This window comes from Thalassoroseus sp. (genome assembly GCF_984380535.1).
In genome coordinates, this window is record NZ_CFHRBF010000003.1 from 1 (window position 1) to 115,343 (window position 115,343).

General features: G+C 54.2%; 79 protein-coding genes, 2 tRNA genes and 1 pseudogene. 44 read left to right on the forward strand and 38 right to left on the reverse strand.

Annotation, left to right across the window (positions count from 1 at the left end; all coding sequences use genetic code 11):
- Positions 1–60: 60 nt before the first annotated feature.
- The 6 genes from AC5DDB_RS04665 to AC5DDB_RS04690 form a co-directional block, all read right to left on the reverse strand.
- The gene (locus AC5DDB_RS04665; protein ID WP_491738524.1) at positions 61–1,068 is read right to left on the reverse strand and encodes a hypothetical protein; all 1,008 of its coding nucleotides are present in this window, start codon (positions 1,066–1,068) and stop codon (positions 61–63) included.
- Positions 1,069–1,147: 79 nt separating this feature from the next.
- On the reverse strand, positions 1,148–1,426 hold the full coding sequence (locus tag AC5DDB_RS04670; protein WP_491738525.1) for a DUF1580 domain-containing protein: 279 nt from the start codon (positions 1,424–1,426) through the stop codon (positions 1,148–1,150).
- A gap of 112 nt (positions 1,427–1,538) precedes the next feature.
- Complete coding sequence (locus AC5DDB_RS04675; RefSeq protein ID WP_491738526.1) at positions 1,539–2,375, reverse strand: hypothetical protein; 837 nt, start codon at positions 2,373–2,375, stop codon at positions 1,539–1,541.
- 137 nt (positions 2,376–2,512) lie between these two features.
- A complete protein-coding gene (locus AC5DDB_RS04680) occupies positions 2,513–3,772 on the reverse strand; it encodes a site-specific integrase (RefSeq protein WP_491738527.1) in 1,260 nt (419 codons plus the stop codon).
- A gap of 118 nt (positions 3,773–3,890) precedes the next feature.
- Positions 3,891–3,964: transfer RNA gene (locus AC5DDB_RS04685), tRNA-Val, on the reverse strand.
- Positions 3,965–4,104: 140 nt separating this feature from the next.
- Positions 4,105–4,770, reverse strand: a complete 666-nt coding sequence (locus tag AC5DDB_RS04690; RefSeq protein WP_491738528.1) for a pyridoxamine 5'-phosphate oxidase family protein — start codon at positions 4,768–4,770, stop codon at positions 4,105–4,107.
- Between the two features lie 132 nt (positions 4,771–4,902).
- Between AC5DDB_RS04690 and AC5DDB_RS04695 the strand changes: the two genes are divergently transcribed.
- Complete coding sequence (locus AC5DDB_RS04695) at positions 4,903–5,595, forward strand: hypothetical protein (RefSeq protein WP_491738529.1); 693 nt, start codon at positions 4,903–4,905, stop codon at positions 5,593–5,595.
- Positions 5,596–5,612: 17 nt separating this feature from the next.
- Here AC5DDB_RS04695 and AC5DDB_RS04700 read toward each other — a convergent pair whose 3' ends face one another.
- Positions 5,613–7,334 (reverse strand): sulfite reductase subunit alpha, encoded by a 1,722-nt coding sequence (locus tag AC5DDB_RS04700; RefSeq protein WP_491738530.1) that lies wholly within the window; start codon positions 7,332–7,334, stop codon positions 5,613–5,615.
- A 183-nt stretch (positions 7,335–7,517) separates the two neighbouring features.
- Positions 7,518–9,344, reverse strand: coding sequence for a NirA family protein (locus tag AC5DDB_RS04705; RefSeq protein WP_491738531.1), 1,827 nt, complete (start codon positions 9,342–9,344; stop codon positions 7,518–7,520).
- 555 nt (positions 9,345–9,899) lie between these two features.
- Here AC5DDB_RS04705 and AC5DDB_RS04710 point away from each other — a divergent pair.
- From AC5DDB_RS04710 to AC5DDB_RS04770, 13 genes and pseudogenes are all read left to right on the forward strand, one after another.
- A complete protein-coding gene (locus AC5DDB_RS04710) occupies positions 9,900–11,498 on the forward strand; it encodes an alginate export family protein (RefSeq protein WP_491738532.1) in 1,599 nt (532 codons plus the stop codon).
- Between the two features lie 350 nt (positions 11,499–11,848).
- Entirely contained in the window at positions 11,849–13,507 is a 1,659-nt protein-coding gene (locus tag AC5DDB_RS04715; RefSeq protein ID WP_491738533.1) for a DmsC/YnfH family molybdoenzyme membrane anchor subunit, read from the forward strand.
- An 86-nt stretch (positions 13,508–13,593) separates the two neighbouring features.
- Positions 13,594–15,795 carry a molybdopterin oxidoreductase family protein gene (locus tag AC5DDB_RS04720; protein ID WP_491738814.1) on the forward strand — a complete coding sequence of 734 codons (2,202 nt, stop codon included), beginning with the start codon at positions 13,594–13,596 and terminating at the stop codon, positions 15,793–15,795.
- Between the two features lie 197 nt (positions 15,796–15,992).
- On the forward strand, positions 15,993–17,966 hold the full coding sequence (locus tag AC5DDB_RS04725) for an FAD-dependent oxidoreductase (RefSeq protein ID WP_491738534.1): 1,974 nt from the start codon (positions 15,993–15,995) through the stop codon (positions 17,964–17,966).
- Positions 17,912–18,358: pseudogene (locus AC5DDB_RS04730) on the forward strand (cytochrome c3 family protein); the annotation flags it as partial. The gene AC5DDB_RS04725 and the pseudogene AC5DDB_RS04730, both read left to right, overlap by 55 nt.
- Before the next feature lie 489 nt (positions 18,359–18,847).
- Positions 18,848–19,321 (forward strand): hypothetical protein, encoded by a 474-nt coding sequence (locus tag AC5DDB_RS04735; protein WP_491738819.1) that lies wholly within the window; start codon positions 18,848–18,850, stop codon positions 19,319–19,321.
- A gap of 87 nt (positions 19,322–19,408) precedes the next feature.
- Positions 19,409–20,041 carry a Tll0287-like domain-containing protein gene (locus AC5DDB_RS04740; RefSeq protein WP_491738535.1) on the forward strand — a complete coding sequence of 211 codons (633 nt, stop codon included), beginning with the start codon at positions 19,409–19,411 and terminating at the stop codon, positions 20,039–20,041.
- 29 nt (positions 20,042–20,070) lie between these two features.
- The gene (locus tag AC5DDB_RS04745; protein ID WP_491738536.1) at positions 20,071–20,496 is read left to right on the forward strand and encodes a globin family protein; all 426 of its coding nucleotides are present in this window, start codon (positions 20,071–20,073) and stop codon (positions 20,494–20,496) included.
- Between the two features lie 223 nt (positions 20,497–20,719).
- Positions 20,720–22,198, forward strand: coding sequence for a CmpA/NrtA family ABC transporter substrate-binding protein (locus tag AC5DDB_RS04750; RefSeq protein WP_491738537.1), 1,479 nt, complete (start codon positions 20,720–20,722; stop codon positions 22,196–22,198).
- A 122-nt stretch (positions 22,199–22,320) separates the two neighbouring features.
- Positions 22,321–24,033 carry an ABC transporter permease gene (locus AC5DDB_RS04755; protein WP_491738538.1) on the forward strand — a complete coding sequence of 571 codons (1,713 nt, stop codon included), beginning with the start codon at positions 22,321–22,323 and terminating at the stop codon, positions 24,031–24,033.
- Between the two features lie 53 nt (positions 24,034–24,086).
- The gene (locus AC5DDB_RS04760) at positions 24,087–24,932 is read left to right on the forward strand and encodes an ABC transporter ATP-binding protein (protein WP_491738539.1); all 846 of its coding nucleotides are present in this window, start codon (positions 24,087–24,089) and stop codon (positions 24,930–24,932) included.
- Positions 24,933–24,963: 31 nt separating this feature from the next.
- A complete protein-coding gene (locus tag AC5DDB_RS04765) occupies positions 24,964–25,881 on the forward strand; it encodes an ABC transporter ATP-binding protein (RefSeq protein ID WP_491738540.1) in 918 nt (305 codons plus the stop codon).
- Between the two features lie 141 nt (positions 25,882–26,022).
- Positions 26,023–26,976 carry a hypothetical protein gene (locus AC5DDB_RS04770; RefSeq protein ID WP_491738541.1) on the forward strand — a complete coding sequence of 318 codons (954 nt, stop codon included), beginning with the start codon at positions 26,023–26,025 and terminating at the stop codon, positions 26,974–26,976.
- Between the two features lie 63 nt (positions 26,977–27,039).
- Here the strand turns inward: AC5DDB_RS04770 and AC5DDB_RS04775 are convergent, their stop codons facing one another.
- The 3 genes from AC5DDB_RS04775 to AC5DDB_RS04785 form a co-directional block, all read right to left on the reverse strand.
- On the reverse strand, positions 27,040–28,026 hold the full coding sequence (locus AC5DDB_RS04775) for a serine/threonine protein kinase (RefSeq protein WP_491738542.1): 987 nt from the start codon (positions 28,024–28,026) through the stop codon (positions 27,040–27,042).
- Positions 28,027–28,084: 58 nt separating this feature from the next.
- The gene (frr, locus tag AC5DDB_RS04780; RefSeq protein WP_491738543.1) at positions 28,085–28,645 is read right to left on the reverse strand and encodes a ribosome recycling factor; all 561 of its coding nucleotides are present in this window, start codon (positions 28,643–28,645) and stop codon (positions 28,085–28,087) included.
- A 152-nt stretch (positions 28,646–28,797) separates the two neighbouring features.
- Positions 28,798–29,940, reverse strand: coding sequence for a 3-keto-disaccharide hydrolase (locus AC5DDB_RS04785; RefSeq protein WP_491738544.1), 1,143 nt, complete (start codon positions 29,938–29,940; stop codon positions 28,798–28,800).
- 579 nt (positions 29,941–30,519) lie between these two features.
- Between AC5DDB_RS04785 and AC5DDB_RS04790 the strand changes: the two genes are divergently transcribed.
- The 5 genes from AC5DDB_RS04790 (at position 30,520) to AC5DDB_RS04810 (ending at position 39,268) form a co-directional block, all read left to right on the forward strand.
- Positions 30,520–31,698: an outer membrane beta-barrel protein gene (locus AC5DDB_RS04790; protein WP_491738545.1), complete on the forward strand. Its 1,179-nt coding sequence runs from the start codon at positions 30,520–30,522 to the stop codon at positions 31,696–31,698.
- 300 nt (positions 31,699–31,998) lie between these two features.
- Positions 31,999–33,249: an ArnT family glycosyltransferase gene (locus AC5DDB_RS04795; protein WP_491738546.1), complete on the forward strand. Its 1,251-nt coding sequence runs from the start codon at positions 31,999–32,001 to the stop codon at positions 33,247–33,249.
- Entirely contained in the window at positions 33,246–36,620 is a 3,375-nt protein-coding gene (locus tag AC5DDB_RS04800; RefSeq protein ID WP_491738547.1) for a hypothetical protein, read from the forward strand. The genes AC5DDB_RS04795 and AC5DDB_RS04800 overlap by 4 nt, the downstream gene beginning before the upstream one ends.
- 126 nt (positions 36,621–36,746) lie before the next feature.
- The gene (glmS, locus tag AC5DDB_RS04805) at positions 36,747–38,609 is read left to right on the forward strand and encodes a glutamine--fructose-6-phosphate transaminase (isomerizing) (protein WP_491738548.1); all 1,863 of its coding nucleotides are present in this window, start codon (positions 36,747–36,749) and stop codon (positions 38,607–38,609) included.
- 152 nt (positions 38,610–38,761) lie between these two features.
- The gene (locus AC5DDB_RS04810; protein WP_491738549.1) at positions 38,762–39,268 is read left to right on the forward strand and encodes an FHA domain-containing protein; all 507 of its coding nucleotides are present in this window, start codon (positions 38,762–38,764) and stop codon (positions 39,266–39,268) included.
- A gap of 44 nt (positions 39,269–39,312) precedes the next feature.
- On the opposite strand, the gene AC5DDB_RS04815 is transcribed toward AC5DDB_RS04810, so the two are convergent.
- A complete protein-coding gene (locus AC5DDB_RS04815; protein WP_491738550.1) occupies positions 39,313–42,369 on the reverse strand; it encodes a WD40 domain-containing protein in 3,057 nt (1,018 codons plus the stop codon).
- Positions 42,370–42,695: 326 nt separating this feature from the next.
- Here AC5DDB_RS04815 and AC5DDB_RS04820 point away from each other — a divergent pair, with 326 nt between their 5' ends.
- A complete protein-coding gene (locus AC5DDB_RS04820) occupies positions 42,696–43,838 on the forward strand; it encodes a hypothetical protein (RefSeq protein ID WP_491738551.1) in 1,143 nt (380 codons plus the stop codon).
- Positions 43,839–43,923: 85 nt separating this feature from the next.
- Here AC5DDB_RS04820 and AC5DDB_RS04825 read toward each other — a convergent pair whose 3' ends face one another.
- The gene (locus AC5DDB_RS04825) at positions 43,924–45,072 is read right to left on the reverse strand and encodes an aldose 1-epimerase family protein (RefSeq protein WP_491738552.1); all 1,149 of its coding nucleotides are present in this window, start codon (positions 45,070–45,072) and stop codon (positions 43,924–43,926) included.
- 243 nt (positions 45,073–45,315) lie between these two features.
- Between AC5DDB_RS04825 and AC5DDB_RS04830 the strand changes: the two genes are divergently transcribed.
- Complete coding sequence (locus AC5DDB_RS04830; RefSeq protein ID WP_491738553.1) at positions 45,316–46,149, forward strand: glycosyltransferase family 2 protein; 834 nt, start codon at positions 45,316–45,318, stop codon at positions 46,147–46,149.
- 195 nt (positions 46,150–46,344) lie between these two features.
- Entirely contained in the window at positions 46,345–48,273 is a 1,929-nt protein-coding gene (gene ftsH, locus AC5DDB_RS04835; protein WP_491738554.1) for an ATP-dependent zinc metalloprotease FtsH, read from the forward strand.
- 101 nt (positions 48,274–48,374) lie between these two features.
- Here ftsH and AC5DDB_RS04840 read toward each other — a convergent pair whose 3' ends face one another.
- Together AC5DDB_RS04840 and AC5DDB_RS04845 are read right to left on the reverse strand one after the other, a co-directional pair.
- On the reverse strand, positions 48,375–48,839 hold the full coding sequence (locus AC5DDB_RS04840) for a hypothetical protein (RefSeq protein WP_491738555.1): 465 nt from the start codon (positions 48,837–48,839) through the stop codon (positions 48,375–48,377).
- A gap of 19 nt (positions 48,840–48,858) precedes the next feature.
- Positions 48,859–51,297: a hypothetical protein gene (locus AC5DDB_RS04845; RefSeq protein ID WP_491738556.1), complete on the reverse strand. Its 2,439-nt coding sequence runs from the start codon at positions 51,295–51,297 to the stop codon at positions 48,859–48,861.
- A gap of 175 nt (positions 51,298–51,472) precedes the next feature.
- On the opposite strand from AC5DDB_RS04845, the gene AC5DDB_RS04850 reads away from it, so the two are divergent.
- Positions 51,473–53,509, forward strand: coding sequence for an HlyD family secretion protein (locus AC5DDB_RS04850; protein WP_491738557.1), 2,037 nt, complete (start codon positions 51,473–51,475; stop codon positions 53,507–53,509).
- 133 nt (positions 53,510–53,642) lie between these two features.
- Positions 53,643–55,541 (forward strand): preprotein translocase subunit SecA, encoded by a 1,899-nt coding sequence (locus tag AC5DDB_RS04855; RefSeq protein WP_491738558.1) that lies wholly within the window; start codon positions 53,643–53,645, stop codon positions 55,539–55,541.
- A gap of 11 nt (positions 55,542–55,552) precedes the next feature.
- Here the strand turns inward: AC5DDB_RS04855 and AC5DDB_RS04860 are convergent, their stop codons facing one another.
- From AC5DDB_RS04860 to AC5DDB_RS04885, 6 genes are all read right to left on the reverse strand, one after another.
- Positions 55,553–57,250, reverse strand: coding sequence for an ArnT family glycosyltransferase (locus tag AC5DDB_RS04860; RefSeq protein ID WP_491738559.1), 1,698 nt, complete (start codon positions 57,248–57,250; stop codon positions 55,553–55,555).
- A gap of 75 nt (positions 57,251–57,325) precedes the next feature.
- Positions 57,326–58,333 (reverse strand): glycosyltransferase family 2 protein, encoded by a 1,008-nt coding sequence (locus tag AC5DDB_RS04865; protein WP_491738560.1) that lies wholly within the window; start codon positions 58,331–58,333, stop codon positions 57,326–57,328.
- A 159-nt stretch (positions 58,334–58,492) separates the two neighbouring features.
- Positions 58,493–59,437: a sugar phosphate isomerase/epimerase family protein gene (locus AC5DDB_RS04870; RefSeq protein WP_491738561.1), complete on the reverse strand. Its 945-nt coding sequence runs from the start codon at positions 59,435–59,437 to the stop codon at positions 58,493–58,495.
- A 132-nt stretch (positions 59,438–59,569) separates the two neighbouring features.
- Positions 59,570–60,307: a 1-(5-phosphoribosyl)-5-[(5-phosphoribosylamino)methylideneamino]imidazole-4-carboxamide isomerase gene (hisA, locus tag AC5DDB_RS04875; protein ID WP_491738562.1), complete on the reverse strand. Its 738-nt coding sequence runs from the start codon at positions 60,305–60,307 to the stop codon at positions 59,570–59,572.
- A 100-nt stretch (positions 60,308–60,407) separates the two neighbouring features.
- Entirely contained in the window at positions 60,408–61,673 is a 1,266-nt protein-coding gene (locus tag AC5DDB_RS04880) for a PQQ-binding-like beta-propeller repeat protein (RefSeq protein ID WP_491738563.1), read from the reverse strand.
- Positions 61,674–61,808: 135 nt separating this feature from the next.
- Positions 61,809–63,371, reverse strand: coding sequence for a TrkH family potassium uptake protein (locus AC5DDB_RS04885; RefSeq protein WP_491738564.1), 1,563 nt, complete (start codon positions 63,369–63,371; stop codon positions 61,809–61,811).
- Between the two features lie 457 nt (positions 63,372–63,828).
- Between AC5DDB_RS04885 and AC5DDB_RS04890 the strand changes: the two genes are divergently transcribed.
- The 5 genes from AC5DDB_RS04890 to AC5DDB_RS04910 all read left to right on the forward strand — a co-directional run bounded on the left by AC5DDB_RS04890 (position 63,829) and on the right by AC5DDB_RS04910 (position 70,114).
- Positions 63,829–64,560: a TIGR03000 domain-containing protein gene (locus AC5DDB_RS04890; protein ID WP_491738565.1), complete on the forward strand. Its 732-nt coding sequence runs from the start codon at positions 63,829–63,831 to the stop codon at positions 64,558–64,560.
- A 253-nt stretch (positions 64,561–64,813) separates the two neighbouring features.
- On the forward strand, positions 64,814–65,428 hold the full coding sequence (locus tag AC5DDB_RS04895) for a hypothetical protein (protein ID WP_491738566.1): 615 nt from the start codon (positions 64,814–64,816) through the stop codon (positions 65,426–65,428).
- Positions 65,425–66,429, forward strand: a complete 1,005-nt coding sequence (locus AC5DDB_RS04900; protein ID WP_491738567.1) for an HTTM domain-containing protein — start codon at positions 65,425–65,427, stop codon at positions 66,427–66,429. The genes AC5DDB_RS04895 and AC5DDB_RS04900 overlap by 4 nt, the downstream gene beginning before the upstream one ends.
- 123 nt (positions 66,430–66,552) lie before the next feature.
- A complete protein-coding gene (locus AC5DDB_RS04905; protein ID WP_491738568.1) occupies positions 66,553–68,496 on the forward strand; it encodes a hypothetical protein in 1,944 nt (647 codons plus the stop codon).
- A 130-nt stretch (positions 68,497–68,626) separates the two neighbouring features.
- Positions 68,627–70,114 carry a rhamnulokinase gene (locus AC5DDB_RS04910; protein WP_491738569.1) on the forward strand — a complete coding sequence of 496 codons (1,488 nt, stop codon included), beginning with the start codon at positions 68,627–68,629 and terminating at the stop codon, positions 70,112–70,114.
- A gap of 105 nt (positions 70,115–70,219) precedes the next feature.
- Here the strand turns inward: AC5DDB_RS04910 and AC5DDB_RS04915 are convergent, their stop codons facing one another.
- Both AC5DDB_RS04915 and AC5DDB_RS04920 read right to left on the reverse strand, forming a co-directional pair.
- Positions 70,220–71,563 carry a hypothetical protein gene (locus tag AC5DDB_RS04915; RefSeq protein ID WP_491738570.1) on the reverse strand — a complete coding sequence of 448 codons (1,344 nt, stop codon included), beginning with the start codon at positions 71,561–71,563 and terminating at the stop codon, positions 70,220–70,222.
- A 153-nt stretch (positions 71,564–71,716) separates the two neighbouring features.
- Positions 71,717–72,952 carry a hypothetical protein gene (locus tag AC5DDB_RS04920; protein ID WP_491738571.1) on the reverse strand — a complete coding sequence of 412 codons (1,236 nt, stop codon included), beginning with the start codon at positions 72,950–72,952 and terminating at the stop codon, positions 71,717–71,719.
- A gap of 277 nt (positions 72,953–73,229) precedes the next feature.
- Here AC5DDB_RS04920 and nadB point away from each other — a divergent pair, with 277 nt between their 5' ends.
- Together nadB and AC5DDB_RS04930 are read left to right on the forward strand one after the other, a co-directional pair.
- A complete protein-coding gene (nadB, locus tag AC5DDB_RS04925; protein ID WP_491738572.1) occupies positions 73,230–74,858 on the forward strand; it encodes an L-aspartate oxidase in 1,629 nt (542 codons plus the stop codon).
- Between the two features lie 113 nt (positions 74,859–74,971).
- Positions 74,972–75,904, forward strand: coding sequence for a hypothetical protein (locus AC5DDB_RS04930; RefSeq protein WP_491738573.1), 933 nt, complete (start codon positions 74,972–74,974; stop codon positions 75,902–75,904).
- Positions 75,905–75,940: 36 nt separating this feature from the next.
- Here the strand turns inward: AC5DDB_RS04930 and AC5DDB_RS04935 are convergent, their stop codons facing one another.
- The 6 genes from AC5DDB_RS04935 to AC5DDB_RS04960 all read right to left on the reverse strand — a co-directional run bounded on the left by AC5DDB_RS04935 (position 75,941) and on the right by AC5DDB_RS04960 (position 84,209).
- Complete coding sequence (locus AC5DDB_RS04935; protein ID WP_491738574.1) at positions 75,941–76,546, reverse strand: PEP-CTERM sorting domain-containing protein; 606 nt, start codon at positions 76,544–76,546, stop codon at positions 75,941–75,943.
- A 1,183-nt stretch (positions 76,547–77,729) separates the two neighbouring features.
- Positions 77,730–77,803, reverse strand: a tRNA-Asp gene (locus AC5DDB_RS04940).
- 92 nt (positions 77,804–77,895) lie between these two features.
- On the reverse strand, positions 77,896–81,114 hold the full coding sequence (locus AC5DDB_RS04945) for an efflux RND transporter permease subunit (RefSeq protein ID WP_491738575.1): 3,219 nt from the start codon (positions 81,112–81,114) through the stop codon (positions 77,896–77,898).
- A 113-nt stretch (positions 81,115–81,227) separates the two neighbouring features.
- Positions 81,228–82,649: an efflux RND transporter periplasmic adaptor subunit gene (locus AC5DDB_RS04950; RefSeq protein WP_491738576.1), complete on the reverse strand. Its 1,422-nt coding sequence runs from the start codon at positions 82,647–82,649 to the stop codon at positions 81,228–81,230.
- The gene (locus AC5DDB_RS04955) at positions 82,649–83,266 is read right to left on the reverse strand and encodes a TetR/AcrR family transcriptional regulator (protein WP_491738577.1); all 618 of its coding nucleotides are present in this window, start codon (positions 83,264–83,266) and stop codon (positions 82,649–82,651) included. Before AC5DDB_RS04955 ends, AC5DDB_RS04950 begins: the two co-directional genes overlap by 1 nt.
- Before the next feature lie 109 nt (positions 83,267–83,375).
- On the reverse strand, positions 83,376–84,209 hold the full coding sequence (locus AC5DDB_RS04960) for an amidohydrolase family protein (RefSeq protein ID WP_491738578.1): 834 nt from the start codon (positions 84,207–84,209) through the stop codon (positions 83,376–83,378).
- A gap of 262 nt (positions 84,210–84,471) precedes the next feature.
- Here AC5DDB_RS04960 and AC5DDB_RS04965 point away from each other — a divergent pair, with 262 nt between their 5' ends.
- On the forward strand, positions 84,472–85,263 hold the full coding sequence (locus AC5DDB_RS04965) for a hypothetical protein (RefSeq protein WP_491738579.1): 792 nt from the start codon (positions 84,472–84,474) through the stop codon (positions 85,261–85,263).
- 98 nt (positions 85,264–85,361) lie between these two features.
- Here the strand turns inward: AC5DDB_RS04965 and AC5DDB_RS04970 are convergent, their stop codons facing one another.
- Complete coding sequence (locus AC5DDB_RS04970) at positions 85,362–85,799, reverse strand: hypothetical protein (RefSeq protein WP_491738580.1); 438 nt, start codon at positions 85,797–85,799, stop codon at positions 85,362–85,364.
- A 394-nt stretch (positions 85,800–86,193) separates the two neighbouring features.
- Between AC5DDB_RS04970 and AC5DDB_RS04975 the strand changes: the two genes are divergently transcribed.
- From AC5DDB_RS04975 to AC5DDB_RS04985, 3 genes are all read left to right on the forward strand, one after another.
- The gene (locus tag AC5DDB_RS04975; RefSeq protein ID WP_491738581.1) at positions 86,194–87,147 is read left to right on the forward strand and encodes a polyprenyl synthetase family protein; all 954 of its coding nucleotides are present in this window, start codon (positions 86,194–86,196) and stop codon (positions 87,145–87,147) included.
- On the forward strand, positions 87,147–89,075 hold the full coding sequence (gene dxs, locus AC5DDB_RS04980) for a 1-deoxy-D-xylulose-5-phosphate synthase (protein ID WP_491738582.1): 1,929 nt from the start codon (positions 87,147–87,149) through the stop codon (positions 89,073–89,075). Before AC5DDB_RS04975 ends, dxs begins: the two co-directional genes overlap by 1 nt.
- A gap of 69 nt (positions 89,076–89,144) precedes the next feature.
- Positions 89,145–90,491 (forward strand): hypothetical protein, encoded by a 1,347-nt coding sequence (locus tag AC5DDB_RS04985; RefSeq protein ID WP_491738583.1) that lies wholly within the window; start codon positions 89,145–89,147, stop codon positions 90,489–90,491.
- A 14-nt stretch (positions 90,492–90,505) separates the two neighbouring features.
- On the opposite strand, the gene AC5DDB_RS04990 is transcribed toward AC5DDB_RS04985, so the two are convergent.
- The gene (locus AC5DDB_RS04990; protein WP_491738584.1) at positions 90,506–91,507 is read right to left on the reverse strand and encodes a hypothetical protein; all 1,002 of its coding nucleotides are present in this window, start codon (positions 91,505–91,507) and stop codon (positions 90,506–90,508) included.
- A gap of 377 nt (positions 91,508–91,884) precedes the next feature.
- Complete coding sequence (locus AC5DDB_RS04995; protein ID WP_491738585.1) at positions 91,885–93,129, reverse strand: lactate racemase domain-containing protein; 1,245 nt, start codon at positions 93,127–93,129, stop codon at positions 91,885–91,887.
- A 140-nt stretch (positions 93,130–93,269) separates the two neighbouring features.
- Between AC5DDB_RS04995 and AC5DDB_RS05000 the strand changes: the two genes are divergently transcribed.
- The 5 genes from AC5DDB_RS05000 to AC5DDB_RS05020 all read left to right on the forward strand — a co-directional run bounded on the left by AC5DDB_RS05000 (position 93,270) and on the right by AC5DDB_RS05020 (position 98,759).
- The gene (locus tag AC5DDB_RS05000; protein WP_491738586.1) at positions 93,270–93,881 is read left to right on the forward strand and encodes a sigma-70 family RNA polymerase sigma factor; all 612 of its coding nucleotides are present in this window, start codon (positions 93,270–93,272) and stop codon (positions 93,879–93,881) included.
- 104 nt (positions 93,882–93,985) lie between these two features.
- Positions 93,986–94,534, forward strand: coding sequence for a PspA/IM30 family protein (locus AC5DDB_RS05005; protein ID WP_491738587.1), 549 nt, complete (start codon positions 93,986–93,988; stop codon positions 94,532–94,534).
- Between the two features lie 253 nt (positions 94,535–94,787).
- Complete coding sequence (locus AC5DDB_RS05010; RefSeq protein WP_491738588.1) at positions 94,788–95,465, forward strand: RNA polymerase sigma factor; 678 nt, start codon at positions 94,788–94,790, stop codon at positions 95,463–95,465.
- 121 nt (positions 95,466–95,586) lie between these two features.
- On the forward strand, positions 95,587–96,426 hold the full coding sequence (locus tag AC5DDB_RS05015; protein ID WP_491738589.1) for a hypothetical protein: 840 nt from the start codon (positions 95,587–95,589) through the stop codon (positions 96,424–96,426).
- Between the two features lie 134 nt (positions 96,427–96,560).
- A complete protein-coding gene (locus tag AC5DDB_RS05020; protein WP_491738590.1) occupies positions 96,561–98,759 on the forward strand; it encodes an outer membrane protein assembly factor BamB family protein in 2,199 nt (732 codons plus the stop codon).
- Here AC5DDB_RS05020 and AC5DDB_RS05025 read toward each other — a convergent pair.
- Together AC5DDB_RS05025 and AC5DDB_RS05030 are read right to left on the reverse strand one after the other, a co-directional pair.
- Positions 98,732–102,655, reverse strand: coding sequence for a hypothetical protein (locus tag AC5DDB_RS05025; protein ID WP_491738591.1), 3,924 nt, complete (start codon positions 102,653–102,655; stop codon positions 98,732–98,734). The two genes, AC5DDB_RS05020 and AC5DDB_RS05025, sit on opposite strands and share 28 nt — an antisense overlap.
- 182 nt (positions 102,656–102,837) lie before the next feature.
- Positions 102,838–104,418: a 2-isopropylmalate synthase gene (locus tag AC5DDB_RS05030; RefSeq protein WP_491738592.1), complete on the reverse strand. Its 1,581-nt coding sequence runs from the start codon at positions 104,416–104,418 to the stop codon at positions 102,838–102,840.
- A gap of 536 nt (positions 104,419–104,954) precedes the next feature.
- Between AC5DDB_RS05030 and AC5DDB_RS05035 the strand changes: the two genes are divergently transcribed.
- The 4 genes from AC5DDB_RS05035 (at position 104,955) to AC5DDB_RS05050 (ending at position 109,441) form a co-directional block, all read left to right on the forward strand.
- Positions 104,955–105,956 carry a DUF1559 domain-containing protein gene (locus tag AC5DDB_RS05035; RefSeq protein WP_491738593.1) on the forward strand — a complete coding sequence of 334 codons (1,002 nt, stop codon included), beginning with the start codon at positions 104,955–104,957 and terminating at the stop codon, positions 105,954–105,956.
- Positions 105,957–106,104: 148 nt separating this feature from the next.
- A complete protein-coding gene (locus tag AC5DDB_RS05040) occupies positions 106,105–106,482 on the forward strand; it encodes a hypothetical protein (RefSeq protein WP_491738594.1) in 378 nt (125 codons plus the stop codon).
- Positions 106,483–106,787: 305 nt separating this feature from the next.
- Positions 106,788–107,978, forward strand: a complete 1,191-nt coding sequence (locus AC5DDB_RS05045; RefSeq protein WP_491738595.1) for a peptidylprolyl isomerase — start codon at positions 106,788–106,790, stop codon at positions 107,976–107,978.
- A 182-nt stretch (positions 107,979–108,160) separates the two neighbouring features.
- Positions 108,161–109,441, forward strand: coding sequence for a glucuronyl esterase domain-containing protein (locus AC5DDB_RS05050; RefSeq protein WP_491738596.1), 1,281 nt, complete (start codon positions 108,161–108,163; stop codon positions 109,439–109,441).
- Between the two features lie 9 nt (positions 109,442–109,450).
- Here AC5DDB_RS05050 and AC5DDB_RS05055 read toward each other — a convergent pair whose 3' ends face one another.
- From AC5DDB_RS05055 to AC5DDB_RS05070, 4 genes are all read right to left on the reverse strand, one after another.
- A complete protein-coding gene (locus AC5DDB_RS05055; RefSeq protein WP_491738597.1) occupies positions 109,451–110,257 on the reverse strand; it encodes a hypothetical protein in 807 nt (268 codons plus the stop codon).
- The gene (locus AC5DDB_RS05060; RefSeq protein WP_491738598.1) at positions 110,242–111,261 is read right to left on the reverse strand and encodes a 2-oxoacid:ferredoxin oxidoreductase subunit beta; all 1,020 of its coding nucleotides are present in this window, start codon (positions 111,259–111,261) and stop codon (positions 110,242–110,244) included. The genes AC5DDB_RS05055 and AC5DDB_RS05060 overlap by 16 nt, the downstream gene beginning before the upstream one ends.
- Before the next feature lie 71 nt (positions 111,262–111,332).
- Complete coding sequence (locus AC5DDB_RS05065) at positions 111,333–113,222, reverse strand: 2-oxoacid:acceptor oxidoreductase subunit alpha (protein ID WP_491738599.1); 1,890 nt, start codon at positions 113,220–113,222, stop codon at positions 111,333–111,335.
- Between the two features lie 565 nt (positions 113,223–113,787).
- Positions 113,788–114,942, reverse strand: coding sequence for a carboxylate-amine ligase (locus AC5DDB_RS05070; RefSeq protein WP_491738600.1), 1,155 nt, complete (start codon positions 114,940–114,942; stop codon positions 113,788–113,790).
- Positions 114,943–115,343 lie beyond the last annotated feature (401 nt).

Sequence of the window (115,343 nt, forward strand, 5' to 3'; positions counted from 1 at the left end):
CATGACCCAATCCCAAAAGTAATCACACGTGACCATGAACCGTCCAGGTTCATGGTCATTTCATCGAACAGTATGTTGACTTCGTAAACGTTCAAGCCTCTCTCCGAACCGGTCGAGGAAAGCTATTGGGTCTTTGGCTCCACCCTCACGCCACAGCCGAAATAACCATTTGCCCTCATCGCTTGATGAAACATTTCGAATGAGTCCTTCGATATTCGCAGGTGACATGTCCAGTGCCTTAGAAGTCGACCCACTTAGTGCCGTGCGGGCCGATCCTTCTGGTTGGAGGTCTTTTACGAAGAGATAAATCTCTCTCGGTTCTTCCCCATCACACCCCGCTAGCGAGTCCAAAACGTCAGCTGGTTTGCAGCCGCTTTCTTTCGCACCATCGACGGCCGAGTATGTGGCTTTGACTCCAAGCCTAGATAATTCCCTCTCTACATCCTTCCAAGTCGGTTCCGATGCCGGAGCGGGCCTTGATGGAGAGGGGTTCTTATTTTCGGTTTCTCTTTCCGGTTCATCTTTCCGGTTATGTAGGGTCTGATGCCCTCCCCCTCCTGGCTTCAAGTCCGCCCCCCCGTGGCCTGATGCCCGGGAGGGGGTGGCTTCATGCCCGCCCGGTTCTTCGTTCTTTTGTGGCAAATAGTCATAGAGGTTTGACCAAACAATCTTGTAGCTGTTGGACATCCGTGAGCCTTTGTACCGTTCCTCAACGACGTACCTTTCCTCAACGATGAGCAGATCCAACTCGCGTAGGGCAGCGATTGCGGTTCGCACTGTTCGCGGGTCGACTCGAATAACTTCAGCCATCAAGTCAATCGATGGGATGGCAAGTCCATTCTTGCCAGCGTGACGATCGATGCGTTGCAGTACTGCAACCATCACAGCCCCGCTGACCGACCGCTTGCCGTCAGGCATTGCGGGCGATACCCCCACGCGATGGCTTTTCGGCAGTCTGATCTCTTCAAGAATCGTCCGCCGTTTTTCCCGATCATCTTTCGGTTTTTCGGTTTCGAACAGGGCGGGCTCAGTCTTCGGCTTGACTTTGCCACCTCGCTTTTTGACCATACGTAGAGTGATCCTTCATTGGGTGGGATCGGGAGTCCGCAGGTCACGCAACACGCCTGCGGATTTTTTCGTAGACGGTTCAGCCGATGCCGATTTCGTCGAGCTTCTTTTCAGCCGCGGACGATCGCTTCTCGGCCCGCTTGGACGGCGTCGACTTCGGGCCGGTCGGCTCATTCATCCCGGCAATAAAATCGTCGAAGTCATCCTTCATCACGTACCGGCGGCCGGCGATGATCACGCTCCGCAGCTTCCGGCCCCGAACCCCATTCAGGCACCACCGCCACACGGTGGAAACGTGGACTTTGCACAGATTGCCGATTTCGTTGAGCGTGTAACGTGGTTGATGTAGATCGACCATCAGGTTCCCCCGCAATGGATTCAAAGAATGCAACTGCGGGGGATCCTATGATGGGATCGAAATTAATTCAGTACGACTTCAGTACTCTTTTAGTACGCTTTTAGTCCGCTAGCTAAAGTGTGGGGGGCGAATCCGGCCTGAAGTAACCGCCAACTTTTCGGTCGTTTTCGATCAGCCCGTAGTCCATGAGTTGATTCAGACCGCCACGACGATCTCTGCCCCCGTAGAGCGTATCTCGGCTTCCGACATCAAGTCGTGTTTGCAGCCGGTCCGCTGTTAACGCCCGCCCTTCTAATTCGGCGAGGATTTCACGCTGTAATTGTGAAAGGATAAGCTTCTCAGGCTGGGATCTGACTGGCTTGCGTTCGCCTTCTTTGAGGTATCGATCTACTAGCGACGACTCAATTTTCAAATTCCAAGATTGGTCACCCTCGAACCCCCAACGGCTTATCCATTCAAAGATCGCTCGTGCTATCTCTTCCCAATGCGATTCGACGAAGGCTTCATCGAAGCTCCGGATCCGAAATCGATAGTCGAACCAGTCACGAAGCCGTTCTGGAACTTCTAACTCTTCTGCGTCCTCAACATGGCTAAGCCGATCGGAAATTCCGTCGATCAATCTTTCTGCGTCCGCCCACACTTTCAGGTGATCGGATTCACCGCCTGGATATTCGACTCCCGCAGATTTTCGGGCGGCGAAGATAAGCGAATTGACAAAAGCGACGGCTCCGCCTGCGGCGTCAACGTGTTGGTAGAGGTGAACAATCTCTTTGGTGCATTGCAGGATGGACGCCTTCAAGAATTCCCGGGATTCGAGGACCACGGGCGATACGACCACATTGTGTATGCGGTCGAGATGCTTCCCAAATGTCGAAATTTCTGCGTTCACGGCGGCGAAAGGTTCAGCCGCATTGCTCTGCACATGGGTTGGCGATTTGCCTTCTACCATTGGCCACTGTCCTGAAAAGTGGCGTCCTGTAAATACAAAGAAAACGCGGCAGCCGGTACAGGACCGTTCCGGGGTTCGCCGGCGATGATCAGTCGCCAACTAGCCGCGTATTCACTCTATCAAATCATGCTCACAATTCACCCGAACTGGCCCATGTATTCCACCGCTCGGGCTCGGTCACGTTCAGCGTAGATTTGGGTCACGTCTGCGTTCGCGTGTCCGCAGATCAGTTGCGAGAGTTCCAATCCTCCGTGCTTGCGGGCCTTCGTCGCGGCGTTGTGTCGGAGTTGGTTCGGACTCCAACAATTCGCCGCTCGCCAATCCGCAGCGAGTTTTCGCCGACGTTCCTTCTCATCGGTGGGAAGTCCCGCGGGCAGCCGTCGCAGATCGTCGGGCATGTCGAAGGCGAGCTCGCAGGCCCGCACGATCGCACGCCGGTAGGAGTCCGGGCGGTAGCTTTCGGTCGGCTTCCGAACTCTCGCCCCACCGCGACGGTTTCGTTGGCTCGGTGGAACTGAAGACTTTCGGTTCTGGCGTTGTTCGATCCGGCGTTCCTCTTCCGCCTCCGATGGCGAAAACAGATACGCTTGCTGATCGGCTTTCAGAAAATCCGCGAGAATCGCTTGTCCCTGCGGACCGATATAAATCTCCCGACCGCGGCCGTGATGCTCCGTCTTGTGGGACTCCGGAACGTAGATCCACACCGGCCCGGTTCGGTCGATGTCGATCGTTCGCATGTTGACGACCTCTCCCGGCCGCATGCCGCACAGCCGTTGCAATTCGATCATCGCCCAAACTTGCCGAGAGACGAACGGCCGCACGGCATCGACAAGGGAATCGGCAACGGGCGTCACGCCGTCGCCCTCTGGGACTTCGGATCGGCCTTTTTGGAGTCCGGAGACGGTTTGGAGTCCGTGATAGATGGACGCGGGAACCAGTTCGTTTTCCCCGCCCCATTTGAACATTTTGCAGATGCAACCCACATAGGCATTGATCGTGCCCCGTGTTTGTCCGTCATCGACCATCGTCTGTCGGCAGGCCTTCAACGCCAAAGGTCCGAAGTCGGTGGCGAACTTTCGCCCGTAGAGAGTTCGGACGGGACCAAGAGCGGCCTTGATCTTGGGGATCATGCTCGTCGGTTGCCCAGCCTTGCGATAGTGGGCTTGGCAATGCTCCCAGTAGGCGACGATCAATTCGTTGACTGTGAGAGTGATTTCATCGGACTGGGGGATTCTCCGGCCCGCAGCGAGCCATTCGGCAATCAGCCGGTCATATTCGGTGATGCTGGCTTTCGAGTTGTGCGGCCCGAGATAGAAATCTCGACCCGAAATCGTGACCACTGCTTGACCACTCGGTTTGTGCTTGCGGTACTTCGGGAGTCGGGGCTTATTTGGCATGGTGCGGACTTCTGAAAAGCTGAATCCGGTATGTACCGGATTTCGTTCAGGTTTTCAGGCCACACTGCCAATTCCCGGCAGGTACACAAGTCTTTAGTTCGGCCAGAGTTAAATCGAATGATCCCTACTGGACTCGAACCAGTGACCTCTTCCGTGTGAAGGAAGCGCGCTAGCCAACTGCGCCAAGGGATCGGGTTGGTGTAGGTTAGCGGGTTAGTTGGGAGAACTCAAGGGGTGCGGATTCAAATTGGCGGAGCTCGTTTTTCGTCTTCCTGGCGGAGATGTTCTCTGCAGTTAAGCGGTTTGACTGGGGTGTGACTTGATCTAGGAACTTACTGTTTGTTTAGTTCGTTCTTAGCGGTTTCTGGATCGAGGGCTGGTAGGCCGTTGATGCTTTGGGTGTTTTTGTTGGTGCGATAGACTTGTAGTTGTTCAGTGCCTTTGTTGATGGCCCATTTGTCGAGGACGTCTCGGTCCTCTTGATATTCGAAGCGGGGGACGGCGTATCCGCAGGAACTTGATACCCGGTGAACTTGGATGTGGATGATGGCACGGGTGCCGACGTTTGCAGGAAATTTGTCGATCAAGGTGGCGTATTGCGTCTGCTCCGGCGTGAGCAAGGTGCCGGTACCATGTAGCCGCACGATCTGAGGTGGTCCGTCAAACGCGCAGAACATCAGCACGATCCGTCCATTCTCGCGAAGGTGAGCGATGGTCTCGACTCCGCTGCCAGTTAGGTCTTGGAAGGCAACTTCGCGATTGCCGAGGATACGAAACGCGTCTCCGCCCTTCGGGGAACAGTTGACGAATCCATTTGTGCTCGCAGGTGCGGTGGCCACGAAGAAAATGTGCTGCTTTCGCAGCCAATCGGCTAGTGGTTCGGTGATAAACTCGTGGACTTTGCCCATGATGTATGCTCGGGTTGGGTAACGTTCAGTGCTCAGGATATTCGTCGGACACGCGGGAATCGGTGTGGTTCGCGGGTAGCGAAGCATCATGAGAGTGTCACGATGATTCCCTCGTGCGTGTACCTGCAGTCTCGCGTTGGCGAGAATCTGCGAGTTCCGGGAACTTGTTGCGATGTTCTGCGTCAGGTTTCTATGTTTCCGTTGACTTTCCGGGAGAACGTGATGAAACATTGCTCGGCGATTCTAATTCTTGCGGCGTTCTTCTTGTACTCAAGTAACTCGACGAAGGCGGCGGTCTTTACGCAGAACACCGGTGCTTGGCCGAAGAACTGGCCGGCGGAGTTAGAGCCGTTTCGTGCGAAAGCGACGACATTGGGTGTGGGGACAGGAATTCAAGAGAACATCTACACGATCCCGATGGAGACGCGTGCGGACTTCGAGAAGATATGGCCTTTGCTGCTGAAACAGACGACGCCGGGCTCTCGTGTTCGACTGTTGGTCAAAGGGCAACCACAGCACCCCTCATGGGGCGACTTGCTAAAAAACGACAAGCCCGCCGTTCGTATTTATGCACCGTTGGAGGGGTGGGCGTTGAATCCCCAGTTGGGGCTGGCAACCGAAGAGTTGGAACAGCGTCATCAAGAATTGGTCAAATCAGGGCAACTCATTCAGGCGACCGCCCCTTGGCCGAAATATGTATTCCGCGAAGATGGCAGTTTGCCAGAATACGTCGTTTCCTATCTTGATGAGAAGGATGGTCGGATGAAGTGGAAGCCTGGAACTCCTGGCGAGAACGGGGTGGGATTCTACAATCGGGCGCGTGTCGATCTCGAGTTGGTCGTCGATGCAAAGATCATTGACCTGAATCGGATCCGGTTCCCGAAACACGTTGTGATTGTGGACGAACGTCCGTAAATTTCACCACGTAAGACTTAATACACATCTCGTTGATAGCGATGGTTTTCCGCTAGTTTCGTAACGTAGGCGGCGGCTTCCGCTGCGGACATCTTGCCGTGCTCGGACACGACTTGCTTCAGAGCGGCGTCGACATCGTGTGCCATACGCTTGGCATCGCCACATACGTAAAAGTGAGCCCCCTCTTCGAGCCACCGGAACAACTCCGCACCCGCCGCGAGCATCTTATGCTGGACGTAAACCTTCTCGTCTCCGTCGCGTGACCACGCTAGGTCTAAACGGTCTAGGCATTTGTTGTCGAGAAACGTTTGTAGCCAATCGCGGTAGAGAAAGTCCGAAGCTTCGTGTTGATCGCCGAAGAACAACCAGTTCTTCCCGGTGGCCCGAGTGGCAAAGCGTTCTTCGAGGAATGCCCGGAATGGAGCGATTCCGGTTCCTGGTCCTACCATGATCACCGGCTTGGTCAAATCGGCAGGAAGGCGGAAGTGGGCCGACTTCTGTAAGAATACGCCCACAGTTCCACCGGGGGAAACGCGATCGGCCAGGAAGGTCGATGCGACACCTTTCCGCAACCGTCCATGGGCTTCATACCGCACTGCACCGACAGTGAGATGCACTTGCTCGGGGTGGGCCTTCGGACTGGATGCGATGGAATATAGCCGTGGCATCAATGGTCGTAACGAGTCGATCAGAGCTTGGGGATCGACGTGGGGGGCGAACTCGATGAGCAGATCGATCAAGTGTCGATCGCGAAGCCAGTCATCCTCGATAGGCAGGTCTAAGTTTTGTCGGACGACGGGGGTGAGCACACATAAGTCGACCTTCGTCAACAATGCGGCTCGTAAGGGAATGTCCTGCCCTTTGAACTTGACGATTTCCTCCCCGGTGAAGTGACCAGCTGTCAATATGGCTTCGACTTGCTCGCCGCAGTTCACCGGCCATAACCCCAGGGCATCGCCAACCTCGTACTCCATTTTGGAGCCAGCCAGACTGATCTCGACATGATTGACTTCTTTTGCCGAATCCTCGCCACTGAGAGTCTGCACCTTAAGAAGAGTCGCAGGAAACGGGTTCTGCTTGGACCAGTTGCCGGGAGTCGTTTCCGTCGCGGTTTCGGCTTCATCGACATCGAGAATCTGCCCGCCGGCCGCCTCGGCAACCTCGATCATCGATTCCGCGGCGAAAACATTTTCTTTCCAGGTCGCAAAGTCGTCATCGTAGTCGACATCACAGTCGACACGCTCCGCCAAGCGTGTCGCACCGAGTTCGGCAAGTCGCTCGTCGATGTCGATCCCGGCCTTGCAGAAGAATGTATAACTGCGGTCGCCCAATGCACACACACTATAGTGTAGATTTGGTAAGGACGGCGCGTTCTCGCTCATGATGAAGTCGGTAAACTTCTTGGCGTTGTCCGGTGGATCACCTTCACCAAACGTCGAACATAGAATGAGCAAATGTTTGATTTCGCTGAGTTGCTCGAAATCGAGACTGTCTAAGGCCAAGACATCAGGACCAAAACCACGATTGCGGGCGGCCTTGCGAACGTCTTTCGAAAGGGCTTCACAGTTCCCGGATTGCGAACCGTAGAGAATCGTCAGAGCGGCTCCCGGTGTGTCAGTCGCAGCCTGCGAGGACTTCTGAGCGGACTGCACCGACTTCAGTGCCGAGAGAAAACCTTCGACGAATTGCCGTTGTTCCCCAGAAAACGGAGCATCAACAGGGAGTGTGGATACGCTCATTTCAATTCCACCTTCGTTGGAACAATTTTCGCCGGACAAATCAGAGCGACAGTCTCACCCAAACTTGGTTTCGAACTTGACGGTAAACCGATTTTCTTAGCCGGTGTGAGTCGCGAAGAAATCTTGATCGTCGAATTATCACGGACTAGGAAACGTTATGATTTTGAGTCTACAGACGAGGATTTACAGACTTGTTGATACTTCTTGATTGACCCCCGCCATTGGGGCGGTGTTCCGACCGAGTTCGGCGGCTTGGTCGGAGAGAAACAGGTCGCGGAGTTCTTCATCGTCGTGACGTCGTGTGAATTGGAGAAACGTTTCTCCATTCGTGCGGAGCTGCAGATACGTGCCGATCATGCCTGTCAAAAAGTGATTCAATTCGTCAAATGCAACCGGCCCGCATAGATATCGACCGATCCCCTGATCGTGATCGCTGCCTCCACCAATGAAGACTTGATACGCTTCGCGTCCGTCTTCCGTCGAAGCGCCTAGTAAACCGATGTCACCAATATAGTGCTGAGCACAGCTATTGACGCAACCGGTGAGGTGAATGTTGATTGGTTGATCGAGTTCAAACCGTTCCTGCAGATATTGAACGGCCGCCCAACCGTGTTCTTTCGTGTGACTTGAGGCATACTGGCAAGCGAAACGACCGGTACATGCGATGACTCCGGTGGCGAAGGACGAAGCCCGAACGTCCAGCCCGAGTTCGCGGACGGCATCGGTCACTGCCGGGATGTCGGAGTCGCTGACGTAGGGGATTAGTACGTTTTGCCAGACGGTCAAGCGGACGTCGTTGTTTCCGTAAGTCTTGGCGATCTGTGCCAGTCCCCGCATCTGAGCGACCGTGAGTTTCCCTACTGGCAATGCAATCCCCACGTAATTCTGTCCCGGTTCAACCTGGGGATGCACGCCGATATGTGCTTGTCGGTCGATTGTTCCACGGGGCTCGGTGGCGTCTTTCGGAAGCCTGAGCAAATCGAAAGGCATTCGCTCTTCGCAAGCAAGAGTGAATTTCTCGTGTCCCCAATCGTCGAGGATGTATTTCAGTCGGGCCTTCTTGCGGTTCGTGCGATCACCGTTCTCAATGAAGACTCGCAGCATCGCAATCGAGACATCACGGGTCTGCGAGGGTGTACAGGCAAACCCGCTGGACTTGGCAAAATCGGTGTGTCCGGTGATTCCGCCGAGGACAATACGACAGACGATGCCATCCGGCGCGACCTTCGCAATCTCAGGATGATTTTGGAGATATTCGTCTGTTAGCTTGTAAGCGTAAAAGCCAATATCATTCGTATCCGCGACTGACGAGATGATACCGCCCCCGTCAAACGCGATGTTGAACTTCCGGGGGATTCCGTGCAGCGATGGTGTGTTGAGAATATGGTGATGCAACCGAATCGCGTAGGGACTGAGGTCGATCAGTTCCTGCGGATCGAAGCTGGCGGTCGGGTTGCATGTGATATTGCGGACACTGTCGGCACCCGAGCCTTTGCATGTCAGTCCGAGATCGTAGAGGTTCTCTAACAATCGAATAATGTTCTGCGGTGGGATTTCTCGCAGTTGGAGGTTGCCGCGTGTGGTTACGTGGCTGTACCCGCCTGCGAGTTCGTCTGCCATCGTCGCAAGTCCGGCAAACTGGTCGGCGGTAAGTTTGCAGGCGGGGATTCGCAAGCGACACATGAACCCCGGTTGAGCGGGCTGCACATTAAATAGACCGTTGTGCTTGATGTTGAAGACGTCACCGCCTTCCGGCATCTTGGCCTCATCAGCGATTTGCTGCATCTTTGGCCAAAGCTCGAACGGTGGCGTTTCGAGCTTGATCCGTTCCTGAGTGCATAAATCCTCGTAAGGCGTGCCGAAGACGCTCGGCGGGCTCGCGTCCGAAGTCGCCGGAGGACTGAAAACGGCCGTCAAATCGAGTTGCTGCAATAGATCTGCAAGATACTTGCGTTGCTCGACTGTGAAATCTTCGAGGGGAATACTATCCATCGGGACGCGGCTACTCATCAGTGTTCACCTCGATGTCGATTCGAGCGAATTAACTCCAAACACCCAACCAGAGCACAACTGATCGTTCCATCGAGAACACCAGTTTGAACGTGAATTTCGAGACGCTTGGGGTGACAACGCAGTCACTGTTCGCAATCAGTGTGCCAAGCTGCGGAGATACTGCGAAACCGCTTGAATTACGGATTCGACGTCCTCATTTGTTCGCAGTTTGTGCCGGGAAAACTGTCACCGCTGCATACTTGTTGGGCAGATGCGGACCTTTTTGTCCAAATATCAATCGGCCTGAAGTTACGATTCAGAAAAGAGTCGGATCACGTCGGGAAGACGGGCTAGCAGTGTTGGTCCGGTTATGTCGATTTTGACTTCCTTGCGTAGTGAGACAGTCTGAATTCCAGTCCTTCTGACTGCTTTTCGTGAGATCTATTCCGCTTTGGTGTCGATGTGTTTTGCGGTGTCTCCGGACGCTTCCTACCCTCCGCAAATTCTTACTCATTCTAAAATCTGTTGCCGACACCAGATGAATGTCGGTTCTGACAGGAGGTCAGTATGCCCATGCGACATTGGCTCCTCGGCGTCGCAGCGACGCTAAGCGGAGGAGTGGTTGCCTACGCAGAGGTCCCGCCAGCACCAGGTTTGCCAGAGACCGAGGAATCGGTCACAGCGGACGATCAAGTTCTTGCGGATGAACAAGGCTCGATGGAAGATTCGGCGACTTCGATCAATTCGACGCCAGTCGCCCAATACCCGCAGCAATCGGTTCCCGCGAATGCGAATGCACCGAAACCGAGTGGTACGGTGCAGCCTTGGAAGGGGCTCTTCTTCGACAACAATTTTAGTTACAAGAACAAGCCCGGTGCACCATATCTGATTGGCGAAAACTGGAAAGACGTCCCTCTGTTCACATGTGGTGACGACGACTGGACCATCTCGATCGGCGGCGAATTTCGTCACCGCTACCATGATGAGCGGAACCGATTGGTTCCCGGTGGTCCCGGCTTGAGTTCGTACAACTTGCAGCGTTGGCGTCAGTATGTCGATGTCAAAGCCGGCGATATGTTCCGCGTGTACTTTGAAGGCATTGATGCGTCACAGTTCGGCGAGGAGTTGCCGCCGACGCCAATTGACGTCAACCGTTGGGACGTGCAAAACGCCTTTGTAGACATCAATTTGGGTTCGTATGATGGCCAACCGATCTGGTTCCGTTACGGACGGCAAGAGCTTCTCTACGGTTCTCAACGATTGATCTCGCCCTTGGATTACGCCAATACCCGCCGGAACTTCGAAGGTTTCAAAGCGTTTACGAAACTCGGCGATTGGAAAATCGACGCCTTCACCGTGCGTCCTGTGAATGCGGCGACCGGGCACGGGACCGTCGAGCAATTCGACAATGCTCCCGATTCTCCCGACCAAAGCCGAACGTTTCAGTCGGTCTATGCCACGTACTCCGGGTACGAGGACAACACGTTCGACTTCTACTGGATGTGGCTGAATGAAGACGACGAAGCCGCACGTCCCGCCCGATTCCCGGATGGCAATCGTCATTTGATCGGTATGCGTTGGGCCGGTTCACAAGCTATGGGACCGGGAGCTTGGAAATGGGACAACGAAGGCGGTTATCAGTTCGGCGACGACGAATTCGGCGAAGACGTGCAAGCCGGGTTCGGAACGAGCAAACTGGATTACGTCTTCACCGATATGCCCTGGAAACCGACCTTTACCGGTTTGTTCTGGTATGGCTCAGGGGATGCGGATCCGAACGACAACAAGAACAACACCTTCGTGCCGTATTTCCCACTGGGTCACGCCTATTGGGGTCTGATCGACAACCTCGGCGGTCCGAACTTGGTGGACTACAGCTTGCAGGCTTCGATCCAGCCGCACAAGAAGGTGAATCTCCTTTTCGCGTACCATTGGTTTGACTTGGCAAGTGACGCCGACGTTCTCTACAACGTGGCCCAAGTTCCACTCGGTCGGCCGGTCGGTGAAAGTGACATCGGACAGGAAATGGATGTCCTTGTGAACTACGTCTATAACCAGAACTTGGCGTTTCAGTTGCAGTACTCGGAATTCTATTACGGCGATTACGTCGATGCCGTGCTGCCACGAAACGACGCCCGTCAGTTCTTCATTCAGTCCAACGTCCGTTACTAACCTTGAGTTCACGCGACGTGGAAACCTGATACGACTTCAAGGCCGTCTACCTATCTGGGTAGGCGGCCTTCTTGCTTAGGAATTTCGCAGGGTGCCCATTCCAGTCGCACGAATGCAGGACATTCCGAGACGATAGCTCCCTCTGCAGTCACGAAATTCAATTGTTTTAACCACTGATTTCCGTAGCGTTTAAATTCGACCTTTGCGTCCAATATAGACGGAGGAATCTCGGCCGCCTCACGATTGGCATTCAAAATGCAGTCGCAAGTTCCCAGGCATGAACTAGATACGAAAAGGACGTCGGTTCCGAATCGGTTGATTCGGATGGACCCTTTGTCCGATCAGGCTTGGTGCGGCACTTGGATTCCAACACGAACAATTTGCTAACAGAAACACCGGAGGCAACGGGCGGGCCCAGTTTGCTCGAGCAACTTCTTGCCGAGCAAAACGAGTTGACCGCGGTCGAGTATTTCTCTCAGCAATGCGATTCGAGTGTTCCCTCGCAAGCCAAGTACTATCGTTCGCTCTTACCCGCTTCGCCACCCGGTGACGGAGAACAATACGCGTTCGATGTCGACCTCGATCGCTGTTCAGGTTGCAAAGCCTGTGTGACCGCATGTCATCGTCTGAACGGGCTCGATGACGGCGAAGCGTGGCGTGACGTTGGTCTACTGATCGGCGGAAAACCCGATTTACCCGTGCTTCAGCATGTCACGACGGCATGTCATCACTGTCTTGATCCAGCTTGTGCGAACGGTTGTCCCGTTGACGCATACGAAAAAGATCCCATCACGGGGATTGTGAAGCACCTCGATGATCAGTGCTTCGGCTGTCAATATTGTACGTTGGCTTGTCCTTACGACGTTCCCAGGTACAACGCGGAACTCGGCATTGTTCGCAAGTGCGACATGTGTTCCGACCGACTCGCCGATGGTGAGGCGCCCGCGTGCGTGCAGTCCTGTCCCCACGAAGCGATTCAGATCCAGATCGTGAAGGTCGCTGAGGTCCAGCAAGCTGCGAGTGCGGGCAAGTTCCTCACTGGGGCACCGAATCCCGACTATACGCTTCCCACGACACGGTTCCGTTCCCAGCGTGGTTCATCCGACAGACTTGTCCCCGGTGATCTGTATACCGTTCAGCCGGAGCATGCGCACTGGGCCTTGGTTATCATGCTCGTGTTGACGCAGCTTTCAGTCGGTGCGTTCTGGATGGAATGGCTGAATCCTGTTGCATCGGCATCACCTGGACCCGCTAGCTTTGCACTGATTTGCGGATTGATCGCCATCGGAGCAAGTACGTTGCACTTGGGGCGTCCGCAATATGCATTTCGAGCAATGATCGGCCTGCGTCATTCGTGGTTAAGTCGTGAGATTTTAGCATTCGGGATATTCGCCGGATCGGCATTGCTGTATGTCGCAAGCTTGTGGATGCCACCGGGGGTCTTAGACACAGATTTGAATCTTTCCACGTGGTTAGGTTTGGTCGTTTGTCTGTCTGGGCTCGTCGGCGTGTTTTGTTCGGCGATGATCTATCACGTTGTTCGGCGACCATTTTGGCACCTTTCTCGAACGCTACCAAAGTTTGTGCTGACGGGAATGACGCTCGGGGCCTTGGCCTCGGTCGCTTCCATGATCGTGGCTTACGGTGAGTCGGTCCATGCACGAATTCAGCCGCTGCTATGGGTGGTCGTCGGTGCGGGATTGCTCAAACTTCTGATCGACGGACTCGCATTCGTATCACTGCGAGACACGGAATTTACACCCGCCAAAAGGTCTGCAATTCTGCTGTCTGGTGAACTTCGCCCGGTAACGGTACTGCGTTTCGTTGCGGGTCTAGTCGGTACTGTCGTTTTGCCGCTGTTTCTTGTTTTCGGTGCTCCGCATGCAGGGACTCTTCTCGTTCTGTCCATCATCGCGCTTGGATTTGCAGTCGTCGCAGAGTTGGCGGAACGTTACTTGTTCTTCACAGCAGTTGTGCGACATAAGATGCCGGGAGGAATGACGCCGTGAGCGGAATCGATCGTCTTCCAATCGTCACTGAAACGAAGAAACGTGTCAGCAAACACGCGCCGAAACTTGCCGACTCGCTCAAATGGATGGGGCCATTTCGATCGCTCGTGCATGCCCGGAGCGGCCCACTCACCAGTGAGTTACTCCGCGAACCCGGTCAATTCGGATTGGGGCAAACGCCGAAGGGGTTCGTTCCCGAGCACGTCACAACGATGGTCTGCGGGTACTGTTCCACCGGCTGCGGGCTGAGGATTCTGTTGAAAGAGTCTGAAGCGGTCAGCCTTACGCCATCGACAGAATATCCGGTGAACTTGGGAATGGCGTGTCCCAAAGGGTGGGAAGCATTGACCGCATTGGATGCACCGGACCGTGCCACAGTGCCACTCTTGAAAGATGCGTCCGGCACGTTGCAGGAGACTAATTGGGACACTGCAATGACCATAATGGTCGAGCGAATTCGCGACGTACAGAAAGAGCACGGTCCCGATTCCGTTGCGTTTCTTAGCACCGGTCAAATTGCGACCGAAGAGATGGCATTGTTAGGGGCAGTCGCAAAATTTGGTCTCGGCATTCGACATGGCGACGGCAATACTCGGCAATGCATGGCGACGGCTGCAACAGCCTACAAACAGTCATTCGGATTTGACGCACCACCGTTCACTTATGCCGATTTCGAAGAGTCGGATTGTCTGGTGTTCGTCGGGGCGAATCCCTGCTTGGCACACCCGATCATGTGGGAACGGGTCATGCGGAACCGCCGCAACCCAGACATCATTGTGCTCGATCCTCGGCGGACAGAAACAGCGATGAACGCAACGCTTCATCTGCCTGTGCTTCCCAAGAGCGATCAGTCACTTCTCTATGGAATCACGCGAATTCTGATCGAACGCGGATGGTACGACGCGGAGTTTGTCGAACGACACACCAATGGCTTCGAGGAATATCGAGAGTTTCTCCAAAGCTTCACCCTCGAACGCGTAACCACGGAAACCGGTCTCACCGCCAAGCAGATCGAAACCTTCGCCGAACGGATTCACGCGCGCGAACGCGTGTCGTTCTGGTGGACGATGGGAGTCAACCAAAGCTACCAGGGGACACGAACCGCGCAGGCGATTATCAATCTAGCGTTGATCACGGGCAATATCGGTCGTCCGGGGACCGGGGCGAATTCCATCACCGGCCAATGTAACGCGATGGGGTCGCGTTTGTTCTCGAATACCACAAGTTTGCTCGGCGGGCACGACTTTGCTTCACCAATAGACCGAGCAAAAGTCGCCGAGATCCTCGACATCGACGAATCTCGAATTCCGACCGATTCCGGTTGGGCATACAACGAAATCATCGACGGCATACGTGACGGGCAAATCAAAGCCTTATGGGTAATTGCGACGAACCCGGCTCACAGTTGGATTGACCAAAACGCTTTCTCGGAGCTAATCGGCAACCTAGATTTCCTCGTCGTCCAAGACATGTACCACTCGACGGAAACCGCGGTGCGAGCCGACCTATTACTGCCGGCGGCTGCATGGGGGGAAAAGGAAGGCACGTTCATCAACTCCGAACGTCGTTTAGGCGTCCTGAAAAAAGTTCGCAAAGCGCCCGGGCAAGCATTGTCGGATTACAATATTTTTCGTCTCGTCGCCGAGTACGCGGGCTTGGGGGAAATGTTCGCCGATTGGGAATCCCCAGCTGCTGCATTTCAAATCTTGAAGCAGATCTCGGCGGGACAATTCTGCGATTTCAGCGGGATCAAAGATTTTCGAGCGATCGACGAAGCCGGTGGGATTCAATGGCCTTATTCGGAAGTCGATGCCAACTTTGGCGAACCCGTTACCGAGCGAAGATTGTTCGCGGACGGGCGATTCGTGTTTCCTGATGGACGGGCCCGAATTCTTTTCGATGAACCGAAACCGCCAAGCGAGCCAACTTCCCCCGAATACCCGCTCACACTGCTGACCGGACGCGGTTCCGCGTCTCAATGGCACACCCAAACACGCACTTCGAAAAGTGCAGTCTTACGCCGGTTATACCCCCAACATCAATACGTCGAAATGCATCCGGACGACGCACGATCCATTGGCATCCGACCGCAACAGTCGGTGTTTGTTGAGAGCGTCCGAGGAAAGCTGAAGGCTCGTGCGGTGCTGACACTCACGATTCCGCAAGGCCAAGTATTCATCCCGATGCACGAAAACACCACCAACCAACTCACCAAAGCCGTGTTCGATCCGCATTCGAAGCAGCCTTCCTACAAATCTTGTGCAGTTCGAATACGGCCTGCGGAGTGACGCAGGTCACCTTCGTCATCGAGGTCTCTGGCGGAGGGTAACCCTAGTTTCCACGGAGGCGAGGGTGGCCGCCGTCACTCCGTACCGAACAGCGAAAAACCCCGTCGACAGGACAATCGCACGGGCCATCGGCATGGTTGCCGATCTCGAAATCAACATTGACTAGCCGTTGTTTACAGATCTGATTCGAACTGACCATGCTTGACCAGCAACGCTCCAAAGCTCAAGCGATTGTAATCGTCGGAAACGGACCGACCGGTTACATGCTGTGTCGAAAGTTAGTCAGTCGACCTCACGACCAAGCGTTTCGTATTACGGTATTCGGTGAAGAACCGCGACCAGCCTACGATCGAGTTCGATTGACGGAGGCGTTCGATCATCACAGCGACGATGCACTCTCGTTTGCACCACGGTCATGGTACGAAGCCAATCATATTGAATTGCATACCGGTGATCCCATTGTGGAAATCGATCGGCTGCATCGAGTCGTCCGTTCGCGGTCCGGGCGAGAAGTCAAATACGATCGTCTTGTCCTCGCAACCGGATCTCGTCCGTTTGTGCCAAGCGTACCCGGCATCGATTCACCACATGTTTTCGTCTATCGAACACTAGACGATCTCCGCGCTATTCGAGCTGCCACCGAACTCGGGAAATCCGCTGCCGTCATTGGAGGTGGGTTACTCGGGTTGGAAGCCGCCAAAGCTTTGAACGACTTCGGCATACAAACTCATGTGGTCGAGATGGCGTCTGTATTGATGCCACGACAAATCGACACCGAAGGTGCAGCGCTGCTAAAGAAGCTCGTCGAGCACCTTGGTATCACGGTTCACCTATTGAGAACGACTGCAAGGGTTGAAGAAGTTGGGGGACGCTGTCGTCTAGTATTCAAAGAGCACGAACCGCTCGATGCGGATTTTATCGTCGTATCGGCGGGGATTCGCCCTCGCGATGAACTTGCTCGTGCCAGCGGACTCGATGTTGGGCCGCGTGGTGGAATCGTTGTGAATGACGAATTGAAAACATCCGACGATTCCATCTTTGCCATCGGTGAGTGTGCATTACATCGCGATACTATCTACGGATTAGCCGCTCCCGGCTATCACATGGCTGACTCTGTCGCAGAACGACTTCATGGGAAATCGGTTCGATTCACAGGCAGCGACGTATCCACCCGGCTGAAGGTTTTTGGGATCGATGTGTCCTTCTGCGGCGACTATCTCGACCCCAGCGGTGCACACGTCGAGACCTTCGAGAGTGAGAACGTCTATCGAAAACTAATCATCCGCGACGGGCGACTCTACGGCACAATTTGTGTGGGACCATCTCCAGAGTTGCCGCGACTTCAGGAAGCGATTTCACAAAAACGCCGACTTAGCATTCGAGTTTTGAATCGCTTTCAGAAAGAAGGATTGCTATGGCCGCCGAGCAACCAAAGTCGTGTCACCGAATGGCCCCCGGGGGCCGTCGTTTGTAGTTGTGTCGGGGTGACTCGTGAAGTGCTGACAACGGCGGTCGCCAACGGTTGTCGAACGATCGAAGCTATAGCCGATCAAACTCGCGCGTCGACGGTATGCGGATCATGTCGGCCATTGCTAGCGGAACTCGTTGGAGATCCCGTTTATACGAATACAGGCAAATCAACGAGTTGGGTTGGCCTAGTTTCGGTCATGTCACTCGTGTTCGTTGCCGCTACGATCCTAGTTGGTCCGCTAGATTATGCAGATTCCGTGCAATCATCGTTTCGAGCAGTTGACGCTCTGTGGCGAGAAGTATCCTGGCGACGAATTACAGGTTTTGTACTCTTAGGTATCACCTCTCTGACACTGTTGCTATCCGCAAGAAAGCGACTGAACTGGTTCCGTAAGGTCCCTTACGGTTTTTGGCGAGCCGTTCATACCGTGACTGGTCTAGTAACAGTATTAGGAGTGGCCATTCATACCGGATTGCGTTTCGGGCATGCACTTAATTTTTTGCTAATGACGGTGTTCCTCGGGGCGAATCTCGTTGGAGGAACTACAGGAGTGCTCACGGCACTCGAGACTAGAACGTCCGGCGCGACCGGGCGTTGGGTTCGTAAATGGAGACCAAGACTGACGCTAGCACACATCCTCTTACTATGGCCGCTGCCAATTCTGATCGCCTTTCACATTCTAACGAGTTACTACCTGTGAAACGCAATCGGACTCTATGGCTGCTGTGGTTGCTGAGTTCTACTGGTTTTGCAGTAGGGCTATGGATTGCGTTGCCGACTGAGAATAGCGCGAGCTCTGCATCTTTGATCTATCTACCGGGGGAAACGACTTGCGGTCATTACCAGATCGAAATTAAGTGTGCCGTCTGTCACGAAATCGGCGGGGACGTCCGAGAACAGTCCTGTTTGGACTGCCATGCCGATGAACTTAAGGAAGCACGCGATACACATAAGGCAAGCAAGTTTTCCGACCCGACAAAAGCTGAACTTTTGCAATATATCGACGCGACGTCTTGTATTGCCTGTCATAAAGAACATGTTCCCGGCCAAACACGAGAAATGGGAGTGACTTTGCCAGATGACTACTGTTGGCATTGTCATCAAACGATTGCCGAGGATCGCCCGAGTCACGCCTCGTTTCGTTATGACAGTTGTGCGACTGCGGGCTGTCATAACTTTCACGACAATCGAGCACTCAATGAGAATTTTCTGTTTCGTCATGTCCTTGATCCAGCTCATTGGAGCACCCAGAAAGTTCTAATTCGGGATAGCAAAGACAATGGATCTCAAAAGCTTTCTGCTTCCGATCACGATGGGCCATCGGACACCAAACCGCATGTGATCCGCGAATGGGTGTCCTCTGCTCATGCGAAGGCGGGGGTTAATTGTACCGGCTGTCATGAGGGATCGGATGGTACCGAGGGCGTTGATTCTAGTAAGGGATGGGAGAACCATGTCGATCATCGAGCATGTCAAAGGTGTCATGAATCGGAGACGGTCGGATTTCTTGCAGGTCGACACGGAATGCGTTTGTTCGTCGACTTGAGTCCGATGCGACCAGAATTAGCACGATGCTTGCCTATGCGATCTGACTCCGCTCACCGTGACCTGACATGTAATGCCTGTCACCATGCTCACGACGATGATCTTCGGCACGCCGCAGTCGACGCTTGTCTTGAATGTCATGCAGACAAACACAGTTTGGCCTTCAAAGAGACAAGTCATTACGAATTATGGCAACAAGAAATGTCTGACTCGGAATTTTCGGGAACGGGCGTCTCTTGCGCGACTTGTCATCTTCCCCGAATGAAAATCGGTGACAGCGTGCGTGTGGAACACAATCAAAACGCAAACCTTAGGCCCAACGAGAAAATGCTTACGAGCGTGTGTCTGAACTGTCACGGACTTGAGTTCTCGTTGAACTCTCTCGCTGATCGACAACTTGTCGAAAAGTGTTTTGGTGAGCCACCAGATGTGCAGGTCGAAAGCGTTGAAATGACGCGTCAATGGTTTGAAGCTCGGGGACGGAAACCTCCATCACCCAAGCAGGATTAACAATTTGTTAATACGCCAGTTACTTAAAGATAAGCAGCGAGACAAACAAGCGTTCGACAAACTTCATTGGGAGACGCGGAGGTCATCATGAAACGAGTTCGATTACTTACTCCGGTACTAATAGCCGTTGTCGGGAGCTGTATGTCACTTGTTGTCGGATGTGGAAAGCCAAGCGATGAGAGTGCGACATCGACAACAAGTCCTAGTGACGATGCGGGAATGATCTCGCCGCAAAAATTCGCGGATGCAGTCCATGCTGTGATGATGGCTGATCGGACGGTTTACGCAAAGCATGTTGTGACGAATCTCAAGAAGCAAAATGCGCCGGTTTCGCCTAGTGAATACTGGGAAGACGAAGAACACAAGATTCCACTTCCCGCGCAGATGTTTCGTATGGGATCGGAGATTGTCAACGAAGACTCGAATGCTGGTTTTACTTACGCATTAAAGTCGCTATGGCCGTTGAATCCTCAGAACAAGGCTGCTGAAGGTGTAGAAACTAAGGGGCTCAATGCCATCAAAGAGAATCCAGATGAGCCCTTCTATGAAACTGAGGAGATCAATGGCAAGAAGTACTTTACTGCAATCTATGCCGATCGCGCGGTCGCCGAGGCTTGCTGGGATTGTCACAACAACCATCCGAATAAGGGAGACGACTACCCGGAATTCGCTGAAGGCGACACGATGGGCGGAGTCGTCGTCCGAGTTCCTTTGAACTAGCTGTTCGTTTCCAGTCAGAAAGATCAAACATGCCAACAGATCAACAAATTGCACTCGTCCAGGATACTTGGAACGCAGTTGCACCGATATCCGATCAAGCGTCTGACATCTTCTACAACAGGCTATTTGAAATCGAACCCTCCGTTCGCCCTCTGTTTCCCGAAGATATGTCAGAACAAAAGAAAAAACTCATGCAGACGCTGGCCGTGTGCGTGAATGGACTTAAAAACTTCGAGACGATTCAGAATGCTGTTGTCGAACTCGGAAAACGTCATGTCGATTATGACGTCAAAGATGAACACTACGAGGTTGTCGGAAACGCATTGCTGTACACACTGATGGTCGGGCTTGGCGACCGATTCACATCAGAGGTGCAAGATGCATGGGCTGATACGTACCAAACCTTAGCGACTATCATGATTGAGGCGGGCAACCAAGCAAGAGCCGCCTCGTGATGATCGGTTGGTGCTAGAGCGTAGAGCATGTTTGCATGTTCTTTAGGCATTGGATCGGTGTGATTGCATCGTTAGGGAAAACAGATGAAATGTTTTCAATCCCCGAATACGGTGCGAAAGTTATCGAAATCAATTCATCTTGAGCATTCGTTGGAACTGGCACATTGATTGCATGTTAGTGCTGTTAGCTTCCGGCAACACTTTAATACTTGAAGGCGCATCAATGATCTCGATTCGTTGTCAGAGACTAGTTTCTTGCTTAATTATTGCAGTCTTTCTCGGTGTTAATGTCGGCTGCGGCGGAGGTGACCCGCTCGGTGATATTGATGTCAGCGACTTTCCGCAAGCTGAGACAAAGTCAGACCCACAGACCCAAAGTGCAGAGGGTACGGCTGCCTCCACAGCCGAGACGAAATTGCTGAATGTTGAGAAGGATCAACTTCGCTTCGGGTTTATCAAGTTGACCGACTGTGCCCCAATTGTCATAGCTCGAGAAAAGGGCTTCTTTGGCGACGAAGGTTTGCAGGTTGAAGTCATCGCGCAGCCTAACTGGAAAACGTTGTTAGACAACGTCATCAGTGGGGAACTGGACGGGGCGCACATGCTATCTGGACAACCGATTGCCGCCACAATCGGTATTGGAACGAAAGCTCATATCGTAACGCCGTTTACGATGGACCTGAATGGCAATGGAATTACAGTATCGAACTCCATCTGGGAGCAGATGCAACAGAACGAACCGAGTTTGAAAAACCCAACGCCAGAACACCCGATTTCAGCGAAGGCGCTCGTTCCCGTTGTGCAAGAGAAATTGACCAGCGGTGAGAAGCTACAGATGGGAATGGTTTTTCCCACGTCGACTCATAACTACGAACTTCGGTATTGGCTGGCTGCTGCTGGTATTCATCCCGGATTCTATACGAAGACAGATGATGGCGGTCGAACTGATGCAGAAGTTGAACTTTCCGTCACACCGCCGCCCGGGATGCCTTCCGCTCTCGAGAGTGGCAATATTCAAGGGTACTGTGTCGGTGAGCCATGGAATCAGCAAGCGGTTGCCAAAGCCATCGGCGTACCGGTCACGACGAACTACGACATCTGGAAGAACAATCCCGAAAAAGTATTCGGTATTACAAAAGCCTGGGCAGATGAGAACCCAAACACGTTGTTAGCCGTCGTCAAGGCGTTGATTCGTGCTGGTCAGTGGCTGGATGAAGTTGACGAAAATGGCAAGTTTGTCAATCGGGATGAAGCTTGTCGGATACTGTCACGCGATAACTACGTCGGAGCAGACTTTGACATTATTCAGAACTCGTTGACGGGCTATTTCTACTTTCAGAAAACTGACAAGCGGGCCATGCCTGACTTCAACGTGTTCTATAAATATCAATGTACCTTCCCTTGGTACAGTGACGGCGTTTGGTTCTTGACCCAAATGCGTCGCTGGGGGCAAATTACTGACCCCAAGCCGGCGCAGTGGTATCACGAGACTGTCAAAGAGATCTATCGTCCGGACATCTATAAGAAGGCTGCCAAACTGCTTGTCGATGAAGGTCGGATTAAGAGTGAAGACATTCCTTGGGATTCTGATGGCTATAAGCCGCCTACTGATGAGTTTATTGATGGTATTGTCTACGACGGCCGCAAACCAATTGAGTATCTCAACAGCCATACGATCGGTAACAAAGACGCTGAGCCTTGATTGCTTCTTTGGATGCTCATGCGGACGGTCGATTGGTAACGGACGATCATTACTGAGTGCTAACAAGCTATTAATCAACCATTTTGCCTAATCAAACTATCGCTCAATAGAGAAGGTGTCAGATGCCCACGCCGACGGATACGGTTTCCTCATCGGAAACAGAAGTGAAAACCGATGCCCCATCAGAAGGAGTGGAGGAACCGGTAAAGCAAGGGCGTGGGAAAGCAGTCAAGTATGCGATTATCAAATGCATCGATTTTACAGGACTGACTTTTCTGACGCCGATCGTCCGGCTGTGCACGGGTGAAGAGGTTGACAAGCAGCTCAAGAAGATCGGGCAGTACATTGTGGTGCCTGCCTTGGCTATTGTGGTCTTTCTGTTGACTTGGAGTTGGATTGCTCCAAAGCACAAGACGAAGTCTGGTGAGGTGCCGACTCCAACCGTTGTCTGGGACGCCGCACAAAACATTTGGACCTTCCACGAACGCGAAGGCTTCAAGGAAGCGGCTTACAATCTCGACAACCCGCGTCGAGAAGCGTTCCTGCAGGCCGTCGATAAGCGAATTGCCGTCCTCAAGCCGGTTGAGCAACAAGTCAATGCTGTCGTTGAACAAGTTCGGTTAGATTCGGAATCCGCTGTCGCTCGTGAAGTCGACCCGATCGTCAAGGAACATGAAGAGTTGAAAGCGAAGTTTGCAGCCGACGCTGCTGTGCGTGAGAAGACACTTGCGGACAAGGCAAAGTTGTTGGATGCGACTGACGAACAGGCGCGGGCAGAATACTTTGCAGCGGTACGCGAGCATTTGGATCAGAGTGAAGTTGAGGAAGAAGAGCTTAGCCTACTATTAGCTGAGGCTGATGAAATCCGACGTGGCAGCAACTCTGAACTGAAAGCGGCTCTTGCGACACAAACGAAGGTCGCTGAGGAGATGCAGTATCTTCGAAAGATGAAAGATCTGCTGAGTCGTGCAAATCGGAACGTCCGACTAGCATCTGCGGAGGATCAGTTGCGACTTCAGGAAGCAACTTTCCTCGAAAAGACGTCTCCCGAGGATCGCTACTTGCAAGCGAGGGGGATTGCGAGTTCGCAGCAAAGGATCGATCGTATGGCGGAGGCCGAGTATGCGAAGCCGTGGACTCTGCCAATGCAAGTTTATCGAAGTGTCGCATGCGTGTTTTGTGGGTTCTTGCTAGGGACGATTATCGCAGTTCCGATCGGTGTATTGTGTGGTTTATCAAGTACGTTTATGGCAGCGATGACCCCGTTCATTGCACTGTTCAAGCCGGTGTCGCCGATTGTTTGGTTGCCAATTGCGTTGATCGTCGTCGGTGGATTCATTCCCGATCCTGATAAACACTGGCTGATCACGCTGTTGGCTGAGCTGCCACTCATCGGGTGGTTCAAGATCAATCCCGCGTTCATGGCCTGTGCGATCACGGTAGCACTGTGTTCTTTGTGGGCGACGATGGTCAATACTGCTTTTGGTGTTGCGTCAATCGATAAAGATCACCTGAACGTTGCCGCGGTGCTTCGACTCGGTTTTTGGGACCGGTTGACCAAGATCATTATCCCGTCCGCTTTGCCTTTGATTTTTGCCGGTATGCGTATCTCCCTCGGTGTCGGCTGGATGGTGTTGATTGCAGCGGAACTCTTAAGTTCTTCTGAGGGCATTGGGAAGTACGTTTGGGATCAGTTTAACAATGGTGGTAGCGACTCTTTCGCGAAGATGATCGTCGTCGTGTTTGTAGTTGGATTTGTCGGCTTGATCTTAGACCGCATCATGATTGTATTCCAACGTCTTGTTAGCTTCGATGAGTCGCCTAGTGTCGTGTAGTTGTAGTCGTTGTCGTTCGGTCGAGATGAAGTCGCTAGTGAGAGGTTAGGTCGATGAGCTTTTTAGAGATCGATAACGTCTGTTTGGGGTACGGTCCACCGTCGCATCGTTATGAAGTTCTTGAGAACACGAATCTGTCAGTGGAAGAGAATGAGTTCATTGCAATTATCGGTTTCTCTGGGAGCGGCAAAAGCACGGTGATTTCGCTGCTGGCCGGTTTGGTTTCACCAGATCAGGGCGAAATCAGACTCAAGGGCAAAACCGCACACGAGCCCGGGCCGGATCGAGGAGTGGTTTTTCAGAATTACTCGCTGCTGCCATGGCTGAGTGTCTATGGCAACATTGATCTAGCCGTTCGACAGGTTTTTCCTGAAATGCCTAGGTCTGAGAAACGCGATTACATCCAGCGATATATCGACCTAGTCAGTCTGACAAACTCCGAATGGAAGAAGCCGCATGAGCTTTCAGGCGGGATGCGGCAACGTCTGTCGCTTGCAAGAACCCTATCAATGCAGCCGGAAGTCTTATTGCTCGACGAACCGCTTAGCGCTTTAGATGCGTTGACTCGTGCGGTTTTGCAGGATGAGATTATTCGGATTTGGGAAGAAGACCGTCGGACTGTTGTGATGGTGACGAACGATGTCGACGAAGCAGTGCTGATGGCGGATCGTATTGTCGCGTTGACTCCTGGACCGAAGGCGACTCTTGGTCGTAGTTTCCCAGTGGAATTGTCGCGTCCGAGGGATCGAGCGACTCTCAACTTTAATCCAGAGTTCAAGCAACTGCGAAATGAAGTCACGAATTATCTGATGACGATCAATCAAGAAGCCAAGGAGCTTCGCGTGTCTGATGAACTTGTGTTGCCAGATATTCAGCCCATTGAATTTTCCGCCGCCTAGCATTCCGAAATACTAGACAGGTCACAGTAAGATGACTGAACCTCAAGACGCCCGCTTTGTCGAACTATTTGAACTGACGAAAGCCTATCCGAATCCTTATGGGGATCCGTTTCTGGTCGTCGATCGGTTCAATTTGATCATTCCTCGCGGCGAAGTGGTGAGTGTGATTGGGCACTCGGGCTGCGGCAAGTCCACCGTGTTGACGATGATCGCGGGGCTCAATCCGGTAACGTCCGGCGGGATTGTTGTCTCCGGGAAGGAAGTAGCTGGGCCCGGGCCGGATCGTGCGGTTGTGTTTCAGTCGCCATGTTTGCTTCCGTGGATGACAGCCAAGCAAAACGTGTTACTTGGAGTCGATCGGGTCTATCCACATGCGACAAAATCAGAACGTCATCAGCTTTGTGAGTACTATCTCAATCGTGTCGGACTAGCCGATGCGATGGATCGTTATCCGCGTGAATTGTCGGGTGGGATGCAACAGCGAGTCGGTATCGCCCGCGCGATGGCATTGAAACCGAAGATGTTGTTGCTCGACGAACCGTTTGGCCGACTAGATTCGCTCACACGTATGGAGCTTCAAGATGTCGTGCTTGATATTCTAGCGCAAGACAAGATTACAACCGTCGTGATTACGCACGATGTCGATGAAGCAATCTACATGTCTGACCGGGTGTGTATGATGACGAACGGTCCGGCGGCAACTGTCGGGCAGGTGTTGGCTTTGCCGTTTCCGAGGCCACGTGTACGGGCAGAAGTGCTGGAGCATCCGGACTACTACGATTTTCGTGGCAGTCTGATTTCCTTTCTGCAACACCAGGAATTTCTCAAGGAAGGTGCCTCGGGTGGTGTTGTCACTCCAAAGTCTCCTCCTCTGGAGACCCCTGCGTTTCTGCTGAACCCCGAACCGGATCCGGTCGAAGAAGAGGAGATGGTTGGCGGGGCTGTTTAGAGTTTCAGTTCGATACTGTGACCCGAGATATCGATGGAAGCGTTCGCTGTTGTTCGCTCCCACGTACGACACACGCTTTCTATTTGACCGACTCGTATGCAACCCACTCCGTCTCCCCAATCCGACACTAGTAAGAATCCGATGACCGTTGCCAGTGATGGTTCTCTTTTGCGGGCGATCGAAGTTTGGCGGCCGGCGGCCGATTCCGAGCAACTCGTTTGCGTCAATGGGCACTATGACGATTGCGAACCGTTTGCCAACTTTTCTAAGGGGGCAAAACCAGATCCGATGATCTCGCAGATAACGGACTCCGGGTTGCCGATGGTTTTTTCGGATCTGGCACCAGTGATGTCGACGAGACTAGAGGGGGCCGTAGAAGCTGGCGTCACTTCGGCTTTGGGGGTTCCAACCGTCATTGGAGGTGTGGTTTCTGCGGTTACGATGATGTATTTCAGTGAGTCTGCTGGTATCGTAGGAGCCATCGAATCCTGGGTGCCGGATAAACAACGTCGCGAATTGACGTTAGGAACGGGGCACTATATCAACCTCGGACTCTTCGAAAAGACGAGTCGCTGTATCAAGTGGCCATTCGGAGCGGGACTACCTGGACTGACCTGGCGAACGGCAATGCCTCAACTTGTGGCCGGGATTGGTCGCTCGCCGGCGTTCATCCGTGGGGCGGACGCTCATGATTCGGGTCTGGACGTGGGTATGTCCTTTCCGATTTTTTCGAGCGTCGATGATATCCGTGCGATCGTGTTGCTGTTGTCGTCGACTCATTCGCCTATGGCAAAGCTGTTTGGACTTTGGGTCCCCGATGAGGATGGACCGATTCTCAAACTGGAACGACTATGTGCCAGCGAGGGAACGGGGGCCAACGTGACCGATTGGCAAGACAAGCTAAAGTGCGAGCCCTTTGAAGGAATCGCCGGGAAAGCTTGGTCCTCGCGAACTCCGGTCCTGGAAACGCATTTGGCCGATGGCCCGGAACCGGATCGAATCAGCGAAGTCTGCAGCGTCCCGCTGAGTTGGGGACTGGCTCTACCCAGTATTGTCGGGAATCGAGTGCACGCCGTTTGCACACTCTACGGATAGAGCATTGGAACGCAGATTCCGTGTCGTTCGGCGTATCAACTATGACAGGTTCACGGAGGACCGTTAGTCATGGAGTTTGCTGAGATCGCGAATCGCTTCGACGAGATCGAGCATGCACTCGAATCGTTGGTTACGATCCTTGGCGATTGCTTTGAAGACGATCGGCTCAAGACCCTTCGGGAAGACGGTGTCCGGTCGCTGTTCCGCCAGTGATGGAGGTTCAACGTGGAGAATATTGTCGAAGGTTTCATCGAGATTCTGGCCCCGAAATGGCTCTTTCAGGGTTAGCATTTCGTAGAGCACGACACCGAGGCTAAAGATGTCAGACCGTTCGTCAATCGAAAGATGAGATTCGATTTGCTCCGGCGACATATATAACGGTGTGCCCGGTCGTTGACCGGTGCTCGTAAGCGACTGGATATCAACTTCCGGCCGATCGCTTGTGATCAGGGGGCTGGCGGAATCGGAAACGCCTTCGTCCGGCAGGCCCCAAACTTTGGCAACGCCCCAGTCGAGCAATACGACTTCTCCGAAATCGCCGATCCAGATATTCTCCGGCTTCACATCGCGGTGAATCACTCCCCGCACATGGGCATAAGCCAACGCCAGCCCAACCTGCTCGACGACATTCAGCAACGTTTCGAGGTCGTATTTTTCCTCAGTCGTTTTATCTCCCCAACTGAGCCGCTGCAAAATCGCGAACAAGTTTTCACCCGCGATCCGCTTCATCGTAAAATACAGCGAACCTGGGCCCCGTCCGACTTCATAAACCGGAACGGTATTAGGGTGCTGGAGTTGGGCGGTGATGCGGGCCTCACGAAGAAAACGCCGTCGTTCACGCGGGTCAAGAGCGCACTCGCTCGACAAACGCTTCAACGCAACCGTCCGTCCGACGATCCCGTCAAAACAGGAATAGAGGACGGCCTTGACACCGCGTGTCATGACCTTGAAGTCGGAGTACTTGTCGTACCCGGTCGGCAACTCCTCGGGGAGTTCCGGGTCCGTTCCCGATAGGATGATCTTTGAGCGATCGCTCCGCGAATAACCCATTAGCAGAACCTTGGGATGACGTGGAATAATTCCGGGAGGAGTGTCCAGAGCGCCGAACCTACTCGTCCATAATGTCTTTTTCTTTGTCGTCGGCGGCCTTGTTGACTTTCGCCTCGTACGTCTTTGTCAGTTCTTGAATCTGGTCTTTGACGGTGTCGCGGATGTCTTCGCTCATCGTTTTGTCTTTTTCCGCTTGGTCGGCGTGTTTGTTGCCGTCGCGGCGGATGTTGCGGATGGAAATCCGTGCTTCCTCAGCGAGTTCCTTAAGTCGGCTAACCAACTGCTTGCGGCGTTCGACCGATAGCGGCGGTATGTTGAGCCGGATCAATCGGCCATCCGAGTTGGGAGCCAGGCCCAAGTCGCTGGTCTGAATCGCTTTGGAGATCGCGCCGATTGACGAGGCATCAAAGGGGCGGATGACGATCTGTTGCGGTTCCGGGACGCTGATATTGGCCAACTGCTTTAGCGGCGTCGGTGATCCGTAGTAATCGACACGCACGGAATCGACGAGTGCAGGTGTCGCTCGGCCGGTTCGTAGTCCTTGGAGCTGATCGCGAAAAACGTGGACGGCTTTCTCCATTCGTTCTTCGGTGTCGAGGATGATCTCGTCCTGATCCATAACCGGGGATTCCTTATCAGCAAGGTGGATTCGTGTGTCGTCAAGCAATTCCAATACAGAGGTTCAATGCCCTCAGCATGCCAACTGATAACCTAACGAAATCCGTTCGCGATGGGAACAACTAGAGCTGATTCAATTTCACTGCCAGACGATCAGTCGGCCTGAATTCGCAAGTCACGAAACGATACACCAACCCCATGGTTTTGAAGCCCCAGGTAACCTCGTGTTTGTCGTAGTTGAATCGCCGGGTGCGTTTCCGGGGTGACGTGAACGACTTCCACCCCGTTATGAATCGTGCGAACCGTGCTGCCTTGGCAGTCGATTTCTAACGTGTTCCATTCACCATGCGGTCGACAGACGCGTGGCGAGGCACCGGCGATGTCGTAGACGGATGCAGAGAACTGATAATCCTTCAGATTGCGATAACGCTTTGCAGTGTCGTCAAGAATCTGTACTTCGAATCCGGCAGGTGGTTGGGAATCCTTGTCGCGGTGGTGGTTGCCGTCGTGCGGGACACGTACGTAGACGCCGCTGTTACCTCCCAATTGCACACGGTATTGCAAACGAAGGTTGAAGTCGCCGTACTCGAGTTTGCTTCGTAACCACGGTCCCTTGGGTTTAACACAGGTCAGAATGCCGTCCGTCAGCTCCCAACACGCTTCCGGCGGCTGTCCCGCGCCTTCCCAATGAGCTAATTCGTTTTTCTCAAGCAGACTTTCGAAACCGAATTCAGTCACATGGATGTTTCGGAAGCGAAACTGGCCGCCGTTGGGAACTTCGATCTGAATCCCGATGTAACCTTCTGGAATTTTCAGCCCATCCACGCGGTAGGCTGACTTTCCGTTGACCTTCAACGCGACGGTTTCGCCACGGACCGTGATGTCGAAGGCGTTCCAGTCGCCATTTCGGATCAACCCTTCCGTGGTCGCACCGGGAAGATTTCCGATGTGCCCTTCTTTGCCATCAAGCAAATTGATTTGGTACGCCTGTTTTGGGAACGGTGCACCGGGTTTTTGGGCTCGGATGTAGATGCCGGCGTCGTATTTGGCTTCTTTTAGGGCTTTCCATTCCAGGTGCATGTGGAAGTCGCGGTACGTATGGTGAGACCGTAGCCAGCCATCGCCGGATTTCAGTAACAATTCGCCGTTGTCGAACTCAACTTCGCAATTGTTTTCGACGCTCCATGCGGTCAGGCCGTGATCTCCAAGATACGAAATCTGAAAGCCGTCCGCAGCGAACACGCTTGGGCAGGGTACCAGAATCAAATTCAACGCAATTGCCAACCAGAATTTCATGATGAAGTCGCATCTCGCAGGTGCAAAAAGGACGGAGTTTTTCGAGGCCAAACCACCGTACCGGTGGAATTCCAATGATTCAAGGGATGCAATCTGTTCTTACGGTCAGTTGTGTTGGCGGGGTTGCCGGTGACCCAGGCAATTCTCGGCGTATCTGGTCAGCATCCGGCCGGGGACTGTCGACCGGCAGAATCGTTAGATTCTACCTATTGTTTTATTGGTTGTTCCGATTATTCGGGTCGAACCGTGCATGGATCTACTGCTCGGAAAAGTTTGGCCATGCCGAGCGTCCAGGTCTCACCTGCTTCTTGGATTTGCCCGATGAAACAGGTCAGATGGTTTGAATGGGCTGTGCTCACCATTCAGTCCTTGGGACGTGCACAATCGGAATCGCGGTGACGTGAGACTGAGTGCTCGTGCGGCCCAATCACTGTCGTGTCGTTTTCGAAAATCGATGTCGGTCGATCCTACCTAATTGCAGTTGACTGACCCCAAGCACGCGAAAGCGACACCTTCAAAAATCTCACCCGGCATCGAACGGCCCGGTGTAAAACGGACGTTACAAAGACAGGAGATGGAATGGAATTCTTCAAAAAACCAGGTAAGTTGGCTTCGCGAGTTTGCGGTGCACTTCTGGGCGGTGCGATGCTGTTGTCATTGCCAGCTGCTGCGTCAGCGCAAGACTACGATACAGTCGATCAACCGTTCGAACTAAGCACTGCGATCCTCGGTGAAGATGCTCCGTTCACGATCGGTGGCTGGACACAAATTGGCTACCACGATCAGTCGAACGGCGTGTTCAACGCGCACCCTGATCAAGTGAACCTCCACCAACAATGGCTCTACGCTGAACGTGTCGCTGACGGCAGCGACGGGTTGGACTTCGGTTTCCGGTTCGATGCCGTCTACGGTGTTGACGGACCGAACACCCAAGCCTTCGGCAACCCTCCTGGCACATTCGATCTCGACGAAGATTTCACCCACGGGATCTACGGCTGGGCTTTGCCACAAATCTATGGTGAAGTTGCCTACGGCGACCTCTCGGTCAAAGTTGGTCACTTCTACACCATCATTGGTTACGAAGTTGTGACGGCTCCCGATAACTTCTTCTACAGCCACGCCTTCACGTTCAACTTCAACGAGCCGTTCACCCACACCGGCGTCTTGGCGACGTACAACGTCAACGAAGACATCACCGTTTGGAACGGGTGGACAGCTGGTTGGGACACCGGGTTCGAGCAGTTCAACGACGGCGACGATTCCGACGGTAGTAACTACCTCGGCGGTGTCAGCGTGAACCTGACGGACACGATGACCGCGATCTGGGCATGCACCATCGGTGACTTCGGCTTCATCGGCGAAGGCTACATGAACAGCTATGTGTTCGACTGGGCCATCGCGGATGACTTGAACTATGTGTTCCAGTTCGACTATCTCCACACCAACGCTGCTAGCCCAGTTGGCGGCGACGGTGGAACGGATAGCCACTCCTTCAACCAATACCTCTTCTACACGATCAACGACTGGATGACAGCTGGTGCTCGTGGCGAAATCTGGACGGTTGAAGACCAAAGCTACTACGAATGCACACTCGGTTTGAACTTGCGACCTGATCCGAATGTCGTGATTCGTCCCGAAGTTCGTTGGCAAGAAGGTCTCGATGACACCGCAACCGGCTTCTTCGATCGCCAATTCGGTCTGCCGACCGACAGTGCCGGCGAAGCCATCTTCGGTGTTGATGCGATCCTGACCTACTAAGCGTCGGAAACGATCAAGTATCTTCGGGTACTTCTCCATAAAACAGAATGGGCGGTTGACCAACTGGGTCAGCCGCCCGTTTTGCGTTGATGCAGCTGAGAACCGAGCGTACCGAGCCTGGTCTATTTCGGATTCGCTTGTTCGAAATCCGATGAGACTGGGCACGACGGATGCGTTGAGTCTCGTGATCACTTTCGCGGTATCGTTTCCGACGCACGTATCGATCTTGACCAAAAACCGAACATCGACTTACCATCCCGCGTTTGTCGCCGTAGCGTTTGCCCCTGGTCGAGGTCCGTCATGCGTTGGATTCAAAGCCATCCACTGCTGACGGTTGTGCTCGTCGCGGGAGTACTTCGAGTCGTTGCAGCAGTCGGTTTGCAGCGTTACTTGGATGATGTTGCGCACAAACAATTCTTGATTGCCGGTGATGCCGACGGTTACTGGCAGTTAGCAGAGACGATCCGCAATGGCGAACCGTATGCCGTTTACGATCCTCCTCGCTACTTACTCCGAACGCCCGGTTTTCCTGCGATTCTCGCGGGTGCGATGACCATCGGCAACGGCAGCCCACTGATCGTGCGGATCGTGTTGGCTTTAATCGGAACGACCGCCTGCGGACTCACGTTCTTGCTCGGAAGACAACTTGCGGGGGAAGCGGTTGGATTGCTCGCCGGCTTGTATGTCGCGGTTTCGCCGTTGCAGGTTGGCTTCAGTGTGCTGGTCCTCAGCGAAACCGCGTTTGCAGTCCCGATGATCGGCAGCCTGATGGCAGCGATCGTACTGGCAAAAACCGACTTCCAAACACAACTTCCCCGCGGATTGCTCTTCGCGGGAATCGCCGGAAGTTTAATCGGCTTGGCCGTGCTGATTCGACCGGTATGGCTGCCTATGGGGATTGTGTTCGCCAGTCTGTGCGTGTTTGTCGGTCGGTTTCGAGTCCGCAGTTGGCTTGTCGCTGCAACCATTGTCGGCAGCATGGTTTTCGTACTGTTACCCTGGACGATTCGGAACTGGAAACTAACTGGGCAACCGATCATGACCGCATTGTGGTCGGGACCGAGTCTGTATGATGGTCTCAATCCACACGCCACCGGTGCCAGCGATATGCGGTTCATCGAGGAAGACGGACTGCTCGATGAACTGAGCGAAGCCGAACTCAACCAACATTATTGGCAGGCCGCTTGGAAATACGCGGCGGAGAATCCAGGGCGAAGCATTGAGCTGGCGTTTCTCAAGGTCGGGCGATTGTGGAGTCCCTGGTTGAACGCAGCAGAAGCCCGAAGTTGGCTAGTGCAACTTCCGATCGTCGTTGCGGCTCTGATGCTTTTCGGTTTTGCGGTCGTCGGTGCGTGGTTGAATCGCCGGAACGTCTTGTTGTTGGGAGTGACGATCGGACCGGCGTTGTTCGTGTCGGCAGTTCACACGCTATTTGTTGGCTCTGTGCGGTACCGGTTGCCGGTGGAGTTTCCGCTGGCCATTCTCGCTGCAACGGGCGTGCAATACGTTTGGTGTTCGCGACGGCATGAAGACATGGAGGTGGCCCGATGAAACGCACGTTGAAGTGGGTAGTCGGGCTGCTGCTATTGATGCTGCTCGGCGGCGGATCGTATGCCTATTGGATCTACACTCGCACCGACGAACTTCTCGTCAAAATGATTCTGGAAAAGCAACGGGAAGTCTTACCGGATTGGGACGTCGATATTGATCGGGCACATTTCGATTGGCATCGACGGATTCGCATCCACAATATGACCATCCGCCCACGCGGACGGAAGGAAGTTGTCATTCGGCTTCCTGAAACGGTCGTTACGATCAATCACGAAGCGTTCAAGAAGCAGCAAAAAATCGTCGTGGACCGTGTGCGGTTGTTGCACCCGCAACTCGATTTGGTTCGCGATGCCCAGGGCGTGTGGAACTGGCAGGAATTGCTCCGATTGCCACCATCAGAAAAGAGCATGCCCGAATGGACCGTCGAACAAGGCCAAGTGTTTGTTCGCCTCGATCAAGCCGACGGTGCCCAACCGGGCCGGATTCGGTTGGACAAGATCGCAGCGAAATTAATCCCATCAGGGAAACGCCAATTTCGCTTCCATAGCGACGCCAACGTCAACGAGGCTGGTGCTCTCAAAACCGAGGGCTTTTTGGATATCGACGCTCATCGGTGGTCCGTGACGGGACGGATGAAGAACCTCGTTGCGGACGGTGCATTACTCAATCTCGCTGCCGGTGCGTCTCCGGAGTTGCGTTCCCAGATTGCGAAAGTGGATCAGGATCTCGCGGATGCGTACACTAAGCTCACCGGATTGCCATCATCTCCGGTTCGGCAACCGTTTCAGGTGGCTTCCCGAGAACCTGCGACTTCAACCCAACGCGACGGCCGCTCTCCGACGACTCCGCCACCTATGTCCGCTGCCGGTCCGGTGACGGTGCCGGACTTTGGTCTCGAGTGTGCCGTCGACATGCAGTTTCACGTGGCGAAAGACTCCAACGACGAAGAAATGGAGTTCCGCACGCTGATCAATATTCAACAGGGACAAATCTCCAACCCGGTGTTGCCGTTTTCCTTGCACGACCTGTCCGGCGAGGTTTATTGGGACAATCAGCAGGTCATTCTCCGGAATTTGGCAGCCAAGAACGGAGAAACACGGATGCAGATCGACGGCCTCATTCAACGCCAGTCGCAGAATACGCCGGCACGAATGGAAGTCCGCCTGACCGATTTGTTGCTCGATGAGCGATTGCGGTCCCGGCTGCCGTTGGAGTACCGGGATAAATTCGATCTCATCCAGCCCGAAGGACCGATCAACGCGGAAATCACATTGGGTACGCTCGATGGTCAACGGTGGCGAATCGATGAAATGCTGCTGACCGCACGCGGGTGCAAAATCACGAATGCGAAGTTTCCTTATCCGGTGGAACGGATCACGGGAACAATTCGACAGCAGCATTCCGATTGGGTGATTGATCTCGTCGGGCATGCGGCTCGGCAACCGGTAGTGATTACCGGTGTCGTACGGTCTCCGTCGGCTGAGTCCGAAGTCATTGTCGATGTGCGGGCCAAGCGATTTCCGATCGACAATCGCTTTCTCCAAGCTGCGCCGGATGGTCTGCGGAAGATGGTGGAGAGTCTCCATTTGACCGGTTGGACCGATGCCGATTTACGCATGCATCGCCCACCAGGCATAGATCAAAAGTTCGAATTACAAATCGACGCCCGCTTGGCGAATTGTGAAATTCAACCGGAATGTTTTTCGTTTCGACTCTCGGAAGTTTCCGGGCGTTTGCTGCACGATAGCCGAACGGAACAGTGGCGTTTCGAGCGATTTCGCGGCGAGCACGGAGCGATGACGCTCACAGCGGAGGGAGATTTCACTCGTCAGAATCTGGATGATCCCGGATTGCTGAAAATGAACTTTCATGCCTCTGATGTGCCGCTTGACGAATCGCTACGGCGGGCGTTGCCGGAAAAACCCCGAGCATTATGGGACCAACTCCGTCCCACTGGTCAAGCCGATGCCCGCGCGACGTTGGAATGGATCCCGAATGAGGACATGGTTTTCAAGCTGCCATACGTTCGGGTCTATAATGGTGGATTGCAGCTTCAAGCCTTTCCGTTCTTGATTTCGAACGTCGAAACAACTTTTTCCGCGACCGAAACCGATGTGGAAATCACTTCGTTCGTGGGCAAACACGATGAAACGTTTATCCGCTGCAACGGTTGGGCCAAGACCGATCATCAAGACGCATGGCGGCTACGATTGAACGACCTGCATGTTGATGATCTCAACCCATCTCGGCAATTTCGCCGCGCGTTGCCGCCGGACCTGCGGTCGGTCGTGGAGGAACTCGATCCCCAGGGTTTGGTGTCCGTCTCTGGGCAGGTCGAATTACTAAGTGCGGGCGGCTCGGATTCGGTGATTAAATCGGCCTGGGATTTGTCTTTCGCGTTCAACGGCAACCGTGTCACAGTCGGTGTGGACATCGAAAAACTTTACGGGCGAATCGATTATCGCGGTTCTTGGAATGGCGAAGCAATTCGGAGTCTCGGGAAGATCGATCGCTGCTCTTGCGAGGTGTGGGGTTATCAATTGATGGAAGCCCAGGGGCCTTTCAGCGTGAATGGTAATCGCGTGACCTTCGGTGCCCCTTCCTTGTTGCAATCGACGGAAGTCGACGTGCCCGACGAAGAACGCCTCACCGCCAAAGCGATTGGCGGCGAATTGGTGCTCGATGGCGAAGCGGATGTGCTCGATCCGGTGGCCTGGCGTTTGCGGGCCATCATGCGGAACGGCGATTTGGAACAGTATTCGAAACGGTATCTGCCAGGTGTGCAGAGTCTCCGTGGCGTGATGAACGGCTGGATCAATCTCTCCAATCAAACGCACGACCCAAACCGCATCACAGGCGAAGGACAAATCCAGATCCATCCCGCTGCGTTGTATCAGATGCCGGTGATAGCTCAGGTCTTTCAAGCCATGACGTTCACGCCGCCCGATAAGGAAGCCTTCAATCACGCGTTTGTCGATTTCGACGTTGCGGGTGAGGAGTTTCGACTCAATGAAATCGATCTTGTCGGTGACGCGATCACCCTACGTGGTCAAGGATCGGCTCGGATGAATGGGCGATTGAACATTGATTTCTACTCGTCACTGCCCAAGCGACAACTCGCCCGCATGCGGCTACCGGTTCCGATCGTAAGTAATCTCGTCAATGGTGCCCTCGACGGACTGACGAAAGACTGGGTCCGTGTGGAAGTTCGCGGAAGTACGGCTTCTCCAGAAGCACGAATGGTTCCGATGCCCGTCATCGACGATGCTCTCAAGAAATTCCTTGGAGCCATCGGGGGATCGGAGGGCGCTCGGACGCTCAAGAAAATTCCGTTGCCACGTATGCCTTCGTGGAGAAACTTCCGTCGCTGAGTTGCAGAAGTCCTCCCGATCGACCCTCGCTCTGTGTTCAACGGTATTGACCGATCCTGTGGCGTCAGATAACCTTCGCGCCACTCAAAAAATCTTCGGTGATTCAAGCGATGGAGCCAGACCGAGATGTGTGGAATTGTCGGGTATATTGGACATCGTGAGGCATCGAAGTTTCTTGTCGAGGGTTTGCACCGCCTAGAGTACCGCGGCTACGACAGCGCGGGCGTTGCGGTCTGGCAGAACGGCCAGATTGCCATCCGCAAGAAGGCTGGTCGAGTCGACGAACTGGCCAAGCTGGTCACCACGCGACCGGTCAACGGAACCGTTGGGATCGGCCATACCCGTTGGGCCACGCACGGTGAGACGACAGACGTCAACTCCCACCCGCATACCGGTGGCAACGGCGAAGTCGTATTGGTCCACAATGGAGTGATCGAAAACTACACCGCATTGCGGGCCCAACTGCAATCGCTGGGGTATGTCTTCCGCACGCAGACCGATACGGAAATTGTGGCCCATCTCATCGCACACCACCTCGACGAGCAAATTCGACTCGGCAGCGATCCGACAGAGGTCCAAACGTATGTCGATTCCGTTCAGATTTCTTTGAAGAAACTCAAAGGAACTTATGGACTCGCGATTGTGTTTCGCGACCATGATGATCTGATGATCGTCGCACGCTCGGGAAGTCCGTTGGTGATCGGGATCGGTGACGGAGAATACTTCGTAGCCAGTGACGCTAGCCCGTTGATCGGGTACACGGATGAAGTCGTGTATCTCGCCGATCATGAATTGGCTGTGCTGCGGAAATCGGGGTTGGAACTCTCCCATCGCGATACGGGAATTCACACCCCCGACATTCAAACTCTCGATCAAGTCTCTAGCGATATCGATCTGGGTTCTTTCGATCACTACATGCTCAAGGAAATTTTCGAGCAACCGCAGTCCATCGAAAACGCACTTCGCGGTCGAATCAATGAAGATGAAGCGACGGCCATGTTCGGCGGGTTGAACATGGACCCCCAACAACTTCGGGGAATCGATCGCATTGTGCTCACCGCATGTGGCACGAGTTGGCACGCCGGTTTGGTCGGCGAATATGTTTTGGAAGAGTTCGCGCGAATTCCCGTCGAAGTGGAATATGCCAGCGAACTTCGGTACCGCAATCCGCCGCTCGGTACACGCACGATGGTCTTCGCGATCACGCAAAGCGGTGAAACAGCCGACACGCTAGCCGCCATGCGAGAATGTCAACGCAAAGGGCATCCGACGTTGGCAATCTGCAATGTCGTCGGGTCTACGATTGCTCGGGAAGCAGACGGTGGGATTTATCTCCATGCGGGGCCGGAAATCGGTGTCGCTTCGACAAAAGCGTTCACTTCGCAAGTCACAGTGCTGACGCTGTTGGCGTTGTTTCTTGGACGCATGCGGCATGTGTCTTATCCGGCGGGACAGCGGATCATTCGGCAACTTCTAGAAATCCCGTCGCAGATCGAGAAAACACTCCAATGCAATGACAAAGTGAAAGAAGTCGCTGCCAAATACGCCGAGGCGAATAATTTCCTGTATCTCGGGCGTCTCTACAATTTCCCAGCGGCACTGGAAGGTGCCTTGAAGCTGAAGGAAATTAGTTACATCCACGCCGAGGGTTACCCGGCTGCCGAGATGAAACACGGTCCGATTGCATTAGTCGATGAGCAAACGCCGAGCGTATTCATCGTGCCGCGATGTGGGATTTATCCGAAAGTTCTCAGCAATCTCGCAGAAGTCAAGGCGCGACGCGGCCCGGTCATCGCGATTGCCTGCGAAGGTGACCAAAAAATCGCCGAACTCGCCGACGACGTGATTTATGTGCCCGATGTCGAGGAGTGTTTGCAACCGCTCGTCACGTCGATTCCTCTTCAATTGTTGGCCTATCACATCGCCGTCCTAAGAGGCTGTGATGTCGATAAACCCCGAAATCTCGCGAAAAGCGTGACGGTCGAATAGCCGCAGATTCGCTAACCGGAATCAACGAATCGGGGGAATAACCCGGAATTCCTCGAAATCCATTATTCTCTCGCCTGCAGTTCTTACTTATAGTAAATTGTAGGTGTGAAATATGTGCGACGCCAGTCGTTGTGGTTTCGGAGAATTCCTGGATGGCGATTTACTTAGTCCCAATAGACAACGGGCGGCCGATCGTGCTCGACAAAGCCGTCGTGTTTGTCGGTCGGCACCCCGAGTGCGACGTCATCCTCAAAGACAGCCGTAAAGTCTCGCGGAAGCATTGTTGCCTGGCTCAAGTCGACGACCGAATTGTCGTCCGTGATCTCGGCAGCATGAACGGCATCCGCGTGAATGGTCGCCAAGTCCGCAAGGAAACCACGATCCAGCTCAACGATGAGTTGTCGATCGGCGATGTGACCTACCGCATCAAATCGCGTCGTCAAATGCTCGACGGCATGCAATCCGGCGATATCAACGGCACCATCGAACCCGCCCCTCGTCATGTTGCCGAACCGCCTCGCACCCCGCTGATTCGCGCCATCGACGAAGACGAAGTCGACATCAGCCAGGATTTTCCCGTCCCCCTCTCCGACTCCGTCGCCAACGAGTCCGAACTCCCCTCCCAATTCCGCGACGACCGCTCATCAGACGACGATTGAAGTTCGTGGGAGTTATCTACTTATTAGCAAACATATGATGTTGACTATTGAAGCTCGCCGTTTAGCGGACGTCCGTCCCAAACTTTGACCGTCTTGTCAGCACTGCCCGAAACGAGTGTTCGACCGTCGGGGCTGAATGCCACGCATGTTACAGTGCTCAAGTGTTCGTTGAGGTTTGCCGTCTCTTGACTACTGGCGATGTCCCAAAGTCGTATACCATCACTACTGCCAGATGCCAACCTTTGTCCATTCGGACTAAATGCGACACAGTGTACAGAGTCGGAGTGTCCTGTAAAGGTTGCGATTTTCTGACACCGGGCCGCTTCCCAGAGCACAATGGTTCTGCCATAACTTCCGGTCGCCAGTGTCAGTCCATCGGGACTGAATGCAATGCAAGTGACATAGTCAGAAGGTAACTCGAAAATACCTGTTCTTTGACGAGTGGAAGTATTCCAGATTGAAATGGTATTCCTACCGCTGAGTGTGACGAATGTTCGCCCATCCGGGCTGAAAGCGATGCCTCGAGCACTTTGGGAGATTCCTTCGAGAGTTACTACTTTTTGCAAATTTGTCGGGTCCCATAGCTTGACCGTCTTGTCAATGCTGGCCGAAATGAGGCTGCTCCCATCCGGGCTGAAGGCCACACTCTCAACCCGCCCGGTATGCCCTTCAAGAGTTGATTTAGCTTGACCATTTGATATGTCCCAGAGTTTAACTGTTCCGTCTTCGCATCCGGATGCAAGGTTTTGCCCGTCTGGACTGAACGCAATGCAATAGACGTTATGGGAATGGCCTATAAGACGTTGAACTTCCTCACCGCTCGCCACATCCCAAAGCCGAATAGTGTTGTCAAAACTACTCGATGCGATGGTCTTCCGATCCGGACTGTATGCCACCCCAGTGATGCCATCCGTATGCCCATGGAACGTTGGCGGTTCCTGCCCACTTTCCAAATCCCAAATCTTCGCCGTGCCGTCATAACTCCCGGACGCTAGTTTTGTACCGTCCGGGTGGAACGCGAGGCCGGATACCGGGGCAGTGTGTCCAATGAAAGTCCCGGTCGCTTTCCGACTTGCCACGTCCCAAATTCTCACAACATCGTCGAAACCACCAGAGGCGATTGTCAGTCCGCTAGGACTAACAGCGACGCTCACGACAAGTGATTTATGCCCTGTCAGAGTCTCGATTGCCTTTTGATTGGTCATGTCCCAAAGTTTGATGGTTTTATCGCCGCTTCCTGAGACGAGCATCTGCCCGTCCGGACTGAATGCGACGCTCTTCACATCGCCGGAATGTCCTTTCAAGGTCGCAGTGACTTTTTCTGCTGCCAAATCCCAAAGCTCAACCGTGTTACTCAGTCCCCCCGAAGCAAGTATTTGACTGTTCGGGTGGAAGGCAACGCAATTGACGTGAGTGGAATGTGCTTTGAGAGTTTTCGTTTCCTGCCCACTTTCTACATCGATCAGTCGGATCGTGTTGTCAACACATCCGGCAGCTAACGTTCGCCCGTCCGGACTGAATGCCAAATCTTTGACCATGTCGGAATATTCCTTGCGAATGGGAGTTTCCCGACCGCTTTCGACATCCCAAAGTTTCACCGAACTGTCGTAGCACCCTGAAGCAAGTGTCCGACCATCGCGACTGAATGCGACGCAAAACACGGGTGCCGAATGTCCGCTGAGCGTCGCTATTTCCTCGCCGCTTGCCGTGTTCCAGAGTTTTACATCATGAATTCCAAGATTCTGATCGGAATGAGCGGTGGCAAGTGTCCGGCCATTTGGACTGTATGCCACGCTCATCACAGGACCGGCGTTTCCACTGAAAGTCGAATGACCGCTACGGCATCGTCGAGTCCAATAATGCCACTCGAATCCTCGATAATCTTCGTTTCCGGTGTGTGCAGGAATTGTACTGTTAAGGCGATCCAGCAACGGGCTGAGACTTGCGTGTTCCCAATCTCGGACAATTAAATTCATCTGGGAAATGTAGTAGTTCCGAAAGGCGCGACGCGACTCTTTTTTTGCCAATCGGGTTTTTTCTTGCGCGTTATCGGCTTCTTGGTTGGCACGCTGATTCTCTTTCAACAATTCCGCAGCCTTCGCGTTTGTGCGGGCTTGTTCCGCCTCAATCCGTGACACCGCCGCAAGCGAAATCGCGGCGATCATTACAAGCAGTGCGGTCACGGTTCCCGATAGCGTAGCCAGCCCCGGATTCTTTCGGCACCAACGCGAAAAAGATCGCAGCTTGGAGGCCGGTAACGCTGTGATTGGCTCATCGCTAAGCCAATGTTCTAGGTCCTTGGCAAGTTCTCGGCAGTCGGCATACCGCCGACTTAGATCTTTCGCCATCGCTTTTAAGCAGATGACTTCGAGCTCATAAGGAATGCAGGGATTATGGGAACGCGGGGGCAGTGGCGTTTGCGTGAGGAGAAGACCAAGCACAACATTGGTTGGCCCTTCAAATGGAACACGTCCAGTCAACAATTCGTATAGAACAACTCCCAGGGCATATTGATCGCTTGCAGGGCCAACTTCATTCTGCTTGCCAGCGGCTTGCTCGGGGGCCATGTAACGTGGTGTTCCGAGCACTTGTCCGTCGGTCGTGTCTTTCGATGTCGAATCTTCCAGTCTCGCGATGCCAAAGTCTGTTAGTTGAGGCTCGCCACGTTCGTCGAGTAACACATTGTCTGGCTTGACATCGCGGTGGACAATGCCGTTTGCGTGGGCGTATTGGAGTGCATCTGCCAGCTTCCGCACGATTTCAGCCGCGCGTCGGAACTCTATCGGATTCCCGTTGATCTCGTTTGCCAAGGAACCTCCATCAATGAACGCCGAGGCAATGTAATACTGTTCTCTCACATGGCCGGCTTTGAAAACCGGTACGATATTCGGATGACGTAAGCGTGCCGCGGTCTTCGCTTCCCTCAGGAATCGATTCTGTGCTTTCTCTGACTGCAACGTGTACTCGGTGGGCAACTTTAACGCAATGTCGCGGTCTAATTCAGGATCGTACGCCCTATAGACCGCTCCAAATGCGCCGGAACCCAAAATGGATCTAATTTCGAAACCCGCAATCTCTTTCGGCATGTCATTCGGTTTCATTGTCTGGTTCGGTTCTTCCTTAAAAGATTCCTATCCAAAATCATGCGCGTAATCAGATCAGCGATCCTTATAGTTCGCCGCGAATCATTGTTTTGTACAAGAAAACACCTTGTTAGCACTAACTAGATACCCATTTTTGTCAATTCACTCGCTTACGAACCCGACCGCACCCTTTCTTAAGTGTACGTAAGTCAGTTGGTTCCGGCGTTTCTTCAGAACGAAGTTGACAAATTTTGGGATCTGACGACACTTTGGCTCAAGTTTTGGCAAGACGCTGAAACGTATGGCCAAAAGATCACCTGTCTTGATCGAGGTTGGATCCTCTCGTGACCCCATCAACTTTCCTGCTAACTCTGGCGTTCGGTGCGGCTTTGCCCGGCGACGTGGAACCTTCCCTATATCACGTGGATCGACCGTTCAATGTGGTCATTCGCGGGCAGTCTCCTCTGGCGAGTCCCAGTGTGGTTAGCACGCCGCTCGGGTTGGAAGACCCGTGGCGACCGCAATTTGCCCAATACGGCGCTCCCGTTCAGGATCCGTTCCTCGAACCGCCCGGTGGATACGGTGTTGGCGGTTATGGCACACCGCCACCGGGAGGCGGGCAACCGTGGTGGTTGCAGGAGGCTCCGCCGTTGTACTCCGGCATCAATGGTCCGCAGCCGTTCAAGTTCGGTTGGACATCGTGGTTAGACGCGACCTACATGCCCGATCAAAGTATCAGCCCCGGTACAGGGGAGTTTGGAATCTTTGGACTCGACATCGGGGCCGGTTACACCTCGCAGATTTCCCCTTCCACCGTATTGACGCATGGACCGGATGCCGGCTGGCGGTCTTGGCGAAGCCCGCGACTTGCGAATGGCGCTCGCCTGCCCTCGTCGGTCTATCATCTTGGTTACAGCTTTGAAACCGTGACGCAGACCGGCTCGCCTTGGAGTCTGGTGTTAGGGTTTTCTCCGTCGATCAACACCGACTTCGAACAAAATATTGGATCAGATGCGTTTCAGTTCGATGCCAAAGCCGCCGGTGTCTACAATGCCGGACCAGGGCTGCAATACGTGATCGGTGCGATGTATTGGGATCGCGTGGACGATATCATTCTGCCGTACGGCGGGATCGTCTTCACACCCGACGACCGCAGCGAATACCGCTTGATGTTCCCAGAGTCTCGGTTTAGCTATTACGTCGGCCGCGTGGGTGAGGACGACAAGTGGCTGTACGTGTCGGCCGGGTATCACGTGGAATCGTACGAAATCGAATTAGAAAGCGGGCCGACCGGTACGCAAGGCGATCAGATTCAGTTGAGCGATTGGCGGGTGATGTTCGGTCTGCGGTCGGACAACGGTTTGGCCGGTTTGGGGTCGTTTATCGAAGCCGGGTATGTGTTCGACCGCGAAGTCGAATTTCGTGGCAGCAATCCCGACTTCGATATCGACAGCGGGTTTATTCTCCGTGCGGGTCTGCGGTATTGATCTGTCGATCAGACCAAGCCCAACAATCAAGTTGGGCAGTGTTTTCGGAAGCTGATTCTGTCAGGCACCGTCTGACCTACCGGGACTATGGGCTCCAATTGGCAATTGGGGATTGGTGGATTCTTGCTTCCACCGTGCTTTGGAGCTTTGCGATCGATTTCACGCGTTCGGCGACTTTCTCGGAACCCGCATGGACTTCCAATTGGAGGCGGCACGTCCGCGATTGCCCGGGTTCTAAGGTGATGACCCGACCACGTTCTCGTTCGAATGACCGCGTGTTTGGTAGACAAGTCGCTGGTTCCAAGCCACAGACATAACCGTCCGCTTCCGCCCGCGTGTTCTTCCAGAGTACGAAGTATGGCAGACTGAACTGATCGAACTGCACGCTCAAACCGGCATCACCTGCCGAGTTTTTAAGCAACACTTCCGCCATGCCATTGTCGTCCGCCACGGGTTGGAAGAAGTAGGCTTGCTCCGTATACGCGGGATCGGCTTTCGCGAAGACGTTCCAATCGCCAACACCTTCCGCCGCCCGCGGGTCACGCGGTGCCATTTGTTCGAAAGCCGCCACACAGGTGGCTCCCTCACCGAGCAAGGGTGTGCCATTGTTGATGTGATACAACAACTCCACTTCGGCCGGCGTCCCACCGACGTTGACGATCTCATCGATAATTCGCAGGCGACCGGAGTCCCAATCGGTTTCCACGCGGGACGTCAATTGTAATCGTGAATCAAATAACGATGCCTCCTCGATCACACCGATCACCGCCAACGTATGTTTGAGGTTATCGATTTCCAACCACACTCGATGAGCAGGTTGATTGGAAATTCGGCCGTGCAATGTGGTTCCGGCTTCGTTTTCTGGCGGCCCAAGGAACGACAGTCCGCATCGACAGAGCCACTCGTTGAACCCGTCGAGCCAGCCGAGTCCGCCACGTCGTTGAAGATCAACGTACTTCGGATGAACCGGCAGCGAAACCGGCGCATCCCAGCCCAAACGGATTCCTTTGTAGGCTCCCCGCCATAAGCCCATGCCACGAGTGGGCAGAATATTGACGTTCAATTGGCCATTGTTGAGTGTGACCACATCGACGCCATCCGAAAGTCCGCCGTGCATTCGTCGGTTTGCCACGCTCCAGTCTCCGACATGCCCGGAGTGGTTGGCGTCAATCTTCCAGTCCTCGAGATAAATACCCTCGCGGACATCGAGCAGAACATGTTTCAGGGGGTTCATTGGTGCACGCTCCGTTGACAATCTTCACCCAAACATTGAAATCACCACCATCGGCTCGCTGATCGAGAAGTTGTCTCGAAGATAGACTAGACATCGACCGCCAATTCGAGAGACAATGCGGCTTCCCACAATCTCAGCACTCGGTTGCGACGGAATCTGTTGACCCGCCGAACTCGGGTGGAGATTGCACCAAGTCATTCCACAGCGACGGACCCATTGAACTGAACAGGGAAAGACCGGTCAATGCCGAGCCAGGAATTTGAAACCGTCACGGACGAACGACCATATTCTCAGCAGTGGTACAACAACCTTCGACGAACACTCGGCGAATCGGCGTGTCGCCAACTCGGCTTTTACGCGATTCCGGCCGATCTGCTGTTATCGGTGGTCATTCCGGTTTACAACGAAGAGCAGACCCTTCGTGAAATCGTGGCTGCCGTTCGTGCAGTGCCGATCCGCAAGGAAATCATCCTGGTGGATGACTGCAGCCAAGATTCCTCGTCCGACATTATGGAGCAAATCCGGAACGAGGAAGACGATGAGAACTGCATCAAGACCGTTTATCACGACCGCAATCGCGGCAAAGGTGCGGCTCTGAAGACGGGTTTCGAGAAGGCAACCGGAGACGTCATCCTCGTCCAAGATGCCGACCTCGAGTACGATCCCGCCGAATACCCCAGATTGCTCCGCCCGATTGTCGAAGGCAAGGCCGATGTGGTCTATGGCAGCCGATTCCTGGGGGATCAGCCGCATCGTGTGCTCTATTACTGGCATTACCTTGGGAATCGATTTCTCACCACCTTGTCCAATGCCTTTACGAATCTCAACTTGACCGACATGGAAACGTGTTACAAAGTTTTTCGGAAAGAAGTGTTGGAAGACATCACGCCGCGGCTCAAACAATGCCGGTTCGGATTCGAGCCGGAAGTGACCGCTCGTGTGGCTCGCAGACGGTTCCGCGTTTACGAAATGTCGGTGAGTTATTCTGGCCGAACTTACGAACAAGGCAAAAAAATCGGATGGCGAGACGGTTTCCAGGCTCTGTGGTGTATCGTCCGTTACGGAATTGCCGACTGATATCGAATCGCCTACCATACATAGCTCCCACCATTGGTCGTCACCTGATACCTATTGGCTCACCTTGCTCGAAGTCGACAAAACGATTCAACCCAGGCAAGCACGGCTGACGCAAACGGTCGGATGGTTTTAAATTGCGTCCCGGGAAACTACAGTTTCCCAATTGCATCGAATACTTAAATTTGAGATTTCATAATGTCTGATCCGAAACCGGAACGTCGTCCGGAGCGTTCCCCTCAACGACCAAACCGACGCGAATCCGGTGACGACGCTCCAAAGCCGAGTTTCAGCGGTGGTTGGTTGATGGTGCTAGTCGCCATTGGCTTGCTGATTTACTTCATGTATCAGCAAAACCCGCTAAATTCCGGGGCGAAAGTTCTGTATTCCGAGTTTCTCGATCAACTTGATGCGAAAAACGTTGAGGAAGTCCAATTCCACGGTGACGTCATCACCGGGAAGTGGAAACAGCAAATCAACGGCGAAAAGCAGTTCAACACGCCGGTTCCTATTCCCGCACTGCAAGATCCTGAACTCCCGAATAAGATTCGGCGGAGTGGGGCTGTCATTGCGGCGGAACCAGCCGACGGCCAATTCGGTTCGCAGTTGATTCTGTGGTTGATCGGCCCGGTGATGATCATCGCGTTCTTCTGGTTCATCATGCGACGATCGGCCGACCCCATGGGTGGCGGAATGATGGGCAACTTCATCCGTAGCCAAGCCAGACGCTTTAACGCATCCGATCAGCGGACAACTTTCGACGACGTCGCCGCGATGCAACAAGCGAAGATGGAATTGCAGGAAATCGTCGAATTCCTCAAAAATCCCGCGAAGTTCCAGCGTTTAGGGGCCCAAATTCCGAAAGGTGTGCTCTTGATGGGCTCACCCGGAACCGGAAAAACTCTCTTGGCTCGGGCGACTGCCGGTGAAGCGGGTGTGCCGTTCTATTCCATCAACGGTTCCGAGTTTATTCAGATGTTTGTCGGTGTCGGTGCCAGTCGTGTGCGGGATCTGTTCCGCACTGCCAAAGACAACGCACCATGTATTGTGTTCATCGACGAAATCGACGCGGTCGGTCGTGTGCGTGGGGCTGGGGTCGGGGGTGGTCACGACGAACGTGAGCAAACCCTCAATCAGATTCTTTCCGAAATGGATGGTTTCACGCCCAGCGAAGCCGTGATCGTGATCGCTGCCACCAACCGACCCGACGTGTTAGACCCGGCTTTGTTGCGTCCCGGTCGTTTCGATCGCCACATCACGATCGATCGCCCCACCCGCGAAGGCCGATTCCAAATCCTCAAGATTCACAGCCGCAAGGTTCCCTTGGCCGAAGATGTCGATTTGCAAGAAGTCGGCAACGCGACCATTGGTTTTTCCGGTGCTGAACTCAAGAATCTCGTCAACGAAGCTGCGTTGAATGCCGCTCGCACATCGCGAAGTAGCGTTAATCAAGACGATTTCGATTACGCCCGTGATCGCGTCTTGATGGGGCCGAAACGAGAGGAAGTTCTCAGCGATCACGAAAAAGAAATGACCGCCTACCACGAAGCCGGTCATGCTTTGCTCGGTTGGTTGCTGCCCGATGCGGACCCGGTGCACAAAGTCACCATTATCCCACGTGGACGAGCACTCGGCGTGACCCAGTTCCTACCGGATGAAGAACGCTATAGCATTGGCGAAAAGCGACTTCGTACGCAGCTCATCGTGGCTCTTGGTGGTCGAGCCGCTGAGAAACTTATCTTCGATGAATATACCGCTGGTGGCGAGAACGACTTGAAACAAGTCACGCGGATCGCTCGCCGCATGATCGCGAATTGGGGCATGAGTGAAGCCATCGGACCAGTGTATTTCAATCAGGGCGAGGAACATCCTTTCCTCGGTCGGGAAATGCACGAGCAACGCCATTACAGCGACGAAACTGCTCGGCAAATCGACGAAGAGGTTCAACGTTTCCTCAACGGTGCCTCAGCACAAGCGATCGAAATTTTGACTGAACAACGGGAGCATCTCGACCAAATCGCGGAATCGCTGCAACAGCATGAAGCGATCGACCGCAAAATGCTCGAAGAAATCTGCGGCAAACCCAATCAATACTCGCTGAACGGCCAAGCGACGAAGACGGAATAAACTGGTGGCCCGAATTATGGTTGGCTGGGAAGCGTCCCAGCCAACGTCGGCGACGAGTACGAGACTGTCGAGTCAGATTCCGGCTTACTCATTCGACCGTTTCAATGCCAGTTGCATGCGGAACGAATGAGTTCCGGAAGTACCCGACTCCAAATCTGTCTCATAGGACCGGACACATAGAATTGTTGTTCGGCGTCGTCCGGTTCTTCGGCATCGAGACAGGTCCAATAGGCAATTGTCATTGCATGTAAATGAGCATTCTGTTGCAACAACTTGCCGACGGTGATCCAGTTCGGTAACTCTTGGATCCGCAAGACCGTTGCTCGCCCTGCAACTTCGTCTTCGACCGCTTGGATCATCATTTCCATCAGCGAAAGTTGTTCGTCCGTAGTTACCCCTGTGGATAGATAGAGTTCCACATAACGGTCGAAGTCCTTCATGTCCGCCATTTCCCACTCCCAATCCTGGGAGAATGGCGAAAACATGTAGCCGAGACGCGAAGCGAGAGCTTCCCGTGTGTCGACAGACGGATGACGAACAAACTTGTCCGGGACAAGGTCTTGCACGATTCAACTCGAACGTCGCTCACAATCGGAAGTAGAACGTTTTGCGAATCCATCGCCAGAGCCAGTCGGCGGCGGTGCGGCGTTCCACGAGGACTCGCGCTTCGCCACGGGTGCCCGCTCGTAGGCTTTCGGTCTGTTCGGCCAATTGCACAGTGGCTTCGTAAGCAATGCTCGTGAGTTGCTCCTCGCCGTTTTGACCACTCACGGTTGGAAGCGGACCGCCGTATTTGTTGGACAGCGATGGCGGAGCATTTTCTAAGTGTCGGTGAGAAATCATTGAGATTTTTCCGTCGAACACTTGGCCCGGCAAATGGTCTAGCCGAAACTGAACCGGCAGATCGACGGCGATGTCTTCACGTTGGCCTTGGTCGACGACTAGCACCGCTTCCATCGTGTCTTTGGGGGCGATGCTAAACAGGTGCGTTTGCGCATCGAGCCACACTTTGTCGTTTTGCTGGTCAAGTGGTGTGCCGTGCCAGGGCGGAAGACGGGGATCGGACGGATCACGTTTCGGCATCGGCTTACGCGGCGGTGGCACAATACGACCATCAATCTGTGCCACAATCGTCAATTCCGCCACTTGCCGACGCAACTCACGGATTTCCTTCTCCAGACTGACTTGTCGTTCTTCTGCTTCAATTTCGCCGGCGGCATCGTTCGTTTCGATCGCGGTTTTCAGGCGAGCTGTCCACAAGTGGTATTCACTTTCAAGCTCCTTTAGCCGATCACTCAATTCCGGGTTTTGCAGAATCGCAAGCGTGTCTCCCGTCTTGACGGTTTCTCCCGGTTTGACGCGGATGTCATCCAGTTGCCCCGGTGTCGTGACGTAAATGTGTCGAACGTCTTCGGGCTGCACATACATCGGGCTTTCCACGTACCACGGGAATGGCACGCTCAACGCCAACGTGACGAGCCCCGTCACTACGAATAAGAAGAAACCCAACCGAAACTTATTCAACGGTTCACTCCTCGGCGTTTTGAAGATTCGGACGGTCCCGGCAATCATCGAATAAAAGAAAGTCGAAAGCGACACCACCGCCATCGTCGCCCCGATGCTTTGCAGTCCGTACGGTTTCAGCACCGTGTACAGAAACGTCGCAATCCCGAAAATAATCAACCAGCGATACAGAAACGAAGCGACCGAGAAGAACATCAGCCAACCACGTCCGCTTTCCGGGCGGAATGGGTCCGGACGGAGTTCAATTCCCAGGCAGTACTTCGCGAATGTCTCCCGCAACATGCCGTCGGCTTTTTGGCGGAGGTTGGGAATCTCCAGCAAGTCCGAGAGCATGTAGTAACCGTCGAACCGCATCAACGGGTTCGCGTTGAAGATGACGGTGGTAATCGTAGTCACAAAAAACACGTTTAATGCCAGGTAATTCAACAACCCTGGCTGCGTGAACCACCACACATAAATTGCCATTGCGGACAGAATGACTTCGATGTACATCCCCGCGCCGCCGATGAAAAATCGCGGCCATTTGCTGCGGATCATCCAGGAATCGGTCACATCGCAGTACAAACACGGCGAGAACACGAGCAGCATCACGCCCATCTCGTGACATTCGCCGCCGAAGTGATGGCAAGACAAACCGTGGCCGAATTCATGGATGATCTTGGCACATGCGAGGGTCACCCACATCCAGATCAAGTTCGGCCACCCGAAGAATTGTTGGAACTCCGGGAGTTTGCGTTGGAACGTGTCGAAGTTGATCAACACGAGAAGCCAAGCCGACGCCACGAACACCAGACAAGTCAGCACCACCCACGGATTGAATAACCAACGTGTGTACGGATACAGTTTGACCAGGGATTGTTCGGGATCCCAACCCGGCAACCGCAGATACATGATGTTGCGGAGCGAGCTGAGGATTTTCTTCTTTTTGTTCTTCTTTTCCCGCTTGAGCATCTCGACACCTTGCCCCGGTCGGTCCGACTGGACAAGGTTCTTCATGTGCAAGTCTTGCACAAGATGCTGCACGTCCGCCAACGATGGCCGAACATGCGGAAACTCTCGGCTGAGCCCGTGTTTGATATCTTCCAAACTGCGGATACCATCCAATCGTTCCAGAGCGGCGTACTGCTCCGGACGCAAGCGATGGTACTGCAACCCAACCGGGTCTTTAATGACGTAATGCGGTTCACCACGGTAGTCGATCCGCTTCACCACCAAGTCCGACCGACGAATCAGAGGAATCGGTCGACGATCGGAAGGAAGTTGCGAAGGTGAAACCGGTTGTGCGGGGGCTACACTGACCAAATCAAACTCGACTTGAAGATCTTCGTACGGAAAATTCTGACGAGGCAAACCCAACAGAATTCGCGTTCGGATGGGAGACAGTCGTTCCCACATTCGCGAGCTATGAGTATAATCGGTTTCAACCGCACAATCGGCAAGGAGTTTGCCGGTTGTTCGCAATGTTTTCGCCGAACTCGCCGATGAAACTCCACAGGACATCCGGGTTCTGGAACGTTCCTGTTGGTAATTTCGGTACGTTGGGGAAGAAATCCGGAGAGGATCGGTTGTCTCGACCCATATCGCAGACAATCCGCTTTTGCCAATCGATGCCAACGCACGATGGTACCTAAGTCCTCACCACCGTTGATGCTCCACTTATTATGGATGGTCGCCCGTGAATCAGCCAAATCTGGAAGCCGTTCGCGAGCAAGTTCTGCGGATCGCCCGCCAAATTGAACAGCTCTGCCAATCGGAAATCGCTCCTAACGATTTCTTTCCGCAATTCTTGCAACTGTTGGCCGAGGCAATCGCTGCCGAAGCGGCGGTCTTTTGGCGGCTCGATGAAAACCGCCAGATCGGACTGGCCTATGAAGTCGGTCTCTCGCAAATCGGCTTATCGGATGCGCCGGCGGCACTGACGAACAATCAACGCTTGCTCGCCGATGCGTTGGGCACTGGGCAAACGATTCTGTTGCACCCCGAGAACCCAATGGGCCGGGAGTTGCCGCTCAATAAGCAGATCATTTTGTCACCCTTGAAGATCGGCCGCGATTGCGTCGGCGTGATTGAAGTCTTCCAGCGGGTCGAGACTGCTCCCGGAGCACGTCGCGGTTTCATGCAATTTGTGGAACGCATGTGTGCTGCCGCTTCGCAGTATCTCGCGAGACGCCAGAAGGAAGAAAGTCGGCCCGAAACGGATGAAACCTATCTCGAATCCTTCTCGCGATACCTTTACGGATTGCAACGCGGCCGGAATTTGAAGGAAACTGCGTATGTCGCTGCGAGTGACGGGCGGATGATCCTCGACACCGACCGTGTGAGTGTCGTCGTTCGCCGCGGGCGGAAAACCGAAGTTCTCGCGGTCAGTGGCCAAGAGCGTGTGCATAAACGGGCGAACCTTGTCCGCACGATGCGACAGCTTGCCGAGAACGTCATCAATAGCGGCCAAACCTTGGTTTATACCGGTTCGCAGGCCGAGTGGCCGCCGGAGATCGAACAACAGTTGGCTCACTTCGTCGAAGAGGGCCGGGCCCGTATGATCCTGATGGTGCCCATCAAAGAGCCACCGCCACTCATTGGTTACAACGACGAAGACGATCAGAAACAGGAGAAGACAGCCGAAGAAGGAAAAACGTTCGGCTGCCTGGTTGTCGAGCAAATGTCCGAAGGTGCGTTGTCGCCCCGCCTACGCAATCGCGTCGATCTCGTCGCCGGGCATGTGGCGGCCGGTTTATACTCGGCGCGTTCGCAGGAACGGATTTTCCTACTTCCACTTTGGCGACGTATTGGCAGCATCCGGGAATGGCTCGTCGGTCGCCGACTGGTCAAGACACTGATCGCACTCGCCGTAATTCTGCTGGTTGTCGGTGTGATGGTGCTCGTTCCGTGGGATTACCGCGTGACGGGCGAAGGTCGGTTGATGCCGGTGGAACAGCAACACGTGTTCGCACCGGAAGATGGTGACGTCGAAGATATCACAGTCAAAGGTGGTCAGCGGGTGAAACAGGGCGATGTTCTGCTCACTCTTCGCAATGACCAACTGGAAAACGAATACCTCGCGTTAACTCACCAGCTCGAACAACAAAAGAAACGGAAGACAACGCTGCTCGGGCGAATCGAAACGATTCGAGTGGTCAACGACGAAGCCCTCGCGCAGCGGGACGACCTGCTTGGGCAACTCGAGGAGACACGGATTTCGATCGATGACCTCACCGAACGTGTGGCCAAGATCACGCACCGCAGGGAACAGCTCACGGTGAAAGCTCCCCGCGATGGTGTTGTCGCAACCTTCCAACTTCGGCAAAAGTTGCGTGGACGACCGGTGTCACGCGGTGAGGTGTTGTTAGAAATCATGAACGACCAAGGCGATTGGCAATTGGAACTCGATGTTTCCGCCGATCGGTTGGGGCACTTGCTCGATGGTTACGGACGCCTGGATACCAAGCAACTGCCGACAGAGTACATTCTCGCCACTCGGCCGGAGTACACTTATGTCGGTGTTGTGGAGGACCTGGGAACGCGTGCCGAAGTGTCTCAAGAAGAAGGCTTGGTTCTACCGGTTATCGTCGACATTGATGCTCAAGCACTCCCGGCCGAAGATCGTCGTATCGGTGCGGAAGTCCAAGCGAAAATCAGCACGGGCAATCGCAGTCTTGGGTATTGTCTATTCGGTGATGTCATCGAATTCTTCCAACGCACGTTCTGGCTATAGACCGCGTCCAGCGATTGAGTGTGCCATGGCTCCGTAAGCCGTGCGTGTTCCTTCCGGTAAGAGACCCAGTTCGGTTCTCTAACCCGTAACACCCATTCCCAAGCCTCTGAGATGACGCTGAGGAGATTCCTAGATGCCCGCGAATCGGGTGCGAATGATGCGTTACTGGCGGACGGTGGATCAAATCCTCGCCCGCTGCAAACAAATGCGTGAGTGGGGAGACACGAAACTCCGCGAACGAGCGCTCGAAATCCGTTGGCAAGCCCGCGGCGGCACACCAATGAAAAAGCTGCTCATTGAGAGTTACGCATTGGTACGGGAAGCCTCGCGACGGGTCACCGGCAAAGAACATTATCCGGTGCAGTTGCTCGGTGGCATTGTCATGTTCGAAGGCCACATCGCCGAGATGCAAACAGGGGAAGGAAAAACTCTGACTGCGACTCTACCCGCGTTCTTGCGGGCGTTGCCGGGACGTGGATGTCACGTTATTACGGTTAACGATTACCTCGCCGAGCGGGATGCAGAGTCCAACGAGGGCATCTACAAGATGCTCGGTTTGACGGTCGGTTGTATTCTCACGGACCAAGAAGACGACGATCGTCGAGAAAACTACAAACGGGACATTACCTACGGGACGGCGAAAGAGTTTGGTTTTGATTTTCTGCGTGATCGTCTCAAAATCGGTGGCGGCAATGAGGAAATCGATCGACATCGCCCGTTCGGAACCCAAGGCGGAGGCGGTGAGCAACCCGTTCAACGCGGGCAGGAATTTGCTCTCATCGACGAAGCCGACAGTATTCTCATCGACGAAGCGCGAACGCCGCTCATTATTGGTCTGGCGGTCCCGCAAGAGACGAGCACCGTTGAACTTCTACGGTGGTGTCGCCGGACGGCTCCTCGACTGACGCTCAATCAAGATTACATCTTCGAACCCGATCGTCGCAGCGTTTATTTGACCGATGCCGGTTGTCGACATGTCGTCCTGATGCCGAAACCGCTCGTTTTGGACGGTGTCGATACCGAGACAATCTACGAACACGTCGAACGGGCGATGACTGCGGAATTGGCCTTCAAACGTGATCGCGATTATGTGATTCAAGACGATGAGGTTGTGATCGTCGACGAAGGGACCGGCCGGTTGATGGACGGTCGAAAGTGGCAAGACGGTCTGCACCAAGCGGTCGAAGCGAAAGAACTTCTGCCAATTACCTCGGCAACCGGACAAGCGGCCCGTGTGACGGTACAAACATTCTTCCGCCGTTATCGTTATCTGGCTGGCATGACCGGGACCGCCGTTCAAGCAAGACGTGAATTGCGACGCGGTTATAAACTTTCCGTCAGTGTGATCCCCACACACCGTCCCTGTCTGCGGAAAGGGTTGCCGGACCGTGTGTTCGCCACGCAAGCCGCCAAATGGCAGGCCATCATGGAAGAAGTTCGCAGCCTGATTGCAGCCGGGCGAGCGATTTTATGTGGCACGCCGTCTGTGCACGCGTCGGAAGCACTGAGTGCAATCCTCACTGAAAACGAAATCGAACACGAAGTTCTTAACGCTTATCAACATGCTCGGGAAGCGGCAATCGTTGGGAAAGCGGGGCAAAAGGGACGCGTAACAATCGCCACCAATATGGCGGGGCGTGGAACCGATATCATCCTTGATGAAGCCGTCCGTAAGGCGGGCGGTCTGCATGTGATCGCCACCGAGTTTCACAGTTCGAAACGGATTGATCGCCAGTTGATCGGTCGTTCCGCTCGACAAGGTGACCCCGGTGGGTATCAATTTTTCCTCTCATTGGAAGATGAATTACTGCGGTGTCTGCCGCAGGCCAAAGTTCTCGCTTATCGCGCGTCGGCTCGGCCAAATGCGAAGGGGGAAATCAGCAGCAGTTGGGTGAAAATGTTTCGCCGTACGCAACGGTTCCTCGAAAAACAACACACCAAGCAACGCAAGGGCCTGCTGAAAGCCGAGAAGGAACGACACAAAAGACACCGTGAAATGGGTCTCGATCCGTTTTTGGAACTGACGGAATAGCGGTCCCTCGTTCAGTGTTTGACGAACTTCGCGAGCGTCAGATCTGCCATGTGTGGCAGTGTGCGAGTTCCTGTTTTCGGCCATACGTGAAGGTGCTTGATTTCTCCACAGTCCGCGAGTTCATCGACAAACGGCTTCCACCCGATCAGGTATTGCGTTTCGCCGGGAGCCAAATCCGTCACGAATTGATCGGCCGAATCTTCGCAGTATGCGGGTCCGTCGAGGAAACAGTACAACCCTTCGCGATAGAGTCGGTAGACACAGATTGAACGCCCTGGTTCTACAACGGATGCCGAGATTTCCGCGATTTCGACCAATGGCAACCGGGGATCACGGGCGGGCATGACCCAGCCGATTTGAATCGTCGTACAAACCAGCAGGTTCAATACGGTTGCCGTCATCGCTTCAGCGACTCGACCACGCTGCAGAAAGTTGAACCCGACGGTTCCAATGCAAGCGAACGACGCGCCCGTCAATATCCCAGCCCAACGCAGCACGGGTTCTTCAAACCAGAATACCGATGCCAAAGCGATGCCACCGCACCAAGTAGCCGCGATCAAACTACAACACCAGCGGGAACTCAACTGTCGCTTTTGAGTCGAGAAATCGACGGCCAGACAGACAAGCCCTCGCGCCGACAGTAGTGACACTACCGGCAATGTCGCCATGAGATACTGCTTATGTTTGTTCGCGGACAGCGAGAGCACCACAACTTGCGTGAGTAGCCAAATCCAAAGAAATCGTTCGCGGCGATTGCGTTCGAACCATGCGGCTCGCCAGCTCTCCCGAATGACCAGAAACGCGAATGGCGTCCAGGGCAAGGCCATCCACAAAAGTTTTGGGCCATAGTAGTACCAGGTGTCTTGGCCGAGCGTTCCGACGGCACGTCCAAGTGTTTCACGTTGCCAAGTTCGATAAGCTTCCGGCAGTTCCTGAAGCACGAGATACGGCCAAATCAGGATCGCAGCAGCAAGAAACAACCAACCGAGCGGATTGATGAAACTCCATAGTCGTCGCCAATTTCGTTCGGAAACGATGAATGCCGCCACGACCGGAAGCACCATTCCAAGCCCGTAGTGAAACTTGGCGAGCCACGTTAGGGATAATAGGCCGAAAATCGCTGTCCAGCGGACGAACGAACGGAGACCATGTTCATTCCGGGGTTGTTCGATGACTAACAGTAACGTGGTGGTCGTCAGTAGACACAACAGCATGTCGACTTCGGCCTTTCGACCGTAAATCAACATCCATACGCTCGTCATTTGCACCAGGGCTGCAGCGAGTCCGACCCAAGAAGAATACCAACGCTTCCCCCACCAGCCGAGAAGACCGACGAGCAGGACGGCCGACAAGGCGGTGGGAAATCGGGCGGTAGCGGCTGAGATTTCGCCGCAAACTTTTCCCCAACCCGCGATGCACCAATAGATCAACGGGGGTTTTTCCAAGCGAGGGTAGCCGCCGTACATTGGGACGACCCAATCGCCGGTTTCCAGCATGGCTCGGGCTGGTGCCACGGCGAATACTTCATGCGAACCGAGGACGCGGAACTCTCCCAATCGGAAGAAGAACATCAGTCCTGCTGCCAACACCAATCCCAAACCGGCCAGTTGCGGCCAGTGCCGGGGCGTCGTTTCGGTACCCGATTCAGCGCCGGCACGCGGTTGCAACGCACGATGCATCGGCAAAACTGAGTCGGCTCCGAAAAGCATGGTCTCCGCGTCCCGCAGTCAGTGTTCCAGTTCGGCTGGGAAGATGTGTCCTCGTAATCATCGTGTCGCGTTTGACTATGCGGCTGGACGCATTTTGCGTTCGTCTTCGATAGAAAGCGACCGATCGAAATTCCGAGTATGACGGACTGCGTATGGCTGACGTCCGCGGACTTCGTAGTACATCCGCGAACCAAGTTCCCCCAGCATACCGACCGCAAGAAACTGCCCGCCGACCATCGTGGAAAACACGGAAAGCAATAGCAGCGGATTGCCGGTCATGTCGAACGCATGAAACATTTTCAGGAAGATCGTTGCCGCCCCCGATAGCCCGCCAAGAGCGAGACATAGAAGACCGACAAACCCAAAAAGTTTCATCGGACTGACAAGATACTGAATGAAATATTTCACGGTAATCAAGTCGAGCAACACGCGTGTCACCCGAGAGATCCCGTACTTGGAAACTCCAAACCGTCGAGCATGGTGTTTCGTCACGACTTCGGCACACTTCGCGCCTCGCCAATGAGCGAGAATGGGAATGAAGCGGTGCATCTCGCCGTAGAGTTCAATCTCTTGAGCAACCTCTCGACGAATCGCTTTGAGCGTGCAACCAAGATCGTGTACGGGAAATCCGGTCGTGCGTGAAATCAGCCAATTGGCCGCTTTCGACGGCAGTTTGCGATTGACCAATGCGTCTTGCCGATTCTTCCGCCAACCGTGGACGAGGTCGTAACCTTCCTCGATTTTTTCGATCATCATGGGAATATCGGTGGGATCGTTCTGCATGTCGCCATCCAATGTGATGACCACATCGCCACTTGCCGCTTGAATGCCGGCACTCATCGCAGCCGATTGCCCGAAGTTGGCCCGCAATTCGATGACTTTGACATGGGCGTCTTGGTCGGCGAGTTCGTGAAGAACTTTTTTGGAGCCGTCCCGCGAGCCATCGTCGACGAGAATCATCTCGTATTCGCGACCGAAACTCGTGAGAACTTCGTTCAAGGCATCGTAGAGCAGCGGCAGGTTTTCCACCTCGTTATAGATGGGGACCACAACCGAAACGCTGTCAACGCGATCGACATCCATGAATCGAACCTTTTTCCCTGGCAGCGGGCAGACCGACCGTAAAACGTCCCCGATGGACACGGGGAACCCTTCCGCGCGGAAGTCTTGCAGAAACCAGGAACCACGTCCAGATGGATTTTTGGACGGTCTTGCAGTGGTGGTGTGTTTCTTTTACGACGTTCAGGAGGAAAACGCCGTGGCGACTGCGTCTTGCATTTTGCGGAGACCGGTCTGGGCAACTTCAATGGCGTCTTGTTCCCAATACTTGGGATTGAACAATTCCAGCGAAAGCACGCCGGCGAAGCCAACCGAGTGCATCAATTGCAGAATATCTGTCAACGGAGCGACCCCATCGCCTGGGAAGACCCGGTCGCGGTCGTTGATTGTCTCACGCGGCGGATCGGCCGGGTAATCGTTCATGTGAAATACATGCACCGCTTGCGGTCCCAACATTTTGAGCCCGGAGAAATCGGACCCGCCCTTGTAGATGTGGTAAACGTCGGGCAGGAGACACGCAGACGGATGCCCCGATTCAATCGCCACGAACACGGACTCGCCCAGCCGGGACAACGATTTCGAAAACCCCCAGACTTCGACTTGAGGCACGACACCCGTTTCGTCGCCAATCTTACATAGCTCACCATAACGCTTGGCGGCCGCGAACAAGTCGAGATCGGTTTGGTTCGTGGCACCCGACGGCGGAGCGGCCAAGCGTTTCCCACCAATCTCCGCGAGCATATTCATTTCGCGTTTGGCCTGCTCGAGTCCCCTTTTACGCGTGGTTTCGTCGTCGACGATCCACGGCGCAAACCCGATTGCACTCTCCACCGTGAGCCCGGCGTCTTCGATTCGCTTCCGCAAATCCTTCAGTGAACCGCCGTCTTGCTGGTAAGATTCGATGTCCCGAACCCAGGGCTCGATAGCGTCATAACCGGCTTTCGATGCGACTTCGATCTCTCGAACGATCCCGAGTTTCTGCCCACGGATGGTACTGGTGTTCAGACAATAACGAAAAGTGGTTGGCTCTGGTTGGGTTGGTTGAGCGGATGCGGATCGCGATACCGCTCCCGCAGTGAGCGCGGCTCCGGTGCCAACTAACCATTCTCGTCGGTTGAAAGACGTCATGCGTATCTCTTCGTAGGTTACTTCGGAATCTCTACCTGACCCCAGGCTTATGTGTGTTTGGCCGATGCGTCAATTCGTACGTGTACCGAATTTGACAAGTTCGCCACCGCCCGTGATCAGGTTTGCGTATCTCTAGCCAGCAACAGAGACGGCGTCGCTGACGGTCAGTGTTCCCTCGTACAAGGCACGACCGATAATGGCACCGATGAGACGAGGATGTTTGGCACTCGCCGCCGCCAAGGCTTTCACGTCTTCAACGGTCGTCACACCACCGCTGGCGATGATAGGAACATTGAGCATCGTCAGCGCGATCATGTCTTCGATCGTTGCAGCATCGATGCCCTGCATCATTCCGTCATTGGCGATATTCGTGTAGATGATCGCGGCTAACGGGAGATCGGAATACCGGCGTGCCAAGTCAAATGCGGTGACTTCGCTCACATCCGTCCAACCAGCGACGGCGACTTTGGAGTCGCGGGCGTCCAAGCCAAGGGCGACACGGCCAGGGTACCTTGCGGCGACTTCTCGGAACCAATCTGGTTGCTTGATCGCTGCGGTGCCCACAATCGCCCGACTCACGCCGACATCTTCGATGGCGAACTTCAATGCGGCATCGTCTCTCAAGCCCCCGCCGAGTTGACAAGGAACGCCGGCTTCTTTGACGATCCGACGGATAATCTCGCCGTTGACGGACTGTCCTTCGCGAGCACCATCGAGATCGACCAAGTGCAACGACGCGGCTCCTTGATCGACCCATTGTCGAGCCATGGCGACGGGATCATCGCCAAAGACGGTCTCTTGGTTGTAGTCCCCTTGTCTCAACCGCACGCACTTACCGCCGCGAATGTCGATTGCGGGATAAATTTCCATACTGTTATCGTCCTGTCTCAAACCGCGCAGACGTTGTCCTCGGACAAGCGACTACTAACTCTGACTCTTGTTGATTGACACCATTTCGCGGAGACCCGTATTAGCGGGACTTCGCTCGGATGTCATAGCACATCAAGGATTGTTGGTCACGAAGGTACAAACGTCCTTCGTGAATGACCGGGTGAGGCCAACTTTTGCCGTGCACAGCAGCAAGTTCAAAACTTCCCTTCAAACGGTACTCTTCGGGCGTCGCTTCAATCAAAGCCATGACGCCGTCTTCGTAGCGGAAGTACAAGTTTCCATCCGCATACACAACCGCCGCTGAACCACTGCCAGGACCGCGGACGGAATCCCACATGACCTTTCCGGTCTCCAGTTCGAGACACATGGGAAAGCCTTTGTTGTGACCGTGTCCACAGTAAACGTAATCACCAACAAGCACCATTCCGCCGTGATGATTCTGAAACGTCTTGGAATCTAGAAAATATTGCTCTTCTGCACGGAAGCCGTCTCCGTCTCGCACGATTTTCAGCAGAGCCGCCCCGGTACCGTATCCGGTCGAGCAGAACACGTAATCGTCTTTGACGATCGGTGTTGGAATATTGGCGGTCCCGTTGGCGATTTTGTTGTATGTCCAGAGAACCGCACCGGTTTCCGCATCGACTGAGATAATTCCCCGACCGGTCAACTGCACATACTGCTTTTTGTCTGCCGCGTTGCTGATGACTGGCGACGAGTACCCAGCCCCATCCCCACCGCGATCGCCGATACCGCCGGGAGCGGGAGTCGACCAAATCTCACGTCCGGATTTTTTATCCAACGCCGCCAAAACAGCACGTTGGGAACCGGGTGTGCAAATGAGTTTATCGCCGTCGAGCAGTGGCGATTCACTGTATCCCCACCCAGACATCATCTTACCGCCAAAGTCGTCACGGAAGCTTTTCCGCCAGACGAGTTGACCATTCGATACGCGACAACACACCAAATCTCCTTGGCGTCCCAAGGCATAGACCAAGCCGGCTTCGGGATCGACAGTGGGTGTGCAGTTCGGGTCGCCATCGCCGACCGGTGTCGCCCATACGCCGCGACCGGTCTTCAAGTCGAGACACATCAATTCGGCTGGCCCTTGACGTTTTCCCATTGTGAAGAGGCGATTGTTCGAAATGGCAACGCTGGAATATCCACGCCCAAATTCGTTGATTTGCCACAAGAGTTTGGGGCCATTCGCAGGCCATTTTCCCAGTAGACCGGTTTCCTGTGACAATCCATCCCGGTTCGGTCCCCGCCAGGTAGTCCAATCTTCGGCGTTCGCGAATGACGGAACGATCAAAAGTCCGAGGGCGACGAGGGGGAGCAGTCGGTTCATCGAGCGTTCCTTTTCGCGCAGGAAACCTGCAAGAGCGGCAAATGAGTGATTCTGTGGCTGAGGGTGAGTATAAACCGACTCGCAGCGACCCACAATCGACTGGTCAATTCTGCACAGGTCCGCCAAGTTGGCGAATCAATGTGAACGCCAAAATGTTGGCACAAACAGCACCAGAATCGCGAATAGTTCGAGTCGTCCCAAGAGCATGAGCATCGTCAGCAGGAATTTTCCTTGTGGGGAGAATTCGGCGTAATTCGAGTGCGGGCCCAATACGCCCAAGCCTGGGCCGATGTTGTTGAGCGAACTGGCGACTGCGGATGCACAGTCAATCAGTTTCGACGAGTCGCCGTCCGCCTCCACGGCGGCCCATTGTGTGTCGGGCTCAATCGCGGCGAGCGTCATCCAACTGCTCGCGAACAAGAACAGCACGATGCTGAAATAGACAACCACGCCATGCCGAAGCGAATTGTCGACCTTCACGCCGAAAACCTTCAACGGTCGGACGACGTGAGGGCGATAGGCTTGTTCGATTTCCAGTCGGATTGCCTGAAAGAACAACATGAAGCGGATCACCTTGATTCCGCCACCAGTCGAGCCGGAACATCCGCCGACAAACATCATCAACAGCAGTAAACCGCGGCTGAAATCGCTCCATTGATTGAAATCTTCCGTGCCGAACCCGGTGGTCGTCATGATCGAAACCGCCATGAAACCGGCATGACGAAACGCCACGGCGACCGTGGGATACACTTGAGTCCAGACCAAGTCGGCGGTCAGCAATAGCGATGTTACGATCAGAATCCCGAAATAGCAGCGAAACTCCGGGTCGCGGTAAATCGGTGCCAAGCGACTCAAACGCCATTTCGACTCGCCACGTCCCGCCGGAGTGTGGCGGAGAACAAGATAATACAAAGAGAAGTTCGTTCCGGCGGCGATCATGAACAGTACGATGGTCACTTCAATGACAATACTATCAAAGTGCCCGACACTCGCATTGAACGTGCTGAATCCGCCCGTCGCCATTGTGCCGAAGGTGTGAGCGAGGGAATCGTATAACGACATACCTTCGATCAGCAGAATGGTTGTCAGCAATACGCTGAAACCCACGTAAATGAGCCACATCAGCATGGCCGTTTCACGAACTCGCGGACGGACTGTTTCGTTGATTGGCCCAGGAACTTCCCGCCGCATCAAGGCTTTTCCGGCTGCTCCGAGTTGTCCGAGGATGGCGACGAACAACACGATGATTCCCATGCCGCCCAGCCAGTGAGTGAACGACCGCCAAAACAGCACACAACGGGGAATCAGTTTCTGAACGTCGGGATTTTCCGCTGTTGGGGCCTCCAAGTGAGTTAGGACCGACGCTCCAGTCGTCGTGAAACCCGAAACCGATTCAAAAAACGCATCCGCCAGATGCATCGGTTCGGTGGGAGTTCTCAAGGTTCCTGAAAACACATAAGGCAACCCTCCAAGGATGCCGGCCAAGATCCATCCCAAGCCGACTGTCGCGAGAGCTTCTTTCCGCAACAACGGTGCATGTTCCCGACGACCAATCAGGAACATGATCAGTCCGACGATCAACCCACAGGCAATCGCGCCGACCATGCCCCAAAATCCCTTGGACTCAAATTGCATTGTCTGACCGCAAATCGGGAACGCCCAGGGCAGGCTGAAGACCATGGAGCCTCCCACCAGCATGCACAGCATTCCTAGCATTCGACAAAGCAGCAACCAGTTCATGTCAGTCGCGGACCCTTCGATCGACTCGGGGAAATTTGCTGAGGTGAATAAAACTATCGGTGGTCGATCGTCCCGCAAATTCTAACGCCTGCTCCTCGAACGGCGAACCATGACGGTCCCGAAAAATCGTCTGTTTGTCCTGGCGACCGAAAGATTCTTCTCAGAGCGCGGAAGCGGACTCTTTTAAGTGCCCTCGCCCCACTATTTTCTCTAAATTCTCGCCTTTTCTTGTGGAAAAGCGACTGTCCACTGATATACTCAGCCTCGTAGCCATAATCGACCTATTTTCTCTAGAGTTCCTAACTGGAACACTCGCCAATGTGACACGCGATTAGAGAAATAGGATTCGACAAGGAATGACTTCGAAATCTCGGGAATTGGCAAACATGGGAGAGGAAAGCAAATGAAAAAACTGATGAGTTGGTCAGTAAGTGGGTTGGGAACTGCCGCTATCGCTTTGGCGATGATGGCTCCGTCAAACTTGTTCGCAGGACACCATAAAGGCGGTTCTAGCGGAGGTTCCTCCGGCGGATCGAGCGGGGGATCTAGTGGCGGTTCCAGTGGTGGGCACTATGGTGGCTCAAGCGGAGGATCGTCCGGCGGTTACTACGGTTCCCATGGCGGATCCAGTGGTGGCTACTATGGCGGAAGCCATGGCGGTTCGTCCGGTGGGTACTATGGTTCTCATGGTGGATCCGGTGGCGGACACTATGGTTCCCATGGTGGCTCCGGCGGATACTACGGCTCGCACGGTGGTTCCGGTGCTGGTTCACACGGCGGTTCTGGTGGTGGAACTTACAGTGCTCCAACGTACCACGAGGGAGTCATCATCGAAGAACACACTTCGAAGGCTGCCGACGCTGCGGCAACTCTCGTCGTGAAAGTTCCAGAGAACGCCAAAGTGTATCTGCAAGATCAGCCGATGACCCTGACCGGTAAGGAACGTCGCTTCCTGAGTCCGAAATTGGATGCGACTCGGAAATACGTCTACACCGTGAAGGTGGAAGTCGAACAAGACGGCAAGACCATCAGCAAAGTCACTAAGGCAAAAGTTCAAGCCGGCCAAACCGTTGAGGTTGCAGTCGATCTTGACCAAGACAACGCCGAACAACTTGTTGCCAACGTGCGGGCAGTCGCTCAGAACTAAACGCGAATTTGTTTGGCTAAGCGATTTTTGAAACCGGTCGGTGAATCTTGGATTCACCGACCGGTTTCTTTTTGTCAACACCTACCTTCAAACCGAGCAATCACTATAGCTTGCCCGAGTTCATCGAATTGGCTGGATGAAACGGAATAGTTTTTTGACTCTTCGCGGCATCGGTTAAACTCATGTTGAGTCCGCAATCGGTGTGGCTCGCGATCCGTCAAATGCACGCTTTGTGCGAGAATCCGAGACATTGATGACCGGAAGAAGTTCGCCGAGTTTGACCCAACCACAAACGGACAAAACGGCATCGCCCGATCCCTCGGGGTGGTCACGACCGAAAAAAATCATCGTAAGCGGTTTGATTGCCTTTCATCTGTTCGCAGTTGTGCTATCGCCAGCGTCGACTCGGCCGTCATCAGGATTGTCGCAAGCTGGTTGGGATCTCTTCCAACCGTACATCGAACTGATGTATCTCAATCACGGGTACCGCTTTTTCGCGCCGGAGCCCGGCCCGAGCACGCTTATCAGTTACACATTGACGACGGCTGACGGCGAAACGGTCACTGGCCGAATTCCCGATCGCAAAACCATGTGGCCACGGTTGCTGTACCACCGTTACTTCATGCTGACCGAAAACATGAACAGCTTTGGTATTGTTGGTGACGACGAATTCATACCATTCGGACCAGAGTCGTATGCCCGACATCTCTGCGCGAAATTCGACGCCAAGACCGTTAGCCTGACACGTATCACTCACTGGTTCCCGACAATGGAACAAGTCCGCAACGGCACGAAACTGACAGCCCCCGAAAGCTACACCGAAGAGTCGTTAGGCCGGTACGATCGGCATGGAAAGCGATTGCCATGATGTCGACTCTCCGAAATTACTTCACACGCGTTTTCGACCAATGGGACCAGTTCTTCTTTACTCCTCGTGACCCGGCTTTAACTGGGGTGATCCGAATCGCCACGGGGCTAATGTTGGTCTACACATATGTCGTGTGGGGCAGCGATCTGGATTCGTTCTTTGGGGAACATGCCTGGCTGGACGGCGAACTCGTTCGGCAAACCCAATCCGAGAGTTACCAATACTCCTTCTGGTGGTTTGTGCCGAATCACCTGATTCATGTTGTTCATTGGTCGTGTGTCGCGGTATTCGTACTGTTTACCCTGGGGTTATGGACTCGTTTGACCGCGGTACTGTCTTTCGTGATCCTAGTGTCTTACGCCTACCGCGTACCAGTGGCGTTGTTTGGGCTCGATCAAATCAATGCGATGCTCACTATGTATCTCATGGTTGGACCCTGCGGCGAGAGACTTTCTCTTGACCAGTGGTGGAAGAACCGACAAGCCGCCAAGTCGTCTGGTGAATTACCGTCGCAAGTTCGTCCGAGTGTTGCAGCGAATATTTCGATTCGCTTGATTCAGATTCATATGTGCGTGATCTATTTCTTCGCCGGGGTGGGCAAGCTTCGCGGTTTTTCCTGGTGGGCGGGCGATGCCATGTGGCAAGCTTTTGCCAACTTAGAATATCAATCGCGTGACATGACATGGTTGGCCCATTATCCGAAACTGATCGACGTCATGACCCACACGACTGTCCTATGGGAAATCACGTTTTGTATGCTCGTATGGAGACCGCTGGCACGACCGTTTATGCTCATCCTTGGAGTTTTGTTACACCTAGGAATCGGTGCCTTCATGGGAATGTGGACGTTCGCGTTGATCATGATGGTCGGACTGTCTTCGTTTTTGCCCTCGGATCCAGTGGCTCGCGGAGTCTCACGTTTGTTTCGGACCGGCTCGACTCAGCCCGATGAGACGTTGTCGGATTCGAACACTTCTGCAAACTTAGCTAATGCTCTTTGACGCCCGAAAGTTTCGATGATGGCCCCGCACTCCCGCAGATTTCGGTCGCTCGTGTTCTTCAGTTGGCTGACGTTGACTGCAACCTCCCACTGCGTTTTTGCGCAGAGTACCCAAGAAATACCCTTGGCAGATGCGGTTGCCGAGCTAAAACGTGTCGCCAACGATTTTCTCGCAGCAGACAATCCGCAGTCCGCTCGTGTTCGGGCGGATGAAGCAGCAGAGGAAGTTCTAACGAGTGCCGCACGCGTCGCGCGACGCATTGCCGAACCGCAGCAACATCTTGACGCCATCGCACAGTTGCACCAGGCGAAATCGGTCGTGGACACTGAATTAAAAGCCCTGCTTGCAAAGCGCTCGGCCATCGCAGACATGACTGACGAGACGCAAAGCATCACAGACGCTCGGAAAATGTTAAGCGTGACAGCTGCGTTGATCGACCTTTCCGGGCGATTGAACTACCAGTTACAGCAGACGATTTTCTTCGCCAGTCATCGGTTCTCGCAAGACAACAAACTTCGTGCGGCTTTGGTCCAACGCCTCGCTGACAACCACAGCGTCATCGGTACTTCGCTAGCAGCATCGATGCTAATCGATCCACTGGACAACAGCCCAATTGTGCCGGCGACCCCCGAAATCAAACGACAAATTCTCCGAATGCTTGGCCGTTACGGTCGGCAAGAGAGTCTCTTTTGGTTACTGCGTTTCTTAGAGAACAATCCGTCTGCGGAATTTCAGCTCCTGGCCTGTGATGCAATTGTCCGGGTTGGTCTCCCGCAGAACGTCACCGAAGAAGCCGGCGTTAGCGAACCGGCGATCACGGCGGCGGCTTTGAGGGAGCGAATTCAAGCGATTCCGGCTGCAGAGTTGCCGGCGTCACTTCGTGGACACCGCGAGGTGCTGATCGATTGGCTTGAGCAACGAGTCGAGAAGGGCGTCAACGAAGAGGGCTATGCGGTAGGTCGAGCGATTTTCAAACCGGGGGATTGGGTACTGTTCCGCAATCCGTCGCCATACAACCGATTCTCAACGTTGACTCCCGGGTTGTTTACCCATGCGGGAATTGTCACGCTGCACGCCGATGCAAACGGCTTTCAGCGGATGGTGTTGGTCGACCTCAACGAACGCCAGACGAAAATCGACGGACGAAATGTCGAGAACACACTTTCGATCCCGCTTTATTACAGCGTGCTGAGACATTCCGACCCGAACGTGCAGAAACAAATGGCGACAGCAGCGGCGGCCATGATCGGTAACGAAGCTCGCTTCGACCTCACATTCGACACTACGCGAATCGACGATCTCCGTGAGACCGATCTCGCTGATCAGAAGATCGACACCTACTGCGTGGGCATTTTGATGCTATGCACGCAGAAAACCGACCGACCCCATGAGGAGTTCTTTCCGATTCCTGAAGCCGTTACGACCGAGCGAATGGCAGAGAACTTGGACCGCATCGGCTTACGGATCGGGAAAGGGTTTCGAACGCCGACCGGTGCACTGTTCGCCAAGGAGATGGAGTTGGTGCATCTGAGCGAACCGATGTACGATCCGGGTCGTGAGATTCAGCAGCAGATTTACGATTACTTCGCCACTCGTCTGAACGATTCCAGCTTGCGACCACAACAGACGTTGTATCAATCCCTACGGACTGATGTTGCCGACCTTGCAAACGATCGTCCGCTTCTGGCCGATGCTCTGGCGGCAGCCGCTGGTGTCGATCCGACGACCGATTTCGCTGCAGCGGCGCGAGCCGTTGCGGTTGTGGAATCACTCGACGCGATTGCGGAGTCAAACAGTCGCGATTTCAATCTTGTCTATCGGCGAATTATGCAGGGCCCCAAAGTTCCTGCATTGTCCGAGGATGCATCAGAAGCCGATCGTAAGTTGGCCGCCCAACGCGAGCAACTCGTGAAACGTCATGAGGAACTTGCCAACGGCTTATGGCAACGAAAACTTGCACCGGCGTCTTTGGAAGCTGAACTTCAACGATTTTATATCGAGCGTGGAAAGAAAGAACTCGACCGTGCCTTCTTTCCTGAGTTCGCCCCGCCGGCGGAAGAAGATTAGGTCAGGAATACGTCCGACATTTCCCTCTTCCCGAACGTTTCTGGCTGCGTTCGAGGTGGTGTCATTGTATGCGAGATTCGTCTGGTTATGATGTAATATCACATCATCGTCACGAACGGAGAAAGCGCACATGGCTAACAATTGTTATCTGGGAATCGATTTGGGAGCGGAAAGCGGTCGCGTTGTGGCGGCGACCTTTGATGGCGACCGCGTCGAGTTGGACGTGCAGCATCGATTTCCAAACCGCCCGGTGATGATTGGAGGCTCCCACCGCTGGAATGTGCTGAGTTTGTGGGACGAGATTCAACACGGATTGTCTCAAGCGGCGGCCAATTATGGCGACCAAATTGTTTCGGTCGGCGTCGATACTTGGGGAGTCGATTATGTGTTGATGTCGCGGGGCGGAGAAATCCTTGGGCAACCTTATCAATATCGCGACGCCCGGACTCAAGGGATCTTCGAAGACGTCTTTCAACAGGTTCCTCGGAAAGACGTCTTCGCGGCTACCGGCGTGCAATTTCTCGAGATCAACTCGCTTCCGCAATTGCTAGCGATGCGGCGGGACCATCCGAAGGTCCTCGACTTTGCGGAACGATTTTTGATGATGCCCGATTTCTTTCACTGGTGTTTGTGCGGCAGCCAAGTCGTTGAGTTTACCAATGCAACGACGTCGCAATGCTTCCACACCACCACAGGGACTTGGGCCTACGACCTGCTGGAAAAACTGGATTTGCCAACTGAAATGTTTCCCGATGTCGTGCGTCCCGGAACCGCGCTCGGTCGACTTCGTGAAGAGATCGCAGTCGCCACCGGTCTTGGTCGAATCGAGGTGGTCGCGCCGCCCACCCACGACACCGCGAGCGCGGTTGTCGCTGTCCCGACCATCCACACGGGCAAAGCGAACTGGGCATATATTAGCTCGGGGACCTGGTCGTTGATGGGCGTCGAACTGCCGAACGCAGTCACAACCGAGCAAGCCCTTCAGTGGAATGTGACGAATGAAGGCGGTGTGGACGACACGTATCGATTGCTCAAAAACATTATGGGGCTATGGCTTGTTCAGCAATGCCGCGTCTCGTTCGAACGGACCGGAAAGTCCTTCGACTATGCAGAACTTGTCAATTTGGCTGCGGAAGCTGAACCATTCCGATCTTTGGTTGACCCCGATGATTCCGCGTTCTTGAATCCTGATGATATGCCGACAGCGATTCGCGAATGGTGTCGTGCACACAACGAACCAGAGCCGTCCAATGAAGGCGAACTCGTCCGCTGTGCTTTGGAAAGTTTGGCTCTCAAGTACCGATTGGTTCTGGAACGGCTCGAACAGTTGACAGGCACGCCGATCGAAGTCATTCACATTGTCGGCGGTGGATCACAAAACGGCACGCTCAATCAGTTCACAGCGAATGCCTGTGGTCGCCCGGTTATCGCAGGCCCTGTCGAAGCGACCGCGTTGGGTAATGTCTTGATCCAAGCCCGCACGAGCGGCCAACTCAATAGTTTGGCGGAGATTCGCCATGTGGTGCATGCATCGTCTGAGTTAGTGCAGTTCGATCCGAAGGATTCCATAGCCTGGAATGCCGCCTACGAACGGTTCCTCGGCCTTGTCGAACAATAGGAAAGCCATTGGTTCTTGCGGGGGCGTTTCCATGTTGGACACGGAAACGCCCTCGGATTGCAACTTCCGCGAGACAGAACCGGCCACGAAAGATGGAAACGGTTCCTAGCGGATCTTGGAAACGCTGACGATATTGTGAGGCAGCGGGTTATCTTCGTCGGCTTCCATGAGCAGTGGTGTCGAGTAGGTTCCGACGACATTCCCATCCGCATCGAGTACGGGCGAACCACGCCAAATTCGCTCGCTGTTAAGACGGGCATCGAACACGAGTTTAAAGACTCCGTTCTTAGGACGAGTAACCGTCTTTCCGGCAGCGTTGACAAAGCGAAGGTCGTTAATGCTACCGGACTGATTCACGGAGTTGAGGGACAACGGCACACCCGCAATCGTGACGTCCATCGCGGAGGAAACTTGATCCGAAGTTTTGAGAACCACCGGCAGTTTCTCTTTGATCCGGAGTGTGCCGACATCGTACTCGCCGATCTGCGTCATCAAGTCGGACAATTCCTTGCCGAGTTCTTCGAACTCTTTCTGGACCGGCTTCAAATCGGCATCGACATCTTCACCAGCCGCCCGTTTTCCTCGTAAAAAGTCGAGTTCTCGTTGCACCTGATCGAGTTTCTGGCCAACACGCATTGCTTCGCGATCGATGCGATCCAAAGTGGGAGAGACGGTCCCGCTCACGACTTCAAATTCTTCGTATGTCCGCGGATGCACGACGAGAACTTTCGCGTCGGTGTCTCGCATGGTTTCGGTCAGCATTTTGACCAAGGTCCCTGAAGAAACCAATTCTTGCGGCCCTTTGGCCCAGGCAGTACCGAGGTGGAACTGCTCCCCATCCTCTCGCATGACGACGATATAGATGCCGTCCTCAGGATCGATTTTCTCTGGAAGGGGAGGTGTCGTGTTTTCTGATTCCGACGGTGTCTCCGTGGTGGAATCCGGTTCGGTCTCGGAGCCTTTCTTCGAGACAGCGGCAGGGTTGTTGTTAGGTTTGGTTGGTTGGCTGTTGGCTGGTTCGGGCGTCTGATCATTATCCGGCGGGTTGTCGGAGGGATCATTCTGTGCAACCGCGGAGTTTGTCGCTGCTGATTCACCTCGAGACAACATAAACGGCAGACACACCAACACCGTCAAAACGATCCCGGCCATCGCTCCGGCCGCCAGGAATTTCCAGGGAGCGACGGCGGAACCGGAAGCCGATGTGGGGGCACTCGGACCCGCGATTTCCGTCAGCAACTGCTGCATTCTTTCGCGATCTGCCTCCGGCGGGTGGGGGGACAATCCGCTATGAGACAAACGTGAAAGTTGGCCGGGGGTGAGTTGTTCCTCCAACTTGATGGATTTGCCAGGCAAGAGGCAGACCGGCCGACTCGTTGAATCGACTGCAATCACCCAACCGTTTTCACCACGCCACAGCAAAGCGGATTCGTCTTCGGTTGTGCCCACGGACGAAAACTCCATCAGGTAGGGAGGCTTCGGAGGAAGACCTGAACCGGCTGGTCGGTTGCTCTCCGGAGAAATCTGAAACATGATCGCCATAGGTGGGACCAATACCATGAAGGTCGCAAAAAATGATCGCGTCGAAAGATCAACCGAGCATTATGGCTCTAGTTTATTGTGACGTCCACGATCTCGCCACTGATTCGCCTCGGCCAAACGTTTCTCCGCCGAGAGATGTCCGGTCAGGTCTTCCCAATGAACGATATAGCGGTCTTGGTCCTGAACAGTGGAGTAGAAGTCCCGCATAATGCGGTACATCTTATGATAGGCGGTTTCATCGCCGGGTTTCGCAGGGGCGAATTTCAAGCCGGAATCGGCCATGTATCGCACAAACGCCGGGAGCGTTCGTTCGCCGGCGAATGCGAAGCTGCCGTTGAACATCTCGCTCGAACGTTGTCCCAGCTGATTGATCCGACGAAGTTGCCCTTTCAATTCCTTTAAGAACGCCTCACTGTGGAGGTAATCAAGGTTGTTTTCGATTCCCTGATAGATGCGGAAGTTTTTGTTGTCGTAACGGTCTTTGAGTTCCGTTTCCATCTTGGTGAGCGTTTTCTCTAAGACGGCTCGCGTCTCCCGGGTGACGCCCTCTTCACTCAACTTGGCTTCTTTGATGGCGTCTTCGCGGGTCGATAAAAACTCCGCACGAAGATCGTCAAAATTTTGAGACTGCAGCAAGATCGGCCAAACGTCGACTTGCATGGCCGCCCCATCAGTCGGGCGAAAGACGGTTTTGCGTCCACCACCTAAGTTCTGCACGATTTGCAGTCGATCGAGAATATCGTCGCCGAGTTGGACGTTCTTCTTATCCCAGTTCTGAAATTGAGCGTCTGACGGAGAACCATTTTCATCAAACTTGTGGGTAAACACCGTGACGGCGAGACGATCCAACAGCAAGTTGAGGGCTTCTCCGTTCAGAATCGAGCCTTCGGAGGCATCTGGGTTTTCGATATAACGCTCGAGCTTGCGACTCTTAATCAAACGCAACTGCTGCATTTGAGAAATCTTGCGTTTCATCTTTTCGGCTTCGTCAATGGTCCGCATTTCCCACGACGCATTCTTCGCAGAGACAACATTGCGGATGCGTTGCTTGATCGCGAATTGCATCGTGTGATAAGCCCAGGCATTGTTGACCCGCGCATAACTCGCCGCCACTTGAGAGTTGTAGTAGCTGGTGACGCTGTCTCCCCCGCCACCGCCGACATATCGGCCTGCGTAGATAAACTGTGCCCAAGCGACTGACGAACTCGCCATCACCATGCTGCCAGCCAGTAACAAAACACAGATTAGGCGGCGTTGACGCTGAGTATGGCGGGAAGGAATTGTCGTAGAATTCATCGTTCACCTATGGCCCAATATGAGTTCAGGACAAATCGCATTGCATCACGGAGAGCGTACGGGTGGGTTACTGACGAGGATATCTATCCTGACACCTTGAAGATACAAAAACTCTCCGGGAAAGAGGCGGACGAATACAAATTTCCACGATTTTTTTCAACTTTTCCAACCCAAACAACGTTTCCCAGCCAGAGTGTTTGCCCCAAGCATGCTTTTCGCTTTGGTAGCCAACCGTTAGCATGAACCGCCTTGCGTTTTTCTAGACAGGATTTCAGCCGTGACCGCGATTACCCTTCCTTTTCGTCATCGCTACCTTGTTCGTTTCGATCCCAAGCGTGTTCCGCATTACTTCACGGACGTGCTTGTGATCGGCGGTGGCATTGCGGGCACGCGGGCCGCGTTAGCAGTGGACTCGAAACTGGATGTCGTCGTTGTCACGAAAGATGTCCTTTCGATCTCCAATAGTGCTTGGGCACAGGGCGGGATCGCGGGTGTGCTGGACCCGCTAGATGATATCGCCAATCATGCGGCCGACACGATCGCGGCGGGGAAGGGACTGTGTCACGAAGAAGTGGTGCGGATGGTCGTGGAAGACGCCCCGGAGCGAATTCGTGAACTGATCCGCTACGGGACCGACTTCGACAAAGAAAACGGCGAACTGGCCCTGACCCGCGAGGGGGGACACTCCCACCGGCGGATCGCTCATGCATTGGGCGACGCAACAGGCAAAGAAGTCATGCGGGCGCTAGCGGAACAATTGACGGGAGCAGAGAACATCGCCGCCTGGGAGGAAACCTTCACCATCGACCTGTTGACGCACGAAGGAGTCTGCAGAGGGGCGTTGGTTTGGAATCCCCGACATGGCAAAACGTTTCTCTGGGCGAAACAAACGATCTTGTGCACCGGTGGAGCCGGTCAACTCTACCGAGAAAGTACGAACCCCAAAATCGCCACCGGCGACGGCCACGCAATCGCGTTTCGAGCGGGAGCCGAACTGCGAGATATGGAATTGATGCAGTTTCACCCGACCGTCTTGTACATCGCCGGGAGTTCTCGGCATCTCATTACGGAAGCGATGAGAGGGGAAGGAGCCCAATTAGTCGATGCCAACGGCTACCGGTTCATGCAGGATTACCACCCCGATCTCGAATTAGCACCTCGCGACGACGTCAGTCGGGCAATCACCGACCAAATGGAGAAAACGCAACATCCGTGTGTGTACCTAGACCTGTCGAAGCTTGAACCATCGCTAATTCACGAACGATTCCCGCACATCCGGAAAGTCTGTCATGAATTTGGCATCGACATTACCCGTGATCGAATTCCCGTCCGCCCCGGAGCCCATTACATGATCGGTGGGTTGGTCGTCGACGAACACGGAGCGACAACACTGCCGGGGTTGTGGGCTGCAGGGGAAGTGACATCGACCGGCCTTCACGGAGCGAATCGCTTAGCGTCGAACAGTCTCCTAGAAGGATTGGTTTACGGTTTGCGGGCGGGAATCGGAGCGTCGGCTGTCGCTGCGGATCAGCCGGATACATTCCAGGCCATCCCGCTACCACCTCGTGAAAAAACGCGGGCCGAAGACGATTCCGAACGAATGGACCTGACCGACCTTCGAAACTCACTTTCCAGCCTCATGTGGCGGAAGGTCGGGATTCGCCGCGATGCCGACGGCTTACGCGATGCCCTCACCCAGGTCGATTTCTGGAATCGATACGTGGCAGCTCGCGAGTTGAACGACCCGAGCGGCTGGGAACTGCAGAACATGGAACTCCTGGCCCGGTGTGTCATCACCGCCGCCACCACTCGCACTGAAAGCCGAGGAGTCCATTACCGCAGCGACTACCCAAACACCAACCCAAACTGGGCCCATCACATCCACATTATTCCGCAAATGGTTTGAGTGAGAAAAGGCCCTCGCTTTCACGCACCGTGACGAGATTTCCTATGAAGACGGTTGGCTTCTTGCTTGGGGTGCTAACATTGGTTCTGAACGGATGCAGTAATGAAATATCTGTGTCCCCGCAAGAAAAACCCTCGCAAGGGATGCAAATGGAGTTGAGCCATGAAGGACGCCCTTCCCTAGATTTCATGGGTCCCTACAACGTGTCCGCCACGGAGTTCGAAATTCCAGTGGATTCGATCTGGACGGAACGTGATGACATCCCCGAACTTTCGCTAGAAGAATTTTACCGTGTCCGAGCGGCGGTCGTTCGAGGCATTTCCAAGCATTCCACAGTCTATGGCGAAGTGGACGGCGATTCCGAGTTCTACGTATATGATGACAAATTCTTCGACCGAACTCAGAAGGTGGAAATCACACCGTCGCCCGAACTTTCTCAATCTCTGCCGGCGGTCATTGCAGAACTGCAAGAAGTGTTGAAAGAGCATCCTTTGTGGCGGGTAATGTTCGTCGGTGAAGGCTACGAGGAGCAAGCCCGGCAGACCCATTTCGTCGTCTATCCAGATGTTGTTCGAATTCGCCAGCTCGACAAGTCAAAAACAGTAGCAGAAGCCGTTCGTCAGAACTCACAGTTGCGTCAGCGGTTCATCCAAGAACGGAAAAAACACCAGGAACAGCGGAATGCCGCACTCAAAAAAGCAGTTCAGTCTGCAATCGAGCGAATGAATCGTAGTGACGACGAGGTGCTTCTTGTCGCATGGTACGACACCTTGAGTGTCGTCGATTGGGACTGGGGCGGGGAAGGACAGCCCGGTTCATCGATCTGGCTGCTCGTCAGGTCGCCAACGACAGAGGATGAAATCGAAACCGAGTTTAAGGATTTCTACCCCTATTGGGTGACGAAAGACGGCAAGATCAATCTCGAGAAATCCGAATCAGAGCCGTCATTTCAACTCTGGCTATTCGAAGATAGCGAACTCATCGTCGACAAATTAGAGATCAAGGTAAGCGGTAAGAAATACTCGTTCACTTCGCCGCAGTCGTAAACCTTCCCCCGCCGCTGAGATCGCTTGATGACATCCTTACTGTTCGCGGCGACGACGGCGTGCGGCTGCAATGCCCATGAAGCTGGCACCAATGCCGAAGAGGGTCATCGAGGCAGGTTCGGGCGCAGGAGCTACAGACAGTGCTTGAAAGCTAATTGATCCCCAGTCTGTCTGCACGTTCCAACCATCGACCATGCCAATGCTGTTGGCTGATTGGTTGGTCAAGATTAGTTGTCCATTGATCGGTGCGTTTGCAGCTCCCCAGTCCCCCCAGAGCTGCAAGTTTTCGGTTGCTTGTCCCGGGTTATTCAGGCGGAACAAAAACGACGTGCCAGACCGAGTGCCCTGGATCGAAGAGAAAGTCGGAAGATTCGTCGCGAACAAACCCGATGTGCCGCTAACAGAGTCATCTTGCCCAGCAAAGCCTTGGTGACTTGCGCTGAAAAACACAGGATTTGGGTCTAAGGACACGGTTGCCAAGTTTGACGAAGACGCCGAAGCAGTCGCGATGTTCAAAGATCCCGAGTAGTCGAACTGCAAATCGCTGCCCACATCTTGATACGTAATGATCAAACCTGCCTGTGAGGTCTCGACCACAATCAATAACGCCATGCATGCTACAGCAGCACTTTTGAATCGCATCTTAACTCTCCGAAGTCCGGTTTGTGTCTATCTAACTGAGCGACTGATTTCGGCAATTGAATGAGGCAATATCGTCAGTTAGGAGTGTCATGTTCAGCAGTGTTGTTGCAGTTTGCTGATCTTGCCGGAGTTCGCAAGGCAGCTGTACTTTGCTTCATCATTAATTCATGAAGCCGCTTTGTTCAGAGGTGAACGGCCTGCGATGAAGGCAGCGAATCACACGCGGAACGACGGCTTCCCGCGTTGAAATATTGACGAATCCAAGCGTCACTTTCGATCGGAAATTCCGTTCCCTTTTCGTCAGAGGCAATGCCGCTAACACATCGAGAGATGTCCGGAAAGCGTTAGTGCATTGCGGATGCACGTGCATGCGGAGTTGGTGCTGTCCCACCAAAAAAACGCCCAACGGAAAACCATTCCGTGATTCTGTAAGAAATGGAAAAGTTTCACTTTTCTAGCGAGGCCGACGGCACTTGAATCCGCAACCCTCAGACCGGCAGTAAGACGAGCCGGGTTCGCGTTTGCCGGATGATGTCAGCGTCTTCGATCGTTGGCAAAGTTGGTGCAAAGATCGGAAAAACAGAAAGTTCCTTCGAAAACCTTACCAAGCGACGCCGCCCAGTGGAGTCCCATTCCCCTCGGGATTATGGCTACTCATTCGCTAACGACTTGATCTCTGGAACGCATCCAATCACCAAACCCCAGGGAAGCGAAACACCCGGTTCTTCGGGTAAATTGTAAACGACTTTTTGCGGCATGTCGTCTGGGGGCTTCCTCGAAGTTGCTCTCGGTCGTCCCGACCGTCACAGCGTCGTTCATTGGAAGACACGTCAGCAAGTTGCCCTCCTTCATCAAGCGATAGAGGGAAGCGAGAATCCGCCTCGCATAGAAACCGCTGACAAACACTGCCGCCCCACCACCAGCCTGAGACTCCACGACATCAAAACCATGGTCGTCTAGCCCTGTTTTCGGGACTTCACTCAGCAGTCCCTAGACGGCAAACAGTTTATCAGCAGGGATGGATGGGCTGGGCCTGATCGGCTGCAGCCAGCATATGATATCACCAGCGAGGAAGATGACCAGTAATCAGAAGACCGACCCCACCCCTCGGGCGATGTTCGTCAGTGTCGCTGACGACACGAAAAAACGCCCGCTGTCATTTATTGACAACGGGCGTTTGAAGCGAGGCCGACGGGACTTGAACCCGCAACCCCCGGATCGACAGTCCGGTACTCTAACCAATTGAGCTACGGCCCCTCGCGTTGGCGTGGAGGGAATTCTAGCACGCGAAATGAATCGGTCAAGCGATCCCGCCACGATTCTTTTTCATTTCTGATATCGCGTGAACATCAATGGAGAACCAGCTCGGTTTTGTTCACTGGTGGGGTCTCTGAATCGGCCTCGGTAGAGGATTCGTCTGGGGGGGAAATCGTCATCCCGGTGAATCGTCCGTAGATGCTGTAGAACACCGGAACCAGCAGCAGAACGAGTACCGTTGAGAGCATGAGACCGAAACACAAACTGTTGGCCATCGGAATCAACAATTGAGCTTGCAACGATGTTTCGAGCAAGATCGGCAACAGTCCGCCGATGGTTGTTAGGGACGTCAGTAACACCGGACGAAACCGACGCACGCCTGCCTCTGCTACCGCGACGTCAAGTGGCATACCGTCCTTGAGTTTGTGGTTGATGAAGTCCACCAACACGATCGAATCGTTCACCACGACACCCGTGAGTGCCACGAGACCCATGACGCTGAATAACGTCAATGGCAAGCCCATCGCAGCATGTCCCCAAAGTGCGCCAATGATCCCAAAGGGAATCACCGCCATCACAATGACGGGTTGCAGATACGATTTGAATTCCAACGTGAGCAGGGCAAACATCGCGAGGAGAGCGATGATCAGTCCGAGAAACAGACTCTGCATCGATTCAATGGTCTGTTCCTGTTGCCCTTCCCAGCGGACTTGCAGATTGGGGTATTTCTCGAGCAGTTGTGGCACGAACTTGCGTTGCAACTCGCCCACGATCTGCGATGCGTTCGCGATGTTGGAGTCCACATCTGCGGAAATCGTGATTGATCGGCGTTGATCCAAACGGTTCACTTCCGCATATCCGCGATTGACTTCGATCTCCGCTAATTCCGTGAGCGGACGCTGATAGCCGTCGCCGATATCAATACGGATGTCGTCCAAACTCGCCAGTGACTCGCGTTCCGCTTTCGGAAATCGCACCATGAGTTTGACTTCGTGTCGACCGCGTTGAAGCCGCATGACTTCCTCGCCGTAATACGCGGATCGCACCGTCCCAGCAATCGTTTCCAACGGAACCCCCAGCTGTTCCGCATCATCTTTGACTGCAAGTTGGAGTTCCCACTTCCCAGGTCGGGAATCGTCGGTGATGTCGAAGACTCCGGGGTAACTGGCTAACTTTTCTTTACATGCCTCGACAGCGGCTTCCAGATCGGGCATGTCTTCCGATCCGCCAAGCATTTTAAACTCGATCGGCGTACCGGCTGGTCCACCCGCGATCGTGCCAAAGCTGAGCGTCTCGGCCCCCGCGATTTCACCAACGCGTTCCCGCCAAATCTTGACAACCTCGTCGCTGGTAATGTCGCGATCTTCGTTGTTGACCAACTCGACGCTGATCATCCCTGCATGACTGCCCTCGGTGCGTTCGGCGGCTTGTCCCGGGGCTTCAGCAACGACTTGCCCGACAAGACGGTGTGTCAGAGTGACCAATGGCCGACCTTCACGTTCTTCATATTCGCGACCAATTTCGATAATCGCATCTTGAATACGCTGCGTGGCGACATCGGTGACGTGTTTCGGGGTGCCTTCCGGGAAGATGATTTTCGACTCGATTTGGCGAGCGTCGAGGTCCGGAAAAATTTCCCAAGGAACGATCCCGCCAGTCACGAGTGAGAAGGAACCCAGCAATAGTGCGACCGCTGAACAACACACTAAAGCTGGGTTCCTCAAACATTGCCTCAAAAGCGGCGCGTAAACGGATTCGATGAACCAATCCAGCCGGCGGCCGACCCATTGATTGAAGCTGGTCCATTTGCGGGAAATCCAGCTGACACGTCGCGATGTCTTCGGCGGGTGGGCCAAGTGACAGGGAAGAATGAAGATGGCTTCCACCAGCGAAATCACTAGCATCGCGATCACAGCAACCGGGAGAACCGCGAAAAACTTTCCCATGACCCCGGTCACAAAGAACATCGGCATAAATGCGAAGACCGTTGTGGCGATGGACGTCGTGACCGACGGAATGACTTCCGCGGTGCCATCGATTGCGGCTTGCAGCCCGGTTTTTCCCATTTGCCGATGGGCGTAAATGTTCTCGCCGATGACGATGGCATCATCGACCACGATCCCAAGTGCGATCAGAAACGCGAACATCGAAAGCATGTTGAGCGTCTCGCCGGTCTGCCAAAGCACAATGAGTGCACCGAACACAGAAATCGGGATTCCCAAAGCGACCCAAAATGCGAGGCGAAATTCGAGAAAGATCGCGAGTATCAGGAAGACCAATACCAACCCCTGCATTCCGCTTGTGGTTAGCAAGTCCAAACGCTCACGGACGTCGATCGAAGTATCTCCCCAAACCGCGAATTCATACCCCGGCGGTAGTTCTTTTGTCTCGGCGTACTTTCGGACGGCGGCGGTCATGGCCAGCAAGTCTTCACGGGCCGCAGCTTCGATCGAAATCGCTAAACCAGGTTGGCCGTTGATGCGACTGATCGCGGTCGTGTCGACAAACTCATCTCGTACCGTGCCCAAATCACCTACAGTCAGGGCGACGCCCGACGAATCCGTCACCAGCGGGATTTTTTCGATTTCATCTCCATAGAGACGCTTGTCTTTCCCCCGCAGCAGATACTCCTGGCCTTGCCCTCGCAGGTTTCCGCCGGGAAGTTCCAAGTTCCGAGCCCGTACTCGGTTGGCGACTTCCGGGAGTGTCAGACCATACTTCCGCAGCGTTGCCTGTGAGATCTCGATATCAATCTGATAGTTCGGCGTCGCCTGAATCTCAGCGACCGAAATCTCCGGGACCAGTAACAAATCGTCGCGAACTTGTTCCGTCAATTCCCGCAAACGTAATTCGGAATCGATGCCAGCATTCTGCGTGGAGATCACTCCCAGCGCGATGGCCCGATTTCGCATCGTCAGTTGGCGAATTTCTGGTTCTTCCGCCAGGATCGGGAAACTGGGGATCCGATCGATTTCGGACTCGACTTCCCCAAGAATCTTCTGGACGTTCGGTCCGTCAGACTCACATTCCAGAATGACCGAACCACTGCCTTCCAAGGCGATCGAGGTGACTTTCTTGATACCATCGACCGAGCGAACCGCTTCTTCGACCTTCTGACAGATGCCCTGTTCGACTTCATCCGGGCTGGCACCGGGGTAGGGCACGGTGACGAGAATGATTTCCAGTTCGAACCGCGGAAACTCCTCACGCCGCAGCATCAACGCAGCGATCGAACCCACCAGAATCACGCTGATCATCAGCGTGTTCATAGCGGCGACGTGTTCGACAGCCCAACGGACAAGCGATTTCATCGATTCGAACTCGACAAGAGAAACAGATACGAGCGGTTGATGCTAATGTTTAGCGGTGTCGGCAAGAGACGGTGTGTCTCGACTGATCAAGCCGGACCGTCCCCTAGGATTGGTTAGCCTGCGTGTGGTGGAGCTGTCGCGTTCGCAATTGTCTTCGGTTGTTCCGAGGAGGAATTTAGGATTCGCACCTGCATTCCATCCGACACCGACGCCAACGGACTCACAACGACCGCGTCGCCGTCTTGGAGACCATCTTCACGTTGCTCGACAAGAACGTAGTCTTCCATGGTGCGTGCCAATTGCACGTCCAAGATCTCAAGTTTTCCTTCTCGAACGACCCACACAAAACCGCCCGGTCGATAGGCAGAGATGGGCAGCTTCAACAGCGGAAGTGGTGACGTGATCGGAATTCGCACGGTGACATACATACCGGAAAGCAACGCGGGCGGTGTGACGACGGTTCGGCGAATCTGGTCGAGACCAGCCTCGATCCGCGATGCTTCAGGGTGTTCGACCAATACTCGACATGGGACGGTTCGCGTTCGTGTGTCGAGACCAACGCCTTCATAACGAGACAAGACCCCATCCCAAACCACGCGAATTCCGTCGACTTCAAATACAACTTCGACGGGAGCTTCAGGAAGTTCGAGGCGTTGACCCACGGTTGGTTCCGAGGGACTTTTTCGAGAATTATGCTGCAACCAAACCCATTTCAGTTCGGGGATTCGCAGGTTGCATTTCACTTCCATCCGGGCCGACTCGCTAATGCGAATCAGTGGATCGCCCATTCGGACAAACTCGCCTTCGTTGATCAATTCACCAACGACTGTCCCGGAAACCGGCGCGAAAATCTTCGTGCGTTTCAAATCGGCCTGAGCTTGACGAAGTTGCGTTTCCGCGATTTCTTTGGCGGCAGTGAGTGTCGATTGTCTCTTACGATAAGCTGCAAGTTGATTTTGCAGAGTTTGCCGGCTGTTTCGAGCAGCAAGTTCGGCTTGTCGAGCGGTATCGACTTCACGTTCGCTACCAGCATTCCGAGCGAACAGTTGTGTCGCGCGATTCAAATCACGCTGGAGGATACGAAGTTGCTCGTCGGCGAGTTTCACCATCGCCTGTGTGCCTTCAATATCGACTGCAAGAGCCTCCAGGTCGAAAGCGGCTTGTTGCACCTGTGCAGTCAGTCGATCGACAGCGATCTGATAATCCGTCGGATCGATCTCGAGTAGCAGGTCACCTTCGTTCACAAAGTACCCGCCGCGACTTGACTCAGGCAGGTTGATCACGCGGCCATCGACCTCAGCGGAAATCGTCACCCGGCGATAAGAAACGGCTTCACCATCGACCACGATCGGAAACGGCTTTTCCACGAGTTCCGCAGATTGCGTCTCGACGACAGTTTCCACCAGGCCGCTGGTTTCACGGGTTTCCGGTTCCGCGCGTTGGCCGAACACGAAGAGGCTTCCCGCCCCAAGTAACAGGACTGCGACAGGCAAGATCGCTCGCAATAGTTTCGCCGCGTTTGATTCGACAGACATCAAATGAGATTCCCCTTCGATGAACTCGCGGAAGGACTGAGACCTTGCGAATATAAATTCACAACTTGCCGGACATACTCTTCGGGCGAATGTTCGATGACTTTGAAGCCCATCATCTGCTCGAGGAACACCGGCCCATGCAGCGATCCAAGTAACGCCATCGCCGTGGCTTCGGTGTCGATTGCTCGAATGAGTCCACGCTCATACGCCTTCTGCAACCAACCCGACAACGCCCGAATTCCAATCACGGGCGGCGGCGGATCGTAATGGCAGACCAACTCCTTGTCCGAGATGCCACTCCATCGCAGCACCGCCATCCGGGCGGCCATCTCCACGAAGAATTTGGAAATCACCGTGACAACACGCGTAAGCTGTTGTTCGAATGCCTCATCGGTCGGGCCGTCTTGCAATTCCTCGGTCCAAGGCGGAACGCCAGGCGGCCGGAGACAGGCCATCATCAGCTCTTGCTTGGTCGAAAACCGCTTGAAGACCGCCTGTGCCGACACCCCCAACCGATCCGCAATCACCTCCATAGAGACATTCGGACCATGCTCCAGGAAGATACCCCGAGCGGTTTCGAGAATTTCGTCGTCAGATACGCGTTGAGGACGAGCCATCGTGGCCTTGGAGTTAGTTAGTTGTGACTCACTAACTATTATTCGACAAGGCCGATCATTGGCAAGATCGAATTACAGAATTTCATCAAATCTGGGCCGGAGATCAGATTTAGAGTTGATAGGCTCGTGTCGCATTACCTGACCAAAATGCAAGCTGCTCGTCGGAACTTAATTCCTGGACGAGAGTTGCGATACAGTCCACCCATTGATTGTAACTGCTTTCTAGCAAACAGACTGGCCAGTCACTTCCGTACATCAATCGGGTTGGACCGAACGCATCTAATGCGACATCCCAATAGGGACGCACGGTCTCGATGGTCCATTCGGGGTCACGAACTTCCGTGACAACGCCGGAAAACTTGCACGAAACATGAGGGCGTTTGGCCAGTTCGCGGAGAAGGTTCGCCCAAGTTTCATCGAATTCCGCCGCCTGAATCGTCGGCTTTGCGATATGGTCGAGGACAAAAGACTGATCGGGGTGTCGATCCACAAACTCAATCGTCGCAGAGAGTTGTCGTGCGTAGATCAGAATGTCGTACACCAATCCGAACGGCTTCAATGCCGTGATTCCACGATTGAAATCCTCACGAAGAAGAAATCGATCGTCGGGTTCGTCTTGGACAACATGCCGGACCCCCTTTAACTTGGGGCGGTCGGCGAAGGTCTCTAACACATTCTGGACGTCTGAAGCGGCCAACGGAACCCACCCGACAACACCCCGAATCCAGGAGGTCTCCTCCGCGAAGCTGAGCAGGGCTTCGGTTTCCTCGACGGTCTGACGAGCCTGGACAGACACAACTCCTTCGATGTCATTGGCTTGCTTCACGCCATAGAGATCATCCGGGAGAAAGTCGCGTCGGAGCACGCCCATATCCGGGCCAATCCAGCCATATTCGGCCGGGTCATATTTCCAGAAGTGATGATGGCTATCGATTCGGTTCATGTCGGAATCACTTTCTGGAACGCTTGCAGTTGTCAAGACTTGTGACTGATCGGTGTCGCGGGACTCGTTAAGCGTACAATTCAAACGGCAGAAAATTCAACGGAATCGAAAACGCATAATTGACACAATAGGAAAAATCGGTAGTTTATGAGGAGCGACTGATCATCGCACAGCCTTCTCCAACAATTTGCCCAGGCAAATAACTTCGCTGCAACACGGATTCTCTCGATTCGTCGATTATGTCGTTTCGAAAGGTTCCGAAGTGCTGACCAATTCCTCCGAGTCGTTTGCTCCTGCCTTTTTGCTAATGGAGCAAGCTGAGTTTCACCAACATCGGGGTGATATCCCAACCGCGAAAACGCTGTGGAGCCGCCTTCTTGCAGATTTCGATCTGCCGAACTTTCGTCTGCGACACGCCCGATTTCTGTGCTCGGTTGGCGAGGTTTCCGAGGCCATCGAAGACCTGACCAGTTTATATCGATCGGCGATCGAAAATGGCGACGACGATTTGAGACCGGTCGTGGCTCACGAACTCGCCACGGTGTTCCGAAACCTGGGTGATCGTCATACGGCGGCCTCTTGGCAACAGATATCACTGGGATACAGTGAGAGTTGTTCGCCGGCTGACCTTGCAGGGCGGGCAGCGGATGCATTTCTGGCAGGGGAATATGCATTGGCGGACGATTTGATCCGTCGATCACTTGCTTGGGAAATTCAGACTGGCAACCGTGCGGGCGAAGCTGCGGATTGGGGGACACTCGGATTGATTCGGGCCGGTCAAGACGATTTCGAAGGAGCGGTCCGATGTTTCGGCCGAGCGTTTGCACTTCACCGGAAAATTAGTGACGCGGACGGAATGGCAACCGATCTCCTCAATCTCGGTGGAATCTTTGGAGGACGAAGTGCCTGGCAGATCGCTTTTCGTCTGTTCAAACGTGCTCAGTTTGTTGCAAGTGAGTCGGGGAACATCGTTCTCCAGAACCGTGCGGGCGAACAAGTGCAGAAAGCCGTGAAGATTCTTGACGTCGCAAAGCGGTCGCCCCAATGGAATTGAACGGAGGGGCGGAACATCGTCAACGTGAAAAAACCGCTTCACGCAGGGCGTAAAGCGGTCGAGAAAGCTGGAGAGAGTCGGCGTAACGCCGGTGTCTCTTAGTATCCGTAAGGATAGTCCATGTCCAAGCGGTCGGCGAACCACTTGTTCTTGCGAGCTTCGGCTTTCCAAGCACAACGAATCATGCGTTTGAGGAAGCACTCTTTTTTCGGTGGGCAGTAGCTGTAGCAATCGCAGCAAACCGGAGCAGGTTCACAGCACATGGGAGCAGCTTCACAGCAGACCGGTGCGGATTGGCAAACCGGAGCTGGTGCAGCACACACAGGAGCACAGTGAACAGCGGCAGGAGCACAGCAGGTCGGCTCGACGCTGCAGATTGGCTCTGGGGTGCAGCAGATCGGCTCAGAGACACAGTACTCGATGGGAGCACAGCAGGCAGGTTCTTTTTTGCAGAAGCAATCGAACAAGCCGGCTTCAACTTGTGAACCAGTTGCGGCAAATGCCACCAAGACCAACGCGAATTTCATCGTTTTCATCGTGTCGAAGTTCCTATTGGGGATTAATTCCTAAGGTCCCGGTTAGGGGAGACGCGTCGCCAACAAGCGGCAGTTGCGATCCGGGAAACTTTTCCAGTCACGGGAACTTTGCCACACAGACACCAAACGTGCGTTGAATCTTTTCAACGATGTTGCCAATTCGCCACACGCCCGGCAATTTGGAACGATTGGTCCGATTCTACCGTTCCAAACTCCGGCTGAAAATTGGCAGGATCGGTAGTTCAGGTAAATCAGGCGGGGGCTCGATTCTTGTTTTCTCGGGAAAATGTGTCTGAAGATTTCGCATGGTTTGCAGGATTCTCTCGCACCGCTAGAATGCAGCGACCTGTGGGCGAAGATTTTTTGTTCAGAAAACACGACAGTGAGAAACTTCATGGAGGGGCTATCGGTTGCGAGTCGCGATTTCAGCGCCGCTTGTGAGCAACTGGTGCCTCGCATTGAAGATGCCCTCAAAGACGCGGTTTCGCCTGCCCGGTTGCGACCCCATGAAGTTCCTGAGCGGTTACGATCCGCCATGGAATACAGCTTGCTCGCTGGCGGAAAACGATTGCGACCGATTTTGGTGCTACTTGGCTGCGACGCTTGCGAAGGTCGCTGGGAAGACGCGATGCCCGCCGCGTGTGCGGTCGAAATGATCCACACATACTCGCTGATTCACGACGATCTCCCTGCGATGGACAACGACGATCTTCGGCGTGGTCGTCCGACTTGTCACCGACAATTTGACGACGCCACTGCGATTCTCGCTGGCGATGCATTGCTGACATTGGCGTTCGAAACTTTGGCGAACGGATTTGATGACGAATTGGTCGCCGCACGGTGTTGTTCGACCTTAGCGCATGCGAGCGGAGCGGCCGGTATGGTCGGCGGGCAGATGGCCGATTTGGCCGGTGAAGGCCGATTCGAAGATCAGCCCGTCAAACAGTTTGAGGACGATCCTGAAGCGGCGGTGGCTCATTTGGAGTCCATCCACCGGCGAAAAACTGGGGCATTGCTAGCCAATTCGCTAAAACTTGGCGGGATTGTCGCCAGAGCCTCGACGGAGCAGCTCGATTCGCTCACAATCTATGGAAATTGTGTTGGGTTGGCCTTTCAAATTGCGGATGACGTATTAGACGTTGTTGGCTCGGCCCAGGAACTTGGCAAGAGCGTGCGGAAGGACGCCGACCTTGGCAAATTGACCTATCCATCCGTTTTGGGTTTGGACACGAGTCGAAACCGCGCGGAAAAATTGATCGGAACGGCGGAGCGTGCCCTAGCGGAATTCGGCTCCCGACGGAAGGCCCTCAGTGGGCTGGCTCGGTTCGTGTTAGAGAGAAATCATTGATGAACTACGAATTTTTGCCCCACATCAATTCCCCCAAAGACTTGCAGGCACTCAGCGAAGCCGAGTTGCAGCAAGTCGCCGCCGAGATCCGCGAGGCGTTGTGTCACGTCGTTTCCGACCGAGCGGCTCACTTCGCGAGCAACCTTGGGGTCGTCGAACTGTGCATCGCGTTGCACTTGGTTTACGATTTCTCACGTGATCGCCTGATCTGGGACACCGGTCACCAAATCTATCCGCACAAACTCATCACGGGCCGTTACCACGAGTTCAAAACGATCCGTCAAAAAGGCGGATTGATGGGTTACCCGAACCCGGCGGAAAGTCCCTACGACTTGTTCATGACCGGGCACGCCGGTTCGAGTGTCTCCACCGTTCTCGGGTTGAAGGCCGCCGACGATTTGCTATTCAAGGACAATCGCAAAGCGGTTGCCGTCATCGGTGATGGGGCGTTTCCGTCGGGGATTGTATTCGAAGCCCTCAACAACGCCGCTGAACTCAATAAAGACATGCTTGTCATCCTAAATGACAATCAAATGGGCATTTGTCCGCGCGTCGGGGGACTGGCGAAATACCTCGACAAAGCCCGCACAACCGGCTTCTACAACGGCCTCAAGAAAGACGTATCTTGGTTATTGAACAAGGTGCCGATGGTCGGTGAGTCCGTCGCGGACACGCTTCACCAGTTCAAAGAATCCGTGAAAACGTTTCTTCACGGCGGGATGCTGTTCGAGGAAATGGGGTTCCGGTACATCGGTCCGGTCGATGGCCATGATCTCAAAGGGTTGATGGAAACCCTGCGGATGGTCAAGGACATCAAAGGCCCTACCTTGTTGCATGTCTTTACCGAAAAAGGCCATGGCTTCGAACCGGCTTTGGAAGACCCGGTCAAGTTCCACACGCCGCCGCCATTCCAACGGAACGGGCAAAACGGCATTCTCAAGATCAATACGTCGTCGTCGGTGGCTTATACGAATGTCGTTTCGTCTGCCATTTACGACGCCATGCAACGCGACAACCGCGTTTGTGTGTTGACGGCAGCGATGTGTGCCGGCAACAAGCTCTCTAAGATCCGCAGCGACTTCCCAGATCGCTTCTTCGATGTGGGCATCTGTGAAGGTCACGCGGTGGCGTTTGCTGGGGGGATGGCCAAGAGCGGCATGCGGCCGATTGTGGACATCTACAGTACGTTCCTTCAACGATCTTTCGACCAAATCTTCCAAGAAGTCGCTCTGCAGAACCTGCCAGTGACGTTCTGCCTCGACCGATCCGGATTGACGGGCCCAGACGGTGCCACGCATAACGGTGTGTTCGACAACACGTATATGCGGGTGTTCCCGAACATGGTGTGTATGGCTCCGGCTGACGAACGTGATGTCAAACCGATGCTTGACTTCGCTTTGACCTACGATGGTCCAGTTTCGATCCGTTACCCCAAGACTGGTATCACGAACTACGAACGTCCCGACACGCCGGTCGAACTTGGTAAAGCCGAGGTGATCGAGTGGGGCACCGACGGCATGTTCGTCGCGTGTGGCACCCTGTTCAATGCCTGCGTCAAAGCGGCTGCTCGACTAAAACGGGAAGGGCTCAACGTCGGCGTGGTTAACGCCCGATTCATCAAGCCGCTCGATGAAGACACAATTTTAGCCGCTATTCGGGAATGCGGATTTGTGATTACCGCTGAGGAAAGTTCGCTGGAAGGCGGCTTTGGTTCCGCGGTACTAGAGGCGGCGAATCGCCAAGGACTCGATACCAAGCACATCCGCTGTCTGGGGATTCCAGATCGTTACATCGAACATGGCGACCGCGATGAATTGTTGTCGGAATTGGGACTCGACGAAGCCGGTTTCGTAGAAACCGCTCGCGATCTTGCTAAGCAGTTCGGTGTCCGAAGCGAATCGCATGAGGAATCAGAATCCACGGTCTGATTGATCGGCCGGGGCTCGTCGCAATCTCCGATTAGAAGACGTTTCGATCGACACACAGGGAGGGGTGAGATGAAACTGTTTCGCACACTTGTAGCCGTGCTAGTCGTTTGCATTCTTTTGTGGTGCAACGCGGTCATCGCTGAGACCGTCACGTTGGAGGAGTCGGCTTCGAGCGGCAACGTGTGGCAGGTGAACAGTACGGTCAACGTTCGTGGCGTCCTCAAGACACCCCAACAGGGCGGCGAGTTGCGAGCAATGCCCTTGAAAGTGGACGCAACGTTCCGCTATCGGGAACGACGACTTCCCGGTGCAGGTCGCGATGCGCAAACCCTCCGGTCGCTGCGGGAATACGAGTCGGCGACCGCTGCAATTGAAGTCGATCGAGATAAAAGCTCGTCCAAGTTGCAAGATACCAATAAGTTGGTGGTGGCCCATGGACGTCGTGAGGGAATTCAGTTTTATCGCCCGTCCGGAACGATGACCGTCAGTGAGTTGGAACTGCTGCACACTCCCGGTGATTCGCTCGCGATTCTCGGACTGCTGCCACCGAAGGCGGTTGAAGTTGGAGATTCCTGGACCCCAGAGACGTGGGTCCCGCAGATGCTCACCGCGACGGAAGCACTGCTCAAAGCCGACCTGAAATGCCGATTGGAGTCTGCCGAGAACGATCGAGCCGAGATTTCCTTTCAAGGCGAAGTCGAAGGCGCGTTGGAAGGGACAACAACGAAACTTCGACTTTCAGGCGCTCTGACGTTCGACATGCGACAGAACTATGTTCGGCATGTGGAATTGACTCAGACGGAACAACGTAGCGTCGGGCCCGTTTCTCCCGGGATGGATGTAACGGCCAGCGTCACGTTGGACCGCTCTCCCGCACCGAGTAACGGTCGACTCACCCAACGCCAGACCGACGCGACTCCGCTGGAGCCGACAGCCGAAATGTTGGCTCTCAAACTTCAACTTGGAAATGGCACCACCGTCCAACATAGTCGAGACTGGCGTGTCTTTCACCAAAGCGGACGCAATGCGATTCTACGGTGGGTCAAGGAAGGAAGTTTGATTGCCCAAGCGAATCTGACGACACTTCCCAACGCTGCGCCAGGTGAGCATTTGCCGATTGCCCAGTTCGAAGCCAACATCAAGAAGGGGCTTGGCGATTCGGACCGGTTCACGTCATCGGAACGTGTCACAAAATTCAAGCGATTCGTGCACCGTATCGAAGTGACCGGTCGCACGCGGGAACTTGACATGGTCCATCGTTATTACCTCGTCGCGGATGAGTCCGGTCGGCAAGGAATCTGGGGAGTTTCCTTCGAGAAGGAACTGCAACCACAGTTCGGTGACGCTGACGAAAAACTGATCGAGCAGACCACGTTCGTCGACCAAACCGTCACCCCCGCAAGTGCCAACGAATGACCGAACTTGCGCGGCTATTGCATCAGCCACCAACCGATAATGGCTAACACAGCGATCGCACCACCGATCCAGACAAACCGCGATGGTGCTTTTCCACCGTTTTGAACTTCATTCGATCTCTCAACGGATGCAGTCGGGGTGTAGTTGTCTGATCGTTCGTCCGTGGAGGCGGTACCGTTAGAAAACTCGTTGTACGATTCCGCTGCAACGTGATAGGTGGGATCGAGTTTCGCCAGCACGTCGCCAACGGTCTTCGCTTCGTTCCAGAACTCAGAATTCAACGGTTCGGAAAGCGGAGCGACAGAACAGCCACTCCAGTATTCCTTCGCTGTGATCCCTAACGTCAACAAAATCCAGAGCGACCTCAGCGATTCTCGATCCGCAGCAAGACGTTCGGTTGCGTCCGGGATTGACGCCATTTGCAAGAACGGTTGATCGGGATTCAGCCACAGGCGACCGTCGTCATCGAGTATCCACTGGCTCTCGTGCAGTTCGCCGTTGACGAAGCCGGCATCGCGAGCCTCTTGAAGATACCGTGCCGCTTGCGAGACACACTCGATCGCAGCTTCGGCAGGAAACGGCCCGCTTTCCGACACGATCGAAGTGAGTGTCTCACCGCCAGTCGCATCACGACATAGGCACAGAAACTCTCCCATCTGCTCAACCGCTAGGACCGGAGTTTGCGACGGGTGTGCGAACTTTTGACGAGCCGCGTGTTCCTCCTCAGTCCCCAAGAAGGGACGCTCCGACTTCGGAAAGACCATGCGAACGGTCATCTCATGTCCATTCTCGAAGTGTTGTCCAAGGAAAGTCACGCCTTTGGTGTCGGTCTCAGCTGTCGACAGAATTTGGCACGGACCGATTTGAATCCCACGACCGTTGCCACCATTGGTGTGCGATGGCGAGCCGTTTCGCTCTGGCGATCGGACTTGGAGTTCGTCACGCAATACAGCGATCTGCTCCGGCGTTTGCGTCGCCGAAGACTCCAAAGTCTTGAGGAATTCATCGATTGTCATAGCCATCATCGAACGCCAAATCATACCCCAGCGGCTACACGCTTGATCAAATTGCAAGAAATCGTGGGGTCGTCTATGCGGTTGCGAGTGACATAACTCAAAAATCAACAACATTCAGTATAACGCGACCTCAAACTTGGTCGCATCAATGTTTCTTTGAGAAACCACAAATTTTTCAGCAGTCAACGCAGATAAATTCCGAGATGTGCAGTTGCATTCAGTATATCGTCTCTGCCAAAGCGATAATCCGAGCGAACTCTCGCGAACTAGACAGATCTTATGGAAAACTCTCAGCCGACTCACAGAAAGCAATTCGTCGTCCGCTGCTGAAAAGCTGTGAACGCAATGATGGCGTGATCGAATCGACGACGTAGGAATCACTCGGATCGAACGCGTCCGAAGGATCGATTGGCGGCTGGCACGAAGACGATTTGATCTTCGCGGGCCAGTAACCGTTCGACTTCTTCCGGTTTACCGATGGCGAACATGCCGAGGTCTTCCACCAATTCCTCGGGCAAATGGCTGAGCAAATACACGTTGGCCCAATCCAGTGCGGTTGCGAGTTGAGTCGCTGCGTCACGATCGCTAGGGTTCATGTGACGCAATTTCGGCAGGATATCGGATGGTTCATCGTGTGATTGCAGCAACTCGACACCGGAATCAGGCAGCTGATCGTGACTGGTCAGCAAGATGACTTTGCCATCGCGTCCGACGAGTTTCTGAGCCATCGAAAGCGCTGATCCTAGGGCACGCCAGGGGTCTGCACTCTCGTTTCCGATCGAAGCAACGACCGTTTCGACACGGTACTCGAGTTCGATCCGAAAGTATTGATCCAGCCGACTACGCCCTTGTCGCATTACGGAATCGATCGCGCCGGCTAGAACTTCGCTGACTCCTCCTGCAATGGATGGCACAACTTGAACGGTGAACAACGTCCCGAGCAACCATCCGATTTCGTCGACCAACTGACGCAGCGGACGTTCGTCATCCGGGCGGAGTTCCTGATGCCCTTGCCCCTGCGATTTCTTCGTGGCTTCGGCTGTCGACATTCCCGGATAAAACACGCTGTTGGTGCCGCGATACCCCAGCAAGGGATCGAAGCCGAGCAAACCGATCGAGACAACCGTGTCGGCGTGAACCAATTCGGGCGCGAGATAAATTCTTTCCCCCGCTGCAGTCGAGGCGAGATAGGCGCAGTCGTCCTTAGGCCCTGGAACATGACGCTTCCACTGGATGCGGTCGCGAACTTCCTCCGGGAGTTGCGCACGCGGATCGTTCGCCGTCTCTGGGGAACCCGCAATGGATGGCGTTTCAAGAATCAAGACGTTTTCCGGCTGGATTCCCGCGGCTCGTAGACACTCCCAGCACGCTGCGACCAACGCCGCTGCATGCGGAGTTTCCGTGTCCAATGCCAATACAACATGGTCGTCAGGAATGACCGATTGCATCAGCGGTGGAAAGTCCAACGGTTGTTGCAAGGCAGCCAATGCCGAGGCGGTGACGTCGTCCAATGGCTGCGGAGTTGGCATGGCAGCGACGATGCGATCGGTCTCGATTTGAAATCGAATCGGCGATTCCGCACCATAATCGAGAACGATCGTTTGCATTTCGGTCGTGGACAAGGAGAATTCCGGAGCTGAGGATTCGCGTTCTGGGAAAGTTTCCTTATATTAGGGATGGCGTTTCGCGGGTCAATACTCGCAAGACTTTGCCAACCGACAGACTTGCGTGTCCGTCCTCCATTTCGGCTACTCAGATATCAATGACAACCGATAACCTTTCCCGAACATTGACCGATGACGAGTTGATGTTGCTCGTGCAGGCGGGAGAGGACCGCGCGTTCGAAAGACTTGTGGAACGACATCAGGGACCGTTGTGGGGGTTCTTCTTTCGTAACGTCCGTGATGCTCAGTTAGCCGAGGATTTGACGCAGGAGACGCTGCTCAAACTTTACAATCAAGCGTGGGATTATCTCCCTCGCGGAAAGTTTCGCGGATGGATGTACCGCATCGGTCGGAACTTGATGATCGACAACGTGCGGAAACAGTCGCACGATGCATTAGTCAAAGCCGTTCGCGGACGTAGCCAGGACGACGACGATGGAATGGCTCGATTGGCGGCCGAACTCATTCCACCCGAGACCAAGGCGTCGCAGCGTGAGTTACGCGATTTGGTCGATAGCTTGCTCGATGGTTTGCCCGAGGAACAACGTTTTACATTCACATTGTTCGTTTACGCAGGGCTAAGTTTGCCGGAAGTGGCCGAAATCATGGACACCTCGATTCCGACCACGAAAAGCCGTCTGCGATTGGCCCGTGAAAAACTTCAGGAAAAACTCAAAACCTATGGCGTCAGCCTAGCGGAAGCCGACTAAACCCAAGAAAAACGTGAATTCGTCAATATCAACCGAATCTCGAAGAACATAATGGAAATGGCTCGCCTGTTCTCGCTGGCGAGCCTTGTTGAGGAAACGTTTCGATGAGTTATTTCAATCGGCTCACAGATATCGTGACATGTAATCTGACCGAGATGCTGCGTCGTGAGGACGATCCGCAGTCGGCGTTGTCTCGGATTATCGAGGAAATGGAAGAAGGGCTCGGTGGCGCTCGGCGGAGTGTGGCGACTGCGTCACGGAACGTGGAACGCCTACGGTCGGAAATCGATGAACATCAAAGTCGAGTCGCCGAATGGATCGAAAAAGCCAAGAAAGAACTCGAAGCTGGTAATGAAGACGCTGCCCGGGCGGCTTTGGCTCGCAAGCAGGAAGTCTCGGACCTAATCGCCGGGTTGGAGCAGCAACTGACGGCAGCCGAAAGCACTCAGTCGCATCTCTCCACGACTCTGCGAGCATTGGAAGCGCGTCTGACCGAAGCTCATCGAACTCGTACGCAATATGAGTCGGACTCTGATGTCTCGCCGGCTCCTCCGACGACCGAAGAACCGCCACCACAACCAAGCGATACGGAACGGGCCAACCAAGTCGAAGCCGAACTTGCGGAACTCAAACGTATGCTCGGAAATTCGTGACGACTTCTCTCGCCTTTTCGGGGCTCATACCAAACGCATGTCGGCGTCTGATTCTTCCACCAATCCAGACTCATTGACGAACCGCGTTCGAAACGTGTGGGAATCCGGCTGGACAGATACAAACTGGCAACTGTTTCGATCAGCGCCAGACGAAAATTCCAAGTCCATCCGCATGCGATTGTGGGACAGTCTCCAATCGCATATGCCCACATGGATCGACCGATGCGAGAAACGGTTTCGTAGTGATTCTGCGATGCCAGATGCACAAACGATTGAACGAATCGCGGCAGCCGGGCGGCATTTACTGATTATCCGCCAGCTACAAAAGCGGATCGCAACCGCTGAAGATACGGAGACGCTCCGATCGATTCTCTGGAACAATCTGGAACCGCAGGTTTCGCGAATTGCGACGGGCTTCCAACGCACAGCCGCCAAACGCGGACTGGACAGCGACGATCTGATCCACGAAGCCGCTATTCACCTGCAAGTCGTGGTATCCAAGTTCGATACTGAACATCCTCGCCGGGCGGCATTTGCGACTTGGTTTGATGATGTCGTCACGAACTTGTTCGCATCGCTGGTTCGCCCGCGCAAGAGTGATGTCTTTCACCGTGGACAAGGCAACATCGAGGAAGGGCCCTCAGAACCTGGAACCGAAACGGATATCGCCCGGCAATCGCAAGCAGCACGTGTGGCCGGCGCCATCCGAGAAATCGAAGATTTCCTAACAGAGTCCGTCCGGACCGGGGAATTTCGGTTCGAGCAGGTGTTGGCCTTCCGATTGTACTTATTCGAAAGCCTGACATATCAGGAGGTTGCAACCGCTTTGGACAAAGCAGGTTACGGCTACGGCACAACGCAAATCTTCAATTTTGTGAAGGAAATTCGCTCACGAATCGTAGAACACTTCGATGGGGACCCATTTTCCTGAACACGATGCGACGGACAAGAATTGAGAATCGTACGCGTCGCAAGGGAATCATGGTCGGACGGTTTTCGCCCAACCTTCAGAAAAACTTAGAAACGTGTGTCATGCTTCACCGAGGACAACTATGAGCGATGGCTTCCGCAACTCCCCAGCCCCTCGTCAACGGGCGGACGGATGGTTCGAGCATCTTCGTCAAGCATGTCGAGACATCCCACTCGAACCGGATTCCCAGCAAGTCAGCGATGTTTCCAGTGAAACGATGTTGGCATTCTATCGTGGGGAACTCTCCGAGGAACAACGTCGGGAGTTGGAAGCCAATGCCCTGGCATCGCCGATTTGTTTTCGCAAGTTGGCTCAGGTAGGGGCCTGCGTAGCGGGTGAGCCTGTTGATCAGCATTTTGAGACGATGCCGAAGTCGGAATATTGGGGCGCTTGGGAACTTCCTGCTGCAAGATCGTTTTCGAGTTGGGTGGCGGCATTGGAGTTGCCGCAGATCGCAGTCCGCATCGAGGCCGATCGCCCGTTAGAGATACGTCGGGTCATGATTAACGGCGTCCAACAAGTTCGAGTGGATCGACTGGGCGAGGACGTCGGCAGTTTGGTTGTCTTTGAGTATGGCGAAGCGGAGATGGTGAAGAGTTTCGCTGTGTGTCGAAGGGCGTCGACATCCGGTTCGGCCGCGATAACGGCAGTTCCGACGAACGTGCCGGCAGATCGTCCACTGCAGTGTACGGTTCGTCATGTCGCACCACAGGACCTGCAGAAGAGTGATGCCGAGACCCTGTGGCAGTCGTTTCAAATGGCTGCTCGAATCGACCCCGCGTCCGTTTCACCGATTGACGCCCCACGTTCGCCTTGGGTAATGTGGGTCGATTCCGTGCTCATCATCGCGGAACAACAACCGGATTGTGTGACAACGGTGATTCGGGAAATCGTCGCGCGAATCAGCTCCGAGCTTGGCTGATTGTTGCCTTCGCCGCTCGGGAACCGCACAATCGGAGGTGTCCGCAGGCAAACCAGGAACTTTCGGGGATGACGAAGCGTCTTGGTGTTGATGCAGGACTCACGACTCGTGGATCGGTAGAGAGGATCGATAGGATGAGGCAACGCACAATCTGGCTGGCGATCTTCTTAGTGGCGACATGTATCGACGATGGAGTCTCACAAGTTCAGGTTGCAGCCCGGATTATTCAACCGCGACAGTCACAAAACGCGGGACCAGAAAGCACGTTGCCTCTGGTCGATCGAGAACTTGGCCGGGCGATTCGTCAAGCAAATCAGTTGATCGAAGCCAAACGGTTCGTCGAGGCGGCTGAATTCTTGCAGATGATTCTCGATTTCCCGGAGGATGGCTTCGTTTCGGTAGACGATTCCGAGTCGCGATTTCGCAGCCTTAAGGGTGAAGCAGAACGCATCATTGAGGAAATGCCCGAAGATGGGCAGAACGCGTATCGGCTACAGTTTGAGCCGAAAGCCGCTGCAGCGTTGGCGGCCGCACGGGCTAGCGGGAAATGGTCGGATGTGGTGGACGTCATCCGGCGATACTCTCATACACGTTCCGGTCAAGATGCGATTTACGAACTCGGCTCGCGGATGTTTGATCGAGGAAACTTCCTGGCGGCGGCTCACAGTTTCGAACGTCTTCGAAAACGGTCCACCGCGATCGAACGCGAGCCCATGCTTTCATTGCGATGTGCCCTCAGTTGGAAACTCGGGGGTCGAGAGTCCGAAGCGAAAGCTGTACTGGATGATTTAACCAAGTCCGGGCTCGATTCCACGGTGGAGTTAGCGGGTGGGGAAGTCAAATTGGCCGTCGACCGGCAAACGATAACGACTTGGCTCGACAAAGTGGTCGCACTGCAAGCTGATGTGCATTCGAACGGAGTGACCGAATGGACAAGCCACGCGGGCGGCATCCGTCGGAACGCCGTCGTGTCAGCAAAAAGTGATCGTCAAGCCCCGACGTGGGTCGCCATTCCGACCGACGTCCCTGAGCGAACGGACTCGGAAATCTCCTTCGATCAGAAAATCCATAGTATGGTGGCGTTGACCGCGAAGAGTCAGCGTTCGCGACAGTCCTCAATCCAAATCCGAGAACCGCTGATCGTTGGAGACCTAGTCTTAGTACGGACATCCGGTGATGTCACAGCGTTAGACCGTACGACCGGAGAGTTTCGTTGGCGGGGGATGCGGGATTTGTTTATTGACCGACTACTCCCGAGCATCGGCGGCGGCAATTCGAAGTCTGAGGCATTACTAAAGTCCCGCGTGGTCGATCACGTTTGGACGGATGCGACCTACGGACGCATGAGTACCGATGGCCGCCGCGTTTTCTGTGTCGAGTTGCCGGATCATTTTCCGGGACCAAACCAACACGAGCGACAACCGGTTCCCACTTCAAATTTGTTGTTAGCGTTGGGAATCGATGATGTCGAAGGCCCTTGTGTGTGGCGTGTTGGTGGCGAACGGAACGTCGGTCCGTTCGAACAACCGCTGGCTGGCCATTTCTTCCTTGGCCCACCCACACCGGTCGGCGGAGAGTTGTTTTGTTTGGCGGATGCAGACAACGAAACCCGGCTGTTGGTGCTGGACCCGTCAAACGGTGAAGTCGTTTGGTCGCAGGGGTTGGCAGTTGTTGGTGCTTACGATCGCGAGTGGCGATGGAACGCTGGTTTGGTCGTTGCAGCAGCGGATGGTGTCGTCGTGTGCCCGACCGGAGTAGGAACTTTCATTGCGGTTGATCTCACAACACGTTCGTTGCTATGGGCTTATTCGATCCAAACACAGCAGCCGAACATCCAATTCCAAGGTCGACGAATTGTACCGAACCTCCCGGCAAGCCAATCGTGGTTCGATGAAAACCCGGTGATCGTCGACGGACGAGTACTGCTCAAATCGCATCAGACGAATCAACTTCACTGCGTCGATCTACGAACCGGCAAGTTGCTGTGGTCGAACGTGGTCAATCTGCGACGTTATATTGTCGGGGTGGCTGACGAAACAGTCGTTGTTGCCAACGATTTTGACATCTCGGCCTACTCCCTCAAGGACGGCAAACTGAAATGGTCGGAACAGACTGGGCTGTCACATTCGACCGGACGTGGCGTCATTGTGAACGACCGTGTGCTGATCCCCCGATGGGCTGAGCTTGTCCATCTGAGTCTGAAGACCGGGAAAATTCTCGAGCGTGAAACCTTTCCCGACGAACCTGCACTTGGGTCACTCGCAGTTGCAGGCAGTGCCCTGATTGTCCAGGGATTGAACCATGTCTACTCGCGTTCGGTGTTCAGCGATTGAGTGGCCGTTTCGCCGGTCGTGGGTTCTCGTGACGTTAACCATTCGAGCAGGTTTCCAGCGGAATCACCGGATTCCGCGTACTTGCCAAGTTGGTAGATGTGTTCGCGGTAATTAAGCACATCGAGCAACGCCAACGTTTGAATTCCACGCAATGCGATCAGTTGTTCAAGCACACGACTAGGGTGTAACAAGATCTCGCCAAGAATCTTCTCGCCTTGCATAACGGAATCGTCGCCCACCTGCGCCCACGTTTTTAACGCGTCTCGGGATCCCCATAGATTGCCGGCAATCGCATGCCAGGCGGCACGCTTCGCACGTTTGTCCAATTGGCCGTGTTCGGCCCAATATTGCTGGAACAGTTTTCGCCATCGCAGTTTCGTGAACCAACCGGGGGCAGGTCGGAGTGGTTCGCTGGCCGCTTTTAGCGAAACATCTTGCAAGATTCGAAACGCTGACAGATGTCGGCGAACGCTCTTCAAGTCCGACAAATACGCGACCGCTGCCACACGCTGATGTTCACGCGTTTCAAACACGTTCCTTGGCAAACCACGCTGGATGGCAACTCGCTCGAGGAGACCGTCTGCGAGCAGCGAATCCAGGCGGTCCATGTCCGCCGCGGCACGCTCGCGTTCAGTCTCCACGATTCGACGCAAATCGGGATCAGGGTGCAAGAAGTCTAAATCGATATCCACATCCGCCGGCAACGGAGGCGATGGCAAACCGGGCAGTGGCACCCCAAGATACTCGGGATCGATCCGGCTTCGCAGTCGGATTCCCGCATTGACCGCCGGTCCTCGAATGCGTTCGATCTTACGGATCGCAGTCAGAAACTGAGCCTGAGCCGCATCCCCGGCATCATGACGTTCAGACGGTTTGCGAATCTGCTGAACCGATCGTCCCATCCATTTCAGAAACGCCCAAGCCCCGTGCAAGAAGAGACCGAACAAAAACACCGGTAGTAAAATTAACCGACCACCGGACAGCCACGAGCCGTACAACGAATACAAATTGACGACCCGCTGTTCCTTCGGCCGATTGTGCATCGGATAGGTGCCAAAGATTCGTCGAATGAGGAAACTTCGGTCGCGTTCCAAACGCTTGAGGACCGGTTCACCAAACATGACAGCCACTTCCTGATCTCGCTGCGGATCAAAATCGAGAAAGTGTAACGCTGTAAACGCATTGGTGACGTAGGTCTCTTCGACGTGACGTTCGTCAGTATCGTTCGTGTTGAGACTATCCTTGGTCTCCCCCGACAGCCACTGTTTGTAGCGCTCACGATTTGCCGCCGTCACCAACGGCAATTCTTCCAACGGAACAGCATTCTGATTGTAGTCGACGAGTAAACTTGCAACCGAATGCGCGACAGATCGGGAGATAAAATTGAACCACAGATACGGGCCACCGAGCAACGACTTTTGTCGCATTAAATCGAGTTTTTGCAGCGCTCGGGCCTCCCGGCCATTCATGCGACCGGAAAGACTGAGGAACTGACGAACAGCGGGATTTCCCAGAAGTTGGCTGGTCGATCTGGTGTCGTTGTCGGTGAAAATCGCCCCGTCGAGCCAATCCCGGTACAGCAGCAATGTGGTGTCCATGCCGCGGACAAATGGATCATTAGCCGAACCCAAATGGGCTTCGACCAACGATCGGTGGATGCGTTGAAGAGTGATGTCTAAATGCGATTCTCGGTCAGCTTGACCGTTCTTAGGATCGTCGAGCCACTCGTATCGCAAGACGCGATCGTAAAGCACCTGAGCATCGCGACGGAGATACCGACTCCGAATGATTTCCGTGAGTGCCAGGAACTGAGCCTGTGCGGAACGCTCGTAAAACTCCGTCGCTTCCTGCGCGACGCGTTTCATCCAGAAACCGAACAGGAAGATCAAAAACGACACCGCCCCAAGCACGATCACGACCGGCCCGACGTAGCGGTTCAGGAATTTCTCAACCGGCGCCAGGGTATGCAAGGATGCCCAGTTGATCAGCCCGAGCGTCAGCAAATACAGACTGCCGAAGATCGCCAACCGATAAACGGGCTTTGCGGACCCTTTCACCAACATGCCACCCACGCGATCGACAAACTGTGACGGCGTTACCGTGCCATACAAATCAGCAAACCAAAACCAGGTGTTGTGAAAGCGTTTGAAAAGTCGGCCCGCGCGACGACCGGTGGCTGCGGTGATCTCCGCGTTCGTCATCCCCGGCGTGAGACGTGGCACAATCGATGAGATGATCGGCAACCACCGCAGTGGTGCCCAGGAAACGACTCGGACAATTCTAGCTGCTTGCCGCACGAGCGTGTCGCCCAGCACAACTTCCGCGGTTTCGGGGGTGACGACGACAAGCTGATCGATCAACGTTTCCGCAGCGATCTCTCGGGCTTGCGGGCGTTTCCGCAGTCCAAGTTTCGTCGACCGCTGGACCGCTTGATCGAGCAACTCTTCGAGAATCCTTAAGCGAGCACATGCGATGCGGTCACGCTCCACGGGACTTGCAGTCCGCATTAGTTGCTTCCAACACTGGCGAATCTCCGCCCGCAACCGCCGGGTACCGGCTCGAAACTGCGGTACTGCGTCTCTCGATCGTGTCAATTCCTCGCGTGTCGGATACAAAATCACATTCTGATTGAGCACATGCCCATATTGTCGAGCGAGCCTGTCTAATGCACGAGACAAAAGTCCGAACGCCCGGAAATAACGAGCGAATTTGGCCAACCGCACGACTTTGATCGCCATACCACCGATCTCGACGGCCCGCCCCGCCTGAGTTGGTGGCATCGCGACCATTAGAAGTCCGATGGGAATCGAGGGCACGAAATCAATTAAGAAGTGGCGAAAGAACCACGACCAGCGACCGGGTACCAACGAGAGTTTGACGAAAAACTCGGTCAGAAAGAATGTGCATGCCACACCGTCGACAATTAGTAGCCAGCGACGGGTATTCGGGGATACGTCGGCGAACACTTCAAACAAAATGAGTGCGACGACTAACGTGATCAGGAACAAAATCAAACGTTCGAAGCTGCGAACGAAACGAGCACCAAAGATGCGATCCAATCGGCCTTGCAAGATTTTTTCTTGTCGTTCGACTCGGAGTTGACGACGCTTCCGCTTGAGTCGTCGTCGCCACGAACCGCGTTTCTTCTCGACGTGTTTGAGGTGCCACGCCAAATCGTCGGCCATGACCGTGAGTTGTCCGGCTGCACGTGCGGCCGGTTCTTGTTCCACGGCCGTCATCGTCATGTCGGCCCGGTCGATCAACTCGCGAGTCCACTGTGCCCGCTGATCTTCGGTCGCCGGTTCCGCTCTGAGCGATTCCTGAAACGACGCCCGCAAGGAATTTCGGATAGCAGCGAACATCTCCGAGTGATCGGCGTCGGCATCCAAATGGGAGCGTGCTTCTAACTCGAGGGCCGTTGTCTCGATCAACGACTCAAAATTTTCGTGCGGATGACTGCTTTCCAGACTTGGCGTAAGCTGTTCCCACCATCGACCGGCCGATTGCTCAACGTATTCCGACAAAATTCGGTCGGCTTCCGTCACACATTGGCAAAGCTGCAGTCGAACGCACGAGGACCGAATTCGCTGGATATCCGCCAGTAAAGCGGCAGACTCGTCGGCACGGTGATCTTCCGAAGGTAGAAACGCAAGCGTTTGGAGATCGTTCTCGACTTCCTTGAGTTCTTCGATGATCCTGCTGAGCGTTTCTTCATCGTCAGGATCGATCTGACGGATAACACGGACACGTTCCTCCAATCCGAGGACCATCGCTTGTACGGCGGTCGATTCCAACCCCTGCAGATTGGCAGCGGTGGTCGGCGAATTGGACTGGGATCGGGACGACAAATCGGCCATTGGCGGTTGTGGGTTGTCCGTTGTCAGATGGTGGGGCACGGAAGCGTTCGTATCGTCCCCCGCATGCCGAATTCATGCAAGACCACTCGAACATCTACTGCTAAGAACGCTCCACGCAGCCGTTCGGATCTTGGATTGACGAATGTCAGCGGAACGAAGGCAGGGGCATTGCTACTGTCTTCGAACTCACCAATGACAACGGACTATCCACAACCCCAGAACTAAGGCGTCGCCAATTCTTCGGCCGGATGCTGAGGATGAATTGGGGGTTGGCCACTGGTGTCGGCCTTATTCAATGCATTCAGAAACGCCTTTGCACTGGCTTCGATCGTGTCCGTGCTGATCGCTTTGCCGTGGAAGTGTCGACCGTGAATCGAGATTTCCACCAACACTTCTGCCAGTGCATCTTTTCCCCCAGAGACACTACGGACCTGGTAGTCTTCGAGACGGGCAGACAATCCCGTAATTCGCTCAGTCGCTTTGAAGACCGCGTGAATCGGACCGTCTCCAATTCCGGCATCGCAGTAGACGTCGCCGTTTTGGTCTTGAAGTTTGACGGTCGCCGTGGGGACCGTACCAGAACCGGCGAGCGTATGGACGCTGATGATTGTCCAACGTTGTGGCTGCGCACCGAGACGGTTCTCGACCAACGCGACAATGTCGGAATCGAAGACTTCCTTCTTCTTGTCAGCCAACGCAATGAAATCATCGAACACCTTCTGCAAGGTTTCGTCATCGAGTTCATGCCCTAACGCCTTCACGCGATCACGAAACGCATGGCGTCCACTGTGTTTGCCGAGCACAAGATTCGTGCCGACGTATCCGACATCTTCGGGCCGAATGATTTCGTAGGTCGACCGCTCCTGCAACACCCCGTGCTGGTGAATCCCCGCTTCATGTGCAAAGGCGTTTTGACCGACAATCGCCTTATTTCGCTGGGTTTTCATCCCGGTGATCGACGACACGAGGTGGCTAATCGGACACAACTTTTTCGAATTGATTCGCGTGTCGACGCCGTAATAGTCCGTTCGCGTGCGGAGCGCCATCACGATTTCCTCAAGCGCTGCATTGCCGGCGCGTTCTCCGAGTCCGTTGATGGTGCATTCGACTTGCCGAGCACCCGCTTCCACAGCGGCCAAACTATTCGCGACGGCCAAACCCAAATCATTGTGACAGTGCGTGCTGAGGGTTACCCCGCCAATGTTCGGCACACGCTCGCGGAGTTGTTTGAAGACGTTCCCGTATTGGGCCGGCATCGCGTAGCCTACGGTATCGGGAATGTTGATCGTCGTCGCCCCGGCTTCAATCGCTCGCTCGACAACTTCACAGAGGAAATCCAATTCAGTGCGGGCGGCGTCTTCCGGCGAGAATTCGATGTCGTCGCAATAATTCTTAGCCCGGGTGACCATTTCGACGGCCGTGCGAACGATGGTTTCTTTATCCATCTTCAATTTGTGCTCGCGATGGATCGCGCTGGTGGCGAGAAACACATGGATCCGACGTCTTTCGGCATGTTGAACCGCCCGCCAAGCGGCATCGATGTCTGCTTCCCGACAGCGAGCCAACGCACAGATCGTCGCGCGATTGCCAAATTCATGAGCGATCTTTTCGACCGCTTCGAAGTCCCCAGGTGAAGCGATCGGGAACCCCGCTTCGATCACGTCGACGCCCAACTCGACCAGCGATTTTGCCACTTCAAGTTTTTCAGCCGTGTTCATGCTGCACCCCGGCGATTGTTCTCCATCGCGGAGTGTGGTGTCGAAGATGGTCAAATGGTCGGCTGGCGTCTGCTGGGGAGACATGGTTGGTTGTTCCTTTTTCCTTCCGGGGGGTAACTCAACGGAGTTGTAATGATACGAAAAAAAGCCCTGAGACTATAAAGTCTCAGGGCTTTTGATTCGCGTGGAATTGCGACTGCGCCAACGAACGGCGGACCCTAAGACTCTCCTTCAAGTAGAAGGTTGAGTAGGTTTAGGGATAGGAGAAATTCGTTGCGCATTTTTGCCGCTTTGTTGAAGATGTGAAAAGGGTAACCGTACCAGTTTCGTTCGTCAAGTGCCTTTTTCCGGTGCGTCGAGCGGTTTTGTCAATCTGTATCCATGCCGTAACTCTCTCGATCATCCTCGTCTGAGGATTCCGTGCTGAAAAACTATGCAACTCCGTGTGAAAACTATGCGTGTCTGTCACGCGGCCTCTTTAGCAGGCGTGTTGTATGTTGATATTTGATAAAGGGTTACGAACTGATTTTTTCATCATTTTTCGACGCTGGAACGGCAGTTGCATTTTACTTCGCCGACAACTTGAGTCTTTTTCACTTCCATTATGAAGGTTGGTTTTTATGAAGGTCTCATCTCGGCGAGGATTCACGCTGATTGAGTTACTAGTGGTGATTGCGATTATTGCGATCTTAATCGCACTGCTACTTCCCGCTGTGCAACAGGCCCGAGAAGCAGCCCGGCGAACGGAGTGCAAAAACAATCTCAAGCAACTTGGATTGGCGTTACACAACTATCACGACACCAACAAAAAGTTTCCTCACGGCACGCGGGCTCCATTGGGGGCTCCGAACTGGCGTGTCTGTATCTTGCCGTTTATGGAACAGACCGCATTGTACGGCCAACTCGATCTGTCGAATGAGTCGAACATCGGCGGATTCTCAAGTCAACGGACGAACAGCACGTCCTACGGGTACGGATCGGCCGAGAATTCGATTCTCGCAGGGTTGAAACTGCCCGGTTGGGGTTGCCCGTCCAGCACGAATCCGCTCAACGATACCTCCACGTCGCCGCTGATGAACAACGTTTTGGCTGGTCTGACACCGCATTATGTCGGTATCGCCGGAGCCACGCCTGACCCAGGCGGCAACGCGAGCGAATGCTATGGACCGTTCAGTTACGGCGGGATCTGGTGTGGAAATGGGATGTTGTTCCCCAACGGTTGGATGGCAATGCGCGATGCCCTCGACGGCACGACGAACACGATTATCGTGGGTGAGCAATCGGGGCGAGTCGGGACTGGTGTGGTCAGTGCAAACTACCATGGCGGCTGGGCCGGGTTTACCACCGGTGGTATTCCTTCCACTTGGTCCAGCGGAAGCCCATGGGGAGCGGGAACAACGACAATTCGCTATCCGATCAACTCCGACACGACAATCTGTGCCAGCGGTTCCGGTTGCGATAGCACCTACGATGCCAACACGGTTCTCAACTCGCAGCACCCAGGCGGAACCCAAGTCCTGATGACGGATGGCTCGGTCCGCTTTATTACCGAATCCATCGATATGGATACGTTCCGACGACTCGGGGCTCGTGCTGATGGTCAAGTGATTAGCGAATTCTAGGCTCGGTCCCGTATCCGATTCGACCGAACAACATTCCAGAATTGAAGTTTCAGAAACAAAAACCATGCTCGAGACGCAGCGAATTGCAAAGGACACGAACTTGTTCAGATCACGTCACCGGCGACTTTCGGTGCGTTTCGCGTATGTCATGATGTCAATCTGTGGACTTTCCTTGGTCAGCGGTTGCGGTGGTAGTGAAGGGCCAACCGGGAAGGTCACAGGGAATGTTGTGAATAACAACAAACCGATGCCCCCGATCGTGGTCACACTCTATGATTCCCAACTTGTTCCGGCAGGAACGGCTTCTGTTTCTTCCGATGGGAAATTCGAATTCGAGATGCCCGTCCCTTTCGGTACATACACAGCGACGTTGATGCCGGTCAGTGAAGTTGCGGCTGGCGACGAAGATCCAGGACTGGCACAAGCAGCTGCCACGATTCCGCAACAACTTCGTGACCCTTCGGCAAGTCCGTTCAAAGTCACCATCGACGAAGAAGAAGAAACCGTGGAATTGAAGTTGCAATAGGTTGGCAACCCGATATCCCGGTCCTAGAACCGGGTTTGACTCAAAATTCGAATTTTGAGTATATTCCGCGCAATCGTCAAAATCACTCCAGTCGTCACCTCCAGCCAACCGATACTCTGATTCAGTACGGTCTCATTTCACTTCAATTCATTATGGTTCGGGTTTCTGTTCGCTGCCAATTCCGTTCATGGAAGTCATTGGCGATCTCAAGCGAACAGTACTGACTGAAACCCAATGCCATTCCACTTCATTTGGATGAGGGTCCCCCTGACATGCGCCGGGCGTACTTTCTCGCGATCGCCATTGTGACTCCTCTATCCATTGGGTGTGATTCCCTCGGACGGGCCCCGAAGTACGATAACCCCGTGCTCGGACCGCCGCCGCCACGCTTGAGTTACGCCGAACCGGAAGAAGAACAACAGCTTCCGACCGTCGTCGATGAAGAGACGGGCGAAATTCGGACGGTGGCGTTGACGTTGAATCAGCATTCTCCCGATCTGCCGTTAGCGGATAGCCAAACGGTAGCTGTCGTGAATGGAACGCCGATTCTGGCGGCCGAGGTGCTCGAACGCTATGGCAACCAGCTTGCGAAAGCCAAAGCACAAATTCCGCCGGAAGAGTTCAATAAAGCACGACTCCAACTCATTAAGCGGGACTTAGACAGTCACATTGAGCGGATGTTGCTCGCCGAAGCCTTGCGTGTTCGCTTGCAACCCGAGCAATCTAAGATGCTCGAAGGAGCACTTGACGAGGCGTTTGCGGCTGAAGTCCAACGCATGATGAAAGAGGCCGGTGTCAACAGTCGGCTCGAACTCGAGAAACAATTGCTCGCCGAAGGTACGTCGCTGGAAAACCTGCGAACCAACTTCGCCGCACAGCAAATGGCGATGGAGTACCTCCGGTCCAAAGCCCCCAAACAAGACCCGCCTGGCCGACCGGAATTGCTAGCGTACTATGAAGCCAACAAAGAAAAATACTTCGAACCTTCCGAAGCGAAATGGCGGCAAATTGTGGTCGATGTCGCCAAACAAGGGGGCAAAGATCAAGCCGAAGCCCGTTTGAACGAGATCATCGAGTTCATGCGACCAAGTCGCGGAGCGAACTTCGCGGAAGCCGCCAAGAAATTCTCCGACGGCCCGAACGCTGCTGAAGGTGGTGCATGGAGTTGGACCACCAAAGGCAGTCTTGCCGACTCGCAAGTGGATGAAGCCATCTTCGAATTGCCCGTCGGACAGCCCAGTCAGGTGCTGCGGAAATTCGACGAGTACAAAATCGTTCTCGTCGACCAACGCAAACCAGATCGTTACAAACCGTTTGAAGACGTCCAAGACGATATTGCAGCGGAAATCGAACGCGAGTCTCGCAAAGGTTTGGCGAGAGGCGTGATCGACGAGTTGCGAGCCGAAGCGGAAATCATGACGATCTTCGATCAGAATGTTGACGCTAAAGCTCCGAAGACGACAGCCGACTCTACCTTCGGCTCAGTCTTCAAGTAGACGTCTGAACGACCGCGAATCAAACGACCCGCTTTCCAGTTGCGATTGGCAGCAACTAGAAAGCGGGTTTTTCGTTGGCTGACGACGACAACGGGTTTTCTGCGGCTGATAGTGGGACAGCGATTCATAAAGCGGTTATGATGTCTTCGCATAATCATGACGCCGCTATCGGAGAGCCCACAGTGAAACCTCGTGATATTCTTTGCGTACTCGTCACCTTACTCGTCGCCGGCCGCACGTACGCGCAGCCGAAGGGGTACAATTACGACGAAGCCAAAGTTCCCTCGTACACTTTGCCCGACCCGTTGCGGTTCAACAACGGCGAGATCGTGGAAGAGGCAGACGATTGGCCTAAACGTCGGCAGGAAATCTTGGATCTGTTCCGCACCGATGTCTATGGCATCTCGCCCGGCGAGCCAGAGGAATTGCAAGCCGAGGTTGTCGAATCCAGCACCTCGGCTTTGGATGGGCGTGCAGTGCGGAAACAAGTTGTGTTGCATTTAAAGAATGGCGAGAAGTCGCATGAACTTGATGTCTTGGTCTATCTTCCCAGGGAAGCGGCCAGACCGGTTCCGGTGTTTCTAACGCTGAATTTCCGGGGAAATCACACGATTCACGCGGACCCAGCCATTCGCCTGCCCAAGTCCTGGTTGCCGGCAGACAGCGACAGTGGCGTGGTTGATCATCGAGCTACCGAAAAAGGACGTGGGGCCCGAGCCTCACGGTGGGATGTCGACGCCATTTTGGCTCGCGGATATGGATTGGCGACGGTCTATTGCGGCGATATCGATCCGGACTTCCACGACGGATTCAAAAACGGCGTGCATGCTCTCTTTCCAAAATGGCAAGACGATTACGGGAAAAAGAGCTGGGGCACTGTCGCGGGGTGGGCGTGGGGGCTTAGTCGCGTGATGGACTATTTCGAAAAAGATGAAGACATCGACGCCAAACGCGTGGCCGTCATGGGACATTCGCGACTTGGCAAAACATCGTTGTGGGCGGGGGCGAGTGATCCGCGGTTCGCGATTGTCATCTCGAACGATTCCGGCTGTGGCGGAGCGGCCTTGTCTCGACGGCGGTTTGGCGAAACGGTCGAACGAATTAACACGTCGTTCCCACATTGGTTCTGCGACACGTTCAAGCAATACAACGGCAACGAAGACGCGATTCCGGTCGATCAACATCAACTCATTGCGTTGATTGCTCCACGTCCGGTTTACATTGCGAGTGCCGAGGACGACCAATGGGCGGATCCGAAAGGGGAGTTCCTGTCGGGACTGCACGCCGACCCCGTCTACAAGTTACTCGGCACACCGGGTCTTCCGGCGAAAGAATGGCCCGCTGTCGATCAACCAGTGCAGGGGCAAATTGGCTATCATGTTCGCAGCGGCGGTCATGATGTGAAACCATTCGACTGGAATGCTTATCTCGATTTCGCAGATAAACACTGGGCCCGGAAGTGAAACTGATCGTCAATCATTCGAGAGCAATACGCTTTCGATCGTATCCGCAAGCACGTGATTGACCGCAAGTTTGGGAACAACACGCGCAATGCCGTGCGTCGTTAGTTCTTGCGTTTGTCCGTGTGTCGGCATCGATTGAATTGCGATGACCGGGGGCTTTCGTGATCCGTGTTCAAGTTTCCTCTTAAGTTCTGCAGACCCAAGTTTCGAACACCAAGGGTCGATATCAACGACCATCGCGTCCGCTTCGCGGACGGATTTCACGATAGTGACTCCCTGGCGACGAAGTAATTCGGAAATCCAAGCGGCAATTTCTGAATCGGGACTATCGACGAAAACTCGATGGGCAGAACATTGTTGGGGAGACAATGACGCGTTGAATTCGAATACTTCATCACGTCCTGCAGTTGCAGCGAGGGCGGGTTGTGCTCCTTGAATAACTTGCAATTCGATCTCTAATCGAGGTTCCAATAACCGCAACGGTACTTGAAACGCTAATGGCCACACGCTTTCAGTGCGACCGACCGACTCACACCAGAAACCGTTGACGACCAGCCAACGCGTCAGCGGAGCGGCGGCAAGTAAACTCAACACATCAGACGTCTCGTGTTCCCCCGGAACGGCATGCAAAACAAGTCCCAAGGCGTAATCAACTGGTTGATCCTCTAGCAACCGTACAGCCTCGCGCACTCCAGCGACGAATTGCACCGAGCGTTCCGCCGTGTGTGCACGCAAGACGTTCAGGAGTTCGTGCATTTCCGGATCATCCGCCGGACCTACAACGAGCGTGTTGAACTCCGTTATTTCACTTCCCATGTATCGCCTTTGCGGAACAGTTCCTCCAAGTCGCCCTCACCTTCTTTCTTCACGGCCATCGTGACTTGATCTTCGACGGCTTCATTATAAGTGGGACGATCAATACAGCGGAAGACACCAATCGGCTCCGGAAATTCCGGTCGTCGCATCCGCGCCAACATAAACGCCAAGCTTGGTTCTTCGGCTCTCTCGTCATGGAACAGCAAATCGTCTTCGCGAACGTTTTCGCCAAGCGTGACGATTTCCGGCGAGAGTAACCCCGTAACGCGAATTCCCTTGTCGCGATCCTTGCCGAAAATCAACGGGCGACCGTGTTCCAACACCACCACATTGTCGGCCTTCTCGGCTTTACTCTGTGCGTATTTGAACGCCCCGGAATTGAACACGTTGCAATCTTGGTAGACCTCGACAAATGCAGTGCCTTTGTGTTCGGCGGCTCGTTTGAGTGTCTCTTGAAGATGCTTGATATCCACGTCGACCGAGCGTGCAACGAAACTCGCTTCCGAGCCGATCGCGACACAAAGCGGGTTTAGGGGGGTATCGAGTGAACCATACGGCGTGCTTTTGGTGCGGGAACCAGTGGGGCTGGTCGGCGAGTATTGTCCTTTCGTCAGCCCGTAAATCTGATTGTTGAACAGGATGATTTTTAGATCGACGTTCCGGCGAATGGCGTGCATGAGATGGTTGCCGCCGATCGACAATGAATCGCCGTCTCCGGTAATGACCCAAACTTGCAGATCGGGATTGGCCAATTTGACGCCGGTGGCAATTGCAGGGGCTCGCCCGTGAATACTGTGAAAACCGTACGTGTTCATGTAATACGGAAACCGACTCGAACACCCGATTCCCGAGACGAATACAAAATTCTCTTTCGGAATCCCCAAACCAGGTAGCACTTTTTGCATCTGCTTGAGGATTGAATAGTCACCACATCGTGGACACCAGCGGACTTCTTGGTCGCTGGCGTAGTCTTTGTCGGTCAGGACGGGCAATTCGGTCGTCATGGGTGCGGTTCCTTGAGATGAGCACTGGAACCATCGGTCTCCCCAAAGAATCGGCAGACCGATGCTTGGGTTTAGAGAAGATCGCGAATGGCTTGGACGACTTCTTGAACGAGAAACGGTTTGCCTTGTACTTTGTTGAGGCCGACTGTTTCCGTCAGGAACTGAGATCGCAAGAGCACACTGAGTTGGCCGTTGTTGAGTTCGGGCACTAAAACCCGGTCATAATTGGAAAGGAGCGACTCAAGGTTCCTTGGAAACGGATTGAGATACCGCAGGTGTGCATGCGCAACAGATTCCCCTTCACGGATGAGCTGACGAACGGCGGTGCGGACGGCTCCATAAGTGCCGCCCCAACTAACGACCAGAATGCGACCGCTGTCGGGTCCTTCGACTTCTTGTTCCGGGATCGAGTTGGCAATCCCCGCGACCTTCTGGGCACGTGTCGCCGTCATGTGTGCATGGTTGGCCGGCGCGTAATCCACGTTTCCGGTACCGTCGGACTTCTCAAGGCCACCGATGCGGTGTTCTAAGCCGGCGGTTCCTGGTTTAGCCCATGGCCGCACTAACCGTTCGTCGCGTTTATAGGCGTGAAAGCCTTGCTCAGCTTGTCCGTTGGTGAGGGCAGCGGGATGACGTTTGGGAAGCGGTTTGAGTTCGCTGACATCCGGGATACGCCATGGTTCTGCACCGTTCGCAAGGTACCCGTCGGAAAGCAGAACCACCGGGACCATGAACTCGACGGCAATTCGCATCGCTTCTTGCATTATTGTGAAGCAATCGCCAGGTGTGGCGGGAGCAACGATCGGCAATGGGCTTTCCCCGTTGCGGCCGAACATTGCCATCAGCAAATCAGATTGCTCGGTCTTGGTTGGCAAGCCGGTACTCGGGCCGCCGCGTTGCACGTCAATGATCACCATTGGTAACTCAGTGATCATTCCCAAGCCCATGGCTTCGCCTTTCAGGCAAATCCCCGGACCACTGCTGGCTGTCACAGCAAGCACGCCGCCAAATGCCGCCCCGACTGTGGCAGACATCGCTGCGATTTCGTCTTCAGCTTGAAAGGTTCGCACGCCGAAGTGCTTCAGCTTAGAGAGTTCGTGCAAAATGTCGCTGGCGGGGGTGATCGGATATCCCGAGTACAGCAACTTCGCGCCGGAAAGTTTGGCAGCGGTCGCCATGCCAACTGCGAGTGCTTCATTCCCAGTGATTTTGCGATACGTCCCAGGTGGAAGTTCGGCGGGTGGGACCTGAAAGTGCGTTGCAAAGGCCTCGGTCACTTCGCCATACACACTCCCTGCTTTGAGGGCGTTTAGGTTCGCCTCCACGAGTGCGGGCGTGCGGGCGAATTTCTGCTCGACCCACTCTTTCGTCGGGGTCGCATCTCGACCGTATAGCCAATAAACCAAGCCAAGAGCGAAGAAGTTTTTGCAGCGTTCTGCTTCTTTAGGAGATAGGCCCAAACCATCGACGGCATCACGGGTAAGCCTTGTCATCGGTACTCGATGGACCTGGTAACCTTGCAACGCCGTCTCATCGTCCAAAGGATTCGACGTATAACCGGCTTTCTCGACGTTCTTTTCGTCGTAGGAATCGGCGTTGACGATTAACAGTCCGCCGCGTTTCAGGTCACTGATATTCGTTTTGAGTGCCGCCGGATTCATGGCGACGAGCGTGTCGACGGCGTCTCCGGGAGTAAAGATATCGTGACTCGAGAAATGAAGTTGGAACCCGCTAACGCCGCTAAGGGTACCGGCGGGTGCCCGAATCTCGGCTGGGAAGTCGGGAAAAGTGCTAACGTCATTTCCGAAGACAGCGGAGACGTTAGTGAATTGAGTTCCCACGAGTTGCATTCCGTCGCCGCTATCGCCGCAGAAGCGGATAACGACTTGGTCGAGCTGTTCGACCGGTTTGCCGTTGCTCGGGGAATCTGTCTCAGGTGCGATCTCGTCAGTCGATGCCATGAAACTACCTCCTCGGATGGAACTTCTCGGACCGATGAGTTTCGGTCGAATTCGAGAAGTCGATCGCTGTGATTGGCGATCGGTTGAGTTGTCAATCCGAGAGAAAGGCGAGGCAATCGGTCGCTTCACTCAAGTATGACACATTGCGACCCCGCGAGGTCGCAATGTGTCATGAGTCTTTGTGTGGATCACCATTTCCATGGTAATTTGGTCTAGGTGGTTCAGGTTTTGTTAGGAACAAATTGCGATGAGTTTCTTAGGTTCATCGACAACGGTCTAACTTTCGTTCAACTCATCGGCCTTAGCCGAAGTGCGACTCCCCGACACAAAAAAAGTCAACCAAATCGAGAAGTCGCGCTGCCAGCATCGTACCGAACTCGAGTGCAAGTTCTCGAACTGGAAGCCTTGTCCATACTCTCCGTCTCCATTGTGGCATTCTTGACTTGGAATGGAAAGCGTTGATCCGTCAAAACTCTGATCAGTTGTAGAATTCATTGACAAATTATTCTCACAGAATCGGCCTGCCTCGATCGCCCAGACTCCGAATTCAACGTCGGAATTTCGGTCAGCGATCCGTGCCACGCCGAGTTTCCTCGACGAGATAGTCAACGACATCTTCGAGCCGATGCGTCTTCTCGAAGACCGCTCGTTGTCGCATGGCGCTATTACCGTCTGCGAGTGTCTGGTGCACGAGTTGTGAGACTTCGCTCCAACTGCCAAGTTCTTCTAGTGCCGGGCGAAGGTAATCTAGAAACTGTTCGATGTGCTCTTCCGCTTTAATGGCTCGCGCGGAACTGGGATCGACGAGCGTCTTTGATAGTCCGTAACGCGCTGCATGCCAGTGTGCCGTTCGAATGACTTCATGGCGAATGTTCGGTGCAGGGATATTGGCTTCCGCCTCTCCGACGGCAGTGCGAGCCAACGCTTGAATAAGTCCGGCAATCATCACAGCTTCGTCGATCGTCGTGCAGACATCCGCAATGCGGAACTCGACAGTTGGCAGTCGAAAGGGAATGCGAATGTCCCAATAGACTTTGCTCTCGTCTTCAATCACTTCCGCGCTAACCAGCGATTTGACCGTATCTGCGTATTCCCCATGCGAACTGAACTCAAGCGGCGGTCCTGCGAGTGGCCATCGTATCCACACATTGGTCCGGAAACTTGCGTACCCCGTATCTTCTCCCAACCAGAACGGTGAACTCGCCGACAACGCGAGCAAACACCCCAACCAACGTCGCGAGCGGTTCAAGATTTCCACCGACATCTCGGTATCTTCCGAACCCACATGCACATGACAACCAAAGATGACTTGCTCTCGCGCGAGTTGTTGGAAGTCATCGGCAAGTTTGTCGTACCGCTTCTTGGGGGTAAACGGTTGCTCTTCCCAGTGAGAAAACGGATGCGTCCCCGCTGCGACTAAATGGGCGTCGACATGTTCGGTCGCATCGACAATTTCTGTCCGCAGACGGACCAACTCGCTTCGAACGTCCTCGAACCCCTCACAGATTTGTGACGCCGTCTCGATCTGCGAAAGTCGCAGCTCATGTTGGATGTCTTCCGACCGATCTGGATGCGTTTCGGTCATGATCCTTTTGGCACGGGGGCGTAACTCCCGTGTCATAGGGTGGATAAGTTGGTACTCTTCCTCGATTCCTAAAGAGAAACCGACTGATTTTATATCCATCGGAATACCTGCCTTCGTTGATTTGCTGTTCATCATCGTGAGTCTGGACTCTCGGCGACGACTGACAGCAAAAACTGGTCCGGCAGATAATCATTTTCGAAAATGCGGGCGGTAGACGAGCGTCGAAGCAATGGAAGCTTCCGAATCGGGTGTGCAAGGTCCCAATCGGAGAGCCTGCCATTCACTCGGGGTTTTTCACGGCGTCGAGTAGTTCTTGAACCAAGTCGGAGGCTCTGCGACGTTCGTTGTCGAGGGAGTTACAAATCGACTCAAGTTGTGACTGATCATTCGGCGCCTCTTTTAGAAGAAGGGTCGCCATCGCGATCACGTGTAGGCACTCGTTGAGATCATGTGCCAGTTGATCGAGCCGTTCTCGCCGGGATTGAGCCACAGATTTGTTCATTCGAAGGAAGGAATCGCACGCAACGCTAACGATA

What these genes read in the sequence shown, in the direction of transcription:
- AC5DDB_RS04665 (WP_491738524.1), bottom strand. Translation starts at nt 1,068, where the DNA reads ATGGTCAAAAAGCGAGGTGGCAAAGTCAAGCCGAAGACTGAGCCCGCC.
- AC5DDB_RS04670 (WP_491738525.1), bottom strand. Translation starts at nt 1,426, where the DNA reads ATGGTCGATCTACATCAACCACGTTACACGCTCAACGAAATCGGCAAT.
- AC5DDB_RS04675 (WP_491738526.1), bottom strand. Translation starts at nt 2,375, where the DNA reads ATGGTAGAAGGCAAATCGCCAACCCATGTGCAGAGCAATGCGGCTGAA.
- AC5DDB_RS04680 (WP_491738527.1), bottom strand. Translation starts at nt 3,772, where the DNA reads ATGCCAAATAAGCCCCGACTCCCGAAGTACCGCAAGCACAAACCGAGT.
- AC5DDB_RS04690 (WP_491738528.1), bottom strand. Translation starts at nt 4,770, where the DNA reads ATGATGCTTCGCTACCCGCGAACCACACCGATTCCCGCGTGTCCGACG.
- AC5DDB_RS04695 (WP_491738529.1), top strand. Translation starts at nt 4,903, where the DNA reads ATGAAACATTGCTCGGCGATTCTAATTCTTGCGGCGTTCTTCTTGTAC.
- AC5DDB_RS04700 (WP_491738530.1), bottom strand. Translation starts at nt 7,334, where the DNA reads ATGAGCGTATCCACACTCCCTGTTGATGCTCCGTTTTCTGGGGAACAA.
- AC5DDB_RS04705 (WP_491738531.1), bottom strand. Translation starts at nt 9,344, where the DNA reads ATGAGTAGCCGCGTCCCGATGGATAGTATTCCCCTCGAAGATTTCACA.
- AC5DDB_RS04710 (WP_491738532.1), top strand. Translation starts at nt 9,900, where the DNA reads ATGCGACATTGGCTCCTCGGCGTCGCAGCGACGCTAAGCGGAGGAGTG.
- AC5DDB_RS04720 (WP_491738814.1), top strand. Translation starts at nt 13,594, where the DNA reads ATGGGGCCATTTCGATCGCTCGTGCATGCCCGGAGCGGCCCACTCACC.
- AC5DDB_RS04725 (WP_491738534.1), top strand. Translation starts at nt 15,993, where the DNA reads ATGCTTGACCAGCAACGCTCCAAAGCTCAAGCGATTGTAATCGTCGGA.
- AC5DDB_RS04735 (WP_491738819.1), top strand. Translation starts at nt 18,848, where the DNA reads ATGCGATCTGACTCCGCTCACCGTGACCTGACATGTAATGCCTGTCAC.
- AC5DDB_RS04740 (WP_491738535.1), top strand. Translation starts at nt 19,409, where the DNA reads ATGAAACGAGTTCGATTACTTACTCCGGTACTAATAGCCGTTGTCGGG.
- AC5DDB_RS04745 (WP_491738536.1), top strand. Translation starts at nt 20,071, where the DNA reads ATGCCAACAGATCAACAAATTGCACTCGTCCAGGATACTTGGAACGCA.
- AC5DDB_RS04750 (WP_491738537.1), top strand. Translation starts at nt 20,720, where the DNA reads ATGATCTCGATTCGTTGTCAGAGACTAGTTTCTTGCTTAATTATTGCA.
- AC5DDB_RS04755 (WP_491738538.1), top strand. Translation starts at nt 22,321, where the DNA reads ATGCCCACGCCGACGGATACGGTTTCCTCATCGGAAACAGAAGTGAAA.
- AC5DDB_RS04760 (WP_491738539.1), top strand. Translation starts at nt 24,087, where the DNA reads ATGAGCTTTTTAGAGATCGATAACGTCTGTTTGGGGTACGGTCCACCG.
- AC5DDB_RS04765 (WP_491738540.1), top strand. Translation starts at nt 24,964, where the DNA reads ATGACTGAACCTCAAGACGCCCGCTTTGTCGAACTATTTGAACTGACG.
- AC5DDB_RS04770 (WP_491738541.1), top strand. Translation starts at nt 26,023, where the DNA reads ATGACCGTTGCCAGTGATGGTTCTCTTTTGCGGGCGATCGAAGTTTGG.
- AC5DDB_RS04775 (WP_491738542.1), bottom strand. Translation starts at nt 28,026, where the DNA reads ATGGGTTATTCGCGGAGCGATCGCTCAAAGATCATCCTATCGGGAACG.
- frr (WP_491738543.1), bottom strand. Translation starts at nt 28,645, where the DNA reads ATGGATCAGGACGAGATCATCCTCGACACCGAAGAACGAATGGAGAAA.
- AC5DDB_RS04785 (WP_491738544.1), bottom strand. Translation starts at nt 29,940, where the DNA reads ATGAAATTCTGGTTGGCAATTGCGTTGAATTTGATTCTGGTACCCTGC.
- AC5DDB_RS04790 (WP_491738545.1), top strand. Translation starts at nt 30,520, where the DNA reads ATGGAATTCTTCAAAAAACCAGGTAAGTTGGCTTCGCGAGTTTGCGGT.
- AC5DDB_RS04795 (WP_491738546.1), top strand. Translation starts at nt 31,999, where the DNA reads ATGCGTTGGATTCAAAGCCATCCACTGCTGACGGTTGTGCTCGTCGCG.
- AC5DDB_RS04800 (WP_491738547.1), top strand. Translation starts at nt 33,246, where the DNA reads ATGAAACGCACGTTGAAGTGGGTAGTCGGGCTGCTGCTATTGATGCTG.
- glmS (WP_491738548.1), top strand. Translation starts at nt 36,747, where the DNA reads ATGTGTGGAATTGTCGGGTATATTGGACATCGTGAGGCATCGAAGTTT.
- AC5DDB_RS04810 (WP_491738549.1), top strand. Translation starts at nt 38,762, where the DNA reads ATGGCGATTTACTTAGTCCCAATAGACAACGGGCGGCCGATCGTGCTC.
- AC5DDB_RS04815 (WP_491738550.1), bottom strand. Translation starts at nt 42,369, where the DNA reads ATGAAACCGAATGACATGCCGAAAGAGATTGCGGGTTTCGAAATTAGA.
- AC5DDB_RS04825 (WP_491738552.1), bottom strand. Translation starts at nt 45,072, where the DNA reads ATGAACCCCCTGAAACATGTTCTGCTCGATGTCCGCGAGGGTATTTAT.
- AC5DDB_RS04830 (WP_491738553.1), top strand. Translation starts at nt 45,316, where the DNA reads ATGCCGAGCCAGGAATTTGAAACCGTCACGGACGAACGACCATATTCT.
- ftsH (WP_491738554.1), top strand. Translation starts at nt 46,345, where the DNA reads ATGTCTGATCCGAAACCGGAACGTCGTCCGGAGCGTTCCCCTCAACGA.
- AC5DDB_RS04845 (WP_491738556.1), bottom strand. Translation starts at nt 51,297, where the DNA reads ATGTCCTGTGGAGTTTCATCGGCGAGTTCGGCGAAAACATTGCGAACA.
- AC5DDB_RS04855 (WP_491738558.1), top strand. Translation starts at nt 53,643, where the DNA reads ATGCCCGCGAATCGGGTGCGAATGATGCGTTACTGGCGGACGGTGGAT.
- AC5DDB_RS04860 (WP_491738559.1), bottom strand. Translation starts at nt 57,250, where the DNA reads ATGCTTTTCGGAGCCGACTCAGTTTTGCCGATGCATCGTGCGTTGCAA.
- AC5DDB_RS04865 (WP_491738560.1), bottom strand. Translation starts at nt 58,333, where the DNA reads ATGGATGTCGATCGCGTTGACAGCGTTTCGGTTGTGGTCCCCATCTAT.
- AC5DDB_RS04870 (WP_491738561.1), bottom strand. Translation starts at nt 59,437, where the DNA reads ATGACGTCTTTCAACCGACGAGAATGGTTAGTTGGCACCGGAGCCGCG.
- hisA (WP_491738562.1), bottom strand. Translation starts at nt 60,307, where the DNA reads ATGGAAATTTATCCCGCAATCGACATTCGCGGCGGTAAGTGCGTGCGG.
- AC5DDB_RS04880 (WP_491738563.1), bottom strand. Translation starts at nt 61,673, where the DNA reads ATGAACCGACTGCTCCCCCTCGTCGCCCTCGGACTTTTGATCGTTCCG.
- AC5DDB_RS04885 (WP_491738564.1), bottom strand. Translation starts at nt 63,371, where the DNA reads ATGCTGGTGGGAGGCTCCATGGTCTTCAGCCTGCCCTGGGCGTTCCCG.
- AC5DDB_RS04890 (WP_491738565.1), top strand. Translation starts at nt 63,829, where the DNA reads ATGAGTTGGTCAGTAAGTGGGTTGGGAACTGCCGCTATCGCTTTGGCG.
- AC5DDB_RS04895 (WP_491738566.1), top strand. Translation starts at nt 64,814, where the DNA reads ATGACCGGAAGAAGTTCGCCGAGTTTGACCCAACCACAAACGGACAAA.
- AC5DDB_RS04900 (WP_491738567.1), top strand. Translation starts at nt 65,425, where the DNA reads ATGATGTCGACTCTCCGAAATTACTTCACACGCGTTTTCGACCAATGG.
- AC5DDB_RS04910 (WP_491738569.1), top strand. Translation starts at nt 68,627, where the DNA reads ATGGCTAACAATTGTTATCTGGGAATCGATTTGGGAGCGGAAAGCGGT.
- AC5DDB_RS04920 (WP_491738571.1), bottom strand. Translation starts at nt 72,952, where the DNA reads ATGAATTCTACGACAATTCCTTCCCGCCATACTCAGCGTCAACGCCGC.
- AC5DDB_RS04935 (WP_491738574.1), bottom strand. Translation starts at nt 76,546, where the DNA reads ATGCGATTCAAAAGTGCTGCTGTAGCATGCATGGCGTTATTGATTGTG.
- AC5DDB_RS04945 (WP_491738575.1), bottom strand. Translation starts at nt 81,114, where the DNA reads ATGAAATCGCTTGTCCGTTGGGCTGTCGAACACGTCGCCGCTATGAAC.
- AC5DDB_RS04950 (WP_491738576.1), bottom strand. Translation starts at nt 82,649, where the DNA reads ATGTCTGTCGAATCAAACGCGGCGAAACTATTGCGAGCGATCTTGCCT.
- AC5DDB_RS04955 (WP_491738577.1), bottom strand. Translation starts at nt 83,266, where the DNA reads ATGGCTCGTCCTCAACGCGTATCTGACGACGAAATTCTCGAAACCGCT.
- AC5DDB_RS04960 (WP_491738578.1), bottom strand. Translation starts at nt 84,209, where the DNA reads ATGAACCGAATCGATAGCCATCATCACTTCTGGAAATATGACCCGGCC.
- AC5DDB_RS04970 (WP_491738580.1), bottom strand. Translation starts at nt 85,799, where the DNA reads ATGAAAACGATGAAATTCGCGTTGGTCTTGGTGGCATTTGCCGCAACT.
- AC5DDB_RS04975 (WP_491738581.1), top strand. Translation starts at nt 86,194, where the DNA reads ATGGAGGGGCTATCGGTTGCGAGTCGCGATTTCAGCGCCGCTTGTGAG.
- dxs (WP_491738582.1), top strand. Translation starts at nt 87,147, where the DNA reads ATGAACTACGAATTTTTGCCCCACATCAATTCCCCCAAAGACTTGCAG.
- AC5DDB_RS04985 (WP_491738583.1), top strand. Translation starts at nt 89,145, where the DNA reads ATGAAACTGTTTCGCACACTTGTAGCCGTGCTAGTCGTTTGCATTCTT.
- AC5DDB_RS04990 (WP_491738584.1), bottom strand. Translation starts at nt 91,507, where the DNA reads ATGACAATCGATGAATTCCTCAAGACTTTGGAGTCTTCGGCGACGCAA.
- AC5DDB_RS05000 (WP_491738586.1), top strand. Translation starts at nt 93,270, where the DNA reads ATGACAACCGATAACCTTTCCCGAACATTGACCGATGACGAGTTGATG.
- AC5DDB_RS05005 (WP_491738587.1), top strand. Translation starts at nt 93,986, where the DNA reads ATGAGTTATTTCAATCGGCTCACAGATATCGTGACATGTAATCTGACC.
- AC5DDB_RS05010 (WP_491738588.1), top strand. Translation starts at nt 94,788, where the DNA reads ATGCCAGATGCACAAACGATTGAACGAATCGCGGCAGCCGGGCGGCAT.
- AC5DDB_RS05015 (WP_491738589.1), top strand. Translation starts at nt 95,587, where the DNA reads ATGAGCGATGGCTTCCGCAACTCCCCAGCCCCTCGTCAACGGGCGGAC.
- AC5DDB_RS05020 (WP_491738590.1), top strand. Translation starts at nt 96,561, where the DNA reads ATGAGGCAACGCACAATCTGGCTGGCGATCTTCTTAGTGGCGACATGT.
- AC5DDB_RS05030 (WP_491738592.1), bottom strand. Translation starts at nt 104,418, where the DNA reads ATGTCTCCCCAGCAGACGCCAGCCGACCATTTGACCATCTTCGACACC.
- AC5DDB_RS05035 (WP_491738593.1), top strand. Translation starts at nt 104,955, where the DNA reads ATGAAGGTCTCATCTCGGCGAGGATTCACGCTGATTGAGTTACTAGTG.
- AC5DDB_RS05040 (WP_491738594.1), top strand. Translation starts at nt 106,105, where the DNA reads ATGATGTCAATCTGTGGACTTTCCTTGGTCAGCGGTTGCGGTGGTAGT.
- AC5DDB_RS05055 (WP_491738597.1), bottom strand. Translation starts at nt 110,257, where the DNA reads ATGGGAAGTGAAATAACGGAGTTCAACACGCTCGTTGTAGGTCCGGCG.
- AC5DDB_RS05060 (WP_491738598.1), bottom strand. Translation starts at nt 111,261, where the DNA reads ATGACGACCGAATTGCCCGTCCTGACCGACAAAGACTACGCCAGCGAC.
- AC5DDB_RS05065 (WP_491738599.1), bottom strand. Translation starts at nt 113,222, where the DNA reads ATGGCATCGACTGACGAGATCGCACCTGAGACAGATTCCCCGAGCAAC.
- AC5DDB_RS05070 (WP_491738600.1), bottom strand. Translation starts at nt 114,942, where the DNA reads ATGATGAACAGCAAATCAACGAAGGCAGGTATTCCGATGGATATAAAA.